The organism is Pseudoxanthomonas sangjuensis (genome assembly GCF_010211755.1).
GTDB lineage: Bacteria > Pseudomonadota > Gammaproteobacteria > Xanthomonadales > Xanthomonadaceae > Pseudoxanthomonas_A > Pseudoxanthomonas_A sangjuensis.
In genome coordinates, this window is the sequence record NZ_PDWR01000006.1 from 55,623 (window position 1) to 147,622 (window position 92,000).

Sequence of the window (92,000 nt, forward strand, 5' to 3'; positions counted from 1 at the left end):
CGTCCTCGCCCAGCGCGATGCGGTTCAGCGCCGGGCTCACCGCCTGGTCGCTGGTGTTGCGCGGCAGCTCGACGCCGACGCTGCGGTAGACCTCGGAAACGAAGCTGCTGCAGTCGCGGGTGCCGTAGCCGTTGCCCCAGCCGTAGCGTTCGCCGAGGAACTTGAAGCCCTGGCGCAACAGGTTGGCCTGGGTCAGCGGCAGGTAGCCGGTGGCGACATCGGCGCCGCGCGGCACCAGCGCCGGCGAGAACCGCAGCTTGCCGTCGTCGTCGCGCACCGGCAGTTCGACCACGTACGCGGCGTACGGGTCCTGGCCGTTGACCGCTTCGCGCGGCGGCCAGTCCAGCAGCGGCAGCCTCAGGCCCATGTCCAGTTGCAGCGACGACACGCGCGGCTCCTCCGGCGTGTGGTTCGTGCGCACGTTGGCGCCGGTGACGACCAGGTATGGCCGGTCGCGGCCGTAACCGAGCACCGCCTCGCGCGCGCCTTCGGCGACGTACTGCTTCTCGACCCATGCCGCGTAGTTCGGCGAAACGACGAACCACCAGTTCCCGTCGCCGCTCTCGTGGACGATCGCGACCGGCGTGCCGGGGAACAGCGCCGATTCCTGCCAGCGGTCGATGTCGTGGTCGTCGGCGCTGCGGAACACGCGCAGCCGGTCCGGCACCGCGCGCAGGTCGGCGCGGCGCACGACCAGGCCGAAGCGCGGCGCGACGCTTTCGGCGACCGCGTCGAGGCGCAGGTTCGCCCGGGTGGATTCGGCCAGGCGGGCCAGGTCGAGCGGCTGGCCGCGCTCGTCGAACAGCGGACGGTCGAACGACGGCGCCAGTTTTTCGATCCAGCCGCGCACCTGTTCGCGCGGCAGCGCCGCCGGCGGCCGCGACAGGTCGTGCATCGACTGGTCGACCGAATACAGCCTGGCGTTCTGCGCGGCGATGGCCTTGCGATCGAGGACGATGCGGTCCGGGTGCGCCAGGCGCCCGATCCAGTAGCCGGGCTCCAGCTGGTCGCTGCGGATGCCGAGTACGCCGGTGTCGCGGGCCGGCGCCGCCTCGCGCGCCGCCGCCGGCGACGCGACCAGCAGGATCAGGGTCAGGAAGAGGACGGTTCGCATGGCGTCAGCCTGTCAGCAAACGGGAAGGCGCGGCAATGGGGCGGCCGGGCGGTTTAAGAATATTAATTTCTTATACCACGAAATATTGGAATAAATTATTGACCCCCGGTTCAGCCCATGTTACACAGGCGTTATCCCCGAATGAGCACCTCCGCGTGAACGCCGGCAGCGGTCCGCCAGCCAGCTCGTTTCCCCCGCGACCGCCGACCGGCGGTCGCGTCCGCGTCCGGCGGCTGCCTGCCCATCGGGCCGGCGATGGCCCCCGTAGACGCCCTTTCCTTTCCTGTTTTGCGGGTCCGACGCTCGATGCGTCGCCCGCCGCGACGACCGCGCGCGCGGATTCGCGCCGCGGCCAGTACCACGACCAGCGGGACCACGGCTTCGAACGACGAATGCTGCCGGCCGGCAGCGGCTGATGCACGGAAAACGGCGAAACAACCACATCACTTGCGCAGGAGAGAACGGGGATGAAAGGCAAGACGATACGTAGGGCGACGCTATCCATCGCGCTGGGCGTGTGCCTGGGTTCGATGACGCAGATGGCGATGGCGCAGGCGGTGACCGGCGCGGTCGCGGGCCGCGCGACCGCCGGCGAGACGATCACCGTCACCAACACCGCCACCGGCGCAAGCCGCACGGTCACGGTCGGCCGCGACGGCACCTACCGCGTGGCGCAACTGCCGCCGGGCAACTACATGCTGAAAGCGGGCAGCGGCGAACCGATCGCGGTGAGCGTCTCGCTGGGCGGCACCACCTCGGTCAACCTCGACAGCAGCGGCGCGGTCAACCTGGACACGGTTTCCGTCGTCGGTTCGCGCGTGGTCAACCGCGTCGACGTGTACAGCACCGAAACCTCGACCAATATCTCCCGCGAGGAGTGGGCGCGCCTGCCGGTCGACCAAAGCCTGTCCTCGGTCGCGTTGCTCGCGCCCGGCGTGGTCGCTTCCGGCGCCACCTTCGGCGGCCTGACCTTCGGCGGTTCGTCGGTGGCCGAAAACGTCGTCTACATCAACGGCCTCGACGTCACCGATCCGTACCGTCGCCAGGGCTTCTCCTCGGTGCCGTTCGCGTTCTTCCAGGACTTCCAGATCAGGACCGGCGGCTACAGCGCGGAGTTCGGTCGCAGCACCGGCGGCGTCATCAGCGGCGTGGTGCGCTCGGGCGGCAACGAATTCCACGGCGGCGTCGAAGTGACGCTGGAACCGGCGGACTGGAGGGCGCACAGGGAGGACCACTTCCACTCCGACGGCACCATCGACGAGCGCGACCGTACCAGCCGCGATGCCAGCCCGTTCTTCAAGACCAACGTATGGGCGTCGGGTCCGATCGTGAAGGACAGGCTGTTCTTCTTCGCCATGTACGAAAAGCGCGACGCGGACTCGAAGGACATCGATACCGACGAGGCCTGGATCACCAAGAGCGACAACGATTTCTGGGGCGCGAAGCTCGACTGGAACATCACCGACGACCACAAGCTGGAGCTGCTGGCCTTCTCCGACAAGGCCGACTCGGTCACCGGCGACTATGCCTATGACTGGGACAGTGCCCAGCTGGGCAACCTGTACGGCGAAAGCTCGGCGGGCTCCGGCGGCGACAACTGGTCGGCGACTTACACCGGCCACTTCGGCGACAACTTCGTCGCCAAGGCGATGTACGGCGTGAACAAGCGCAGCGCCACCAGCGGCACGCCGCTGGATGGCGAGTGCAGCAGGTTCGATACCGCCACTTACGAAAACGCATTCGGCGAATTGCCGATGAGGGTCGGTTGCCATCCGAGCAACAGCAGCATCAGCAGCCGCTTCGACGAGCGCCGCGTGTCCCGCCTGGACTTCGAATGGACGCTCGGCGATCACCTGATCCGCTTCGGCGCCGACCAGGAAGACATGGACTCCAACAGCTCGGTCGTGTATCCGGGCGATGGTTGGGGCTACACACCGCTGCCCGCCACGCCCGGCAATTCGTTGCCGAACGACGCCGTCATCCCGGACGGCGTCACCGCGATCGTCGACGCCCGCCACTACATCACCGGCGCCCCGGTCACGACCAAGGCGCAGGCGCTGTACGTGGAAGACAACTGGAGCGTGACGTCCAAGCTGCTGCTGAACCTGGGCCTGCGCTTCGACAAGTTCACCAACACGCTGGCCTCGGGGGCGACCTTCGCCAAGACCGATTTCAGCGACATGATCTCCCCGCGCGTCGGCTTCAGCTTCGACATGAAGGGAGACGGCACCACCAAGCTGTTCGGCAACGCCGGCCGCTACTACCTGCCGATCACCAACAAGCTGACCGACTACTTCGGCGGCGGCACCACCGACGAGCACGACTACTACGTGCTCGAGGGCTGGCAGCAGATGAGCCACCCGACCACCGGCGAACCCTACCTGCTTCCGATCCTCGGCGCGAAGCTCGGCGATACCAACACCACCGGCAACGTGCCCGCGCCCACCGACATGCGCACCGCCGTTGCCCGCGACCTGAAGCAGGTGTTCCAGGACGAATACATCCTCGGTTTCCAGCAGGCGCTCAGCAAGACGTGGTCGTGGGGCGTCAACGCCACCTATCGCGAAGTGAGCCGCGCCGTGGAAGACGTGCGCATCACCCACGTCGAGGGTTGCCCGTGGTATTCGGGCGACTGGCCGATCATCAACCCGGGCGAGACCAATACCTTGTGGTGCCCGGACACGAACGACTGGGTGACGTTCGATTCCTCGAAGGACGGCTACGTCAAGAGCAACGGCGACATCATCGGTTACAAGAAGCCCAAGCGCACCTACAAGGCGGTGGAATTCCAGCTCGACCGCGCGTGGGACGACAAGTGGGCCTTCAACGCCAGCTACATCTGGTCGAAGAGCGAAGGCAACGTCGAAGGCCCGGTGAACTCGGACACCGGCTACGCCGACACCAACCTGGTGCAGTACTACGACCACCCGGCCGTGAACGAACGCTATGGCGTGCTGTTCAACGACCACCGCCACCAGATCAAGCTGCGCGGCAGCTACAAGCTGGACGACATGTGGGCCTTCGGTGCCACGGCCTCGGCGATTTCCGGCGGCCCCATCACCGCGTTCGGCGTGCGTTGGCCCGGCGACAACCGCAGTGCCGGCGGTCCCGGCGAGTTCAGCGGCGGCGGATCCGGCTGGATCTGCGTGGCGAACTGCGCGCCTTACAGCTACACCACCGCGCAGCTGGAATACACCGGGCGCGGCGCGTTCGGCCGCATGCCGTGGGTGGTCAACCTCGGCGCCAACGTAACCTGGACGCTGCCGGTGGAAGGCATCGACCTGAAGGCGCGCTTGTCCGTCTACAACCTGCTCAACCGGCAGACGGTCGTCAACGTGCACTCCCGCTACGAAAGGACGCCCGGCGAAGAGATGCCGTACTTCGGCCAGGGCACGGTGTGGCAATCGCCGCGCTACATGAACCTGATCGTGACCTGGAACTTCTGATGCGGCAATGCGGTTTGCTGTGCGAAAACGCCCGCCGCCGGACCTCCGGCGGCGGTTTCGTTATGCTGTCCGCATTCTCCGCCGGCGTGAGGATCGCGGGAGTGGAAGCCGGATCGGTCCGCAAGGCAATGCGGCTGGCGCTGGCCGCGGCGCTGGTGGCGTTGCTGTCGTCCTGCGCCACCGGCCGCAATCCGCTGGCCAAGTGGGAGCGTTCGCGCAATTTCAACGAACGCCAGCCGATGCTGATCGTGCTGCACTACACCACCGAGGAGTCGGCCGAGAAGAGCCTGCACACGCTGAAGACCGCCAACAGCAAGGGCCCGGTCGGCGTGCATTACCTGCTGGGCCGCGACGGGCGCATCTACCAGTTGGTGAAGGACGGCAAGCGCGCCTGGCACGCCGGCCCCGGGCGCTGGGGCACGATCACCGACGTCAATTCGGCATCGATCGGCATCGAGATAGACAACAGCGGCCACGATCCGTTTCCCGACGTGCAGATCGATAGCCTGATCGTGCTGCTGCGCGACCTGACCACGCGCCTGCGGATCCCGCCGACGCAGGTCATCGGCCACGAGGACATGGCGCCGACGCGCAAGATCGACCCGGGCCCGCTGTTCCCGTGGAAGCGGCTGTTCGACGCGGGCTTCGGCGTGTGGCCGGACGAGAGCGCCGGCGATCCGCCGCCGGGGTTCGACCCATGGCTGGCGATGCAGGCGTTCGGCTATCCGCTTGAGGACCGCGCCGCGGCGGTGCGGGCGTTCCACCACCGCTTCCGCGGCATGGACGGCACCGAGCTGGACGAGCACGATTTGCGCATCCTGTACGCGCTGACCCGGCCGCCGCAACCTGAACCGGCGCCGCCGGCGGCGGAACCGGCGGGATTGCAGCCACAACAGGAAAATATTGTGGAATAGTTACAACGCCATGGCTGGCGAAACCGGGGGGTCACACACATGCATGGGGGAGAACCACAAATGAGCATTCGACAGCATTCGCCGCGCCGCGGCCGCCTCGCCGCCGCGATCGTGCTGGGCCTCGCCGTTCCGGGCGCGGTCCTGGCGCAGGAACAGACCGCGCAGGAACTGGACCAGCAGGCTGCGCCGGCACAATCCACCAGTCCCACGGCGGCGCAGGCGCGCACGCTGGAAGCGGTGCAGGTGACCGGTTCGCGCATCAAGCGCACCGACATCGAAACGGCGCTGCCGGTGACCATCATCCAGAAGGCCGACATCGAGGCGCAAGGCATCACCTCGGCCGAACAGCTGCTGATGCAGTTGAATATTTCCTCCAGCGGTGGCGACAACCTGGCATCCAATACCGGCATCGCCAGTGCGCAGGCGCGCGGCAACAACGGCGTCTCCGGCGCGAACTTGCGCATGCAGGGTGCCGATGCCACGCTGGTGCTGCTGAATGGCCGCCGCGTTTCCGCGCATGGACTGGCGGGCCAGGTCGTCGACCTGAATTCGATTCCATTTGCCGCGATTGAACGCGTGGAGGTGCTGCGCGACGGCGCCTCGGCGATGTACGGTACCGACGCCATCGGTGGCGTGATCAATTTTGTCACCAAGACCGACTACCAGGGTCTGACGCTCACCGGCGGAGCGGATGTCACCGAGGAAGGCGGCGGCAACATCTACCGGGCCAGCATGCTCGGCGGCTTTGGCGACCTCGACACCGACCGCTGGAACGTATGGATGGCGGTGAGCGCCAAGAAGAACGAGCTGCTCAATGGCTGGGATCGTGATTTCACTAACAGCCTGCGGCCCGAGCGAGGTCTGGTTCCGGATACCAGCGGCACGCCGCTGGCCAACGTCGTCAACGGAACGGGTAGCCTGATTGGCGGCGGCCTGACCGACCCGGCCGATGGCACGACCCAGCAACACATCAACATCGCCGACCTGCCCGGCGGCATCGGCTGCGAAAACGCAGGCGACATGATGGGGGAAATGGTGGGGCAGATCTGGAATTACAGCAGCCGCAACTATGCCTGCTCGTGGGACTATGGCCGTGCACGTGTATTGCAGCAGCCGCAGAAGAGCCTGCAGTTCGTTGGCCGCGCCACCTTCAAGGTGGGCGACAACCACCAGTTCTACGCCGAGGCAATGGGTTCGGACGTGGAGTCCAGGCGCCGTTTCGAGGCCTTGCAAATCACCACGACAGCCACTCCCACCGCTACGACGCTCGACGCATATCCGCTCAATGCCCTTACCCAAGATACCTACGACATGGTCTACGACGCGATCGTGGATTATTTCGGCGAACAGGCGAACTTGGCCTATGGCAGCCCGATCGCTTACCGCTGGCGCTGCTACGCCTGTGGCTCGCGCGAGTACACTACCACCACCAGGTCCTTGCGCCTGATGTTCGGAGCGGAAGGCAGCATTGGCACGTGGGATTACACCACCGGGCTGTCGCGTTCCTCCAGCAAGGCCGAATCGGTGTTGACCGATGGCTTCTACTACACCGACCAGTTGAAGGCGATGTTGGGTTCCGGCCTGCTCAATCCGTTCCTGCTACCGGGCCAGGAGCAGAGTGCCGAGGCCAAGGCGGCGCTGGTCGCCGCCTCCGCCGCGGGGACGCAGTTGTACAACGGCGAGACATCCACGACCACCTTCGATGCCACATTCAGCGGCGGCCTCGGCTTCCACCTGTGGGCCAGCGAGGAAGTGCAGGCGGCGGTGGGTGCGGAATGGCGCCGCGAGGAATACGAGTTTGGTGGTCCCGACAGGTGGGACACCGACAAGTACCCGACCAGCAGCGCCACACCAGGCGGTAGTGCCTGGATCTACCAGGCCGCCGGCGACGCCACCTTCTATATGCCGAAGAAGGAACGCACGGTGAAGGCGGCGTTCGCGGAATTCCTTGTGCCGGTGGTGGATTCGCTGAACTTGACTCTGTCTGGTCGATACGACGAATACTCCGGTTTCGGTGGCACGTTCAACCCGAAGTATTCGTTCAAGTGGCAGCCGATCGACTGGCTGGCCTTCCGCGGTTCGTACAGTACCGGCTTCAAGGTGCCGACATTCGCGCAGCTGTTCCGCCGCACGCTCGAGTCGCCGACCCTCGGCTCCGGCGACGACATCGCCGACCCGGCCACCTGTCCCGGCGGCAATCCGGACCCGAACGTACCGGGCTGCGAAGCAATCTTCCCGATACGCCTCACCGGCGGCAACCCGAACCTTAAGCCGGAAGAATCCGAGCAGCGTAGCGTGGGTGTCGTGCTGGCGCCGACCAGTAATTTCAACATCAGCATTGATTGGTGGGAGATCGAACGCCTGTCCACCATTCGCGGCACCAACCTGACACAGCTCAAGGAAGACTACGAGATCTTCCAGGAGAACTGGATTCGCGACTCGAGCGGCGCGGTGGCCTACATCGACCAGCGTTACGTCAATACTGGCGGCACGCTGACCCGCGGCATCGAAGTCGACGCCAATCTCACTGGCGAGTTGTACGGCGGCAACTGGCGTATCCATCTCAATGGCAACTACCTGGATACGTACAAGACCAAGGAGCTGGAAACCCAGCCGTACGAAGACATCAAGATGAACACGTACCGCCCCAGCTACGAAATGCTGCCGTTGCGGTGGAAGCACACCCTGAGCTTCGGTTGGAACAAGGGCGATTGGTCGCACACCTTGTCGCAGGTTTACCGCGATGGTTACACCGACTACGTGCCGCCGGGTCTGCGCAGCGGTACCTATGTGCCGCCGGCGTACGATCCGGAAGTGGACAGCTACACCACGTACAACTACTCGGTGAGCTGGAGTGGCATCGAGAACCTGAAGGCGACTTTCGGCATCCGTAACCTGCTCAACACCGACCCGCCATTCACCTTGGGTTACCTGGATTATGGTGGCGGCAGCGCTTGGGATACGCGCGTCGCCGATCCGCGCGGCCGTTCCTTCAACATGCTGCTCGAATACAAGTTCGAGTGATGCGGCGACTCGCATGACATGACGCGCAATCCCGCCGCCGCCGGGCAACCGGCGGCGGCGTTTCGTTTCCGCTGCCGGAAACCGCACGAGCGGTTCCGCCCGAATCGTGGATCGATCCGATGAAACGCCTGCTGTTCCTTCTCGCCCTGCTCGTGCCCGCCGCCCAGGCCGCCGTGCCGAAGGCCGAGTTCGATGACGCCGTCCAGCAGACCTTCGAGCGCTACGGACTCCCCGGCCTCGCGGTCGGCGTGATCGAGGACGGCAAGGTCGCCTACGTGAAGACGCTCGGCGAACTGGAAGCCGGCAAGGGCGAGCCGGTCGATGCCGACACCCTGTTCAAGATCGCCTCGAACAGCAAGGCGATGACCACGGGCGTGCTCGCGCGGCTGGTCGACCAGGGCAAGCTGAAGTGGGACGACCCGGTGACGAAGTACCTGCCGCAGTTCCGCATGCACGACCCGTGGGTCACCCGGAACATGCAGGTGCGCGATCTGCTGATCCACAACAGCGGGCTGGGCGCCGGCGCCGGCGACCTGATGTTCTGGCCGGAGCCGAACAAGTTCACCCGCGCCGATATCCTCAACGGCCTGCAATACCTCAAGCCGCGCTACAGCTTCCGCAGCCGCTATGCCTACGACAACACGCTGTACGTGATCGCCGGCGAAGTCGCCGCCGCCGCGGGCGGCAAGCCATACGAGCGGCTGGTGCGCGAGGAGATCTTCGAAAAACTCGGCATGGACCGCTGCCAGGTCGGCGAATGGAACACCGCGAAGGTCGGCAACGTCGCCCAGCCGCACGCGCGCACGCGCGAAGGCAACCGGCCGGTGCGCGTGGACGGCGAGATTGCGCCCAACCAGACCATGATGGCCGCCGGCGGCATCCGTTGCAGCCTCAACGACATGCTGAAGTGGATGTCCATGTGGCTCGATCCGGAATCCGGCTGGCTCAGTGCCGAACAGCGCCGCGCGGTGTGGAGCGCGCAGATGCCCATGCCGGTGTCGCGACGCATGCGCGAGTGGGACAAGAGCCATTTCTCGGCCTATGGCTACGGCTGGCGCCTGTCCGACGTCGACGGCGTGTGGAAGGTCGCGCACACCGGCACGCTGATGGGCATGTATTCGTCGCTGATCCTGCTGCCGGACAAGCGTGCCGGCATCATGATCATGACCAACGGCCTGGGCGAGGATGCGCGCACGGTGCTCGGCGAAGTGCTGACCAAGCACTTCACCGCGCCGCGGGAAAAGCCGACGGTCGCGCATTACGCCGATGCGCTGGAGAAGGAATCGGGCGGTCCCGCCGCGCCCTCGCGCGCCGCGGACACATCGAACCGCACCGACGCGACGGCGGCCGACCTTGGCGGCCTGCTCGGGGTCTACCGCGACCCGTGGTTCGGCGAAGCGAGCGTCTGCGAAGCCAACGGCCGCATCGAATTCAAGTCGGAGAAATCACCAACGCTGGTCGGCAAACTGTCCCGCGTCGGCGGGCGCAACCTGATCGCCTGGGACGACGACAGCGACAGCTACGAAACCTGGGCGGATTTCACCCCGGGGCAGGGCGGCGCGCCGGCGAGGCTGGCATTGTCGCTGGCCGATCCGGACGCCGACTTCAGCTTCGACGTGCACGACCTCGACTTCGCCCGCGTCCGCGACTGCCCGAGGACGCGGCTGTCGCCGGCGACCGAATTCGCGCAGACCGACCTGGTCGACATCGCCACGCTGGCGCCGGGCATCGTCCACGACATCCGCTACTACGGCGAAGACAACTTCGTCGGCACGCGCGTGCGCGGCTACGAGGCGCCGAAGTGCTACCTGCTGAGGCCGGCGGCGAAGGCGCTGGCCGCGGTCGAGCGCGACCTGCGCAAGCGCGGCTACGCGCTGCGCCTGTTCGACTGCTACCGGCCGCAGCGCGCGGTGGACCACTTCGTCGAGTGGTCGAAGGACCTGGCCGACACGAAGACCAAGGCGAAGCATTACCCGGCGCTGGACAAGCGCGTGCTGCTCGGCGACTACATCGCGGCCGTGTCCGGCCACAGCAAGGGCGCGACGGTCGACCTGACGCTGATGAAGTGCGACGGCGTCGCGTGCGCGCCGCTGGACATGGGCACCGACTTCGATTTCTTCGATCCGCTCGCCAACACCGACGATCCGCGGATCACGGCGGAGCAGAAGGCCAACCGCAAGCTGCTGCTGGACGCGATGGCCGGGCGCGGCTTCGCCAACTACCCGATGGAGTGGTGGCACTACACGTTCAAGATGCAGCCGCCGGCGGAACTGCTGTTCGACGTGCCGGTGAAGTAGCGGGTCCGGTTCAGGCCGGCGCGATGCCGGCGACGACTTCGCAGGCCACGCCGAGTTCGGCGAACCGTGCGCCAAGTCCGCCCGGCGACGTGCGGAACGCATCGCCGGGTTCCAGCCAGGCCACGCGCTGGCCGCGACGGGCCTGTTCGGCGACCAATGCGACGCAGGCCTCGCGGTCCTCCGGCGCGGGCAGCCGCGTCGCGTCCTTGCGTGCCAGCGCCAGCACCTCGGCCGGAATCGCGGCGCCGAACACGACCACGTCGGCCTGGTTCATCGCGCGCAGGGCGTCGAGGGTCAGCTCGCCCGGCTTGCCGCTGCCGGTGCCGACCAGGCTGACGCTGCCGGTTGCCGACACGTCGGGCTGCCGCAATGCCTCGTCGAAGGCACGCAACGCCGCGTCGCGCTGGCCCGAGCGCAGCAGCGTCGCCACCGGCCCGTCGATGACCCGGTCGAACCAGCGCCGGCGCTGCGCCAGGTCGGGCAGGCGCTGGCGGATCGCGTCGCGGTGTTGCGCGAACAGCGCGGCGAATTCGCCCAGCGCGTCGTCGAACTGCGCTTCCAGCCGTTCGCGCAGGCGCCGCGCCAGCATCGGCGCCGCGCCGCCGGAGGAAATCGCGACCAGCAGCGGGTCGCGGTCGACGACCGCGGGCACCTGGAAGCCGGACAGGCCGGCGTCGTCGACCACGTTGGCGAAGCGGTGCCGGCGTTCGGCCTCCGCCGCGACGCGCGCGTTGAAGCCGGCATCGTCGGTGGCCACCACCACCAGCCAGGCCGCGTCCAGCCAGGCCGGGTCGAACTCGCCCCCGCGGCGGCGCAGCCGGCCTTCTTCGACCCAGCGCGCCAGCGTCGCGTGCAGCGCCCGCGCATGCACCTGCACCCGCGCGCCGGCATGCAGCAGCGCCTCGACCTTGCGCAGCGCGACCTCGCCGCCCCCGACCACCAGCACGTCGCGGCCGGCGAGGTTGGCGAACATCGGGAACAGTGGCATGCATCCTCCGGGGTGGCGCGGACGGGCTCGCGGCGGGTTTTGCCGCATGGCAACATGAGGGGACCCCCACCGATCGCTCCGCGCCGGAATGCCCCGCATCCTGCTGCTCAACGATACCGAAAAGCCGCTCGGCGAACTGCGCGACGCGCTGCAGGCCGGCGGCCACGAAGTGCTGGTGGCCACCGGGACCCGCGCGCTGCTGAAGGCGGTCGAGGAACAGCAGCCGGACGTGGTCATCGTCGACGTCGATTCGCCGTCGCGCGACACCCTCGAGCAGCTGGCGCTGATCGACCGGCATGCGCCGCGCCCGGTGGTGGTGTTCTCCGCGGACGCCGACGAGCAGCTGATCCGCGCCGCGCTGGGGGCCGGCGTCACCGCCTACATCGTCGACGGGCTGGCGCCGGCGCGGCTGGCGCCGATCATCCAGGTGGCGCTGGCCCGCTTCGAACAGCAGTCGCACCTGCGCCGCCGCCTCGACGAAGTGCAGCAGAAGCTGCAGGACCGCAAGCTGATCGACCAGGCCAAGGGCCTGCTGATGGACAAGCGCGGGATGGGCGAGGCGGAAGCCTACGCCGCCCTGCGCAGGCAGGCGATGCAACAGAACCTGAAACTGGCGGACGTGGCGCGCCGGATCATCGCCATGGCCGAGCTGCTGGGATGAGGCAAGCATGACGCTCGACAAGCCCCGCCGTCGCCGCGTCCTGCACGTCGGCTTCGTGCCGCTGATCGACTGCGCGCCGCTGGTCGCGGCGGTGCGCCTGGGCCTGGACGGCAAGCACGGCCTGTCGCTGCAGTTGCACCGGCAGGCGTCGTGGGCGGCGGTCCGCGACAAGCTGCTGTCGGGCGAACTGGACGCGGTGCACGCGCTGGCGGGACTGGTCTACGGCGTGGAAACCGGCATCGGCGGACCGCGCGGCGAACTGGCGATCCTGATGACGCTGAACCAGAACGGGCAGGCGATCGTGCTGTCGTCCGGGCTGGCGCGGGAACTGGAGCGGGGCCGGCCGTTGCGCGAACTGCTGTCCGCGCTGCCGCGCATGCCGGTGCTGGCGCAGACCTTCCCGACCGGCACCCATGCGATGTGGCTGTACTGCTGGCTGGCCGCGCAGGGCGTCGATCCGCTGCGCGACATCCACGGCCTGTCGATGCCGCCGCCGCAGATGCCCGCCGCGATGGCCGCCGGCGACCTCGACGGCTATTGCGCCGGCGAGCCGTGGAGCCGGCAGGCCGAGGCGCTGGGCGTCGGCAAGCGCGTGGTCCGCAGCGGGCAGATCTGGCCGGGCCATCCGGAGAAGGTGCTGGCCTGCCGCCGGCAGTTCGCCGCGCTGGAGCCGGAAACCGCAACCGCGCTGACCGCCGCCGTACTGGAAGCCTGCCGCTGGCTGGACGAATCGCCGGACCATCGCCGGCAGGCCGCGCAATGGCTGGCGCATGCCGACATCATCGGCCTGCCCGCCGGCCACCTGGCCGCATGCCTGCTGCCGCCGGCGGACGAAGCTCCCTCGACCTGCCTGCGTTTCCATGCCGACGGCCAGGTCAATTTCCCGTGGATTTCCGATGGGCGCTGGTTCCTGCGGCAGTTCCGGCGCTGGGGCTGGCTGGCCGGCGCCGACGCGGTGCACGACGACGCGTTGCTGGCCGAAGTGCATCGCCTCGCTACCTACCGCGCGGCGGCGCAACGCATCGGCGTGCCGTTGCCTGCGGAAAACAGCCGATCCGGCCCGCCGCTCGACGATCCGCAGCGGGAGTAGGTGCCCTCGCGTCGCGCCGAACGGTTGCTGCGACGCACAACCCTGGTGCAAGGGTGCACGCCCGCCGTGCAACTTCGCCAAGCGGAGTGATCGCGTCGCCACCGGCCGCCGCCCGGCATCCCAATCCAAGTCATTGAATTGACGGGTATCGCGCCCGCGGCCGCCAACGGCCGCGGAGTTGGCACGCCGATTGCATTGACGTAATCGCCGGGCGCAACGGCGCGCGCGGCGAACCCTCCCCCGGCAGGTGGCCAACGATGGCGTGCCTGCGCAGACAACGGCGTCTTTCCGGTGCGAACCGGAAGGCGCCGTTTTTTGTTTTCCCGCTTCCTCCGCAACGCCCCCACCACGAGCCGCGCCAGCGTCCATCGAATCGTCACGAGGAGAATGCAAATGGGTTACGTCGTCCCTTCCGACCTTGCCAAGAAGATGATCGACGCCGGCGAGGCGAAGATCTTCATGTCCGCCCGCGACACCCTGATCCGCGCCTACATGGCCGGCGCGATCCTGACCCTGGGCGCCGCCTTCGCCGTCACGATCTCGGTGCAGACCGGCGTGCCGCTGGTCGGCGCGCTGCTGTTCCCGGTCGGCTTCATCATTCTCTACCTGCTGGGCTTCGACCTGCTGACCGGCGTGTTCACCCTGGCGCCGCTGGCATGGATCGACCGGCGCCCCGGCGTCACCGCCGGCGGCGTGCTGCGCTGCTGGGGCCTGGTGTTCGCCGGCAATTTCGCCGGCGCGCTGACCGTGGCGCTGTTCATGGCCATCATCTGCACCTACGGCTTCAGCACGGAACCGGACGCGGTCGGGCAGAAGCTCGGCCAGATCGGCGAAGCGCGCACCCTCGGCTATGCCGCGCACGGCGCCGCCGGCTGGCTGACCATCTTCGTCCGCGGCGCGCTGTGCAACTGGATGGTGTCCACCGGCGTGGTCTGCGCGATGGTGTCGACTTCGGTGTCCGGCAAGGCGGTCGCGATGTGGATGCCGGTCATGCTGTTCTTCGCGATGACCTTCGAGCACTCGGTGGTCAACATGTTCCTGTTCCCGGTCGGCCTGATGCTGGGCGGCGGGTTCTCGATCGCCGACTACTTCCTCTGGAACGAGATCCCGACCGTGCTCGGCAACCTGGTCGGCGGCCTCGCCTTCGTCGGCCTGGCGATCTACGCGACCCATGCGCGCACCGCGCCCAGGCGCCTGCCGGCGGCGCAGGAACCCGAGTCCGTCGGCTTCGCCGCCGAGCCCGGACAGGCCTGAGTCGCGGTCGCACGGAGATTCCCCGATGGACGGAGCGATGCAACCGCACTGGCACGACATCTGCGCGCTGGACGAGATCTGGCCCAACACCGGCGTCTGCGCGCGCATCGGCGGCGTGCAGGTCGCGGTGTTCCGGCTCGGCGACGGGGCCGGCGGGCGCCTGTTCGCGCTGCAGAACCACGACCCCTTCTCCGGCGCCAACGTGCTGTCGCGCGGCCTGCTCGGCAACCTCGGCGAACGCCTGGTGGTCGCCTCGCCGATCTACAAGCAGCACTTCGACCTGGCTACCGGCGAATGCGTCGAGGACGCCGGCGTGGCCCTGCGCACCTGGCCGGTGCGCGCCGCCGGCGGCCGCGTGCAGGTCGCGGCATGAACGGGACGCCGGAGCGGAGGGCCCGCGGATGAAAAAGATGAAGATCGTCGTCGTCGGCAATGGCATGGTGGGCCACAGGTTCGTCGAGGAACTCGTGGCGAAACAGCTGCCCGGACTGGAGATCGTCGTGCTCGGCGAGGAGTCGCGCCCGGCCTACGACCGCGTGCACCTGTCGGCGTTCTTCGCCGGCGGCAGCGCGCAGGAGCTGTCGCTGGTCAAACCCGGCTTCTACGAACGCGAGGGCATCGAGCTGCGCCTCGGCGCCAAGGCCGTGGCGGTCGATCGCCAGCGCCGCAAAGTGAAGCTGGCCAGCGGCGAAACCATCGGCTACGACAAGCTGGTGCTGGCCACCGGTTCGTATCCGTTCGTGCCGCCGGTGCCGGGCCGCGACCGCGAAGGCTGCTTCGTCTACCGCACCATCGACGACCTCGAGGCGATGGCCGCGTGGGGCGCGAAATCGAAGACCGGCGTCGTGGTCGGCGGCGGCCTGCTCGGCCTGGAGGCGGCCAAGGCGCTGAAGGACATGGGCCTGCAGACCCACGTGGTCGAATTCGCGCCGCGGCTGATGGCGGTGCAGGTCGACGACGGCGGCGGCCGCGTGCTGCGCGCGAAGATCGAGGCGCTGGGTGTGGCCGTGCACACCGGCAAGAACACGGTGGAGATCGTCGACGGCGCCGGTCTCGGCGTCGGCGGCCGGCATGCGATGAAGTTCCTCGACGGCGGCCAGCTCGAGGCCGACATGATCGTGTTCTCCGCCGGCATCCGCCCGCGCGACGAGCTGGCGCGCAACGCGGCGCTGCCGCGCGGCGAACGCGGCGGGGTCGTCATCGACGACCGCTGTCGCACCGCCGACCACGACATCTACGCCATCGGCGAATGCGCGGTGTGGGAAGGCAGGCTGTTCGGGCTGGTCGCGCCCGGCTACGAAATGGCGCGGGTGGCCGTCGACGACATCGCCGCGACCGGCTTCGACCGCGCCGGTTGCGGCGAGTCGCGGTTCGGCGGCGCGGACACGAGCACCAAGCTCAAGCTGATGGGCGTGGACGTGGCCAGCATCGGCGACGCGCACGGCGCCACGCCGGACAGCCGCATCTGCCAGTACAGCGACGAACGCAGGCAGGTGTACAAGAAGCTGGTGCTGTCCGCCTGCGGCAGGCGCCTGCTCGGCGCGGTGCTGGTCGGCGAGGCCGAGGAATACGGCACCCTGCTGCAGATGGTGCTCAACCGGATCGAACTGCCGGAATCGCCGGAGTTCCTGATCCTGCCCAGCGCGGACGGCGCGGCCCGGCCCGGCCTGGGCGCGGAAGCGCTGCCGGACGCCGCCCAGGTCTGCTCGTGCAACAACGTCTCGAAGGGACAGATCCGCGCCGCGGTGCGCGACGGCGCGGCCAGCATCGGCGCGATCAAGAAGTGCACCAGGGCCGGCAGCAGCTGCGGCGGCTGCGTGCCGCTGGCCACGCAGGTGATGAAGGCGGAAATGTCCCGGCTGGGCATGACGGTGAACAACCACGTCTGCGAGCACTTCCCGTTTTCGCGCCAGGAGCTCTACCACCTGGTCCGCGTCGGGAAAATCCGCACCTTCGACGAGTTGATCGGCAGGCACGGCAGGGGCCTGGGCTGCGACGTCTGCAAGCCGGCCGTGGCGAGCATCCTCGCCTCGTGCTGGAACGCCTTCGTGCTGGAGAAGGACAAGGCGGGGCTGCAGGATTCCAACGACTACTTCCTCGCCAACATCCAGAAGGACGGCACCTATTCGGTGGTGCCGCGCATCGCCGGCGGCGAGATCGCCCCGGACAAGCTGATCGCGATCGGCGAGGTGGCGAGGAAGTACGGCCTGTACACCAAGATCACCGGCGGCCAGCGCATCGACCTGTTCGGCGCGCAGGTGCACCAGCTGCCGCTGATCTGGCAGGAACTGGTCGACGCCGGCTTCGAATCCGGCCACGCCTACGGCAAGGCGCTGCGCACGGTGAAGAGCTGCGTCGGCTCCACCTGGTGCCGCTACGGCATGCTCGATTCGGTGTCGATGGCGCTGGCCATCGAGCACCGCTACAAGGGCCTGCGCGCGCCGCACAAGCTCAAGTCCGCGGTGTCCGGTTGCACCCGCGAGTGCGCGGAGGCGCAGTCCAAGGACTTCGGCGTCATCGCCACCGAGAACGGCTGGAACCTGTACGTCTGCGGCAACGGCGGGATGAAGCCGCGCCACGCCGAGCTGCTGGCGGGCGACCTCGACGACGAGACCCTGATCCGCTACATCGACCGCTTTCTGATGTTCTACATCCGCACCGCCGACCGCCTGCAGCGCACCAGCGTCTGGCGCGACAACCTCGAAGGCGGGCTCGACTACCTGAAGGACGTGGTCGTCCACGACAGGCTCGGCCTCGGCGCCGAGCTCGAGGCGGAGATGTCGCAGGTGGTCGGCAGCTACGCCTGCGAGTGGAAGCGCGCGATCGAGGACCCGGAGACGCTGCGCCGCTTCCGCACCTTCGTCAATGCGGACGGTGGCGACGAGAACGTGGCGTTCGTGCGCGAGCGCGGCCAGATCCGCCCGGCGCGCGCCGCGGAGAAGCGCGCAAGGGCCATCGACGCGGTGCTGGCCGGGGAGGCCGCGACGTGAGCGCCGCGCGGCACGAGGTGGTGCTGCTGTCGGCCGGCCCGGGCGACCTGGAGCTGCTGACGCTGAAGGCGGTGAAGGCGCTGGCCGCCGCCGACGTGCTGCTGCTCGACGACCTGGTCGATCCCGGCATCGTCGAACTGGCGCCGCGCGCGCGGGTGCTGCGCGTGGGCAAGCGCGGCGGTTGCCGCTCCACGCCGCAGGCCTTCATCTGCCGGCTGATGCGCCGCTACGCGCTGCAGGGCGCGCGGGTGGTGCGGGTCAAGGGCGGCGAGGCGCTGCTGTTCGGGCGCGCCGGCGAGGAGATCGGCTTCCTGCGCGAAGCCGGGATCGGCGTGCAGGTCATCAATGGCGTCAGCGCCGCGTTCGCGGCGGCGGCTTCGCTCGGCGTTTCGCTGACCCATCGCGAGCACTGCCACGGCGTCACCTTCGTCACCGCGCATACCCGCGACGGCGGCGAGCCCGACTGGCGCGCGCTGTGCGCCACCGGCGCCACCCTGGCCATCTACATGGGCCTGCACCGGCTCGAATCGCTGGCGCATGGCCTGTCGCGGCACCTGCCGGCGAACACGCCGGCGGTGGTGGTGCAGGCCGCGTCGTGCGCGGACGAGTCGCGCGTGCTGACCACGCTCGGCCGCCTGCCCGCGGCCGCCGCCGCGCTGCGGCCCGGCCGGCCCGGGGTGGTCCTGGTCGGTGCGGCGCTGGCCGAAGCGTGGGCTGTCCAAGGCCTGCCGGCGCGGCCCGCGAGGGCCGCCACGACGGCGTCCTGAGCGGGAAAACCCGGCGGCCGGGCGTCGTGCCGGGGTGCGGATTTTGCACTGCAGCAAGCCTTTGTGGAGTTCGCTGGTAAAGTTCGTCTGGATACCGGGGTTCCTACGCGAGCGATGCCAGAACAAGTCTTCCTCCCCAGCGGGACTTTTTTTTGCAGGCAAAGTGTTAGCGCTAACATTTCGCTAACGGAGGCCTGCCCGTGAGTGCCGTGCCGTCGGACGCCGCGCGCGTGGATCCGCTGTTCGTCGGCCTCGACGTCGGCACCCAGAGCGTCAAGCTGGTCGCCTACGACCCGGCCGCGCGGCGGGTCGCCGCCACCCACGGCCATGCGCTGGAACTGATCGCCCACGACGACGGCAGCCGCGAACAGCGCGCCGAATGGTGGATCGACGCGATCCGCGCCTGCTTCGCCCGGCTCGAGCCCGGCCAGCGCGCGCGCGTCGCCGCGATCGGCGTGTCCGGCCAGCAGCACGGCTTCGTGCCGGTCGACGCAGCGGGCAGGGTGCTGGCCCCGGCCAAGCTGTGGTGCGACACCTCGACCCAGCTCGAATGCGACGAGATCATGGCCGCGGCCGGCGGCACGGCGCGCAGCATCGCGCTGGCCGGCAACCCGATCCTCGCCGGCTACACCGCGTCGAAGCTGCCGTGGACGCGCAAGCACCGCCCGGAAGCCTACGCGCGGCTGGACGCGATCCTGCTGCCGCACGACTACGTCAACTCCTGGCTGACCGGCCGGCGCTGGATGGAGCACGGCGACGCTTCCGGCACCGGCTGGCTCGACGTACGCACGCGGCAGTGGTCGCAGGAACTGCTCGCCGCGACCGATGCGGATCGCGATCTGTCCGCGTTGCTGCCGCCGCTGGTCGCGGCCGACGCCAGCTTCCCGATTTCGGCGGTCACCGCCGAGGAACTCGACCTGCCGCGCGACGTCATCGTCAGCGCCGGCGGCGGCGACAACATGATGGCGGCGATCGGCACCGGCAACGTCGAACCCGGCGTGCTGAGCATGAGTCTGGGCACGTCCGGCACGCTGTTCGCCTACGCCGACCGCCCGGTGGTCGACGCCGGCGGCGGCTGGGCCGCGTTCTGCGATTCCACCGGCGGCTGGCTGCCGCTGGTATGCACGATGAACTGCACCGTCGCCACCGAAGCCGTGGCGAAGCTGTTCGGCTTCAGCGCGCGGGAAGGCGACGAGGTCATGGCGGAGTCGAAGCCCGGCGCCGGCGGCCTGACCCTGCTGCCGTTCTTCAACGGCGAACGCACCCCCGACCTGCCGCAGGCGCGCGCCGAATGGCACGGCATCGACATGGAGAATTTCAGCCGCGGCAACGCCTACCGCGCGGCGATGGAAGGCGCGACCTTCGCGCTGCGCTACGGCTACGGCCTGCTGCAGGCGGCGGGCATGCGCTTCGGCGCGATCCGCCTGACCGGCGGCGGCAGCAACAGCGCGGCGTGGCGGCAGATGGTCGCCGACGTGTTCGAACTGCCGGTCGACGTGCCCGAGCAGACCGAGGGCGCGGCGTTCGGCGCGGTGCTGCAGGCGCTGTGGGCGCACGACCACGCCGGCGGCGGCAACGCCGGCATCGCCGGACTCGCGCGCGAGCACGTGCGCTGCGAACCGTCGCTGTCGGCGCGGCCCGATCCCGCCGCCGTCGCGGCCTACCGCGAACCCTACCGCCGCTTCCTGGACCATCTGGAAGCGGCCAGGCGCCATTACGCCAACCGCCCCGGAGCCGGCGCGGCCTGATCCGGAACACGCATCTCCACCCCATAGCAGCGAGCACCACCATGAGCACTCCCTTCATCGGCAAACGCGAATACTTCCCCGGCATCGGCCCGATCGGCTACGAAGGCCCGGGCTCCGACAATCCGCTGGCGTTCAAGGTCTACGACGCCGGCAAGAAGGTCGGCGGCAAGACCATGGCCGAGCACCTGAAGTTCGCGGTCTGCTACTGGCATACGTTCACCAACGCCGGCCACGATCCGTTCGGCCCGGGCACGCGCAGGTTCCCGTGGGAAGGCGCCACGCCGATGGCGACCGCCGAGAACAAGGTCGACGCCGCGTTCGAGTTCATCAGCAAGCTCGGCGCGCCGTACTACTGCTTCCACGACGTCGACCTGGCGCCGGACGCCGAGGACGTCGGCGAATACGAGAAGAACCTGAAGCACATGGTCGCGCTGGCGAAGGAGCGGCAGCAGGCCACCGGCATCAAGCTGCTGTGGGGCACGGCGAACCTGTTCTCGCACCCGCGCTACGCCAACGGCGCGTCGACCAACCCCGACTTCGCCGTGGTCGCGCGCGCCGCGGTGCAGGTCAAGGCCGCGCTCGAGGCCACCGTCGAGCTCGGCGGCGAGCACTACGTGTTCTGGGGCGGCCGCGAGGGCTACGCCTCGCTGGTCAACACCGACATGAAGCGCGAGCTCGCGCACTTCGCGCGCTTCCTGGGCATGGCTCGCGACTACGGCCGCAGCATCGGCTTCAAGGGCTACTATTTCATCGAGCCCAAGCCGATGGAGCCGATGAAGCACCAGTACGACTTCGACAGCGCCACCGTCGCCGGCTTCCTGCGCGAACACGGGCTGGAGAAGGACTTCAAGCTCAACATCGAGGCCAACCACGCCACGCTGTCCGGCCACACCTTCGAGCACGACCTGCAGGTCGCGTCCGACCACGGCCTGCTCGGCAGCATCGACGCCAACCGCGGCAACCCGCAGAACGGCTGGGACACCGACCAGTTCCCGACCGACCTGTACGACACCGTCGCCGCGATGATGGTGGTGCTGCGCCAGGGCGGCCTGGTCGGCGGCCTGAACTTCGACGCCAAGGCGCGCCGCGAGTCGACCGACATGGAAGACCTGTTCATCGCCCACATCGGCGGCATGGACGCGTTCGCGCGCGGCCTCGAGGTCGCCCATGCGCTGCTCAACGATTCGCCGTGGGAACAGTGGCGCAAGCAGCGCTACGCCAGTTTCGACGGCGGCGCGGGCAAGGACTTCGCGGACGGCAGGCTCGGCCTGGCCGACCTCGCCGCGCTGGCGGCGAAGAACGGCGAGCCGAAGCAAGCCAGCGGCAAGCAGGAGAAGTACGAAAACCTGTTGAACCAGTATTTGCTGAAGGTTTGATTTCGCGATGCAAGAACCCTTCTCCCGTTTCGCGGGGGAAGGCCGGGATGGGGGCGGGCGTCTCCGCGTCGACACGGCTCGTCGCCGCGCGACCCGCGCCCCCGCCCCAACCCTCACCCGCGTGCGGGGGAGGGGGGCGTTCCGGGAAGGAGAGGGGCATCCGCGCCCTGCGGATGCGAGGGTTCCCATGCAACGAGGGAAGCACGGCATGTCCAGCGCAACGCTTGAGAACGCGGCAGCGGCCCGCAGCCAGGAAAACACCCGTTTCATCATCCTGATCAGCCTGGTCGCCACCATCGGCGGCTTCCTGTTCGGCTTCGACAGCGGCGTGATCAACGGCACCGTCGACGGGCTGAAGCAGGCGTTCCGCTCCGATGCGGCGGTCACCGGCTTCAACGTCGCCTCGATGCTGCTCGGCTGCGCGGCCGGCGCGTGGTTCGCCGGCACCCTGGCCGACCGCTACGGCCGGCGCACGATGCAGCTGTGGGCCGCGCTGTTCTTCCTGGTCTCGGCGTGGGGCTCGGGCATCGCCACCTCGTCGGCCGAGTTCGTGGTCTACCGCGTGATCGGCGGGCTTGCGGTCGGCGCGGCCAGCGTGATGTCGCCGGCCTACATCTCGGAAGTCGCCTCGGCGCGCTACCGCGGGCGGCTGGCGACGGTGCAGCAGATCGCGATCATCGGCGGTCTGTTCTGCTCCTTCCTCAGCAACTACCTGCTGGCGAAGGTCGCCACGTCGTCGCTGGAGAAGCTGTGGTTCGGCTACGAGGCGTGGCGTTGGATGTTCTGGATGGAGATCGTGCCGATCGTGGTGTTCGGCGTGGCCCTGCTGTTCATCCCGGAGAGCCCGCGCTACCTGGTCGCGCGCGGGTTCCGCGAGCGCGCGCGGCAGGTGCTGGCGAAGCTGTACGGCAGCGACGAAGGCGCGCGCAAGCTGGACGAGATCGACGCCTCGCTGGCGCGCGACCACCATCGCCCGCGCCTGTCCGACCTGGTCGACAAGGCGCGCGGGCGCGTCCGCCCGATCATCTGGGTCGGCATCGGCCTGGCCACGTTCCAGCAACTGGTCGGCATCAACGTGGTGTTCTACTACGGCGCGGTGCTGTGGCAGGCGGTCGGCTTCTCCGAGAGCGACGCGCTGCTGATCAACGTGATCTCCGGCGCGCTGAGCATCGGCGCCTGCCTGCTGACCGTGGTGCTGATCGACCGCATCGGGCGCAAGCCGCTGCTGTGGATCGGCTCGGTCGGCATGGCGGTCGCGCTGGGCCTGGTCGCCATCGCCTTCGCCAGCGGCAGCCTCGAGAACGGCAGGCTGGCGCTGTCCGACGCGATGGGCGTGCTGGCGCTGGTCGCGGCCAACGGCTACGTGATCTTCTTCAACCTGTCGTGGGGCCCGGTGATGTGGGTGATGCTGGGCGAGATGTTCCCGAACCAGATCCGCGGTTCCGGCCTGGCCGTCGCCGGCCTGTTCCAGTGGGGCTCCAACTTCCTGGTCACCTGGACCTTCCCGATGCTGCTGGCCGGCATCGGCCTGGCCGCCGCCTACGGCATCTACACCGCGGCCGCGGCGCTGTCGGTGTTCTTCGTGCTGCGCTACGTGCGCGAGACCCGCGGCAAGGAACTGGAGCAGATGGAGGGCTGAGCGATGGCGCCGTCAGTCTTGCGCCGCGGCCGGCGGCGGGGCGACCGAATCCCGCTTGACCAGCTGGTGCGCGACCACGTGGTCGATCATCTTGCGCGCCTCGCCTTCCTTGCGGCGGATGCCGCGCAGCAGGACGTCGATCGCCGAATCGGCCATCGAGGCGATCGGCTGGTGGATCGTGGTCAGTTCCGGCCACACCGTGGTCGCCGCGGAAGTGTCGTCGTAGCCGACCACCGACAGGTCGCGCGGCACGTCGAGGCCGCGCCGGTGCGCCACCGAAACCACGGCCGCGGCCATGTCGTCGTTGCTGGCGAAGATCGCGGTCGGCGCCTGCCTGCGTTCCAGCAGCTTCTCCGCCGCATCCAGCCCGGAGCGGTAGGTGAAATAGCCCTGCGCGACCAGCGCGCGGTCGAACTCGATGCCGGCCTGTTCCAGCGCGGCGCGATAGCCGTCGAAACGCAGCGCGCTGGCGGTCTGGTTCGGGTTGCCCTTGATGAAGCCGATGCGGCGGTGGCCGAACGCGATCAAGTGCTCGGTGATTTCCTTGCTGGCGCGGAAATCGTCGATGCGCACGCAGGAGATGTCGTCGTGGAAGCGGCCGGAAGCGATCGCGACCACCGGCACGCCGGCGCGGACCAGTTCCGTGACCACCACTTTCGACTCGCACAGCGGCGGCGGCAGGATCACCCCGGCCACGCTCTTGACCAGCGCGCGCGCGGCGTTGCGCTCGGCCTCGGCGTCGTATTCGTCCCAGGCGTCGATGACCAGCTGCGCCGCGGTGCGGGTCGCGCCGCGCAGCGCGCCGACCAGCAGCTCGCGCAGGTAGGCGCCGCTGGGGTTGGTGTAGATAAGGGCGATGCGCGTGCCCTGCGCCGCGGCCAGCGAACTGGCGGCCAGGTTCGGCGTGTAGCCCAGTTCGCGCACCGCGCGCATGACCCGCTCGCGGGTCGATTCGCGCACGTTGCCGGTGCCGTTGACCACGCGCGAGACGGTCATCGGCGAAACGTTGGCGAACGACGCCACCGCGTCGATGGTGACCGCTTGGCCCTTGCGCCGTACCGATTTGCGGGTGGTCTTCTTCGCCAATGTCCTTTCCTTCGGGCGCCGGGCGGCCTTCTATCGCGCCCGTCCGCCGGTCCCCACGATCCCATGCAGCCATGGAAATTTGCCCCATGTTAGCGATAACGGCAACGGCCGGCGAACGCCTGCGCCGGACCTGCCGCCGTGCCGCCGCCTGCGCCGCGCTGCTGCTGGCCGCGGCAGCGCCTGCGCTTCCGGCGCAGGCCGAGGACGGCTACGCGCTGTGGCCGCGCTACAAGCCGCTGCCGGCGCAGCAGGCCGAAGCCTGGCGCGCCGCGGCGGCGCAACTGGTGGTTGCCGACGCCACGCCGACGCAGCGGGCGACGCGCGAAGAGCTGCAGCGCGGCCTCGCCGGGCTGCTCGGAGCGGCGCCGGAACCGTCGCCGGCGGCGACCCGCGACGGCGCCATCGTCGTCGGCACGCCCGTCTCGCAGCCGGCGATCGCACGGCTCGGGCTCGACACCGCCGCGCTCGGCGACGAGGGCTACCTGATCCGCAGCGTGGAGATCGACGGCCATGCGGCGACGGTCGTGGCCGGCCACAGCGACCTCGGCGCGCTGTACGGCGCGTTCCGTTTCCTGCGCCTGCTGCAGACCGGCCAGGCGCCGGCCGGGCTCGACCTGCGCGACGCGCCGAGGGTGAAGCTGCGCCTGCTCAACCACTGGGACAACCTGAACCGCCACGTCGAACGCGGCTACGCCGGCGAATCGATCTGGGACTGGCACAAGCTGCCGGACTACCTGGATCCGCGCTACACCGACTACGCGCGCGCCAACGCTTCGATCGGCATCAACGGCACCGTGCTCAACAACGTCAGCAGCGACACCGCCGACGTGCTGACCGCGCCGTACCTGGAGAAGGTGGCGGCGCTCGCCGGCGTGTTCCGCGCCTGGGGCATCCGCGTCTACCTGGTGCCGCGGTTTTCCGCGCCGATCGAGATCGGCGGGCTGAAGACCGCCGACCCGCTCGATCCGCAGGTGCGGCGATGGTGGCGCGACAAGGTCGACGAGATCTACCGCTACGTCCCCGATTTCGGCGGCTTCCTGGTCAAGGCCAATTCCGAAGGCCAGCCCGGCGCGCAGGACTACGGCCGCAGCCACGCCGACGGCGCCAACGTGCTGGCCGACGCGCTGGCCCCGCACGGCGGCGTGGTGTTCTGGCGCGCCTTCGTCTACAAGAGCGAGAACCGCGACGACCGCGCCAGGCAGGGCTACGACGAGTTCGTGCCGCTCGACGGCGAATTCCATCGCAACGCGATGGTGCAGGTGAAGAACGGCCCGATCGACTTCCAGCCGCGCGAGCCGTTCCACCCGCTGTTCGGGGCGATGCCGAAGACGCCGCTGGCGATGGAATTCCAGATCACCAAGGAATACCTCGGCTTCGCCACCCACCTGGCCTACCTCGGGCCGATGTACGAGGAAACGCTGCGCGCCGACACGTACGCCAGGGGCAAGGGCTCGACCGTGGCGAAGGTGGTCGACGGCTCGCTGTTCGGGCACGAACTGACCGCGATGGCCGGCGTCGCCAACATCGGCACCGACCGCAACTGGAGCGGCTCGATCTTCGACCAGGCCAACTGGTACGCGTTCGGCCGGCTGGCGTGGGATCCGCAGGCGTCGTCGCGCGACATCGCCGAAGACTGGGTGCGGATGACGTTCTCGAACGACCCGGCGCTGGTCGAACCCGTCGTCGGGATGATGATGCGTTCGCACCAGGCGGTGGTCGACTACATGACCCCGCTCGGCCTCGCCCACCTGATGGGCACCGGACACCACTACGGTCCCGCGCCGTGGGTCGCCGACCTCGATCGTCCCGAATGGAATCCGGTCTACTACCACCGCGCCGACGCGGGCGGCATCGGCTTCGAGCGCGGGCCCGGGGGCAGCAATGCGGTGGCCCAGTACGCCGCGCCGCTCGCGCGCGAATTCGCCGATGTCGCCAGCACGCCGGAGCCGTTCCTGCTCTGGTTCCACCACGTGCCGTGGGATCACCGGATGAAGTCGGGCCGGCCGCTGTGGGACGAACTGGTCGCGCATTACGACCGCGGCGTCGACGAGGTGAAGGCGATGCGCGCCACGTGGCGCGGCCTCGGCGGCCATGTCGATGCCGAGCGCCACGCGCAGGTCGCCGCCTTCCTCGCGATCCAGCAGAAGGAGGCGCAGTGGTGGCGCGACGCCAGCATCGCCTACTGGCAGAGCCTCAACGGCCTGCCGTTGCCGGCCGGGCACGCGCCGCCGGCGCACAAGCTCGACTACTACGAGTCGCTGTCGTTCCCGTTCGCTCCAGGAAACCATTCACGATGAACAAGACGTTGGCACTGCTGCTGGCAGCAATGGCCCCGTTCGCCGCGCGCGCGGCCGATGCGCCGCTGCTGCACGAGATGTTCCAGGACCACGCGGTATTGCAGCGCGACCGGCCGATCCCGGTCTGGGGCCGGGCGCAGCCCGATGCGGACGTGACGGTCTCGCTCGCCGGCAAGCGCGTGCAGGCCCGCGCCGATGCGCAGGGCCGCTGGCGGGCGGAACTGCCGGCGTTGCGGGCGGGCGGCCCGTACACGCTGACCGCGCATTCCGGCGGCGCCACGCAGACGGCGAGCGACGTGCTGGTCGGCGACGTATGGCTGTGCTCCGGGCAGTCGAACATGGAACTGCAGGTCAAGCGCACGCTGAATTCCCGCGCCGAGATCCAGGACGCGGACAACGACCGCATCCGCCTGCTCAAGGTCGGGCTGAAGGAAAGCGTGGCCCCGCGCGAGCACTTCGAGTTGCCGGTGCGGTGGCAGAAGACCACGCCGGCGGACGTGCCGGAATTCTCCGCGGCCTGCTACTACTTCGCCCGCGAGCTGCAGAAGTCCGTCGACGTGCCGATGGGCCTGGTCAATTCGTCGTGGGGCGGTTCGCGGATCGAGGCATGGATCGGCGCGGAGTCGCTGCGCAGGCTCGGCGGCTACGACGATGCGCTGGATGTGCTCGCGCAGTACGCGGACGATCCGCTCGCGGCGGCCGCGAACTGGGGCGAAGTCTGGGCGAGGTGGTGGCGCGGGCGGCCCGGCGTGGCGCCGGGCGACGAGCCGTGGCGCGCGGATTACGCGCCCGGCAAGTCCGCGCCGGATGAAGCGTGGCGCGCCGCGCCGCGCGAACTCGGCGCATGGGAAGGCTGGGGCGTGCCGGAGCTGGCCGAATTCAACGGCATGCTCTGGTACCGCACCACGCTGGAGCTGAGCGCGGCGCAGGCCGCGCAGGACGCGGTGCTGGAACTGGGCACGGTCGACGAGGTCGACATGACCTGGGTCAACGGCCGCGGCGTCGGCAGCGCCTACATCGGCGAACCGCGCAAGTATCCGCTGCCGCGCGGGCTGCTGCACGAAGGCGACAACACGCTGGTGGTCAACGTGCTGGACACCTACGTGTTCGGCGGCATCACCGGGCCGTCGTCTTCGCGCGTGCTGCGCTTCGCCGATGGCACGTCGATCCCGCTCGATGGCCATTGGCAATACCGCATCGTGCCGGACACGGTCGGCACGCCGCCCCTGGCGCCGTGGATGTCGGCGTCGGGCAAGACCACGCTGTTCAACGGCATGGTCGCGCCGCTGGTCGGCTACGGCCTGCGCGGCGCGCTGTGGTACCAGGGCGAATCCAACACCGGCCAGCCCGCGGCCTACCGCGACCTGCTGCGCGCCTACCGCGACGACCTGCGCGCGCACTTCGGCAAGGACCTGCCCCTGTTCGTCGTGCAACTGGCGAACTTCGGCCCTGCGCCGACCCGGCCGACCGAAAGCGGCTGGGCCGAACTGCGCGAGGTGCAGCGCGAAGTCGCCGCCGAGGACCCGCGCACCGGGCTCGCGGTCGCGATCGACATCGGCGACCGCTACGACATCCATCCGGCGAACAAGCAGGAACTCGGCCGCCGCCTGGCCCGCGCCGCGCGCCGCGTGGTCTACGGCGAGAAGATCGCCGAGACCGGCCCGGTGCCGTTGTCGGCGAAGCGGGAAGGCGACGCGGTCGTGGTGGCGTTCGGCGACGTCGCCGGCAGGCTCGTTGCCTATGGTTACGACAAGCCGATCGGCTTCGAACTGTGCGGCAGCGGGCCGGGCTCGTGCCGCTACGCCGATGCCGAAATCCGCGGCGCCGGCGAAGTCGTGCTGCGCGCGCCGGTCGCGAACCCGACGCGCGTCCGCCATGCCTGGGCCGACAGCCCCATCGTCACCCTGTTCGACGGCGACGGCCTGCCGGCCGGGCCGTTCGAACTCGAGGTTCCCTGACCGCATTCCCCGCGAGCGCATCCATGAGCAAGCAAACCGGCAAGAACGCCGCCAGCGAAACCGCCACCCACGGCTCCGTGCGCGACCGCGAGATCGTCGACGCGAAGGTCATCGTCACCTGCCCGGGGCGCAACTTCGTCACCCTGAAGATCACCACGCGCTCGGGCGTCACCGGCCTCGGCGACGCCACCCTCAACGGCCGCGAGCTCGCGGTCGCTTCGTACCTGCAGGACCACCTGGTCCCGAACCTGATCGGCCGCGACGCCGGCCGCATCGAGGACATCTTCCAGTTCTTCTATCGCGGCGCGTACTGGCGGCGCGGCCCGGTGACGATGAGCGCGATCGCCGCGGTCGACGTCGCGCTGTGGGACATCCTCGGCAAGATGGCCGGGCTGCCGATCTACCGGCTGCTCGGCGGCCGCTCGCGCGAGGGCGCGCTGGTCTACGGCCACGCCAACGGCCGCGACATCGCCGAGGCCAGCGACGCGGTCGGCCGTTTCATCGAGCAGGGCTTCCTCGCGGTGCGCGCGCAGTGCGGCGTGCCGGGGGTGAAGAAGGCCTACGGCGTTTCCAGCGCCAGGGGCTACGAGCCGGCCGAGAGCGAGCTGCCGGCGGAGACCGTGTGGAACACGCCACGCTACCTCGAAGTGGCGCCGAAGCTGTTCGAACGGCTGCGCAAGGACCACGGCAACCACGTCGAGCTGCTGCACGACGTGCACCACCGGCTCAGCCCGATCGAGGCGGCGCGGCTGGCGAAGAGCCTGGAGCCGTACCGCCTGTTCTGGCTGGAGGACGCCACGCCCGCCGAGAACCAGCACTCGTTCGAGCTGATCCGCCAGCACTCGGTCACGCCGCTCGCGGTCGGCGAGGTGTTCAACTCGATCTGGGACTGCAAGCACCTGATCGAGAACCAGCTGATCGACTACATCCGCACGACGATCGTGCACGGCGGCGGCATCAGCCACATCCGCCGCCTCGCCGACTTCGCCGCGCTGCACCAGGTGCGCACCGGCTTCCACGGCGCCACCGACCTGTCGCCGGTGACGATGGGCGCGGCGCTGCACTTCGACACCTGGGCGCCGAACTTCGGCATCCAGGAATACATGTTCCATACCGGGGAAACCGACGCGGTGTTCCCGCACGACTACGAATTCCGCGACGGCCGCCTGCACGTCGGCGACACGCCGGGCCACGGCGTTGCCCTCGACGAGAAGCTGGCGAAGAAGTACCCGTATTCGCCGAAGCAGCTGCCGATCGCGCGGCTGCAGGACGGCTCGATGTGGGATTGGTGAGACCGATGCGAACCGCAGGATTCGCATTGCTGTCGCTATTGCTTGCCGCGCCCGCCGCATGGGCGCAACAGGCGGTCGCATTCGACTGGTTCGAATATGTCGGCAAGGATGCGGCCTTCGAACAGCCGCTGCCGCCGGGCCACTACCGCAACCCGATCCTCGCCGGCTTCCATCCGGACCCGGGCATCGCCCGCGCCGGCGACAAGTACTACCTGGTCAACTCGACGTTCGGGTACTTCCCCGGCATCCCGGTGTTCGAAAGCGACGACCTGGTGCACTGGCGGCAGATCGGAAGTGTCATCGACCGGCCTTCGCAACTGGACTTCGACGGCCTGCAACTGTCGCGTGGCGTGTTCGCGCCGACCATCTCGTTCCACGGCGGCACGTTCTACGTGCTCAACACCGCGGTCGACAGCGGCGGCAACTACATCGTCACCGCGAAGGATCCGGCGGGGCCGTGGTCCGAGCCGGTATGGCTGCCGACGGTCGGCGGCATCGACACCTCGCTGTTCTTCGACGACGACGGCAAGGCCTACCTGCTCAACAACGACGCGCCGGAAGGCGAGCCGCTGTACGACGGGCATCGTGCGATCTGGCTGCGCGAATTCGACCTGGAGAAACTGCAGCCGGCCGGCGAAGCGAAGGTCGTCGTCAATGGCGGCATGGACATCGCGCAGAAGCCGATCTGGATCGAAGGCCCGCACCTCTACAAGCGCGACGGCTGGTACTACCTGTCCTGCGCCGAGGGCGGCACCGGCCCGCAGCATTCGCAGGTGGTCGCGCGCAGCCGCAACGTGTGGGGGCCGTATGTTCCCTACGAGCACAACCCGATCCTGACCCAGCGCGACCTGCCCGACGATCGCGCCGAACCGGTGACCAACGCCGGCCATGCCGACCTGGTCGAAGGCAGGGACGGCCGGTGGTGGGCGGTGTTCCTGGCCAGCCGCAACTACGGCGGCACGCACTACAACACCGGGCGCGAAACGTATTTGCTCCCGGTCGAATGGAAGGACGGCTGGCCCACCATCCTCGAGCACGGCCGCGCGATCCCGCGCGTGGCGCCGGCGCCGTCATGGGTGCAGGGCGCGGCGCGGCAGGCGCCGCTGAGCGGCAACTTCGCCTGGCGCGACGAATTCGACCAGCCACGACTCGACCGCGCCTGGCTGCGGGTGCGCGTGCCGAAGACCGCGTGGGCCGATCTCGCCGCAAGGCCCGGTGCGTTGACCATCCATCCGCTGGCCGAGAACCTCGACACGCTGCGCAACCCTTCGTTCCTCGCCCGTCGCCAGCAGCACCTGGTCTTCGAGGCCAGCACCGCGCTCGACGTGCCGGCGCGGCCCGGCGTCGCCGCCGGCATCGCCGCGTTCCAGAACGAGGCGCACTGGTACTTCCTCGGCGTGCGCCGCACCGCAGGCGGCAAGGCGCAGCTGTTCCTGGAAAAGAGCGCCGGCAAGCCGGCCGAGACCATCGCGACGGCCACGCTCGCGGCGGGCAAGACGCTGAAACTGAAGATCGCCGGCAACGAAGGCGCGTATTCGTTCGGCTACGACGACGGCGACGGCTGGCGATGGCTGCGGCAGGGCGAAGACGGAACCATCCTCAGCACCGACGTCGCCGGCGGCTTCGTCGGCGCGACGCTGGGGCCGTACGCGCGCAGCGAGGAATCCGAGTAACCACGGGAGCGGAGATGGGCATCGTGATCAAATCCATGGCGGCCGGCATCCTCGTCGCATTGTCGTGCGCCGCATCGGCGCCGGCCATCGCGCAAGCGGCGGATCCGAAGCCGGCCTACCTCGACACCGCGCGCGGCTTCGAGGAACGCGCCGCCGACCTGGTCGCGCGACTGACGCTGGAGGAAAAGGCCGCGCTGATGCAGCACGACAACCCGGCGATCCCGCGGCTCGGCATCCCCGCCTACGACTGGTGGAACGAGGCCCTGCACGGCGTGGCCCGCGCCGGCGCGGCGACTTCGTTCCCGCAGGCGATCGGGCTGGCGGCGACCTTCGACGTGCCGCTGATGGACGAGGTCTCGGAAACCATCAGCGACGAGGCGCGCGCCAAGCACCACGAAGCCCTGCGCCGCGGCGAGCACGGCCGCTACCAGGGCCTGACCTTCTGGTCGCCGAACATCAACATCTTCCGCGACCCGCGCTGGGGCCGCGGCCAGGAGACCTACGGCGAGGACCCGTATCTCACGTCGCGCATGGGCGTCAGCTTCGTCCGCGGCCTGCAGGGCGACGATCCCAAGTACCGCAAGCTCGACGCCACCGCGAAGCACTTCGCCGTGCACAGCGGCCCCGAGGCCGACCGCCACCACTTCGACGTGCATCCGTCGAAGCGCGACCTGTACGAAACCTACCTGCCGGCGTTCGAGGCGCTGGTCAAGGAAGGGCAGGTCGCCGCGGTGATGGGCGCGTACAACCGCGTCTACGGCGAATCGGCCAGCGCCAGCAAGTTCCTGTTGCAGGACGTGCTGCGCCGCGACTGGGGTTACAAGGGCTACGTGCTGTCCGACTGCTGGGCGATCGAGGACATCTGGAAGCGCCACAGGATCGTCGCCACCGTCGAGGAAGCCGTCGCGCTCGCGGTGAAGAACGGCGACGACCTCAACTGCGGCAACAGCTACGCGAAGGCGCTGCCGGCGGCGGTGAAGCAGGGCCTGATCACCGAGGCCGAGCTCGACGCGTCGCTGCAGCGGCTGGTCGCCGCGCGCATGCGGCTGGGCATGTTCGACCCGCCGGAGGACGTGCGCTGGGCGCAGATCCCGTACTCGGTCAACCAGGCACCGGAACACGACGCGCTGGCGCGCCGCGCCGCGCAGGAATCGATCGTGCTGCTGAAGAACGACGGCATCCTGCCGCTGTCCAAGCGGCTCAGGCGCGTCGCGGTGATCGGCCCGACCGCCGACGACGTGATGGCGCTGCTGGGCAACTACTACGGCACGCCGGCCGACCCGGTGACCATCCTGCGCGGCATCCGCGAAGCGCTGCCGGATGCCGAGGTGGTCTACGCGCGCGGCGTCGACCTGGTCGAGGGGCGCGACGACCCGGCGGCCACGCCGCTCATCGAAGCGCAGTACCTGCGACCGGAGCCCGGTTCCAGCGAGCGCGGCCTGCGCGGCGAGTACTTCCGCAACAAGGACCTGTCGGGCAAGCCGGTGCTCGTGCGCGTGGACCCGCAGATCGCGTTCCGCTGGGACCGCGGTTCGCCCACCGACAACCTGATGGCACGCGGCGAGGCCGGTCCGGACAACGCCGTGCCCAACGACGGTTTCGGCATCCGCTGGAGCGGCCAGCTGCTGCCACCGGTGAGCGGCCAGTACCGGCTGGAGGCCGCGGCCAACGACGGCATGCGCCTGTACCTGGACGGCAAGCGGCTCATCGACCACTGGGAGGATGCCGAGCGCCTGCGTGCGGACAGCGTCACCGTCGCGCTGGAGGCCGGCCGCGCCTACGACATCCGCCTGGAGTACTACGAGAACGAGCGCGATTCGGCGGTGCGCCTGGCCTGGGCGCGGCCCGGCGCGCAGCCGCCGTTCGAGCAGGCGCTGGAAGCGGCGCGCAGCGCCGACGCGGTGGTGTTCGTCGGCGGCCTGACCGGCGACGTCGAGGGCGAGGAGATGCGCGTCGACTATCCGGGCTTCGCCGGCGGCGACCGCACCGACCTGCGCCTGCCGGCCACGCAGCGCAAGCTGCTCGAGGCGCTGCACGCGACCGGCAAGCCGGTGGTGGCGGTGCTGACCACCGGTTCGGCGCTGGCGATCGACTGGGCGAAGCAGAACCTGCCGGCGATCCTCGTCGCGTGGTATCCCGGCCAGCGCGGCGGCAGTGCGGTCGCCGACGTGCTGTTCGGCGATGCCAACCCGGCCGGGCGCCTGCCGGTGACCTTCTACAAGGCCGACGAACGGCTGCCGGCGTTCGACGATTATTCGATGCGCGGCCGCACCTACCGCTATTTCGCCGGCGAACCGCTGTATCCGTTCGGCCACGGCCTGTCGTACACGCGCTTCGAGTACGCGAAGCTGCGCCTCGACGGCCGCCGCATCGACGCCGACCGGCAGGCGACCGTCTCGGTCCGCGTGCGCAACGCGGGCGACCGCGCCGGCGACGAAGTGGTGCAGTTGTACCTGCGCCCGATCGAGCCGCGGCGCGAGCGGGCGGCGAAGGAACTGCGCGGCTTCCAGCGCGTGCACCTGCAGCCGGGCGAGGAGCGCGAACTGTCGTTTCCGCTCGTGCCGCGAACCGACCTGCGCGTCTACGACGACGCGGCCGGCCGCTACGTGGTCGACCCGGGCGAGTACGAGGTGCAGGTCGGCGCGTCGAGCGCGGACATCCGCGCGACGCAACGGTTCACGGTGAAGTAGCGCATGGGGGCCGGCCGGCTTTCCGACGCCACCCTCGCGGCCGTGCCCGCGAGCGTCGCGCGCCCGCGCTACGACCGCGCGGCCACCCGCGTCGGCATCGTCCACTTCGGTCCCGGCGCGTTCCACCGCGCGCACCAGGCGGCGTACCTCGACGACCTGCTCGCCGATGAGCCGGACTGGGCGATCTGCGCGGTTTCGCTGCACAGCACCGAGGTACGCGATGCGCTGCGCCCGCAGGACGGGCTGTACACGCTGGCCCTGCTCGGCGAAGCGACGCGGCTGCGCGTGATCGGATCGATCCGCGAGATCCTCGCCGCGCGCGACGAGCGCGACGCGGTGCTGGCCCGGCTGGCCGACCCGGCGGTGCGCATCGTCACCCTGACCATCACCGAAAAAGGCTATTGCCTGGCCGGCGACGATCTCGACTTCGCCCATCCGGAAATCGTCCACGACCTGGCGATGCCGGACGCGCCATGCAGCGCGATCGGCTTCGTCGTCGCCGGGCTGTCCGCGCGCCGCAGGGCCGGCCTGGCGGCGTACACCGTGCTCAGCTGCGACAACCTGGCCGACAACGGCGGCAAGCTGCGCCGCGCGGTGCTGCAGTACGCGCGCCGGCTCGACGCCGGCCTCGCCGGCTGGATCGAGTGCGAGGTCGCGTTTCCGCGCTCGATGGTCGACAGCATCACCCCGGCGACCGACGATGCCTTGCGCGGGCGCGTCTCGGCGCAGCTCGGCTGCGGCGACGCCTGGCCGGTGCAGCGCGAGGCCTACGCGCAATGGGTGATCGAGGACGACTTCCGCAACGGCCGCCCGGCGTTCGAGAAGGCCGGCGCCACGATCAGCGACGACATCGCCGGCTACGACCGCGCCAAGCTGCGCCTGCTCAACGGCCCGCACTCGGCGCTGGCCTACCTCGGTTCGCTGCTGCGGATCGAGACCGTTGCCGAAGCGATGCGCGAACCGCGGCTGGCCGGGTTCATCGAACGGCTGATGCGCGAACACGTCGCACCCGGCCTCGCCGCGCCGGCGGGGTTCGACGCCACCGCCTACATCGATGCGATCCTCGAACGCTTCCGCAACCCGGCGATCGCGCACAAGCTCACGCAGATCGCCTGGGACGGCTCGCAGAAGCTGCCGGTGCGCATCTTCGGCACGATCGCCGACGCGCTGGCCGCGGGCCGCGGCATCGACGCGCTGTGCCTGCCGGTCGCGGCGTGGCTGCATTTCGTGCGCCGGCAGGCCAACGCCGGCGTGGCCCTGGTCGACCCGCTCGGTGACGTGCTGGTGTCGATCGCCACGTCATGCAATGGCAATGCGCGGTACGATGTCGATGCCTTCCTCAAGCTCGATGCCGTGTTCGCCGGCATCCGCGGGGAAGCCCGTTTCGTCGCGGCCCTGCGCAACGCCTATGCCCGACTCGGCGACGCCACGCCGCAATCGGTGATGAAGGCACTGGCATGGGGAGGGACATGACCCACCATTGCCATCCATGCGCTCGCGATGGCAATGATCGAAACAGTCTCGATCATTGCCACGGGAACCAAGACCCCACGCTCCTGGCGCTGACCGGGCGATGGAAGGCTTCGTCGTGCGCGGTGAGCTTGCCGATGGCGGCGATTCCGGCTGCGGTGCCGAAGTCGCGCATGCCGCCTGCAGCAGGAGGCCGGGACCAGGATCGCGCGGAAGATCGATTGCATCTGAAACTCCATGCGGTGGTCGATTGACACGATGCAGCAAGCATTTCCGCCTGGAAAAGGCATCATTGGGCAATGGAATGGTAGCGCTACCATCCGATTCGCGCGTGCCGGCAGGCACGCCGATTCCGCAACAGGAAACCGGACGAGACGATGCGCAACAAGAACGCGATGCCGTGGCTGATCCTGCTGTTCCCCGCGACGTTGCAGGCACAGGACCTGCGCCTCAACGAGCAGGAATATTTCGAGGCGCGCGGCGCCGAAGTGCTGGTTTTCGCAGGCAAGCCCGGCGGCCTGTTCAACGACGCCAAGACCGGCGGCGTGGAACTGGTGCATCACGGCGAACGCACCGCCACCAACGGCGACGTGCGCCTCAACCGCACCCCGGAGCAGTGGGATGCGATCGCCGAACTGGTCGAACGCAAGGTCGACGCGCAGCGCCAGCGCATCGAGACGAAGATGCGCTACCCGCAGTTCGACTTCGACTATCGCGTCGAGGTGCAGGCCGATGGCGACGGCGTGGTGCTGCGCGTGCTGCTGGACAAGCCGCTGCCCAGGGCGCTGGAAGGTCGCGCCGGCTTCAACCTGGAATTCGTGCCGGTGGCGTATTTCGGCAAGAGCTACCTGGCCGATGGAAAAACCGGGTTGTTCCCGCGCCATCCTTCGGCGCTGATGGATACCAACGCCAGTGGCGCGACCGAGCCGCGTGCGTTCGCCAGCGGCCGGCGCATCGTGCTGGCGCCGGAAGATCCGATGCATCGCATCACCGTCGAGTCCCGGGGCGACACGCCGCTGCAGTTGTACGACGGGCGCAACAAGGCGCAGAACGGCTGGTACGTGCTGCGCAGTCCGTTGCCGGCGGGGAAGACCGGCAAGGCGGTCGAGTGGAAGGTGAAAGTCGACACCGCGCCCGACTGGCTGCGTGCGCCGGTCATCGCGCATTCGCAGGTCGGCTACCATCCGGCGCAGGACAAGGTCGCGCTGATCGAGCTCGACCGGAACGACACGCCGAAGGCCAGTGCGCGACTGGTGAAGATCGAAGCCGACGGCGCTGAAAGGGCCGTGTTCGAAGGCCCGGCCAGGGACTGGGGCCGCTGGTTGCGTTACCGCTACCTGCAGTTCGATTTCTCGCAGGTGCGCGAAGCCGGCCTGTACCGCATCGATTACGGCGCGCAGCAAAGCGGGGTGTTCCGCATCGACGCGGATGTCTACGCCGATGTCTGGCATCCGACCCTGGACGTGTACCTGCCGGTGCAGATGGACCACGTGCGGGTGCGCGAAGGTTATCGCACCTGGCATGGCGCATCGCATCTGGACGATGCCTTGCAGGCGCCGCCGGACTACGGACACTTCGACCTGTACGCAATGGGCGCGCAGACGGATACGGAATTCGCGCCCTTCGAGCATATTCCCGGCCTGAACAAGGGCGGCTGGCTCGACGCGGGCGACTTCGACATCCGTACCCAGACCCAGTACCACCTGGTCGACTCGCTGGTGCAGGTGTGGGAACGGTTCCGTCCGGAGCGCGACGCCACCACCATCAGCCAGTCCGCGCGCTACGTCGAATTGCACCGGCCCGACGGCAAACCCGACCTGCTGCAGCAGATCGAACACGGCACGCTCTACCTGCTGGGCCAGTACCGTGCCGTCGGCCATGCCATCCACGGCATCGTCGAAGCGCACCTGTACCAGTACCCGCACCTGGGCGATGCGCTGAGCAAGACCGATGGCCTGGTCTACGACAGGTCGCTCGATCCGCATGCGGCGCAGCGCCGGCCCGGCAAGATGTTTGCGCCCGTCACCCAATCGCCGTCGCCGGAGCGGCTGGTGACCCGGCGCGAAGGCGAGCGCAGCGGCGAATTCGACGACCGCTGGGCCTTCACCACCCGCGCTTCGGCGCTGGATTACGGATCGGCCGCGGCCCTCGCCGCCGCCAGTCGCGCACTGCGTGGCTACGACGAGGCGCTGGCGGACGAAGCGCTGTGCACGGCCCGCAAGGTGTGGGACGAAGAGCAGTCGCACCCGCCTTACCCCTACCATTTCGGCAACACCACCGGCGGGCGCTTGGCCGACGAGGAGTTCAAGGCCGCGGTGGAACTGCTGTTGACCACGAAGCAGGACAAATACGCCAAGCGCGTGGCCGCGCTGTTGCCGGACGTGGGCGCGCGCTTCTTCGGCGACAACGTCGCGACCGCGGTGCGCGCGCTGCCGGCGATGGACGCCGCGTACAAGGCGAAGCTGCGCGAACTGGCGCAGGCCTATGTCGCCGGGTTGCGCAAGAGCCAGCAGGAGAACCCCTTCGGCGTGGTCATCACGCGCGCCGGCTGGGCCGGCAATGGCGCGGTGGTGGAACAGGCCATCGCCAACGATTACCTGCGCCGCACCTTCCCCGACCTGCTGGGCGCGGAAGATGTGTATCGCGGCCTGGGCTATCTGTTCGGCGCGCATCCGGGCGCCAGCCATTCCTTCGTTTCCGCCGTCGGCGCGAAGTCCCAATTGGTCGCCTACGGCATGAACCGCGCCGACTTCTCCTACATCGCCGGCGGCGTGGTGCCGGGCGTGCTGGTGCTGCCGCCGGACCTGCCCGAGAACCGCACCAACTGGCCGTTCTTCTGGGGCCAGAACGAATATGTGGTGAACCTGGGCGGCAGTTATCTCTATCTGGCCAATGCGGTGCGCGAAATGCTGGAGGAAAAGTGAAGGCCGCTGCTGCGACGGGCATCGGGCATCGGCGTCACGCGCCATCGGCCTCGCGGCGGATCGGCGCGAAGCGACAAGCTTCCCTGCAGGCAATGCGCGCATCATCGTCCCGGATGGTGGCGCCAACACGAGGTTGCGCATGTTTCCCACACTGACCCGCCATGCCGTCGCCGACGGCGCACGCTGGGCGCTCGATGGCCGTTACCTGCCACCGGATTTCCGCCTTGCCGACTGGTTGGCGCTGCCGCCGTCCGAAGCGCGCGCGGCCCTGTCGCGCCTGCGCTGCGAGGGAACCGCGAGCGCGCCGCTTCTGCCGCCCATCGAGGACGCGCAGGAAGCATGGGCCAGCGGCGTGACCTACCTGAGCAGCCGCCTGGCGCGCGAAGCCGAATCGCAGAGCAGCGACGTGTACGTGCGCGTCTACGATGCGCCGCGCCCGGAGCTGTTCTTCAAGGCCTGTGGCTGGCGCGCCAGGGGCCACGGCCAGCCGATCCGCATTCGCGGCGACAGCGCCTGGAACGTGCCCGAACCGGAACTGGTGCTGGTGCTGGATGCGTCCGGCAACATCGTCGGCTACACGGCGGGCAACGATGTCTCTTCACGCAGCATCGAAGGCGAGAATCCGCTGTACCTGCCGCAGGCCAAGGTCTACGACGGCGCCTGCGCGATGGGCTCGGGCATCCGCCTGTGCGGGCCGGCGCAGTTGCGCGACCTGCCGATCGCGCTGGACATCGTGCGCGCCGGCGCCAGCGTGTTCGCCGGAAGCACCCGCACATCGCAGATCAAGCGCACGCTGGAGGAGCTGGCGGAGTACCTGTTCCGCGAACTGGGCTTCCCGCACGGCGCCTTCCTGTTCACCGGTACCGGCATCGTGCCGGGCGAAGACTTCAGCCTGCAGCCCGGCGATGTCGTGCACGTCGACATCGGCGGGCTGGTGCTGGAAAACCCGGTGCGATAGCCCGTGGACACTGCCCCAAACCACGCGAGCACCGCTCGACGCCGGATGCGCGCGCCGGCGACTGCCCGCGCCTGACGCCGGATAGCCAATGGCCGCCAACGACTTCGATCCGGATTCCCTGCTCGGCGACGGCTCGGCCGTCGCGGCCACGCGCACCTCGGGCGAAGGCCCGCGCGGGAGGCTGCCGATCGACGAGCGTGCGCTGCTGGACCAGCCCAGCGGCCACCTGTTCGGGTTGAGCCTCAACGCCGGCATGGGTTGGCGCGTCGACGAAGTCATGCGCGACCCATTCCTGATCGTCAGCACGCAGGGCGGCCTGCGCGCCGAGGACGGCCGGCCCGTCGCGCTCGGTTTGCACACGGGGCACTGGGAGATCGACCGGCTGGTGCGCACCGCCGCCGAAACCTTCGCCGCGAACCGGGGCTTGCCGTTCTCGGTGATGTGCAGCGATCCGTGCGACGGCCGCTCGCAGGGCACCACCGGCATGTTCGACAGCCTGCCGTATCGCAACGACGCGGCGATCGCGATGCGGCGGCTGATCCGTTCGCTGCCGCAGCGCCGCGGCGTGCTCGGCATCGCGACCTGCGACAAGGGCCTGCCGGCGACGATGATGGCCCTGGCCGGTTGTTCCGACCTGCCGTGCGTGGTCGTGCCCGGCGGCGTGACCCTGCCGGCGCGCGGCGGCGAGGATGCCGGCACCGTGCAGACCCTAGGCGCGCGCTATGCGCATGGCCTGGTCACGCTGGAGCACGCCGCCGAAATGGGCTGCAAGGCTTGCGGTTCGCCGGGCGGCGGCTGCCAGTTCCTCGGCACCGCGGCGACCTCGCAGGTCGTCGCCGAGGCGCTCGGCGTGGCGCTGCCGCACAGTGCGCTGGCGCCGTCGGGCGAGCCGGCGTGGATCGACATCGCGCGGCGTTCGGCGCTGGCGTTGATGCACCTGGCGCGGCGCGGCATCCCGCTCTCGGAAATCCTCACGCGCAAGGCGTTCGAGAACGCGCTGGTCGTGCATGCGGCGTTCGGCGGTTCGACCAACCTGCTGCTGCACGTGCCGGCGATCGCGCACGCCGCGGGCATCGCGCCGCCGACGGTCGCGGACTGGACCCGCGCCAACCACGCCACGCCGCGCCTGGTCGACGCGCTGCCGAACGGCCCGCGCCACCACCCGACCGTGCAGGTGTTCATGGCCGGCGGCGTGCCCGAGGCGATGCTGCACCTGCGCGAGCGCGGCCTGCTGCACCTCGATGCATTGACCGTCAGCGGACGGACCCTCGGCGAGAACCTCGACTGGTGGGAACGGAGCGCCGAACGTGCCGCGTCGCGGGCGCGGCTGCGCGAACTCGATGGCGTCGATCCGGACCGCGTGATCATGGGCGCGGACGCCGCGCGCGCCGCCGGCCTGACCAGCGCGCTGGTGTTCCCGGTCGGCAACCTCGCGCCCAAGGGCTCGGTGATCAAGGCCACCTCGATCGATCCGTCCGTGGTCGACGCCGACGACGTCTATCGCCACACCGGTCGCGTGCGCCTGTTCGCGGCCGAGCACGCGGCGATCCGCGCGATCAAGTCCAGGGGCGGCGACGCGGTGAAGCCGGGGGAAGTGCTGGTCCTCGCCGGCTGCGGCCCCGCCGGCACCGGCATGGAGGAAACCTACCAGGTCACCTCCGCGCTCAAGCACCTGCCGTGGGGCAAGCACGTGCCGGTGATCACCGACGCGCGCTTCTCCGGCGTGTCGACCGGCGCCTGCATCGGCCACGTCGGCCCCGAGGCGCTGGCCGGCGGCCCGCTCGGCAAGCTGCGCGACGGCGACTGGGTGCGCATCGAGATCGACCGCGGCCGCCTGCTCGGCCGCATCGACTTCATCGGCGCCGACCCCGGGCATCCGCTGACCCCGGAGCAGGGCGCGACGCTGCTCGCGCAACGCGACGTGCATCCGGCGCTCGCGCCGCATCCGAAACTGCCCGCCGACACCCGGCTGTGGGCCGCGTTGCAGGCCGCCAGCGGCGGCACCTGGGCCGGCTGCGTCTACGACGCCGACACGATCATCGAAACGCTGCGCGCGGGCCGGGCCGAGCTCGCGCGCCGCGGCAAGGAGCGCAAGGAATGACCTCGATCCTCATCATCCTCGCCGCGATCGCCCTGCAGATCTTCCTGACGGCGAGGAAAGTCAGTCCGTTCCTGTCGCTGCTGTTCGTCGCGATCCTCACCGGGCTGTGCCTGGGCATGTCGCCGCAGCAACTGCTCAAGGCCATCGAGACCGGCGCCGGCAGCACCCTCGGCGGCCTGGCCCTGGTCATCTGCCTGGGTGCGGCGCTGGGGAAGATCCTCGAGGAGAGCGGCGCCGCGGAACGCATCGCGGGCACCCTGGTCGGCGCGTTCGGCGAGAAGAACATCCAGTGGGCGGTACTGCTGACCGGCTTCCTCGTCGGCCTGCCGCTCTACTACAACGCCGGCTTCATCATCCTGATCCCGCTGATCTTCGGGCTGGCCAGGAAGACGGGGTTGCCGCTGCTGTACATCGCCATCCCGACCGCCGCCTCGCTGAGCACCACGCACGGCTTCCTGCCGCCGCACCCGGGCCCGGTGGTGCTGGTGAAGGCGTTCCAGGCGGACATGGGCAAGACCCTGCTGTACGGCCTGCTGATTGCGGTCCCCGCGGTGATCGTCGCCGGGCCGTTCCTCGGCAAGTACATGAAGCGGATCCCCGCACCGGGCTCGGCGCTGTTCTCCACCGCCACCGAACCCAAGTCGCTGCCGGCGGCCTTCCCCTCGTTCTTCTTCGCATTGCTGCCGGTGTTGCTGATCGCGGCGTCGGTGCTGGCCGCCCGCCTGCTGCCCGAGGGCTTCGCGCGGACGACGCTGCTGTTCGCCGGCGATTCCAACATCGCCCTGCTGGTGTCGGTTCTGGCGGCGCTGTGGTACTTCGGCGTGCGCCGCGGCGTCGACATGGACACGCAGACGCGCTGGGTCAACCAGGCCATCTCCGGCATCGCCGTCATCGTGCTGATCATCACTGCCGGCGGCGTGTTCAAGCAGGTGCTCACCGACAGCGGCACCGGCGACTACATCTCCTCGTTCAGCCGGGCCTGGCACATGCCGCCGCTGCTGTTCGCGTGGCTGGTGGCGGCGCTGCTGCGGGTGATGATCGGCTCGGCGACGGTGGCGGGCATCACCGCCGCGGGCGTGGTGTCGCCGCTGCTGGCGACGACGGACGTGTCGCCGGAGCTGCTGGTGCTGTCGGTGGGCGCGGGCAGCGTGTTCTGCTCGCACGTCAACGACTCGGCGTTCTGGATGTTCAAGGAGTTCTTCGGCGTCTCGATGAAGCAGACCTTCCTGTCGTGGACGGTGATGGAAACGACGATCTCGGTCATGGGCCTGGTCGGCGTGCTGCTGCTCGACGTGGTCGTGTGAGCGGAACCGGAGGGCGGGGCAGGGCGGCTGCCCGTCCCTGCCGGCCGCGGGCGGGCCTCAGCCCCGTCGCGCCGCCTCGATCGCGGCGATGTCGATCTTCCTCATCTGCATCATCGCGTCGAAGGCGCGCTTGGCCGCGGCGCGATCCGGATCGGTGAACGCCTCGGTCAACGCGCGTGGCGTGATCTGCCAGGACACGCCCCACTTGTCCTTGCACCAGCCGCAGGCGCTTTCCTGGCCGCCGTTGCCGACGATCGCGTTCCACAGGCGGTCGGTTTCGGCCTGGTCGTCGGTCGCGACCTGGAACGAGAAGGCCTCGTTGTGCTTGAACGCAGGCCCGCCGTTCAGGCCGAGGCAGGGGATGCCCATCACCGTGAACTCGACCGTCAGGACATCGCCCTGCTTGCCATCGGGATAGTCGCCGGGCGCGTGATGGACGGCCTGCACCGCGCTGTCGGGAAACGTTTCGGCGTAGAACCTCGCGGCATCCAGCGCGGTGCCGTCGTACCAGAGGCAGATCGTGTTCTTGCTGACCATGTCGGCCCTCCCAAACCCGGATGGAGACGTGCATCCAGGCTGCGCAGGCAGCCGGGTTGCTCTCGTGCCCATACACATACCACGGGATGCGTGCAGGGACGATCATGCCGCGGCGCAATCCGCGCGCGGCGCTGCCCGCGGTCCTTGCATCCGGCTTCAGGCGGCCGTCGCATTGCCCGCCGCGCGCTGAACGCGACGGCCGGGATTGATGGCCGGTTCACCCGCCCGCGCCCACGCTGGCGCTGCGTGGTCGAAGCGCCGCTTGCGCGCATGTCCCGCACGCGCGATGCGAAAGCGCGCTGCCACGGCATTCCCAACCAAGGAGCGTCGCATGAACTTGCGCAAACCATTTCTGATCTGCGTCGCGGCGGCATCGATGGCGCTGGCCGCGTGCGCAACTTCCCCCGGCCGTGGCGGCAGCGGCTATTACGGCGGCTGCCACGACCGCGGCACCGGGACCCGCATCGGGCCGGGGGGCCAGCCCACCCGCGGCGTCGCCGGCGCGGTGGTCGGCGGCATCCTCGGCGCCGCGGCGGGCCGCGAAATCGCCGACGACAAGCGCGAGGGCCGGCGCAACACCGCCACGGCGGCGGGCGCCGTCGCCGGCGCGGTCGCCGGCAGCGCGATCCAGCGCAGGGCGAACGGCGTGCGCTACAACGTCTACGTGCGCATGGACGACGGGCGCGAGGTCGCGGTCACGCAGGGCGACATCGGCGGCATCCGCGAAGGCTCGTACGTGCGCGTGTACAACGGCCGCGCGACGCTGCGCTGAGCGCGCCCCCGGGCGCGGCTCGCCCGGAAGCGGACGGCCCGGCCCGCCGCGGCTAATGCTCCCGCGGTACCCGCAACACGGCCTCCAGCGCCGGCTTGGGCTTGCGCTCGCGGTCGAACAGCAACGGATAGTTGCTGCGGTTCGGGACCGGGTAGTCGTTCTTCCACGACATGCCGTCGTGCACGCCCCACAGGGTGACGCGGGCGATCTTGTCGCGCTTGCGGTGGAACAGGCGGAACAGCTCGGCGTAGCGGTCGGCGAGCCGCTGCTGCACGTCCGGCGGCAGGCCGTCCTTGTACGGGTCGAGGTAGCGTTCGAACTCGGGCAGCTGGAATTGCGGGTGCAGCAGGCCGGTGCCGATGACCTGGCCTTCCCGGGTCAGCGGCAGCACGTCGACGTCCAGCTCGGTGATCATCACCTTGAGGCCGAGCGCCGCGTACGCATCGATCGCGGCCTCGATGTCGGCCAGGCCCGGATAGTTCAATCCCCAGTGCGCCTGGATGCCGATGCCGTCGATGCGGATGCCGTGCGCCTGCAGCATCTTCGCCATGCGCACGATGCCGTCGCGCTTGGCCGGGCGCTCGGCGTTGAAGTCGTTGTAGTACAGCTCGGCATCCGGCGCGTAGCGGTGGGCGAATTCGAACGCCTTGCGCACCAGCTCGTCGCCGTCGCCGACGGCCTTGACCCAGGCGGTGTCCGCGCGGTACGCGCCGTCTTCGCCGATCACTTCATTGACCACGTCCCAGGCATCGACGCGGCCGGCGTAGCGCCCGGCGACGGTCTCGATGTGCCGGCGCATCCGTTCGATCTGCGCCGCGGGCGCGTTCGGTTTGCCGTTCGCGTCGGAGAAGAACCATGCCGGCGTCTGGTTGTGCCAGACCAGGGTATGGCCGACGACGAACATGCCGTGGCGTTCGCCGAATTCGACGAAGGCGTCGGCCGCGGAGAAGTCGTAGGCGTCCGGTTTCGGACTCACGACCTCGGCCTTCATCACGTTCTCCGGCGTGACCGAGTCGAAGTGGCGCAGGACCAGTTCCCGCGAAGCCATGTCCCGGCCCGAGACGATGTCGTCGTTGACCGCGACGCCGACCAGGAAGTCGCCGGCATAGGCGTCCTTCAGCGTGGCCGCGCCGTGCGGCGCACACGCGCAAAGCACCGTCGAGACGACGGCCAGCAAGGCGGCCAGATGCGCGTTCGCCGCCATCACAGCCGGTACGCCTGCTTCGGCAGGCGATAGGCGAGGTCGGTGGCGAGTTCGGCCGCTTCGTCCTCGTCGATCCGGTGTTCCGCCACCAGCTTCGCCAGCACCGCGCAGTCGATGCGCCGGGCCACGTCGTGGCGCGCGGGGATCGACAGCAAGGCGCGGGTATCGTCGTTGAAGCCGATCGTGTTGTAGAAGCCCGCCGTGCCCAGCGTCTGCTCGCGCAGGCGCCACATGCCCTCGGGCGAATCGTGGAACCACCATGCCGGGCCGAGGAACAGGCACGGATAGTGGCCGGCCAGCGGGCCGAGCTCGCGCGAATAGGCGCTTTCGTCCAGCGTGAACAGGATGAATCTGAAGTCCGGCTCGTTGCCGAAGCGGTCGAGCAGCGGCTTCAGCGCATGCACGTACTCGGTGCGCAGCGGCAGGTCGGCGCCGACGTTGCGGCCGTAGCGTTCGAACAACGCCGGGTTGTGGTTGCGATGGCAGCCCGGGTGCAGTTGCATGACCAGGCCGTCGTCCAGGCTCATCGCCGCCATCTCGGTCAGCATCTGGGCGCGGAACAGTTCGGCTTCGTGCGCGCTGGACTGGCCGCGCACGACCCGGTCGAACAGGGCGCGCGCTTCCCGTTCGGAAAGATCGGCGGTCGCCGCGGTTTCGTGGCCGTGGTCGGTCGACGTGGCGCCCATCTTCGCGAAGAAGCCGCGGCGGTCGCGGTGCGCGCGCAGGTAGCCGTCCCAGGTGTAGACGTTCTCGCCGGTGATCTCGCCGAAGCGTTCCAGGGCGCCGGCGAAGTCCTCGTGCTCCGGATCGATCACGACGTCCGGGCGGTACGCGGTCAGCACGCGGCCGCTCCAGCCGCTGTCGCGGATCGCCCGGTGGTGTTCGAGCGTATCGAGCGGACCTTCGGTGGTGGCGATGACTTCGATGTTGAAGCGCTCGAACAGCGCGCGCGGCCGGAATTCCGGCGTCTGCAGCGCGGCGGTGATCGTGTCGTAGTACCGGTCGGACGTGGTCGCGTCGAGGCGCTGGCGCAGGCCGAACACCTCGAAGAAGACGTGGTTCAGCCACAGCGACGAAGGCGTGCCGCGGAACAGGTGGAAGTTGCCCGCGAACGTGCGCCACGCCTCGCGCGGATCGACGTCGGCGCGCGAACCGTCCCGGCGCGGGATGCCGAGCGCGTCCAGCGGCACGCCCTGGCTGTAGAGCATGCGGAACAGGTAGTGGTCCGGCACCAGCAGCAGCTCGGTGGCGTTGGCGAACGGTGCGTTCTGCGCCCACCACGACGGATCGGTGTGGCCGTGCGGGCTGACGATCGGCAGCTTCGCGACCTGCGCGTACAACCGGCGCGCGATGCCGCGCTGCGCCGGGTCGGACGGGAACAGGCGGTCTTCGTGCAAGGCCAGGGGCTTGGGGGAGGCGTTCATGAATGCCGCCGTTCTTCCGGATTGATGCGGATTGTGCCCCTCTCCCGTTGCACGGGGCGAGGGTTGGCGCGGGGTGGGTCGGCAAGCCGGACCGCGCGCTTGCGCCCGCGTTTGCCCCCCTTCCTGCCTCCCCTGCAAGCGGGGAAAGCGATGTTGGTCGGCGCGGTCATGCCGGAAAGCGTGCGGCCAAGGTTCGGCATGGCCAGTCATCCGACGCCGGGCGCGGCCACGGTGCGGGGTAATGCCGCGCTTCGAGGGCGACCGGTCCGTCGCCCTCGACGAAGCCGGCCGGTTTCCCGGTCGACGGCACGACGACCGGTACGGCGATACGCATTCCGGTACGGTCGCTGCCGGGCAGGAACGGCTGCGCGGCGTGTTCGCCCGCCTGCGGTGCCGGGGCATGCAGCGACAATTTCATTGTCGCCATCCCTTGAAGCCTTCGACCAGATGCACGCGCCACAGGTCGCGGTGCGAGGTCAGGTACAGCGTGCGGCCGTCGTCGCCGAACGTGCAGTTGGAAATCTCGGTGCCGGTGACGATGCGGCCGAGGCGGCGGCCGTCCGGCGCCATCACCAGCACGCCGCCGGGCGCGGTGGCGAAGATCGTGCCGTCGGCCGCGACCTTCATCCCGTCCGGCAGGCCCGGCGCATTCCCGGCGAGCAGGTCGGAGGCGTCGGCGAACACGCGCTTGCCGACGACGTCGCCGGCGGCATCCAGCGCGTAGGCCATCCAGATCGGCCGCTTCGGGTCGGAGTTCGCCACGTACAGCGTTTTCTCGTCCGGCGACAGCGCGATGCCGTTGGGGAAACCCAAGCCGTCATCGACCAGGTGCACCGTGCCGTCGCGATCGATGCGGTAGACGCCGTTGCGCTTCTGTTCCTTCACCGGCGAGTCGTCGAGGCCGGCCAGTCCGTATGGCGGATCGGTGAAGTAGATGCTGCCGTCGCTGCGTTCGACCAGGTCGTTCGGGCTGTTCAGGCGCTGCCCCGCGAAGCGGGAGGCCAGCGTCCTGCGCTCGCGGCTGCCGAGGTCGAGCCGCACCACCGCGCGGTTGCCCGAGTCGGCGACCAGCAACGCGCCGTCGCGGGCGCGCGCCAGCCCGTTCGCGCCGGCCTCGCGCAGGGCGGGATCCGGCTTGCCCGCATAGCCCGACGGGCGCGCGAACACCGACAGGCCGTCGCCGGGCGACCAGCGGTACAGCGTGTTCTCCGGCACGTCGGTGAACAGCAGGTAGCCGCCGTCGTCGGCGATCCACAGCGGGCCTTCCGACCAGGTGAAGCCGTCGGCGAGCTTCTCGAACCTGGCGTCGGCGGCGACGATGGCGTCGAGCGCGGGATCGAAGCGTTCGATGCGGCCCGGCGCCGCGGACGCATCGTTCTTCGCCGGCCCGTCCACGCCGCGTACGTAGCCGCGCAGCCAGGCGAGGGCAGGGCGCTCGCTGCCGTCCTTGCGCACCAGGTTGGCGCCGTACGACCCGCGCCACAGGCCGGGGCGGAAGCCCCACAGGGTAATGCCGGCGACCGCCGGGTGTTCCCAGAACACCGGGAATACGCGCCGGTAGCTCGCCAGCTGTTCGGCATCGCGCTTGCCGTCGATGTCCAGTTCGGTCACGTAGATCGGCAGGCCGCTGGCGGCCAGCAGGTCGAGGCTGGCCTTGTGTACCGGCATCGGCGTTTCGGTGGTGGTGGAGAACGAGTGCGCCTGCACGCCGATGCCGTCGAGCAGCTGCTCGCGGTTCAGCAGGTCGACGATTTCGCGGTAGCGCTTCGCGTCCGCCGGCGTGTTGGTGATGCTGTAGTCGTTGATCAGCAGCTTCGAGTGCGGGAAATACCGGCGCGCCATGCGGAACGATTCGAGGATCCAGTCCCAGCCGCTGGCGCCGGCGCCGCCGAGCGCCTCGAGGTAGTTGCCGCCGCCTTCGTCGTCCTTGCTTGGCGGGTCGTGCAGCGGCTCGTTGACCACTTCGACGAAATCGGCGTCCGGATAGCGCTGCGCGACCGCGGCGAACCATTCCTCGATTTCCTCGCGCTGCTCGGCCGGCGGCAGCTTCTCGATCCATTCCGGCTGCTGGTTGCCCCAGACCAGCACGTGGTAGTGGAACGGGAAACCGTGCTCCCTGGCGAACCTGTACGCGGCATCGACGCCGCGCCAGTCCATCACGTCGCGCACCGCCTCGACCTCGCCCCACTTGCCGGCGTTCTCCGGCGTGACCTTGTTCCAGTACGAGGCGAAGTCCTTCGCCTGCGGCGGACTGTACGCGCTGCCGAGGAATTTCCCCTGTCCCGCGGCGAGCGGGGCGCCCTGCGCGAGCAGCGCGGGCGGCAGCGCGGACAGGACGGCGGCGAGCAGCAATGCGTTTGTCTTGTTCATGGTCACCGTCCCCTCCGACGGTCGATTGGTGGTCAGGCGGAAGCCGGCGGGTCTTCCAGTCGCGCCGGCTGCAGCCGCGGCGCCAGCAGGTGCACCAGCAGCAGCGCGAACAGGTAGGCCGAGCCGGCGATCAGGAAGATGCGCGCGTAGCTGCCGGTGTACTGCAGCTGCGCGCCGGCGAAGTTCGACATCAGGATGCCGCCGACCGCGCCGGCGAAGCCGCCGATGCCGACCACCGACGCCACCGCGTGGCGCGGGAACATGTCCGACGGCAGGGTGAACACGTTCGCCGACCAGCCCTGGTGGCCGGCCATCGCCAGGCCGATCAGCGCCACCGCCGGCCACAGGCTGTCGATCCGGGCGACGAACGCCACCGGCACCACGCACAGCGCGCAGACCAGCATCGCGCCCTTGCGCGCACGGTTGACGTTCCAGCCCAGCTTGATGAAGCGCCCCGCGATCCAGCCGCCGGCGATGCTGCCGGCATCGGCCATCAGGTAGACGACGATCATCGGCAGGCCGATCTTCGCCAGCGACAGGTCGAATTCCGAGGCCAGGTACTTGCCCAGCCAGAACAGGAACAGCCACCACACCGGGTCGGTGATGAACTTCGCCGCCACGAAGGCCCAGGCCTGGCGGTGGCGCAGCAATCGCAGCCACGGCAGCTTCACCGTCGTTTCCGGCGGGTCGCTGCGGATGTGCGCGAGTTCGGCCGGCGCAAGCTTCGGCTGTTCGTCCGGGGCGCGGTACCACAGCCACCAGACCGCCAGCCAGGTCGCGCTGAGCACGCCGGTGAACAGGAACGCCGGTTGCCAGCCCCACTTCGCCGCGATGACCGGCACCAGCAGCGGCGCGAGGATCGCGCCGATGTTCGAGCCGGCGTTGAACACGCCGACGGCGAGCGCGCGCTCGCGGCGCGGGAACCATTCGGCCACGGTCTTCACCGCGGCGGGGAAGTTGCCGGCTTCGCCCAGGCCCAGCGCGAAGCGCGCGGCGGCGAAGCCGAACGCGCTGCCGGCCAGCGCGTGCGTCATCGCCGCCACGCTCCACACGCTGATCGCGATCGCGTAGCCGATGCGCGTGCCGAAACGGTCGATGATCGCGCCGGCGCCGAGCAGGCCGATGGCGTACGCGGCCTGGAACGCGGCGACGATCCAGCCGTACTGGATCTCGTTCCAGCCGATCTCGTCCTGCAGGAACGGCGCGAGCACGCCCAGCACCTGGCGGTCGACGTAGTTGATGGTCGTTGCCGCCAGCAGCATCGCGCAGACGCGCCAGCGGTACATGCCGATCCGCGTCGCGGGCGCGGCGGCATTCATCGCCTCGCCCCCAGCCGTGCGTGCTCGCGTCGCAATACGTCGCGCATGGTCCTCTCCCGAATGCTTCATCGCACCGCCACGGACGTTCACGGGGTTTGCCCGGACCGGCAGCAGGTCCGCCAAGTTGGTAGCGCTATCATTAACACAGACACGCCGGCCGCAGCTACTCCGGCCAGCCGCGCGGCACGGCTTGTGCATTGCCGCATCAGCGGCGGAATTCCAGTGTCGCGCGGTGTTTTCGCGGATTGCCGGAGACGGGTCTGGCCATGCTGCTATGCAGCGTGCGGGCAAGAAATGGTAGCGCTACCATCGCGCCGGCATGGCCCCGCCGATCCGGGGTCGTGATCGCGTTGCGATGCACAGCAAAAAAACCAGCCGGCCGGCACGCCGCGAAGACATGACGCGGGCGCCGGCCACCGGAACGGACCACCAGAAACTGGAGGGGAGTACGGTGCAAAACGAATATGCGAAAACGGCGTTGTCGCGCGCGCTGGGTCTGGTCTTGCTGGGCATGGCCAGCGGTACGGCCTTCGCGCAAACCGCGGAACCGGCCGCTGCGCCGGCGACGCAGGCCGACCCGGCACAGACCGAGCAGGCGCAGGCGACCGAGCAGAAGGTGACCGAACTCGACCGCGTGATTGCTACCGGTTACCGGCAGAGCCTGCAGTTCTCGACCGAAGCCAAGCGCGAGGCGACCGGCTTCACCGACTCGATCTTCGCCGAGGACATCGGCAAGTTCCCCGACACCAACATCGCCGAGTCGCTGACCCGCATCCCGGGCATCCAGCTGGACCGCGACGTCAACGGCGAAGGCCTGAACATCGGCATCCGCGGCCTGCCGCAGAGCTTCACCAAGACCCTGATCAACGGCGGCGAGGCGGCCACCGCCTCGATCGGCCTCAACCGCGGCAACCAGAACCGCGAGCTCGACCTGAACCTGTTCCCGACCGAATTCTTCAACAAGCTGACCGTGTACAAGTCGCCGCAGGCCAGCCTGCCCGAAGGCGGCATCTCCGGCGTGGTCGACATGCGCAACGTGCGCCCGTTCGACAACCCCGGCCAGCACCTCAACTACACCGCGCAGCTCGACTACAACAGCATCGGCAAGGACGTGAACCCGCGCGGTTCGCTGATCTGGAGCTGGACCAACGACGCGGGCACCTTCGGCGCCCTGGCCGGCGTGTCCTCGGTACGCAGCACGATCTCGGTGCAGGGCTGGGAGTCGATCGGCTGGATGAACCCCGGCCTCAACTACCAGCAGTGCGGCATCGCCGCGCCCGAAGGCGTCGACCCGCTGACCACGCGCCCGGCCGAATGCAACCCCGGTGGCGGCGGCAGCCTGCAGATGCCCGATACCGTGCCCGGCACCGACGATCCGCTGGACGCGGCCTACCTGCTGGCGCAGAACCCGGGCCTGAGCATCGACCAGATCACCGAAGCGCTGTTCCCGCGCCTGGGCCGTCCCGTCGACATGGCCGGCGACCGCAACCGCGACGCCTTCATCGGTTCGCTCGAATGGCGCCCGAACGAGGACATGCACTTCTACCTCGACACCTCGTACGTCAAGGCGACCTACGAGAACGACCGCGTCGACATGAACCTGGTCGGCCGCACCTTCGGCCCGGTCGGCTTCATCCCGACGAACATGCAGCTGGACGCGAACAACGTGGTCACCAGCGCCACCCTGCTCAACGCCCAGTTCTTCCTCGAGGCGCGCCCGTACCGCGACGAAGTGCAGTACTGGAACTTCGGCCCGGGCGCGACCTTCTGGTTCGGCGAGAACGACGACATCAAGCTGGACATCTCCGGCAACTGGAGCCGCAGCTGGTTCTTCCGCGAGTCGCCGACCATCCTGGTGACCTCGCCGCGGACCACGCTCGAGTACACCAACAACGGCCAGCCCGCCTGGACCACCGGTGGCCTGGACCTCAACGACCCGAACGCCGGCTGGAGCTTCGACGGCGGCCGCGTCAACCTGAACAACGAGAAGCGCGTGACCGAGGCCGGCCGCATCAAGGCCGACCTGCAGTTCGGCGAAGACCGGCGCAACGTCAAGGTCGGCGCGTCGCTGGACAAGTTCCACCGCACCATCGTCGGCTTCGACAACAGCGCGGCGTGGCAGGCCAACGTGTTTTCGCTGATCAACGCCGGCAACCTGCCGCAGTACCTGCGCCCCGGCCCGCTCGGCTTCATCACCGCCGACTTCGCCGCGTTCATGGACGCGACCGATTACCAGACCTACTTCGACAACGCGCCGGAATCCAACACCTCGCAGTCGGTCGGCGCGGCCTCGGGCGGCGTGGACGAGAGGAACTTCGCCGCCTACGTCGAATTCAACGGCGAGGCCGAGGTCTGGAACCGCAACCTGCGCTTCAACGGCGGCGTGCGCTACATCGACACCGACCAGGACATCAGCGGCCCGGTCACCCTGGGCGCGGTGCGCGAATGGCAGACGCTGTCGAGCAGTTACGACGAGTGGCTGCCGTCGTTCAACGCGGCGTGGGACGTGGCCGAAAACTGGGTGCTGCGCCTGGCCAGTTCGCGCACGCTGACCCGCCCGAACCCGCGCTCGATGCTGCCGGCCACGACCTTCTCCGATCCGTCGGCCGAGATCGCCGACCAGGGCAACCCGAACCTGGCGCCGTACCTGTCCACCAACTTCGACCTGGGCCTGGAGTGGTACACCGGCGACGAAGGCATGGTGGCGCTGAGCATGTTCAACAAGCGCGTATCCGGCTACACCTTCCAGGGCATCAACGTCATCCCGTTCCGCAACCTGGGCATCCCGCTGGAAGCGTTGTCCGCGAACCAGCTGTCGGCGCTGAACGCCAACGGTGGCCTCGACGCGCCGATCAACGTGCGCCAGCAGGTCAACGCCGACGCCACCCTGGACATCCAGGGCTGGGAGTTCATCTGGGTGCAGCCGCTGGACTTCGTGTTCGAAGGCCTGGGCTTCATGGCCAACTACACCGACATCGACCTGGAGCCGGTGGGCCAGGAAGCCGACCAGCTGGCCGGCAACCTGTTCGGCATCTCGCCGACCATGTGGAACGCCACCGCCTACTGGGAGAACGACGTCGCCTCGGTGCGCCTGTCGTACAACTGGGTGGAAGGCTCGGCGCAGCGCGCGCTCGGCAACAACGAAGGCGGCCTCAACTACGCGCAGTACTTCGGCAAGGACCGCGGCCAGCTGGACTTCTCGGCCAGCTACACGCTTGCCGGCCTGCCCAGCAAGCCGCAACTGACCTTCAACGTGGTGAACGTCACCAACGAGGAACTGCGCAACTACCTGGCGTTCCCGAACGTCCCGGGCGAGGTGTACAACCCCGGGCGCACGTTCCTGCTCGGCATCCGCGGTACGTTCTGATGCCTGCCGCCACGCAATAGTCCCTCCCGGGGAACGGCAGCGGCCCGCTCCGGCGCGAAAACGCCGGGCGGGCCGCACCGTATCCGCCGGCGCGGCGGATGCATCGCCGATAATCCGGAAAATTCCACCACCAGCAAGCAAACGGCGGCCATGAGCAACAACCCCGAAATCCTCTCGGTCAGGGAAAAGGTCGGCTACAGCCTCGGCGACCTCGCCGCCAACCTGATCTTCCAGACCCTGGTCAGCTTCCTCGCTTTCTTCTACACCGACGTCTACCGCATCCCGGCCGATACCGCGGGCACGGTGATCTTCACCGGCGGCCTGCTCGGCGCCTTCGTGTTCACCCCGATGATGGGCCTGATCGCCGATCGCACGCGCACGCGCTGGGGCAAGTTCCGGCCATGGATCCTGTGGACGGCGGTGCCGTTCGGCGCGATCGCGTTGCTGGCGTTCAGCACCCCGGACCTGGGCGAACAGGGCAAGGTGTTCTACGCGCTGGCCACCTACACCCTGCTGGTGCTGGTGTACGCAGCCAACAACCTGCCGTATTCGGCGCTGTCGGGCGTGATCACCGGCAACATGGCCGAGCGCAACAGCATGTCGTCCTACCGCTTCGTCGCGGTGATGGTTGCGCAGTTCGTGATCCAGGTGCTGTTGCTGCCGCTGGTGCTGATCCTGGGCGGCGGCGACAAGGTGCAGGGCTTCCACAACACGATGATGCTGTTCGCCGTCGTCGGCACCGTGTTCTTCCTGATCACCTTCTTCACCACGAAGGAGCGCATCGTCCCGACGGTGGAGCAGAAGTCCAGCGTGCGCCAGGACCTGGCCGACCTGACCCGCAACCTGCCGTGGATGCTGATGCTGCTGGCCACCGTGCTGGTGTTCATCAACCTGGCGTTGAAGGGCGGCATGTACGTGTACTACTTCAAGTACTACATGGATGCCGACAGCCTGGCGCGGTTCCTCGATGGCATCGGTTTCAACGCCTTCATCGCCGGCCTGAATTCGCTGCTGACCGGCATCGGCCTGACCGAATTCCAGTGGCCGAAGGACGCGCCGACCTCGGCCTTCAGCCTGTTCAGCGCCTGCGGCATCATCTGCATGATCATCGGCATCGGCTTCTCGAAGAGGCTCGCCGACCGTTACGGCAAGCGCGACGTGTTCGGCGGCGCGCTGTTCGTGTCCACGCTGTGCCTGCTGGCGTTCTGGTTCTTCCCGCCGACCGGCGTGGGCAGCGTGATCATGGCCTACATCCTGCATGGCTTCTTCTACGGCATCACCGTGCCGCTGCTGTGGGCGATGGTCGCCGACGTGGCCGACTGGTCGGAGTGGAAGAACCACCGCCGCGCCACCGCGATCACCTTCTCGGCGATCCTGATCGGCCTGAAGTTGGGCCTGACCCTCGGCGGCTCGCTGGTGGCGAAGATCCTGGCCGCCTACGGTTACGACCCGGACCTGGCCGTGCAGTCGGCCGGCGCGGTCAACGGCATCAAGCTGGCGGTCAGCGTCTACGCGTCGATCCCGTTCCTGCTGTGCTGCGTGCTGCTGTTCTTCTACCGGATCGACAAGAAGACCGAAACGCAAATCGAGCAGGAACTGGCGGCGCGGCGCGCGGGCGCCGCGTAGCCGCCGCAATTCCTGTCGCAAGCCCGTGAGATAGCGCATGTCCGAGAAGCTCGACCCCGCCGAACTGCAGCAACTGGCCGCGAAGGCGATCTCGCCGCCGCTGGTGACGCACATCCACACCGCCGACCCGTCGGCGCACGCGTTCGAAGGCAAGGTCTACATCTACCCGTCGCACGACGTCGACGCCGGCATCCCGTTCGACGACCTCGGCAGCCACTTCGACATGCGCGATTACCACGTGTTCCGCCAGGATTCGCCGGACGCCGCAGCGGTCGATTGCGGCGTGGCGCTGCGCATCGAGGACGTGCCGTGGGCGCAGCGGCAGCTGTGGGCGCCGGACGCGGCGGCGAAGGACGGCAAGTACTACCTCTATTTCCCCGCGAAGGACCCGGGCGGCATCTTCCGGATCGGCGTCGCGGTCGGCGAGCGCCCGGAAGGCCCGTTCGCGGCCGAGCCGGAAGCGATCCGCGGCAGCTATTCGATCGACCCGGCGGTGCTGGCCGACGACGACGGCGCGCATTACATGGTGTTCGGCGGGCTGTGGGGCGGGCAGCTGCAGAGCTATCGCGACAACGCCTACGACGCGGCGAACGCGGAACCGGCCGACGACGAACCGGCGCTGGGCCCGCGCATCGCGAAGCTCTCCGCCGACATGAAGCAGTTCGCCGGGGCGCCGCGCGAGATTTCCATCGTCGACGAACACGGCGCGCCATTGCGCGCCGGCGACCACGCGCGGCGCTATTTCGAAGGGCCGTGGCTGCACAGGTACCGCGGCAAGTATTACCTGTCGTATTCGACCGGCAACACGCACCTGTTGTGCTACGCCACCGCCGACGACGTGTACGGCCCGTACACCTACCAGGGCGTGATCCTGACCCCGGTGCTGGGCTGGACCACGCACCATTCCATCGTCGAATTCGGCGGCCGCTGGTGGCTGTACTACCACGACTCGCTGCTGTCCGGCGGCGTGACCCACCTGCGCAACATCAAGGTGGCGGAACTGCGCTACGACGCGGACGGCCGCATCGTCACCCTGCATCCCTACGGCGAGCCGCATGCCGGGTGACGCCGCGCTGCGTCCGTTGGCGCCCGGCCCGCTGCTGCGCATCGGCAACGGAGCGCTGACGGTCGATATCGCCCCGCAGGCCGGCGGGCGCATCGCGCAGATCGCCCGCGACGACGTCGAATGGCTGGTCGGTCACGGCGACGACAACGCGGCGGCGATCGCGTGGGGCTGCTATCCGATGCTGCCGTGGGCCGGGCGCATCCGCCGCGGCGAGTTCGAGTTCCAGGGCCGGCGTTACCGGATCCCGCCGAACCTCGGCGCGCACGCCGTGCACGGGGTCGGCTTCGTCCTGCCGTGGCGGGTCGAGTCGCAGGCGCCAACGCACGTCGAACTGTCGCTGCAACTGCCCGCCGACGAAAGCTGGCCGTTCGGCGGCAGCGCGCGGCAGCGCATCGAAGTCGAAGGCGATGCGCTGAAGCTGCAGCTGTCGCTCGCCGCCGCCGGCCGCGCGATGCCGAAGCCGGTGATCGGCTGGCATCCGTGGTTCCGCAAGCCCGGGCGCCTCGAATTCGCGCCGAAGGCCGTCTATCCGCGCGACGCCGAAGGCATCGCCACGCTGCCGCTGGCCGCGCCGCCGCCGGGGCCGTGGGACGACTGCTTCATCAACGAGCAGCCGGTGGTCCTGCACCGCGAAGGGCAAAGCCTGCGCCTGGCCTCGGGCTGCGACCATTGGGTGGTCTACGACCAACCCGCCCACGCCACCTGCGTCGAGCCGCAGAGCGGCCCGCCGGACGCCTTCAACCTGGCCCCGGCGTCGTTGTTGCCGGGCGAGAGCGTGTCGGCGTGGTTGCGGATGGAGTGGGGTTGACGCCGCAGCTGGGGATACGGCTCAGAGCTGCAATGGCATCGGTTACGATGCCCGCACCCATCTTGAAGGCAGTGCCATGAGCGAATCCATTGCGGAACTGCAGGCCGCCCTGCGCCAGTTCGCCGAGGAGCGCGATTGGGACCAGTTCCATTCGCCGAAGAATCTCGCCGCCGCGCTGTCGGTCGAGGCGGCCGAACTGCTGGAGCATTTCCAGTGGCTGACCGAAGAACAAAGCCGCGACTTGCCGGGAGACAGGCGGAACGCGGTGTCGGAGGAAATCGCGGACGTCCTGCTGTACCTGCTCAGGCTATCGGATAAACTCGGCATCGACCCGGTCGATGCATCATGGCGCAAGCTGCAGATCAATGCGGCCAAGTACCCCGTCGACAAGGCGAGGGGGAGCAGCAGGAAGTATTCCGAACTCTGACGGGGAAACGGGGGCGCGATTTGATCGTCTACCAGGGAACCAAGGCCAAGTTCCTCGACGACCACGACAATCGCGACATCGAGGACGTCATTGCAACGCGCTACCTGCAGCGCACCGGGCGTTACGCGCCGCATGCCGAGATGCGCTCGTGGAAAGCGTCCCTGGGCGAGATGGCGAAGGTACTGCGCGACCGCGACATCCCCGACGACATCGGCATCGGCGTGGAGTTCGGCATCCCGCAGACGTCGAAGCGCATCGACTTCATCCTGTCCGGGTTGTCAGGCGAGGAAAAGCCGAACCTGATCATCGTCGAACTGAAGCAGTGGTCCGAGGCCGGGCTGTCCGGCAAGGACGGCCTGATCTTCGCCCGCCGTGGCGGGACCGGGCCGGCGCAGGAAGGCGCGCATCCCTGTTACCAGGCATGGTCCTATGCCGCGTTGCTCGAAGGTTTCAACGAGGCGGTCCACGAAGGCGGCGTGGCGCTCAATCCGTGCGCCTACCTGCACAACTATGTCCGCGACGACGTCATCGACAACGGCATCTACCGGCCGTATATCGAGATGGCGCCGCTGTTCCTGAAGGGCGAAGAGGAGCGCGCCCGGCTCCGGGCCTTCATCAAGCGGCACGTCCGCAAAGGCGACAATGCCGATCTGATCTTCCGGATCGAGAATGGACGGATCAGGCCATCGAAGATGTTGGCCGACAGCATCGCCGGGATGCTGAAGGGGAACAGGGAGTTCGTGCTGGTCGACGACCAGAAGGTGGTCTTCGAAACCGCGATCGCCGCTGCGGCGAAAGCATCGGCGAAGCGGAAACAGGTCGTGATCGTCCGCGGCGGGCCCGGCACCGGGAAATCGGTCGTCGCGGTCAACCTGCTGGCCCGGTTGACGGGGCGCGGGCTGGTCAGCAAGTACGTATCGAAGAACGCCGCGCCGCGCGCGGTGTACGCGGCGAAGCTGGTTGGGTCGGAGCGGCGTTCGGTCGTATCGAACCTGTTCGTCGGATCGGGCGGGTTCATCCATGCGGATGCGGATGGATTCGATGCGCTGATCGTCGACGAGGCGCATCGCCTCAACGAGAAGTCCGGCCTCTATGGCAATCTGGGCGAGAACCAGGTCAAGGAAATCATTCACTCCGCCAAGTGCGCGATCTTCTTCGTCGACGACGACCAGATCGTCACCCTGTCCGACATCGGCCATGCCGGCGAGATCGAGAAATGGGCGAAGCGATTCAATGCCGAGGTCACGCAGCTCGAGCTTGCCTCGCAATTCCGTTGCAACGGCTCGGACGGTTACCTCGCATGGCTGGACAACACGCTGGGCATCCGGGAAACGGCCAACGAGGATTTCGATCCCGGAGCCTTCGATTTCCGTGTCGTCGATTCGCCAGTGGAGCTGCATTCCCTGATCGCCGAAAGGAACGCGAACAACAAGGCGCGGGTCGTGGCTGGCTATTGCTGGGATTGGACCAGCAAGCGCGATCCGCGCGCATATGACATTTCATTCCCCGAATTCGGCTATGCCAGGCGCTGGAACCTCGACAGGGATGGCAGCCTCTGGATCATGGCGCCGGACTCCATCGATGAAGTCGGCTGCATCCACACTTGCCAGGGACTGGAACTCGACTATGTCGGCGTGATCATCGGTCCCGACCTCATTGCCCGCGACGGCGGACTGGTTACGCGTCCGGCCGCGCGCTCCAGGATGGACCGATCCATCCGCGGCTGGAAAGCGTTGGCGAAACGCGATCCGGGGTCGACCGGACTACGCGTGGACCGGATCATCCGGAATACCTACCGGACCCTGATGACCCGCGGCATGAAGGGTTGTTATGTGTACTGTACGGACGATGCGATGCGCGACCACCTCAAGGCGCGCATTTCGCCGCACTGAAACGAAAAACCCCGCGCAGGGCGGGGTTCTCGGTATCTTTCGCTGGTGGCTAGGGGCGGAATCGAACCGCCGACCTCAGCATTATGAGTGCCGCGCTCTAACCGTCTGAGCTACCTAGCCGATGCGAAAGGGCGCGTATTTTCCCGGACCGGGCGCCACCGCGTCAAATTCGGCCGGTTCAGGCCGGGTAGGTTGAGCCTTTCCCCGGGCCGTGGCACAGTCGCAGCCAGTAGATTTTCAGGAGTCCGCATCGTGATCGATCCGGACGGCTACCGGCCCAACGTCGGTATCGTGTTGATGCGCCAGGACGGGCGGGTTTTCTGGGCGCGGCGGGTGCGCCGCGACGGCTGGCAGTTCCCGCAGGGCGGCATGAACACGGACGAGACGCCGGTCGAGGCCATGTACCGCGAATTGCGCGAGGAAACCGGCTTGCTGCCCGAGCACGTCGAGGTGCTGGGCGCGACCCCCGGCTGGCTGCGCTACCGCCTGCCGGAGCGGGCCATCCGCCGCAACGAACGCCACGTCTGCATCGGCCAGAAGCAGGTGTGGTTCCTGCTGCGCATGGTCTGCGACGAGGCGCACCTGCGCCTGGACGTGACCGAGACGCCGGAATTCGACCACTGGCGCTGGGTCGACTTCTGGTACCCGCTGGAGCACGTGGTCATGTTCAAGCGCGGCGTCTACGCGCGCGCGCTGTCGCACCTGGCGCCGATGGCGGCCAGCATCGCCGCGATCCAGGCCATGCCGCTGTGGCTGGGCCGCGAGCCGCGGCCGGACCCGCACCGCGCGCGCCGGCGCGGGCGCAAGCGCCCGCAGCGCCGGCAGGACGGGGCCGCCGGACAGGACGGCACGGGGCCGGACGGGAAGAATTGACAATCATTCTCATTCCTAGTTGAATGGGACCGGGCCGATCCGGCCCGCCCGCCAGTCCCCGCCGTCCGTCCCATGTACGTCTGCATCTGCAATGGGGTCACCGACCACCAGATCCGCGAGGCCGCCGCCAGCGGCGTGCGCACTGTCGCCGAACTGACCATGCGCACCGGCTGCGGGGCGACCTGCGGCGCCTGCCTGGAAATGGCCGCCGAGATCCTCGACGAGGTCCACGCGAAGCAGGAGTTCCCGCTGCAGGTACTCTGCGCGGCGTGAGCGGCCGCCTCTCCCGCGGAGAGGCGGCGAAAATGAACACGATTCGCGTTACGTCGTGCGTTCGCGCGAAGGGTTAAGCTGCGGCGTCACCACCGACGGAGCGCGGCCGATGAAAGGCGATCCGAAGATCATCGAGTACCTCAACAAGGCGCTCTACAACGAGCTGACCGCGATCAACCAGTACTTCCTGCACAGCAAGATGCTGAAGAACTGGGGCCTGAAGGAACTGGCCGAGCACGAGTACAAGGAATCGATCGACGAGATGAAGCACGCCGACTGGCTGGCCGAGCGCATCCTGTTCCTCGACGGCCTGCCGAATTTCCAGGCGCTGGGCAAGCTGCGCATCGGCGAGAGCCCGCGCGAGGTGATCGCCTGCGACCTGGGGCTGGAGATGGAGGCGATCCCGTTGCTGCGCGAGGCCATCGCCTACGCCGAGCAGGTGCAGGACTACGTCAGTCGCAAGCTGTTCGCCGACATCCTCGATTCCGAGGAAGAGCACGTCGACTGGCTGGAGACCCAGCTGGACCTGATCGCGCGGATCGGCGAGCCGAACTACCTGCTGACCAAGCTGGAAGAGTGATCCGCGTCCGCGCCGGCCTTCGCGCCGGCGCGCGGCAACTGCGCCATGTAGCCGAGCAGGCCGACCCGCGCGCGGGCGTACTCGGCGATGATCAGCGCCACCGACACCGCCGGCCGTTCCAGCCGCTGCGCGCGCGCGCCCAGTTCGATGCGCTTGGCCGCGGCCGACAGCGCCATCGCGCCGACGTTGGCGCTGGACGATTTCAGCGTGTGCGCCGCCTCGCGCATCGTCTCCAGGTCGGCGACGGTCGAGGCCTTCTCCAGCTGCGCGATCAGCCGCGGCGCATCCTCCAGGAACAGCGCGATGATGCGCGCGGTTTCCTCGCCGGCGATCTGGTGCAGTTCGTCCAGCATCACGTGGTCCAGCACCGGGAAGTTGCTCTGGATCAGCGCCGGGCGGTTGCCGGCCGGCGCCGCCGCCGGTGCCGCGGCGATCAGCTCGTCGATGGACGGATCGATGCTGACCGCCTGCTTGTCGACCGGCGCATCGTGCAGCAGCCAGCGTTGCAGGCAGTTCTCCAGCTGCTCGCGCGACACCGGCTTCGACAGGTAGTCGTCCATGCCGGCCTCGAGGCAGCGCTGGCGGTCGCCGGACATGGCGTTGGCGGTCATCGCGATGATCGGCAGGCGCGGCGCGCGGGGGGCGCGCCTCGAGTCGCGCCGCGCCGGGTCGCGGCGTAACCGTCGAGCACCGGCATCTGGCAGTCCATCAGCCCCAGCCGGTAGCGACCGCTGGACATCAGTTCCAGCGCCTTCTCGCCGTTGTCGGCGTGGTCGCAACGGGGGCCGAGCACGGCCAGCAGCTTCTCCGCGACCGCCAGGTTGACCGGGTTGTCCTCGACCAGCAGCAGGCGCGGCGGGGTGTCGTCGGGAGCGTTCGGGAAGTGGAATGCGTTCGGCGCGACCGGCACCGGCTTGATCGCGACCGGTTCGGCCGGCGGCGCCGGCTCGGGCGCGGGAATCGGCGTCAGCGAAGGCGCCGACGCAGGGGGCGGCGGCGGTGCCGCAGGCGCAGGAATCGGGACTGGCGCGAGAATCGGGACCGGTGCGTGCTCCGGCTCCGGCTCCGGTTCGGGTCCGGGCCCGGGCGCCGCCTCGCGCGGCGGCGAACCGGACAATGCCGCGCGCAGGTCGGCTTCGTGCGACAGCCGCGACAGCAGGGTGTCGGCATCGCGCAGTTCGTCGGGGATCGGCTCCTCGCCGTACAGCCAGATCAGCCGGCTCGCGCCCAGCGCCGGATTGCGCGACACGCCGCGGTGCAGCGCGCGCGCGCCGCCGGGCAGGCCGGACAGGTCGGCGATGATGTAGGCATAGGTGCCGGCGCCGTGGGCGCCGCCGGCGCGCAGTTTCTCCAGCGCCTCCTGCGTGGTCCCCACCGTGGTGACCTGCAGGCCCCAGGTCGGCAGCAGGAAGCCCAGGCGCTGGCGCAGGCGCGGGTCCGGGGTCACCAGCAGCGCGCGGCCGCCGCCGGCCGTGCCCGGCGCGATCTGCAGGTCGCCGATCGCCTTCAGCAGCGGAATCTCGAACCAGAAGGTCGAGCCGCGCCCGACTTCGGAAACCACGCCGATGCGCCCGCCCATCAGGTCGACGATGCGCTTGCAGATCGCCAGGCCCAGGCCGGTGCCGCCGTACAGGCGGGTGGTCGACGCATCGGCCTGGCTGAAGGAATTGAACAGCCGCGATTGCGCCTCGGGCTCGATGCCGATGCCGGTGTCGCGCACCTCGAAGCGCAGCAGGTGCTGCGACGCGGTTTCGCCGAGCCGGCGCACCGCCAGCGAGATCGAGCCGCGGTCGGTGAACTTGACCGCGTTGCCGATCAGGTTGCCCAGCACCTGGCGCAGCCGCACCGGGTCGCCGCGCACCAGCAGGCGCACCGCCGAATCCAGCTGCAGGTTCAGGTTCAGGCCCTTGCTTTCGGCGGGGCGGGACATCAGGGGCAGCACGCCGTCGACCAGCTCGCGCAGGTTGAACGAAGTGGTTTCGAGGACCAGCTTGTTCGCTTCCAGCTTGGAGTAGTCGAGGATGTCGTCGACGATGCGCAGCAGTTGCCGCGACGAGGCGCTGGCGGTGGCCAGCATGTCGCGCTGGTCCGGCGCCAGCGGCGCGTTCGCCAGCAGGTCGAGCATCGGCACGATGCCGTTGAGCGGGGTGCGGATCTCGTGGCTCATCGTGGCCAGGAACTCGCCCTTGGCCAGCACCGCCGATTCGGCCGCCTGCTTGGCCTGCAGCAGCTCCTTCTCGAGCTGGCCGTGGCGCTGCAGTTCGCGGCGCAGGCTGTCGCGTTCGGATTCGGCCATCGCCAGCCGGGTCAGCATGCCATCGCGGACGGCCGCGCTGCGCTGCGCGAGGATCGCGGCGACCAGGCCCAGCAGCACCGCGGCGACGCCGGCCGAGGCGGCCAGCAGCAGCCACGGGCCATCGGCGGCGCGGGACAGGTCGAGCAGCGCCCCCGCCGCCGCCAGCAGCGCCGCCATCCAGGCCAGCCATGCGAAGACGGAAGCGCGCATCGGTCGGCGTCTTCGTGCCTTACAGCACGGCGTTGTGGAAATCGAAGCCGAGGTCGCTGCCGACGCCCTGCACCAGATTGCCCTGGATGAAGTCCACGCCGCCCAGCCACATCGCCGCCGCCGCCTGCGGGTCCTCGACCTGCTGGCCGATCACCTGCAGGCCATGGCGGTGCGCCAGGTCGATGATGCCGCGCAGCTGGTCGCGCAGCACCGGGTCGTTGTGCGCGGTGGCGTAGCGGTTGGACACGCGCAGGTAGCCCAGCGGCAGCTGCGACAGCAGGGCTTCCGCGTCGTGGCCGGGTTCGTACTGGCTGAGGCAGAACTGCACGCCGGCGGCCATCAGCCGCTGGCAGAACTGGCGCAGGGTGACGGTGTGGATCAGCGCGTCGGCCAGGCGCAGGTCGATCACCAGCGACGACGGCTCCACGCCGCGCGCGGCGATCGCCTGCAACAGCCAGTCGGCCGAATCGTCGCGCGCCAGCGAGCGCGGCGACTGCGAGACGAACAGGCGCAGCGACACGCCTTCGGCCTGGTTCTTCGCGAGCAGGTCCAGCACCAGGGTCACCACCCGGCGGTCGAACTCGACGATGCGCCCGGCCAGTTCCGCGGCCGGCACCGCCTGCGCCGCCGAAACCAGCGAGCCGTCGCTCTGGCGCAGGCGCAGCAGCACCTGGTACTGCGCCGCTTCGCTGCCGGCCACCGAGACGATCGGCTGGAACGCCAGCTCCGGCGTCGCTTGGGCCAGGGTCGTGGTCATGGCGTCTTCGACCGGCGCCGGCGGCGCGTAGGCGGCGACATCGCCGGTCTGCTGGCGCGCCAGCAGGGCCGCGCGTTCGGTCGCCTCCAGCGCGCTGCCGCTGTCGACGAAGCCCTGCGGCAGCGCCGCGTAGCCGACCACGCCGCGCAGGCGCAGGGTTTCGCCGTCGCGCAGCATGAAGGCCTGCTGGGTCAGGCCGTCGCGCAGGCCGTGGGCGAACGCCTGCAGCGCGTCAGGCGCGATGCCGCTGGCCAGCGCGAGGAAGTTGTTGTCGCTGAGCCGGGCCAGCAGGTGCGGCTGCGCGGCTTGCGCCAGGCGGCGGCCGGCCTGGCTCATCAGCTGCTCGAAATTCGCATAGCCATAGCGCTCGCGCAGGCTCGACGCGCTGCCGATCTCGATGAAGAACAGGCCGGCCACGTCCTGCCGCTTGATCGTCGCGGCGAGCTGCTGCAGCACGAAGGTGCGGGTGGGCAGGCCGGTTTCCGGGTTCAGCGATTGCGCGGCGGCTTCGGCGACCACCGGCGCGCGCAGGCGCGCGCGCAGGATCCGGTTGGATACCGCGGCGATCAGGTGGCGCGGGCGGATCGGCTTGGTCAGGAAATCGTCGGCGCCGCTCTCCAGCACTTCGTACTGGCGCTCCGGGTCGGGGTCGCCGGTCAGGAACACGATCGGCAGGTGCAGGTATTCGGGCTGCTGGCGGATCAGCTGGGTCAAGTCCATGCCATCGCGGCCCGGCATGTGCAGGTCCATCAGGATCAGGTCGGGCTGGAACTTGCGGATCGCGTCGAGCACGCCTTCCGACTGCATCTGCACTTCCGCCTGCATGCCGGCGCCGTGCAGCACGCTCTGCGCGAACAGCGCCTGGCCGCGGTCGTCCTCGACGATCAGCACGCGGTACGGCGACTGCGCGTCGCCGCTGCCGTCGCCCGAAGCGGCCGGCGGCGAACCGGCATCGCCGCCCGCGCTGCCGTCGGCATCGCCGCCGCCCTTGGGCGCGCGCGCGGCGGGGCGCTTGGCCGCGGTCTTCGGCAGGGCTTCCGCGGTCGCCGGCGCGGCGGGCATCGCCGCCACGGGCGCCGCCGCGGGTTTCGACGACAGGTCCACGATGATCGGCGAATCCGGCGCGGCCGGGGCGAGCGTGGCGGCGATGGTCGCGCGCTCGACGGCGCCGGCGAGGACGGGTTCGATCGCGGTCGAATCGATCGCGGCCAGGTCGGCCGCGATCGCGGCGTACGCCGAATCGAAGTCGGGCTGCGGCGCCGGCACCGCGACGGGCATGGTCAACGGTGCGGTGTCGACGCTGGCGGCGGGGTATTCGGCGTACGCGGTTTCGATGCGCGCCGGCGGCGCGTCCTGGTCGGTCCAGCGGCGCCAGAAGCGCGCAGGCGGGGTCTCGGCACGCAGGCGCGAGCGCGACGATTCATCCTGCGATCGTGATGTGGATTCGTTGGCAGGCATCCGGCTTCCCCAAGCTTGGCCCCATTATGCGATGAAGTTCACGCTGAGGGGAAACCTCCCGGCGAGACTTCAGTCCGACGCGGCCGGCGCCTCGACCGGACTGCGGAACAGGGCCCGCAGGCCGCGGACCAGGCGGCGCCACACCCACCACACGGTCAGGGCCGCGAGCACGCTGACGGCCAGCACTACGACCAACGCGATAACCGGGTGCGCCCAGGCCAGCGACAGGCCGCCGACCACCACCGCATCCTCGGCGATCGACGCGGTCCAGTTGCTGACCGGCTCCGGCGAGGTGTTGAGCAGCGCGCGCGAACCGGATTTCAGCAGATGGCTGGTCAGCGCCACGCCGGCGCCGGCGGCCAGCACTCCCGTGCTCAGTTCGCCGTCCGGCGACAGCGTGGCCGCGGCGAGGAAGGCGCCGGCCGGGATCCGCGCCAGGGTCTGCACCAGGTCCCAGCCCGAATCGACGCCGGGGATCTTGTCGGCGAAGAATTCGGCCAGCGCCAGCGCGCCCGAGGTGCCCAGCACCCACCACGACTGGGTGACCTGCAGCGCCGGCGGCAGGTCCAGCCAGCCGAGGGCGCCGGCCAGGCCGATGCCGAACACGGTCAGATAGACCCGGATGCCGGCCATCCATGCCAACAGTATCCCAATTACGAAAAGATGCGCTTCGGACATGGCGGCAAATCCCCTAGACTCGGCGACGGGACGCGGGTCGCAGCGGCCCGAGTATAGGGCCGCAGTCTGGCTGCTGCCTGAGTGGGCGCGCGCATCGGGGCAGGATGGCGTGCGCGGGGAAACCGTGATCCGGAGCCATTCGACAGACCGCCGATGCTGAACCAGCCGCCGCCGCATTTCCGGATCGTGCAAAGCCGCGTGTCGTCGCGCGGCCTGTTGCTGGCGTGCATCGTCGCCGCGTTGTGGCTGGCCAGCGTGGTGGCGACCTGGCTGTGGGCCGGCCAGCTCGCCGCGCCGGGCTTGGGCGATGCCAGCCGGCGCCTGCACGCGGCCGAGCGCGAGCTGCGGACGCTGCGCGCGCAGGTCGAGGAACTCGACCAGCGCAGCGCGACGCTGACGCGCTCGGACCAGATCAGCCGCCAGGCCAACCGCGAGCTGCAGGCGACGCTGGCCCAGCGCGACGAGGAACTCGCCGGCCTGCGCGCCGACGTGGCCTTCTACGAACGCCTGGTCGGGCCGACCGCCAAGCGCCAGGGCCTGAACGTGTTCTCGTCCGAGTTCGCCAGCGCCGGCGGCAACGTGTGGAAGTACCGCATCGTGCTGACCCAGAACCTCAATCGCGGCGCGATCAGCGCCGGGCGCATGCGCTTCACCGTCGAGGGCATGCACAACGGCAAGCTGGCCAAGCTCGACTGGGGCCAGTTGCACCAGCAGCCGGGCACGCCGGAGCAGCCGTATTCGTTCCGCTACTTCCAGCAGCTCGAGGGCAGCGTGATGCTGCCGGCGGGCTTCGTCCCGCAACGCGTGCGCGTGTCGCTGCGCGGCGACGACTTCGCGATCGAGCGCGATTTCGACTGGAAGGTCGACGACGCGCGCACCTGATTCCCCTTCGCACGACCCGTACCGGAGCACCGCCATGTTCAAGCACAAACCCATCCATCGCCACGGCGCCAACGTCGATACGCTGATCGGCGCCAAGGTCGTGATCCGCGGCGACGTGGTGTTCAGCGGCGGGCTGTACGTCGAGGGGCGGATCGAGGGCAAGGTGCTGGCCGAACCGGACCAGCCCTCGCTGCTGATCCTGGCCGAGGAGGGCAGCATCGTCGGCGAGGTGCAGGTGCCGACCGTGGTGATCAACGGCCAGCTGCACGGCGACGTGCACGCGACCGAACGGGTCGAACTCGCGCCGAAGGCGCGCGTGCTCGGCAACGTGCACTACAAGGTCGTCGAGATGAGCGCGGGCGCGACCCTGACCGGCCGCCTGATCCACGCCGATGCGGCCGGCGCCGAGGCCACCCCGCTGTCGGTGGTGCCGGCGGCGCGCGCGGACGCGGCGCACGGCTGACGCGGCGGGCTTGAGCGGCATGCAATGCCGCGTTCCAAAAATTTCAAGCGCGCGGCGCCTCCGCGCCGGCTCGCGGCGGCGGCGCGTGGCTTAGAATCGCCGGTAGAAATCTTCTCCCGGCCCCCCCATGAACTCCGCTTCCGTTGCCGCCGCGCCCGCGCGCGGCGGGTTCGTCGTCTTCGCGCTGTCCCTGGTCTACGTGATCTGGGGCTCGACCTACCTGGCGATCCGCTTCGCGCTGGAGGGCGGTTTCCCGCCGTTCCTGCTCGGCGGCATCCGCTTCGTGCTCGCCGGCGCGCTGATGTTCGCGTTCCTGCGCCTGCGCGGCGTGGCCGCGCCGACGCTGGCGCAATGGCGCAACGCCGCGGTGATGGGCGTGCTGTTGCTGTTGCTCGGCAACGGCATGGTCAACGTCGCCGAACAGAGCGTTTCCTCCGGCATCGCCGCGGTCGTGGTCGCCTCGGTGCCGCTGTGGATGGGCATCTTCGCCGCGCTGCGCGGACAGCACCCCAGCCGCATGGAATGGGCCGGCACCGCGATCGGTTTCGCCGGCGTGCTGTGGCTGAACGCCGGCGGCATGCAGGGCGGTTCGTTCGCCGGCCTCGCCGCGCTGCTGGTCGCCTGCGTCGCCTGGTCGTACGGATCGGTGTGGAGCCGCGGCCGCGACCTGCCGCCGCCGTTCATGGCCGCCGCGGCGCAGATGCTGTGCGGCGGCGCGGCGATGCTGCTGGCCGCGCTGCTGACCGGCGAGCGTTTCGCGGCGGCGCCCACGCCCGGCGCGTGGGCCGCGTTCGCCTACCTGGCGGTGTCCGGTTCGCTGGTCGGTTTCAGCGCCTATGTCTGGCTGCTGCACCACGTGCGCCCGGCGCTGGCCGGCAGCTACGCCTACGTCAACCCGGTGATCGCGGTGCTGCTGGGCGCGTGGCTGGCGCGCGAGCGCTTCGGCGGGCACGAACTCGGCGCGATGGCGCTGATCGTCGCCGGCGTGGTCGTCATCTCGGTGGCGAAACTGGGCAGGCAGGCGACGGAGAGGCGGGCATGAGCGCCGGCGTCGACCGCAAGGGGCTGGCCGCGATCGCCTTCGCCTTCGTCATCTGGGGCGTGGTGCCGCTGTACTGGAATGCGCTGAAGATCGTGCCTTCGTTCCAGATCATCGCCCACCGCATCGTCTGGAGCGCGCTGCTGGTGCTCGGCTGGCTGGCGCTGAAGAACGGCATGGGCTGGTGGCGCGAGATCCGCGCCAAGCCGAACGCGTTGCGCAACCTGGCGCTGAGCAGCGCGCTGATCGCGTTCAACTGGGGCCTGTACATCTGGGCGGTGAACGCCGGCCACGTGGTCGAAACCAGCCTCGGCTACTTCATCAATCCGCTGCTCAACGTGGTGCTCGGCGTGCTGGTGCTGCGCGAACGCCTGAACGGCCCGCAATGGCTCGCGGTCGGCTGCGCCGCGCTCGGCGTGGCGTGGCTGACCTGGCAGTCCGGCGCGCCGCCGTGGATCGCGCTGGGCCTGGCGTTCTCGTTCGGGCTGTACGGGCTGGTGCGCAAGCTGGTCGCGGTCGACGCGGTCGGCGGACTGGCGGTGGAAAGCCTGTACCTGCTCGCGCCGGCGCTGGCGTTCCTGGCGTGGAGCGAAGCCGGCCACGGCGGCGGCTTCGCCGGCGGCTGGGGTCTGGGCATCGACCTGTTGCTGGTGGTCGGCGGCGCGGTCACCGCGCTGCCGCTGGTCGGCTTCGCCTATGGCGTGCGCCGCATCCCGCTGTCGATCGTCGGACTGATGCAGTACATCGCGCCGACCCTGCAGCTGCTGATTGGGGTGCTGATCCTGGGCGAGCCGTTCGGCCACGAACGCGCGGTCGGCTTCGCCGCGATCTGGCTGGGCCTGCTGCTGTTCGCCGGCGACGGCCTGTGGCGCTCGCGCGGCGCGTTGCGCGTCGCGGCGGAAGGCGCGACGTCGCGCTGATCCCGCGGTCGGTCCCGCGGCGCAACATGACCAACGTCGGTTGCGGCCGGAAGGTCGCGACCCTAGGCTCGGGCTCCTCATCCGTACCGGAGTCCGACCATGCGCCGCCATCCCCTTGCCATCGCCACGCTTGCCGCCCTCGCCATCGGCCTGGCGGCCTGCGAGCGCAGCCCGTCCTCCGCCGAAACCACCCCCGCCGCGACCGCCGCGGCGGCAACGACGATCGGCATCGACCTGGCCGGCATCGACCAGGCGGTGAAGCCGGGCGACGACTTCGAGGCGCATGCCAACGGCGCGTGGGCGGCGAAGGCCACGATCCCCGACGACCGTTCCAGCATCGGCGCCTTCCTGGTGGCGTTCGAGAAGGCCGAGCAGCGGCAGAAGGAACTGGTGCAGGGCCTGGCCGCGTCCAGCCCCGCCGCCGGCAGCGACGAAGCGCGCATCGCCGACTACTACAACGCGTTCATGGACGAGGCCGGCATCGAGGCCAGGGGCATCGCGCCGCTGCAGCCGGAGCTCGACGCGATCGCCGCGATCGCCGACAAGACCGCGCTGGCGGCGAAGCTCGGCGCCGATCTGCGCGCCGACGTCGATCCCCTCAACGCCACCGACCTGACCACCGACCGCTTGTTCGGCCTGTTCGTCTCGCAGGGTCTCGACGACCCGTCGAAGAACATCGGCTACCTGCTGCAGGGCGGGCTGGGCATGCCCGACCGCGACTACTACCTGTCCGGCGACAAGGAAATGGCCGACCTGCGCGACAAGTACCGGGCCTACATCGCCGCGCTGCTGCGGCAGGCCGGCATCGCCGACGCCGAGGCGAAGGCGAAATCGATCTACGCGCTGGAAGAGAAGATCGCCAAAGCGCACGCGCCGATCGCCGACACCCAGGACGTGCACAAGGCCAACCACGTGTGGGCGCTGGCCGACTTCGCCAGGCGGGCGCCGGGACTGGACTGGAACGCCTATTTCGAGGCCGCCGGGCTCGATGCGCAGCCGGCGCTCGACGTGTGGCAGCCGGATGCGATCGGCGGGCTGTCGAAGCTGGTCGCCAGCGAACCGCTGGACGCGTGGAAGGACTGGCTGGCGTTCCATGCGCTCGACCGCAATGCCGCACTGCTGCCGAAGGCCTTCGCCGACCTGGCGTTCGGCTTCCACGGCACCGCGCTGCAGGGCACGCCGAAGCAGCGCGACCGCTGGAAGCGCGCGATCGGCGCGGTCGATGGCGCGCTCGGCGACGCGGTCGGCAAGCTGTACGTGGCGAAATACTTCCCGGCCGCGTCGAAGCAGCGCATCGAGCAACTGGTTGCCAACCTGCTGGCGGTGTTCCCCGAACGCATCGACAAGCTCGACTGGATGAGCGCCGAAACCAGGGCCAAGGCGAAGCAGAAGGTCGCGACGATGAAGGTCGGCGTCGGCTATCCGGACGCATGGCGCGATTATTCGTCGCTGGAGATCAGGGCCGACGACGCGCTCGGCAACGCGCAGCGCGCCGAACTGGCCGAATACCGCCACCAGCTGGCCAAGCTGGGCCAGGCGCCGGACAAGGGCGAGTGGTGGATGACGCCGCAGACGGTCAACGCGGTGAACCTGCCGCTGCAGAACGCGCTGAACTTCCCCGCGGCGATCCTCGAACCGCCGTTCTTCGACCCGAACGCCGACGACGCCGCCAACTACGGCGCGATCGGCGCGGTGATCGGCCACGAGATCAGCCACGGCTTCGACAACCTCGGCGCCGAGTTCGACGCCGACGGCCGCCTGCGGAACTGGTGGACGCCGGCCGACGCCGAGCACTTCAAGGCCGCCGGGCAGAAACTGGTCGCGCAGTTCGACGCCTACGAGGCGCTGCCGGGCCTGCACCTGAAGGGCGAGCAGGAACTGGGCGAAAACATCGCCGACCTGGCCGGGCTGGCGGTGGCCCACGACGCCTACCGCAAGTCGTTGGACGGCAAGGAGGCGCCGGTGATCGACGGCCTGAGCGGCGACCAGCGCTTCTTCCTCGCCTATGCGCAGGCGTGGCGTTCGAAGATCCGCGACGCCGCGCTGCGCGCGCGCATCGCCACCGACGTGCACGCGCCGGCGCGGTTCCGCGCGCAGATCGTGCGCAACCTCGACGCGTGGTACCCGGCCTTCGACGTGCAGCCGGGCCAGCAGCTGTACCTGGCGCCGGAGCAGCGGGTCAAGGTCTGGTAACGGGCTTCCTGCTTTCCCGCGAGGGGCAGGGCCGGGAGGGGCAGGGCGTTCCGCCGCGACGCGGCGAACTGGAATCGCCCCATCCCCGCCCGATCCGTCCGGCCCGCCGCGGCGAGCCGGACGTCAGGATGGCCTGCGCGGCACGGCCCTCCTTCCTCTGGGAAAGGGAAGGTCCGGACTCGCCGCAGTCGCGCGCCAGCCATGGCGCGTCGCCCGCGGCGGCCCGATGGCCGTTCGGCCGGCCCCGCCCGGCGGCATCAGGCCCCGCGCAGCGCCTCGGTCACCGGCAACCGCGCTGCGCGCAGCGCCGGGAACAGGCCGCCGACGAAGCCGATCGCCAGCGCCCACTTGATCCCGGTCCACAGCACGCCCGCCGAAACCTTGAAGTCGAAGGTCAGCTGGCCGACGCCGCCGGCCAGGGTCGAGGCGGTGAAGCCGTTGAACACCAGCCACGCCAGCGCACCGCCGAGCAGTCCGCCGAGCAGCGCCAGCAGCATCGTCTCCAGCATCACCGCCACCACCACCGGCACGCCGCGGAAGCCGATCGCGCGCAGCGTGGCGATCTCGCGCGCACGCGTGGCCACGGTGGCGAACATCGTGTTGAGCGCGCCGAACACCGCGCCGATCGCCATGATCGCGCCGACCACCATGCCGATGATGCGGATCACCTTGGTCATGCCTTCGGACTGCTTGCTGAAGTAATCCAGCGTGGTGCTGGCGTCGACGTCGAGGCGCGGATCGGCCGACAGCGCGGCCTTGAAGCCCTTGAACGCGCTTGCGCCGGTCAGTTTCGCGGTCACCGAGGTGCGCGAACTGCCGCGACGGTAGGTGGTGGCGACGATCTCGGCGTCGGCCCACAGTTCCGAATCCATCGCGTCGCCGGAATGGAACACGCCGACCACGTCCCACGACTGGTTGCCCAGCTTGATCCGCTTGCCCGGTTCCAGGCCGGCGAACTGGCGCTGCGCGCCGGTGCCGGCAACCAGCTCGCGGCGGCCGCTGGCGAACTTGCGCCCGGCAACGATCTTCACGTCCGGCCGCACCATCCACGCCGCGTCGCCGACGCCGCGCAACTGCACGCTGCCGTCCTCGTCGGGCAGGCCGCCCTTGAGCGGCAGGTTCGCGGCGACCACCAGTTCCGGCGAGACCAGCGCGCGGCCCTGCGCATCGCGGGCGATGCCCGGCGCTTGCGCGATCACGGTGACGCTGTCGTGCATCAGCGTCGACATCACTTCCGCCGCCGATGCGCCGCGCAGCACGATCGCGCTGTCGGCGCTGCCGCTCTTGCGCAGCGTTTCGCGGTAGCCCTCGGCCATCGCCAGCAGCGCGGCCAGCACCGCGACCACGCCGGCGATGCCGACCACGATCACCGAGGATGCGCCGATGCGCTGGCGCAGCGTGCTCAGCCCGACCTGGGTCACCGAACCGGCCTGGCGGCCGCGCCGGGTCAGCAGCAGCCACAGCGCGAATGCGGCGGCCAGCGCAAGCAGCACGAACCACGGCGAAACCAGCCAGATCGCGATGCCGGCGACGGTCACCAGGAACCACAGCAAACCCTTGAGGAATTTCATGACGTTCTCCCGTTCCTATCGGCCGGCCAGTGCATCGACGATGTTCAGGCGCATCGCGCGGATCGCCGGCAGCGCGCCGACCAGCAGGCCGATGCCGACCATCAGCGACAGGCCCAGCAGCCAGCTGCTGGCGCCGACCGGCGGCATGTTGATCACGCCGCCGCTGCCCAGGGTCAGGATCGGCCCGAGCAGCGCGGCCAGGCCCAGGCCGAGCACGCCGCCGATCAGGACCAGCAGCACCGATTCGGCCAGCACCAGGCCGAGCACGCTGCCGTCGCGGAAGCCGATGGTCTTCAGCACCGCCAGTTCCGGGATGCGCTCGCGCACCGCCTGCGCCATCGTGTTGCCGGTCAGCAGCAGCAGGGTGAAGAACACCGCGCCCATGATCGAGCCGACGATCAGGCCGATGTCGGCGGTCTGCTTCATCCACGACGCCGCGGCCGCCGCCTCGGTCATGGTCTTGGTTTCGTGATCCGAGTTGGCCGACAGCGCGTCGATCGCCTTGGCCACGCGGTCGGCCTGGTTGGCGTCGCGCACGCCGCTGACGTACCAGCCGACCTGGCCGCGGTTGTACGGCGTCGATTCGTCGAAGTATTTCCACTGCATCAGGATCATCTGGTCGTACCAGCCGCCACTGGCCTTGTCCTTCGGCTTCATCACCCCGACGATGTCGAAGGCCCAGTTCTTGCTGCCGTCGCGGTTCGGGAAGATGGTCGAGATCAGCGGCAGCCTTTGCCCCACTTCCCAGCCGAAGCGCTTCATCAGGCCCTCGCCGACCAGCACGCCGGTGCGGGTGGCATCGAATGCCTCGCGCTGTTTCGGGTCGACCTCGATTTCCGGGTACAGGTCCAGGTAGTTCGGCGCCACCGCGAAGCTGAAGATCTGGTTGTGCGGGTCCTGGTAGGCGCCGCCGAACCAGTTCGCATAGGTCACCGCCTTGACTCCGTCGGTCGCGGCGATGCGCGCGTCCAGCGATTGCGGCAGGGTATCGATGAACGACAGCCGCGACTGGGTCTGCAGGCGCGAAGCGCCCTGCGCGCTTTGCCCGGCCTGCTCGAAGCTTTCGCGCACGCCGTTGAGCAGGCCGAACAGCAGGAACGCGGCCAGGATCGATACCAGGGTCAGGATCGTGCGGGTCTTGCGCCGGAACAGCTCGGCCCAGATCAGGTGCAGGTATTTCATGATGCGGTTCCTTTTCCGGTCGTCATCCCGGACGCGGCGCGGGCCATGCTTTTGCGGCGAGGCGGACCGGACATCGGAGCGGCCGGCTTCGCCGTTGGAAAGCGCTTCCCGCTGCGCCCGGGATGGCGAGTCAATAGGCGTGCGCGGCCTGCTCGACCAGCGTGCCCTTGTCGAGGTGCAGGGTGTGGCTGGCGTACTCGGCCGCCTTCGGGTCGTGCGTCACCATCACGATGGTCTTGCCGTGCTCGCGGTTCAGGGTCTGCAGCAGGCCGAGGATCTCCTCGGCGCTCTGCCGGTCGAGGTCGCCGGTGGGCTCGTCGCAGATCAGCAGGGTCGGGTCGGAGACGATGGCGCGGGCGATCGCCACGCGCTGCTGCTGGCCGCCGGACAGTTCGCTGGGCTTGTGCGACTTGCGCTCGGCCAGGCCGACCAGGGTCAGCGCGATCTCGGCGCGGCGCTTGCGTTCGGCGCCGCCGAGGCTGGTCAGCAGCAGCGGCAGTTCGACGTTCTTCTGCGCGGTCAGCATCGGCATCAGGTTGTAGAACTGGAACACGAAGCCGACGTGGTTGCTGCGCCACTGCGACAACTGGCCGGCGCCGAGGCGGTTGATGTACTCGCCGTCGACCTCGATGTCGCCGGAGGGCGGCGAATCGAGCCCGCCGATCAGGTTCAGCAGGGTGGTCTTGCCGGAACCGGACGGGCCCATCAGGGCGACGAAGTCGCCGCGCTCGATGTCCAGGTCCAGGCCGTGCAGCACGTGGACCTTTTCCGGGCCGCGCTGGTAGGTCTTGCTGAGGTTGCGGATCGAAACCAACGAAGACATGACGTTACCTCGGTGTCGTTGCGATGTTCGGTGGGTGCGCCCGGGCGCATCCTTCGGTACGACGGACGGGAAGCCCCGTTTTCGACACCCGTCCCGGGCGGTTGGCCGCGGCGGGGCAATCCCCGCGCGCGGATGTTTCAGTCGGCCGCCGCCGCGACCGGTTTCACTCTGGCGCCGTCCTCCAGCTCCGCCGGCGGGTCCAGCACCACGGTGTCGCCGGCGGTCAGGCCGTCGCGCACCTGGCGGTCGTTGCCGAGCGCCATGCCGGTGCGGACCTTGCGCCGTCGTGCCCGGCCTTCGTCGTCGACCACGAAAGCCACGTCCTCGCCGTCGCGCTCGACGATGGCCGCCGCCGGTGCGCGCACGCCCTGCGGCGCCTGCGCGGCCTGCGGCTTTTCGGCCTCGAGGAAGCTGACGTTGACGCCCATGTCGGGAACGATGCGCGGGTCCTTCTGCTTCAGCGCGATGCGCACCTTGACCGTGGCCTTGCCGCGGTCGGCGGTGGGAATGATCGCGATGACCTCGGCCGGGATCTTCCAGTCGGGGTAGGCGTTCAGCGTGGCCTCGACCGGCATCTTCGGCTGCACCCGGCCGATGAAGGCCTCGCCGACGTCGACCTCGACTTCCAGCGAATCCATGTCGACGATCGTGCCGATGCCGGTGCGGGTGAAGCCGCCGCCGGCCGACAGCGGCGAAACGATCTCGCCCGGCTGCGCGGCCTTGGCCACGACCACGCCGGCGAACGGCGCGCGCACCACGGTGTTGTCGACGCCGAGGTCGGAAATGGCCAATGCGTCGGAAGCGACCCGGGTGTTGCGCTGCGCGGCCTGCAGTTGCGCGCGCAGCGTGTCGCGCTGCGCCAGCGCCTGCTCGTATTGCGAGCGCGACACCAGCTGCTGGCCGGCCAGTTCCCGCAGGCGCGACGCGTCGGCCTCGGCCTGCTTCAGCTGCGCCTGCACCCGGGCGACCTCGCTGCGCGCGGCCAGCAGCTGCGAGGCCGACAGCCGGCGCTGCGCATCGGCGTCGATCGGGTCGAGCGTGGCCAGCACCTGGCCTTCCTCGACGCGCTGGCCTTCCTCGATCAGCACCTCGCGCACCTTGCCGGTGATCTTCGCCGACACGGTGGCCATGCGCCGCGCGACCACGTAGCCGGTGGCGTCGAGCACCGACGCCGCATCGCCGTTGCCGATCGCCGCGACCGTCGCGGTGCGGACCTCGAGCGGTTTCGCCCGCGCGAACGCGAACCAGCCCAGCGCCGCCAGCAGCAGCAACGCGACCGCCGCCAGAGCGATCCACCGCCCGCGTCGCGACGGCGGCGCGGGCGGTGGTGGTTTGCGGTCGATGCGCAGTTCCTTCAGCAGTTCGGCGGAAGCGTTCATGCAGGATCCGGGCGGTGGGGCGAAAGGCGAAGTGTGACTGCATCGCGTTGCCCTGCCAACCGCCGCGGCCGGTCGCGCGCGGTCATTCGCGGCCCACCGCGCCGGCTTGCGGCCAGTCGCTGTCGCCGATGCGCTCGAGTTGCATCTCGATGAACGGCACCGGCAACTGCCCCGGCAGCGTGCGCAAGCCGGTTTCGTGCCAGGCGCCGTCGTTGACCGTGGCGACGTAATGCATGCGCATCGGCCCGGCCGGCATGCTCCAGGCGAAGCCGTCGGCGGTGGTCTCGAACGGCGCGTCGACGACGTGGCCCTGGGCATAGGAGCGCATCGAGTAGCGCTTCGTGTCCGGGTCGTAGGAGATCACCGCGAAGGCGTTGAACGCGGTCGCGCCGTCCTTGTCGTAGCTGCGGCCCTCGATCAGCTTCACCGTGCCGTCGAGCAGCGGGCCGATGCGTTCGGTGTGGGTGGTGGTCAGCTTGGCGCCGTTCGGCAGGTCGATCGTGGCGGTGCCGCGCCACTGCCCGTCGAGCGCGTCGAGCGCGGCCATCGCCTCCTTCTGCGCGGCGACGCGCGCGACGTTGTCGGGCGGCGGCTGTTGCGCGGCGGCCGTCGCGACGGCGGCCATCAGGGCCAGTGAAGCGGTGCGTGCGAAAGCGACAGTGTTCATTCCCGGGTCTCCGCTGGTGGTGGGTGGTATCGCGCGGTCAGCCCGCGCCGATCAGTTGCTGCAGCGCGGCCAGGTGCCGCTTCAGCGCGTCGTTGCCTTGCGCGGTCAGCCTGTACCAGGTGACCGGTTTGCGTTCGACGAAATCGCGGCGCAGCTCGACGTAGCCCTCGTCCTCCAGCCGGCGCAGCTGCGCGCCGAGGTTGCCGTCGGTCAGGTCGAGCTGCTGCTTGAAGCCGGCGAAGCTGACTTCGCCGTGCCGCGCCAGCAGCACCGCGATCGCCAGCCGCGCGCGGTGTTCGAACGCGGGATCGAAGCCGGTGAACGCCTGTTTCACGCCCGCCCGCCCTGCGCGCGCGCGCGCCGCGCCGCCAGCCCGGCCCAGGCCAGCGCCACGGCGATGACCACGCCGGCGATCGTCCAGGTGTAGGGCAGGGCGAAGGCGGTCAGCAGCGCGTACGCGGCCAGCATCAGCAGCCCGGCCCACAGCAGCGAGCGTTCCAGGTGCACGCCGGCCAGCGCGTACAGCAGGCCGGTGGTGAACAGGAAGCCGGCGCCGCCCTGGCGCGGCGGGACGCGTTCCAGCAGCAGCGGCAGCATGGTCAGCAGGTAGGCCAGGCCGCCGATGCCCCAGTGCAGGCCGTAGCGCCGGCCCAGCTCGCGGTCGTTGATCCCGCTGCGCCGCGCGTCGCGCTCGCCCAGCCACCAGCTCAGCGCGCCGCCGCCGAACCCGGCGACCAGCCAGTACGCGCCGAAGATCCGCGGCAGGTGCTGGCCGAAATCGACCAGCGGGAAACCGACCGCGATGATCGCGGCCCACAGGAAGAAGATCGCCGGCACGCCGGCGGGGCGGGCGCGGCGGCGGGCCGCCGTGGCGATGTAGTCGAGGTCCTGCTTGAGCTGGTCGTTTTCGGTCATGGCACGGGCCCGCAATGGGAGTTCACGTACAGAGTACTCTAAAAAATAGAGTAGTCAACTGCCAAATGTCCGAAACCCCTGCCGGTCGTGCCGCGGCGTGAGCCGGCCGCCGGTTCGGCGTACGCTGCGGCCTTCCAAACCCGAGGGGAAGGCCATGAAGACGGAACGTCCGCGCTGGTTCTGGGTCGTGTCGGTGCTCGCGCTGTTGTGGAACCTGGTGGGGCTGGCGATGTTCTGGGTGGAGGTCACGCTGTCGCCGGCGGCGGTGGCGGCGCTGCCGCCCGAACAGCAGCAGATCCACGCGGCGATGCCGCAGTGGGTGTACGCGTTCTTCGGCATCGCGGTCGTCGCCGGCGTGCTCGGCGCGCTGGGCCTGCTGCTGAAGCGGCGCTGGGCCGCGCCGCTGCTGCTGGTTTCGCTGCTGGCGGTGGCGGTGCAGATGGCGTCGGCCTACGCGACCACGCCGGTGTGGGCGCTGACCGGCGCCGCCGGCGCGGTGTTCCCGCTGGTCCTGGTCGTGATCGGCCTGCTGCTGTGGCTGTTCGCGCGCAAGGCCGCGGCGCGCGGCTGGATCGGCTGACTCAGCCGATCCAGTAGCGTCGCTTCGGCCCGGGCGAGCCGGGAACGGTCGCGACGTCCTCGAGCACGCCGCCGTTGCGCTCGATCGCCTTGATCGAAGCCCGGTTGTCGTCGTCGCAGGTGACGAGGATGCGGCGTATCCCGAGTTCGCCGCGGGCGATGCCGACGGCCTTCGCGAGGATCGCGGTGGCGTAGCCGCGGCCGCGGAATTCCGGGACCACGACGTAGCCGATGTGCCCGCCGAAGCGTTCCAGCGCGTCGTTCAGGTGGTGCCGGATCGACGCGCGGCCGACGATCCGCGCGCCATCGAAGGCGAACAGGAAGGTCGACGGGACGTGGTCCGGCGTCGGCAGGCCGATGCCCAGCCGCTGTTCGCGCAGCCGTTGCAGGTAGGCCGCGAACGCCATGCCTTCGTCGTGGTAGTGCAGGAACGTCGGACAGCCCGGCGTCGTCGCCCGGTGCGCGCGCAGGAATTCGGCTTCCTCGTCCGGGCGCGGCAGCCGCAGTTCCAGGCCGGGATGCAGCGCCGCGCAGTGCATCAGCCGGCGCGCACCTTCAGCAACGCATAGGCCGACCGCAGGCCCAGCGCCTCGCCGCCGGTCGGGCGGCCGGGGCGGTCGCTGTCGTTCCAGGCGTAGGTGTCCAGGTGCGCCCACGGCGTGCCGGCCGGCACGAAGCGTTCGAGGTACAGCGCCGCGGTGACCGCGCCGGCCATGCGCGAGCCGGCGTTGGCCAGGTCGGCCGGGTGGCTGGTCAGGTAGCGCAGGTACGGGCGCCACAGCGGCATGCGCCAGACCGGGTCGCGGGTCGCGTCGGCGGCGGCCAGCCATTCGCCGGCCAGCGCATCGTCGTTGGCGAACAGCGCCGGCAGGTCCGGGCCCAGCGCGATCCGCGCCGCGCCGGTCAGGGTGGCGAAGTCGACGACGAAGTCGGGCTTCCGTTCGCCGGCGCAGGCCAGCGCGTCGCACAGCACCAGCCGGCCCTCGGCGTCGGTGTTGTCGATCTCGACGCTGATCCCGGCGCGGGTCGCGATGATCTCGCCGGGGCGCAGCGCGTTCGGGCCGATCGAATTCTCCACCGCCGGCACCAGCACGGTCAGGCGCAGCGGCAGCCTGCGCGCCATCGCCAGCCCGGCCAGCGCCAGCGCGTGCGCGGCGCCGCCCATGTCCTTCTTCATGTGGCGCATGCCGTCGGCCGGCTTGATGTCGAGGCCGCCGGTGTCGAAGCACACGCCCTTGCCGACGATGGCGACGTGCGGATGCGCCGCGTCGCCCCACGACAGCGAGAGCAATCGCGGCGCGCGGTGCGAGGCGCGGCCGACCGCGTGGATCGCCGGGAAGTTCTTCGCCAGCAGTCCGTCGCCGCTCACGACCTCGATGGCCGCGCCATGCGTTTGCGCCAGGTCGCGCGCGATCGCCTCCAGTTCGTCCGGCCCCATGTGCTCGGTCGGCGTGTTGACCCAGTCGCGCACGCGGACGCAGGCGGCGAGCACGTCGAGCGCTTCGGCGTCGGCGCGCTCCAGCACCAGTCGAGCGGCTTCGCGCGCCGGTTTCTTGTAGCGGCTGAACCTGTAGGCGCCGAGGCCCCAGCCCAGCTGCAGCGCCGCCGCGCGCGCGCCGTCGCCCGCTGCGTTCGCCGGTTTCCAGTCGCCGGCCGGCAGGCCGTACGGCGCATGCGCATACGCATACGGATCGAGCGCGTCGCCGACGCCGATCGCCGCGCCGGCGACGCCGTCGGCGCCCGGTAGCAGCAGCAGCGAGCCGGGCGCGGCGGAAAACTTCTGCGCGTCGATCCACGCCTGCGTCGCCGCCGGCTGCGCGTCGCGCCACGACGGGAATCCCGTCGCGTCGAGCACGTGCAGCGGCAGCGCGTTGGCGGCGTCGTGGGAATAGGCGGCGGGCAGTTCGCTCATCGGATTGTCCGGAATCGGCTGGCCCTTCGACGTCGCGCCTGCGGCGCTGCGCCCGGGGCGAGCGGGGGTGGGAAGTCAGTTCGGGTGCGAATCCAGCCAGTCGGCCAGTTCGGCGAGGGAGGAGAACTCGAGGTCGGGGCGCGGCACGCCGTCCGGCCAGGCCGCGACCTCGCCCGCTTCGTTCGGCCGGTTCAGCCAGCAACTGCGCAGGCCGGCGCGCGCGGCGCCGAGCGCGTCCAGTTCGACATGGTCGCCGACGTGCAGCACTTCGTGCGGCTGCAGGTTCAGCTGCGCGCAGGCGGCGTGGAAGAACGAGGCCTCGGGCTTGGCCGCGCCGTGTTCGCGCGAATGCAGGCGGGCGACGAAGCGGTCGGCCAGGCCGATGCGATGCAGGTCGGCGTTGCCGTTGCTCAGCGACGCGAGCGGCACGCGCGCGCGCAGCCGGTCCAGCGCCGGCAGCGTGTCCGGGTAGAACTCGACCCGGTTGCGTTCGGCGTAGAACGCCTCGTAGGCCTCGTCGAGCCGGTGCAGCGCGCCGCCGCTTTCGCGCAGCGCGATCTCCAGGGTCAGCCGGCGCAGCGCGCTCAGGTCGTGCAGCAGCTGCGGGTTCTCGGCGAACACGCGCTCGCGCAGTGCGCGCATCGCCTCGATCGGGAACATCCGCGCGGTGGCCGGGCTGTGCTCGCGCAGCCACGCGTCGAGCACGCGCTCGATGCGCGCGCCGACCGGCGGGAACGGCCACAGCGTGTCGTCGAGGTCGAGGGTGATGGCGCGGACGGTAAAGCTCATCCGGGGATTTTACGGCACCGGGGCCATGCCATCCGGTCCGCGGCACGGCGCAAATCGCCAGGCCCGTCCGGATCGCTGCGGCCCCCGTTCGCGACTTGCGTCGCTTCCGCGGCGCGGGAGGCTGCGATCCGGCCTCAGCGCTCCGACAGCTCGGTCGCCGCCTCGGCCGGCAGGGGCGCGACGGCCGGCGTTTCGGCCTCGAAGTCTTCGTCGACCAGCGGCTCTTCCGGCAACGGCCCGCCGGCCGTGTCGGCGTCCGCCCCGGTCGCATCGGCGAAGCCGCCGACCGCCGCCTGCGCGCCGGCGAACAGGTTCGCGACCGCGCCGACCATGCGCAGCACGCGCGGGCCGTTCAGCGCGGCCAGCGGTTCGGCGCGCCCGGCCAGGAAGCCGGCGACGAGGCCGGCCGAAACGATCCGCCACGGCGTCCAGCCTTCGCGCCACGCGCGCCTCACTTCGCCCCAATGCTGCAGCGCCTGCTGCTGGCGGCCCTCGAGCAGGCGCTCGCGGCGTTGCACGCGGCGTTGCAGGGCGGCGAACTTCACGTGGCGTCGTCCTCGCCGCTGCCGCCGATGCCCAGCTTCGCCAGTTGCCGGCGGGTGGCGTCGAGGCGGGTGTGCTCGAAGTAGCCGGCCATCTTCCACGCGCCGAACGCGGCGATCGCCAGGCTCAGCCCCGCGGCGACGCCGATCGCGCCCAGCCACGACAGGCCGAGGCGCTGCAGCAGCGAAACCAGCGCCGCCATCAGCAGCAGCCACGACGAGGCGGCGAACACCACGACCACCGCCAGCCACAGCAGCGCGCGCACCAGCGCGGCGCGGGCCAGCGCCAGGTCGGCGGCGACCAGGCCGCGCAGCGCGCGACCGGCGTCGACCGCGCTGGCGAAGCCGGCGCGGCCGGCGTCGCCGAACTGGCGCAGGCTTTCCTCGAGCGAAGGCGTCGGCTTGCGCTCGTCGTCTTCGCCGGACGGCGTGCCGGGCGTGTCCATGCGGGGCGGGGCGGCCGCGGCGGCCGCTTACTTGTCGCTGCCGCCGCTGCGCGCGAGCTTGGCGACGATCCAGCCGGCGGCGAAGGCGACGCCGAACGAAACCAGCGGGCGCTCGCGGATCAGCTCGGCGGCGCTGTCGATCAGGTCGCGGCCCTTGTCCATCAGCGCGTCCATCTGTTCCTTCGCGGCGGCGCCGCCGGATTCGGCGGCGGCGATGCCCGACAGCGCGCTGTCGGCCAGTTCGGCCTTGACGTTCGCGCGACCCAGCTTCAATTCGTCGCCCGCGGCCGAAGCCGCGCCCTTGAGCGCTTCGCCCGCGGCCGAAGCGGCCGACTTCAGGTGCGAGCCGGCCTCGCTCAGGTTGCTCTTCACGGCATCGGTGGCGGTGGGGGTGGTGCTCATCGTCTTCTCCTGCGGTGGATGGGACGCGGCCAATCTAGCAGGTCGCAGCGCAAGCGGTCGTTATCGGTTCATTGCATCGGCGCGGTCCAGAGCCGCCCGCCGCGCAGCACCTGCAGCACCAGCTGTTGCGGCTTGCTGTCGAAGCTGGCGCGGAAGCTGGCCAGGTCGCTGAATTCGCCGCTGCTGGCGGCGACGATCAGGTCGCCGGCGCGCAGGCCGTTCTTCGCCGCGCGGCTGCCGCTGGCGACCTTGTCGATCTGCACTGCGCCGGCGATGCGGTTGCTGCGCAGCCGCTGGCGGGTGTTCTCGTCGAGTTCGCGCAGGCTGGCGCCCTGCAGGCGCGGGTCGAGGCTGCCGCCGTCGAGCTGGCGCACGCTTTCCTTCAGCGTCGCCGACAGCCGCAGCGGCTTGCCGTCGCGGCGCACGTCCAGCGCCACCCGGCTGCCGACCGGCTGCAGGCCCTCGAAGTTGTGCAGCGCCGAGGCGTTGTCGACGCGCTGGCCGTTCGCGCCCAGCACCACGTCGCCGGGCTGCAGGCCGGCCGCGGCCGCGGCCGAACCCGGCCAGACCCGGGTCACCAGCGCGCCGCGCGGCGTTTCCAGGCCCAGCCCCTTGGCCAGGCGCGCGTCGACGTCCTGGGTCTCGACGCCGAGGCTGCCGCGGCGCACTTCGCCGGTGGCGAGCAGCTGCTGCTCGACGTCGCGCGCCAGGTTGATCGGGATCGCGAAGCCCAGGCCGATGTTGCCGGCCATGCTGCCGCGCGGATTGAAGCTGGCGGTGTTGATGCCGACCAGCTCGCCCTGCAGGTTGACCAGCGCGCCGCCGGAGTTGCCGGGGTTGATCGAGGCGTCGGTCTGGATGAAGTTCTGGAAGCCGGCCACCGGGATGCCGCTGCGGCCGACCGCGGAAACGATGCCCGAGGTCACCGTCTGGCCGAGGCCGTACGGGTTGCCGACCGCGACCACGAAGTCGCCGACCTGCAGGTTGTCGCTGTTGGCCAGCGGGATCGCGGTCAGGCCGCCGGCCGGGATGCGGATCAGGGCGACGTCGGTGTCCGGGTCGGAGCCGATGAATTCGGCCTCGACCGTGCGCCCGTCGGCCAGCGTCACCGACACGCCGTCGGCGTTCTCGACCACGTGGTGGTTGGTCAGCACGTAGCCGCGCTGCGCATCGATGATCACGCCCGAGCCGAGCGCGCGCTCGACCCGCTCGCGCGGCATGTCGGGGATGCCGAAGAAGCGGCGGAAGACCGGGTCGTCGGCGAGCGGCCCCAGCGGGCTGGCCACGCGCACGGTCTGCTGGCTGTACACGCTGACCACCGCCGGCAGCACCCGCTTCAGCATCGGCGCCAGCGACGGCAGGGCCTTGCCGTCGACCGCGGTCGGCAGGGCGGCGACCGCCGGCGCCGTCGCCGGCGCGGCGGGGGCCGGCGCGGCCTGCGCCGGCTGGTCGAAGGTTTCGCGCAGGGCGGTGGCGGCGAAGCCGCCGAACGCGGCGGCGGCGGTCAGGGCGAGCAGGGTTCGGGTCGAGCGCTTCATCGGCATGGCGGGGCGGCGGGTTCCGGGGGGGGATGAGGGCCGCCGGCCCCGAAACCAAGAGGTGCGCGGGCCCGGCGGCAAGCTGAACGAGTCTGCGTATCGCCCATTAACCCCGCGATGAAGTTGCGCCCGGGGACCGTCGCGGCCGGGGGGATGCAGCTTCCCGCCGGATCGGTTGACAGGCCGGCGCCCCCGGCGTAGTTTGCGAATCTCGCGCCGCCACTACATATTGGGGTCTGGCGTGAAACAAACCCATAAGGAATGGGGTTTACGACAGACAAGGGACAGTCTGGGGGGCGAAGATGAACAGCGGAAACACAAGGGTTTTACCGGGCGTTCGTCACAATTCGGCAACCCATCCGGGCAGCCCGGCAGGCGTGGAACATCCGCGCCGGCCCGCGGCGCCTTCGGCCCGTTCCGGGCATTAGCCCGGGCGCGGCGGCGAACGGCATACGGATTTGGTCGGCAACAACAAGTAATGGTCGGTCCATCGATCACCAACAGGGAGAACGACAACAACATGAGCACGGTGCGTCTTGAGGCAGTGAAAAAGGAAGAAGCGGCGCGGGTCATCCCGATGCAGCCGGCCTCGCAGGACATCTGGGACAAGAAGTACCGGCTGAAGACCAAGCAGGGCGAGCCGATCGACGCCGACATCGACGGCACCTACCAGCGCGTGGCCCGCGCCCTGGCCGATGCCGAGCCGACCGAGGAAAAGCGCGCCTACTGGAACGAGCGCTTCCTGTGGGCGCTGCGCCGCGGCGCGATCCCGGCCGGCCGCATCACCTCCAATGCCGGCGCGCAGGCGCACAAGCCGGCCACCAGCACGATCAACTGCACCGTGTCGGGCACCATCGAGGACTCGATGGACGGCATCCTCGACAAGGTCCACGAGGCCGGCCTCACCCTGAAGGCCGGCTGCGGCATCGGCTACGAGTTCTCGACGCTGCGCCCGAAGGGCGCGTTCGTCGCCGGCGCCGGCGCGTACACCAGCGGGCCGATGTCGTTCATGGATATCTACGACAAGATGTGCTTCACCGTGTCCTCGGCCGGCGGCCGCCGCGGCGCGCAGATGGGCACCTTCGAGATCTCGCACCCGGACGTGAAGGACTTCATCCGCGCCAAGCGCGAGGACGGCCGCCTGCGCCAGTTCAACCTGTCGCTGCTGATCACCGACGGCTTCATGCAGGCGGTCGAGGACGACGCCGACTGGCCGCTGGTGTTCCCGCTGAACGTCAAGGAGAAGGCCGACGTCGACCTCGAGGACGCCGACAAGGTGGTCTGGCGCGACTGGCCGACGCACCGCAACTACATCGTCCGCGACGACGGCCTGGTCGCCTGCAAGGTCTACGGCCACATCCGGGCGCGGCACCTGTGGGACATGATCATGGTCTCGACGTACGACTACGCCGAGCCGGGCTTCATCCTGATCGACCGCGTCAACGAGATGAACAACAACTGGTGGTGCGAGAACATCCGCGCGACCAACCCGTGCGGCGAGCAGCCGCTGCCGCCGTACGGCGCCTGCCTGCTCGGCTCGATCAACCTGACCACCTTCGTGCGCAAGCCGTTCACCGCCGAGGCCAGCTTCGACTGGGAGGAATACAAGGAAGTCGTGCGCGTGTTCACCCGCATGCTCGACAACGTGGTCGAGGTCAACGGCCTGCCGCTGGAGCAGCAGCGCAACGAGATCCTGCGCAAGCGCCGCCACGGCATGGGCTTCCTCGGCCTGGGCAGCACGCTGACCATGCTGAAGATGAAGTACGGCAGCAAGGAATCCTGCGAGTTCACCGAGCGCATCGCCCGCGACATGGCGGTGGCCGGCTGGGAAACCGGCCTGGCCCTGGCCGAGGAGAAGGGCCCGGCGCCGATCATGGACGAGGACTTCGCGGTCACCGCCGAGATGCTGCGCAAGCGCCCGGAGATGAAGCAGGACGGCTGGAAGGTCGGGCAGAAGATCAAGGGCCGCGTGCTGCACGCGAAGTACTCGCGCTACATGCAGCGCATCGCCTCGGTCGAGCCGGCGCTGGTCGACAAGCTGGCCAAGGTCGGTTCGCGCTTCACCCACCACAGCTCGATCGCGCCCACCGGCACCATCAGCCTGTCGCTGGCCAACAACGCCAGCAACGGCATCGAGCCGTCGTTCGCGCACCACTACAGCCGCAACGTGATCCGCGAGGGCAAGAAGACCAAGGAAAAGGTCGACGTGTTCAGCTACGAGCTGCTGGCCTACCGCGAACTGGTCAACCCGAAGGCGATGCCGTTCGCCGAGGACGCCGACGCCAAGTTGCCGGACTACTTCATCAGCGCCGACGACATCACCCCGAAGGAGCACGTCGACGTGCAGGCCGCGGCGCAGAAGTGGGTCGACTCGTCGATCTCGAAGACCGCGAACGTGCCCACCGACTACCCGTACGAACAGTTCAAGGACATCTACCGCTACGCCCACCAGCAGGGCCTGAAGGGCTGCACCACGTTCCGCTTCAACCCGGCCGCCTTCCAGGGCGTGCTGGTCAAGGAGGCGGACCTGGAGAACACCACCTACCGCTTCGAGCTGGAAGACGGCAGCGTGGTCGAGGTCAAGGGCAACGAGCAGATCGAGTACGACGGCGAGCTGCACACCGCCGCCAACCTGTTCGACGCGCTGAAAGAGGGCTACTACGGCAAGTTCTGAGCGGGCGGGAGTGCGCCCCTCCCGCGTTCGCGGGGGAGGGGAAGGCCGAAGGGCAGGCGAGGGGGCGAACGCAGCGGGCCTGCTTTCCCCCTTCACGCCGGAGGGGTATAGCATCGTCGTCGCGGCCGTCCCCCATCGGCCAGTCGGAGGTTCCAATGGCTAACGAAAAAGGTGTGGCGGCGACGCTGACCGAGGTCGCCGGGAACGTGAAGGACCGGGCGGTGGTCAAGGCCGCCGAGATCGGCGAGGCGGTGGCGCACAGCGAGGCCGTGGCCAGGGCGGCGAAGGTCGCCAAGGAAACGGTGGCGAAGGCGCAGACCCGCCTGGCCAAGGCGAAGAAGGTGGTCGAGAAGCGGACCGTCGCGGCGAAGAAGGCGGTGAAGAAGACCGTAGCCCAGGCGAAGAAGAACCTCGCCGCGGCCAGCGCCGGCGCCAGGGCCGAGGCCGCCACGCTGAAGGCGAAGAAGACGGCGAAGAAAGCTGCGGCCAAGAAGACCGTGGCGAAGAAGGCCCCTGCGAAGAAGGCAGCAAAGAAAGCGGTGAAGAAGGTGGCGAAGAAAGCCGCCGCCAGGAAATGAACGACCCCTCTCCCGCCCGCGGGAGGGGGAAAGGCGCGAAGCGCCGGGGGTGAGGGCACGGCTCCACCCGCGAAACCAACAACCAGCGACAACGCAACAGGACACGCACGCAATGGCCGTCAAGATCGACAAGAAAATCAAGGGATACGCCGTCGTCACCCCGGAAGACAAGGAAAAGGCCGTGCAGGGCGCCTCGGTTTCGATGGCGCAGGCCGAGGCGGAACTGCCGAAGGCCGACATCATCCAGATGCACGAGCGCATCGAGCGCCCGGAGGTGCTGATCGGCAGCACCTACAAGATCAAGTCGCCGCTGGTGGAGCACGCGATGTACGTGACCATCAACGACATCGTGCTCAACGCCGGCACCGAGCACGAGCTGCGCCGCCCGTTCGAGATCTTCATCAATTCCAAGTCGATGGAGCATTTCCAGTGGATCGTCGCGCTGACCCGCATCATGTCGGCGGTGTTCCGCAAGGGCGGCGACGTGACCTTCCTGGTCGAGGAAATGAAGGCGGTGTTCGACCCGCGCGGCGGCTACTTCAAGGCCGGCGGCGTGTACATGCCGTCGCTGGTGGCCGAACTGGGCGCGATCGTCGAAGACCACATGAAGTCGATCGGCCTGATCCACGACCCGGAAATGAGCGCGCACCAGCGCGCCATGCTGGCCGAGAAGCGCGCGCAGTACGAGGCGCGTTCAAAAAAAAACTCTGACGTGACCGAAACGCCGGTCGTGGTGACCGGCGCCGTCGAGGAAATCGCCGTCACCGGCGAAGGCGCCAGCTTCCCGCCGTCGGCCAGCATGTGCAGCAAGTGCAACACCAAGGCGCTGGTGCTGATGGATGGGTGTGCGACTTGTTTGAACTGCGGATACAGCAAATGCGGCTGATTCGCCGCGCTAGCAAGTAGGGGAAGGGTCTGTCCGGGCGCGTAAAAGCTTGGATTTTTAGCTCATAAGTTTAGATTCATGGCTTAATAAGCTTAGAAGGGCCCTCCGGGGCCCTTTCTTTTTGCACCGTGACTCGCAGGAGATGATTTGCAGCAAGATCAATCTTCCCCAACGTCAATTTCCTGGCTGTAGATCTGTTGTCCGTCGACTGAGACCGAAATAAAATTCTGGCCGTATGCCCAAGCCTGCTCAGGTCTTAGTCGGAAGGTCCAGAAGCTTGCACCAGGCACGGAGATGTCTGTTGTCTGCCGATTTCCGACCCCGCCGAAACTCGCAGAGACTATCCTCGTCGATAATCGAACGGGAAAATTGGCGACTGTCTGATCGGCGTTGTAACGAACCGTCACGGCGATCTCTTCCTTTTCCTTGAACCGGGTCCGAGCCTCCGTCACGAATGGCTGGTTATCGCTAGTGCCTATGAGTACTCCGGTGACAGCCAGTGTTGAGGGCCGCGATGCTTGGGCATTTGACGCTTCTTGACGAACGCTGGGATCGTCCTCTGAAGGATGCTGCTTGTTGGGTTGAGAAAACTCATCCGGCGACCGCCTAATCAAGGCAGGAATCAACGCGGCGCCAATGATTGCTGCGGCACCAATAAGGGCGACGTAGATCTGAGTTCGGGAGTTCATGCGCTTCTCTCCAGGAGGCGTCTGCCAACTCTAAGACATTGGTCATTGTTTTCTTACCAGAGCTGGATTCGGGTGTAGGGGCATCCTTCCTCGTGCCGGCCATGGAACCGCCGTGGCTCCGTGAGGATTTCCAGGCAAAGGCCAATGCGTCTTGATGCTCTAGCCGGTTCGGCTGCCTAACCCTTTGACATTTCTAGATGTTTTCCGTCTCCATTGATGAGACTACTGCGGCTAGAATGCGTCGCTAAGGGGATGGTTCAAAAGCCGCATAGCTGGATTCGCCCAAAAGGGTCGCGGATGGCCTGTCCCCACCTTTCTAGATTGGGACGCAGCATGCATTGGATCGCCGCTTCAGAAAAAGACACCGTCGCCGCCACGCTTGAAAAGCGCTTGTGGGATGCAGCCGATCAGTTCCGAGCAAACTCTGGTCTGAAGGCGCAGGAGTATTCCGGTCCCATTCTGGGATTGATCTTCCTTCGCTTCGCCGAAGTGCGCTTTTCTGCCCAGCTTGCGAAGTTGGAGAAAGCCGGAGCCAGCTCCCGTCGCGGTAGCCGAGTGGATGAGCCGGCTGCCTACCATGCAGAAGGTGTATTGTTCCTCGCACCAGAGGCCCGCTTCGACTACCTGCTGACCCTGCCGGAGGCCGCCAACATCGGTGCGAAGGTCAACGCGGCCATGCGCGAGATCGAAAAGGCCAACCCGCAACTGGCCGGCGTGCTCCCAAAGACCTACAACCTGTTCACCGGCACCCTGCTGAAGGAGCTGCTGAAGAAGGTGTCCGAGATTCCGGCTACGGTGGATTTCGATGCCTTCGGTCGCATCTACGAATACTTCCTGGGTGAGTTCGCCCGTACCGAGGGCCAGAAGGGAGGCGAGTTCTACACGCCGGCCAGCATCGTCAAGCTGCTGACTGAGGTGATCGAGCCGTTCCACGGCCGCATTCTCGATCCAGCCTGCGGCTCCGGTGGCATGTTCGTGCAGTCGGCACGCTTCGTGGCCGAGCACCAGAAGAACCCGGCCGCAGAGCTGGCCATCTGCGGCGTAGAGAAGACGGACGAAACCGGCCGCCTGTGCCGCCTCAACTTGGCCGTGCACGGGCTGGAAGGCGACATCCGTCATGGCGGCGACAACAATAGCTACTACCTCGATCCGCACAACGCTACGGGCCAGTTCGACTTCGTGTTGGCCAATCCGCCGTTCAACGTCAACGCGGTGGACAAGGAGCGATTGAAGGACATGGTGGGTGCGGGCCGCCGCTATCCGTTCGGCCTGCCGCGCACGGACAACGCCAACTATTTGTGGATTCAGCTCTTCTATTCGTCGTTGAACGCTACAGGCCGCGCCGGCTTCGTGATGGCCAACTCTGCGTCCGACGCCCGCTCCAGTGAGCAGGATATCCGCCAGAAGCTGATTGAAAGCCGTGCGGTGGACGTGATGGTGGCTGTGGGTCCCAACATGTTCTACACGGTGACGTTGCCTTGCACGCTGTGGTTCTTAGACAAGAGCAAGGCCAAGACGGAGCGAGCCGATACAGTGCTATTCATCGATGCCCGCCACATTTACATGCAGGTGGATCGTGCGCATCGCGATTGGACGCCGGGGCAAATCGGTTTTATCGCCAACCTTGTTCGGTTGTATCGTGGTGAAGCGCCGGATTTCACTTTTGGCGGTGAAGAAGCGGAAGTGAAGCTGAAGGGGATCTTCGGTAAGAGGGGTTCTACCCCGAAATCACGGACGGTTGTAAAAGGGCTGAGAACTTCTGGTCTTGCCTGGCGACCCTTCGTCGCATCCTCGGGTTGTGGAACCGCTCGATGTATTCGAACACATCAGCCCTCGCGGCATCGAGCGTTGGGTAGGTCATGCGGTAGACCCGCTCGCGCTTGAGCAGGCCGAAGAAGCCTTCGCACGCGGCGTTGTCACCGCAGTGGCCCAC

72 protein-coding genes, 1 tRNA gene and 1 pseudogene (1 of these 74 only partly in view) are annotated in these 92,000 nt (G+C 69.1%); 44 read left to right on the forward strand and 30 right to left on the reverse strand.

All coding sequences use genetic code 11. From position 1 onward, the window contains the following. A protein-coding gene (locus tag CSC71_RS04560; protein ID WP_162373170.1) for a C40 family peptidase crosses the window boundary here: on the reverse strand, positions 1-1,114 show its 5' portion. The gene continues 272 nt to the left of window position 1, outside the view; only the first 1,114 of its 1,386 coding nucleotides appear in the window; it begins with the start codon at positions 1,112-1,114; its stop codon lies beyond the left edge, outside the window. Between the two features lie 467 nt (positions 1,115-1,581). On the opposite strand from CSC71_RS04560, the gene CSC71_RS04565 reads away from it, so the two are divergent. The 4 genes from CSC71_RS04565 to CSC71_RS04580 all read left to right on the forward strand — a co-directional run bounded on the left by CSC71_RS04565 (position 1,582) and on the right by CSC71_RS04580 (position 10,795). Further along, the gene (locus tag CSC71_RS04565; protein WP_162373171.1) at positions 1,582-4,560 is read left to right on the forward strand and encodes a TonB-dependent receptor; all 2,979 of its coding nucleotides are present in this window, start codon (positions 1,582-1,584) and stop codon (positions 4,558-4,560) included. A 128-nt stretch (positions 4,561-4,688) separates the two neighbouring features. Then, positions 4,689-5,474, forward strand: a complete 786-nt coding sequence (locus CSC71_RS04570; protein WP_162373236.1) for an N-acetylmuramoyl-L-alanine amidase — start codon at positions 4,689-4,691, stop codon at positions 5,472-5,474. 60 nt (positions 5,475-5,534) lie between these two features. Continuing rightward, positions 5,535-8,498 (forward strand): TonB-dependent receptor plug domain-containing protein, encoded by a 2,964-nt coding sequence (locus CSC71_RS15655; RefSeq protein ID WP_162373172.1) that lies wholly within the window; start codon positions 5,535-5,537, stop codon positions 8,496-8,498. 119 nt (positions 8,499-8,617) lie between these two features. After that, positions 8,618-10,795: a serine hydrolase gene (locus CSC71_RS04580; RefSeq protein WP_162373173.1), complete on the forward strand. Its 2,178-nt coding sequence runs from the start codon at positions 8,618-8,620 to the stop codon at positions 10,793-10,795. A 10-nt stretch (positions 10,796-10,805) separates the two neighbouring features. On the opposite strand, the gene CSC71_RS04585 is transcribed toward CSC71_RS04580, so the two are convergent. Further along, positions 10,806-11,783: an NAD(P)-dependent oxidoreductase gene (locus CSC71_RS04585; RefSeq protein WP_162373174.1), complete on the reverse strand. Its 978-nt coding sequence runs from the start codon at positions 11,781-11,783 to the stop codon at positions 10,806-10,808. Positions 11,784-11,871: 88 nt separating this feature from the next. On the opposite strand from CSC71_RS04585, the gene CSC71_RS04590 reads away from it, so the two are divergent. The 9 genes from CSC71_RS04590 (at position 11,872) to CSC71_RS04630 (ending at position 23,308) form a co-directional block, all read left to right on the forward strand. Then, complete coding sequence (locus CSC71_RS04590; protein ID WP_162373175.1) at positions 11,872-12,444, forward strand: ANTAR domain-containing response regulator; 573 nt, start codon at positions 11,872-11,874, stop codon at positions 12,442-12,444. A gap of 7 nt (positions 12,445-12,451) precedes the next feature. After that, a complete protein-coding gene (locus CSC71_RS04595; protein WP_162373176.1) occupies positions 12,452-13,534 on the forward strand; it encodes a CmpA/NrtA family ABC transporter substrate-binding protein in 1,083 nt (360 codons plus the stop codon). 393 nt (positions 13,535-13,927) lie between these two features. Continuing rightward, positions 13,928-14,788 (forward strand): formate/nitrite transporter family protein, encoded by an 861-nt coding sequence (locus tag CSC71_RS04600; RefSeq protein WP_162373177.1) that lies wholly within the window; start codon positions 13,928-13,930, stop codon positions 14,786-14,788. Between the two features lie 25 nt (positions 14,789-14,813). After that, positions 14,814-15,161, forward strand: a complete 348-nt coding sequence (nirD, locus tag CSC71_RS04605; protein WP_211367858.1) for a nitrite reductase small subunit NirD — start codon at positions 14,814-14,816, stop codon at positions 15,159-15,161. Between the two features lie 28 nt (positions 15,162-15,189). Next, on the forward strand, positions 15,190-17,778 hold the full coding sequence (nirB, locus tag CSC71_RS04610; protein ID WP_170295382.1) for a nitrite reductase large subunit NirB: 2,589 nt from the start codon (positions 15,190-15,192) through the stop codon (positions 17,776-17,778). A gap of 17 nt (positions 17,779-17,795) precedes the next feature. Further along, the gene (gene cobA, locus CSC71_RS04615; RefSeq protein ID WP_162373239.1) at positions 17,796-18,545 is read left to right on the forward strand and encodes a uroporphyrinogen-III C-methyltransferase; all 750 of its coding nucleotides are present in this window, start codon (positions 17,796-17,798) and stop codon (positions 18,543-18,545) included. Between the two features lie 200 nt (positions 18,546-18,745). Next, a complete protein-coding gene (gene xylB / locus CSC71_RS04620; protein ID WP_246191970.1) occupies positions 18,746-20,293 on the forward strand; it encodes a xylulokinase in 1,548 nt (515 codons plus the stop codon). A gap of 41 nt (positions 20,294-20,334) precedes the next feature. Then, positions 20,335-21,669 (forward strand): xylose isomerase, encoded by a 1,335-nt coding sequence (gene xylA / locus CSC71_RS04625; protein ID WP_162373178.1) that lies wholly within the window; start codon positions 20,335-20,337, stop codon positions 21,667-21,669. Positions 21,670-21,877: 208 nt separating this feature from the next. Next, the gene (locus tag CSC71_RS04630) at positions 21,878-23,308 is read left to right on the forward strand and encodes a sugar porter family MFS transporter (protein WP_162373179.1); all 1,431 of its coding nucleotides are present in this window, start codon (positions 21,878-21,880) and stop codon (positions 23,306-23,308) included. Positions 23,309-23,320: 12 nt separating this feature from the next. Here the strand turns inward: CSC71_RS04630 and CSC71_RS04635 are convergent, their stop codons facing one another. Beyond that, the gene (locus tag CSC71_RS04635) at positions 23,321-24,394 is read right to left on the reverse strand and encodes a LacI family DNA-binding transcriptional regulator (RefSeq protein WP_162373180.1); all 1,074 of its coding nucleotides are present in this window, start codon (positions 24,392-24,394) and stop codon (positions 23,321-23,323) included. Between the two features lie 86 nt (positions 24,395-24,480). Here CSC71_RS04635 and CSC71_RS04640 point away from each other — a divergent pair, with 86 nt between their 5' ends. The 11 genes from CSC71_RS04640 to CSC71_RS04690 all read left to right on the forward strand — a co-directional run bounded on the left by CSC71_RS04640 (position 24,481) and on the right by CSC71_RS04690 (position 43,061). Further along, on the forward strand, positions 24,481-26,691 hold the full coding sequence (locus CSC71_RS04640; protein WP_162373181.1) for an alpha-glucuronidase family glycosyl hydrolase: 2,211 nt from the start codon (positions 24,481-24,483) through the stop codon (positions 26,689-26,691). Then, positions 26,688-28,649 carry a sialate O-acetylesterase gene (locus CSC71_RS04645; RefSeq protein WP_162373182.1) on the forward strand — a complete coding sequence of 654 codons (1,962 nt, stop codon included), beginning with the start codon at positions 26,688-26,690 and terminating at the stop codon, positions 28,647-28,649. The genes CSC71_RS04640 and CSC71_RS04645 overlap by 4 nt, the downstream gene beginning before the upstream one ends. Before the next feature lie 23 nt (positions 28,650-28,672). Next, positions 28,673-29,941, forward strand: coding sequence for a D-mannonate dehydratase ManD (manD, locus tag CSC71_RS04650; protein ID WP_162373183.1), 1,269 nt, complete (start codon positions 28,673-28,675; stop codon positions 29,939-29,941). A 5-nt stretch (positions 29,942-29,946) separates the two neighbouring features. After that, positions 29,947-31,614, forward strand: coding sequence for a glycoside hydrolase family 43 protein (locus tag CSC71_RS04655; RefSeq protein ID WP_162373184.1), 1,668 nt, complete (start codon positions 29,947-29,949; stop codon positions 31,612-31,614). Between the two features lie 59 nt (positions 31,615-31,673). Then, positions 31,674-34,304 carry a beta-glucosidase gene (locus tag CSC71_RS04660; protein WP_425501921.1) on the forward strand — a complete coding sequence of 877 codons (2,631 nt, stop codon included), beginning with the start codon at positions 31,674-31,676 and terminating at the stop codon, positions 34,302-34,304. 3 nt (positions 34,305-34,307) lie between these two features. After that, positions 34,308-35,777, forward strand: coding sequence for a mannitol dehydrogenase family protein (locus CSC71_RS04665; RefSeq protein ID WP_162373186.1), 1,470 nt, complete (start codon positions 34,308-34,310; stop codon positions 35,775-35,777). After that, positions 35,774-36,028, forward strand: coding sequence for a hypothetical protein (locus tag CSC71_RS04670; protein WP_162373187.1), 255 nt, complete (start codon positions 35,774-35,776; stop codon positions 36,026-36,028). Before CSC71_RS04665 ends, CSC71_RS04670 begins: the two co-directional genes overlap by 4 nt. A gap of 123 nt (positions 36,029-36,151) precedes the next feature. Then, positions 36,152-38,698, forward strand: a complete 2,547-nt coding sequence (locus CSC71_RS04675) for a glycoside hydrolase family 9 protein (protein ID WP_211367861.1) — start codon at positions 36,152-36,154, stop codon at positions 38,696-38,698. Positions 38,699-38,837: 139 nt separating this feature from the next. Continuing rightward, entirely contained in the window at positions 38,838-39,656 is an 819-nt protein-coding gene (locus tag CSC71_RS04680) for a fumarylacetoacetate hydrolase family protein (protein WP_162373188.1), read from the forward strand. Positions 39,657-39,744: 88 nt separating this feature from the next. Beyond that, positions 39,745-41,757 (forward strand): YjhG/YagF family D-xylonate dehydratase, encoded by a 2,013-nt coding sequence (locus CSC71_RS04685; protein ID WP_162373189.1) that lies wholly within the window; start codon positions 39,745-39,747, stop codon positions 41,755-41,757. Then, positions 41,754-43,061, forward strand: coding sequence for a GntT/GntP/DsdX family permease (locus CSC71_RS04690; RefSeq protein WP_162373190.1), 1,308 nt, complete (start codon positions 41,754-41,756; stop codon positions 43,059-43,061). Before CSC71_RS04685 ends, CSC71_RS04690 begins: the two co-directional genes overlap by 4 nt. A 57-nt stretch (positions 43,062-43,118) precedes the next feature. Here CSC71_RS04690 and CSC71_RS04695 read toward each other — a convergent pair whose 3' ends face one another. Next, positions 43,119-43,598, reverse strand: a complete 480-nt coding sequence (locus tag CSC71_RS04695) for a VOC family protein (protein WP_162373191.1) — start codon at positions 43,596-43,598, stop codon at positions 43,119-43,121. 331 nt (positions 43,599-43,929) lie between these two features. Here CSC71_RS04695 and CSC71_RS04700 point away from each other — a divergent pair, with 331 nt between their 5' ends. Beyond that, positions 43,930-44,370, forward strand: coding sequence for a glycine zipper 2TM domain-containing protein (locus CSC71_RS04700; RefSeq protein ID WP_162373192.1), 441 nt, complete (start codon positions 43,930-43,932; stop codon positions 44,368-44,370). 52 nt (positions 44,371-44,422) lie between these two features. Here CSC71_RS04700 and CSC71_RS04705 read toward each other — a convergent pair whose 3' ends face one another. The 5 genes from CSC71_RS04705 to CSC71_RS04730 form a co-directional block, all read right to left on the reverse strand. Then, positions 44,423-45,574, reverse strand: a complete 1,152-nt coding sequence (locus tag CSC71_RS04705) for an endo-1,4-beta-xylanase (protein ID WP_162373193.1) — start codon at positions 45,572-45,574, stop codon at positions 44,423-44,425. Continuing rightward, on the reverse strand, positions 45,574-46,998 hold the full coding sequence (uxaC, locus tag CSC71_RS04710) for a glucuronate isomerase (protein ID WP_162373194.1): 1,425 nt from the start codon (positions 46,996-46,998) through the stop codon (positions 45,574-45,576). Before uxaC ends, CSC71_RS04705 begins: the two co-directional genes overlap by 1 nt. A gap of 166 nt (positions 46,999-47,164) precedes the next feature. Next, complete coding sequence (locus tag CSC71_RS04715) at positions 47,165-47,416, reverse strand: hypothetical protein (RefSeq protein ID WP_162373195.1); 252 nt, start codon at positions 47,414-47,416, stop codon at positions 47,165-47,167. Beyond that, positions 47,413-49,368, reverse strand: coding sequence for an endo-1,4-beta-xylanase (locus tag CSC71_RS15730; protein ID WP_425501918.1), 1,956 nt, complete (start codon positions 49,366-49,368; stop codon positions 47,413-47,415). The genes CSC71_RS04715 and CSC71_RS15730 overlap by 4 nt, the downstream gene beginning before the upstream one ends. A gap of 32 nt (positions 49,369-49,400) precedes the next feature. Next, positions 49,401-50,687 (reverse strand): MFS transporter, encoded by a 1,287-nt coding sequence (locus CSC71_RS04730; RefSeq protein WP_162373196.1) that lies wholly within the window; start codon positions 50,685-50,687, stop codon positions 49,401-49,403. A 451-nt stretch (positions 50,688-51,138) separates the two neighbouring features. Between CSC71_RS04730 and CSC71_RS04735 the strand changes: the two genes are divergently transcribed. The 6 genes from CSC71_RS04735 to CSC71_RS04760 all read left to right on the forward strand — a co-directional run bounded on the left by CSC71_RS04735 (position 51,139) and on the right by CSC71_RS04760 (position 59,873). Then, on the forward strand, positions 51,139-54,054 hold the full coding sequence (locus tag CSC71_RS04735; protein WP_162373197.1) for a TonB-dependent receptor: 2,916 nt from the start codon (positions 51,139-51,141) through the stop codon (positions 54,052-54,054). Between the two features lie 150 nt (positions 54,055-54,204). Further along, positions 54,205-55,680 carry an MFS transporter gene (locus CSC71_RS04740; RefSeq protein ID WP_162373198.1) on the forward strand — a complete coding sequence of 492 codons (1,476 nt, stop codon included), beginning with the start codon at positions 54,205-54,207 and terminating at the stop codon, positions 55,678-55,680. A gap of 37 nt (positions 55,681-55,717) precedes the next feature. Further along, positions 55,718-56,746, forward strand: a complete 1,029-nt coding sequence (locus CSC71_RS04745; RefSeq protein ID WP_162373199.1) for a glycoside hydrolase family 43 protein — start codon at positions 55,718-55,720, stop codon at positions 56,744-56,746. Beyond that, positions 56,736-57,554, forward strand: a complete 819-nt coding sequence (locus tag CSC71_RS04750; RefSeq protein ID WP_162373200.1) for an aldose epimerase family protein — start codon at positions 56,736-56,738, stop codon at positions 57,552-57,554. Before CSC71_RS04745 ends, CSC71_RS04750 begins: the two co-directional genes overlap by 11 nt. A gap of 76 nt (positions 57,555-57,630) precedes the next feature. After that, on the forward strand, positions 57,631-57,981 hold the full coding sequence (locus tag CSC71_RS04755; protein ID WP_162373201.1) for a nucleotide pyrophosphohydrolase: 351 nt from the start codon (positions 57,631-57,633) through the stop codon (positions 57,979-57,981). Between the two features lie 20 nt (positions 57,982-58,001). After that, positions 58,002-59,873 carry a DUF2075 domain-containing protein gene (locus CSC71_RS04760; protein WP_162373202.1) on the forward strand — a complete coding sequence of 624 codons (1,872 nt, stop codon included), beginning with the start codon at positions 58,002-58,004 and terminating at the stop codon, positions 59,871-59,873. A gap of 43 nt (positions 59,874-59,916) precedes the next feature. On the opposite strand, the gene CSC71_RS04765 is transcribed toward CSC71_RS04760, so the two are convergent. Beyond that, a tRNA-Met gene (locus tag CSC71_RS04765) sits at positions 59,917-59,993 on the reverse strand. Between the two features lie 132 nt (positions 59,994-60,125). Here CSC71_RS04765 and CSC71_RS04770 point away from each other — a divergent pair. The 3 genes from CSC71_RS04770 (at position 60,126) to bfr (ending at position 61,599) form a co-directional block, all read left to right on the forward strand. Continuing rightward, positions 60,126-60,746 carry an RNA pyrophosphohydrolase gene (locus tag CSC71_RS04770; protein ID WP_162373203.1) on the forward strand — a complete coding sequence of 207 codons (621 nt, stop codon included), beginning with the start codon at positions 60,126-60,128 and terminating at the stop codon, positions 60,744-60,746. Positions 60,747-60,818: 72 nt separating this feature from the next. After that, positions 60,819-61,019: a (2Fe-2S)-binding protein gene (locus tag CSC71_RS04775; protein ID WP_162373204.1), complete on the forward strand. Its 201-nt coding sequence runs from the start codon at positions 60,819-60,821 to the stop codon at positions 61,017-61,019. Positions 61,020-61,128: 109 nt separating this feature from the next. Next, positions 61,129-61,599: a bacterioferritin gene (bfr, locus tag CSC71_RS04780; protein WP_162373205.1), complete on the forward strand. Its 471-nt coding sequence runs from the start codon at positions 61,129-61,131 to the stop codon at positions 61,597-61,599. Here bfr and CSC71_RS15735 read toward each other — a convergent pair. The 4 genes from CSC71_RS15735 to CSC71_RS04800 all read right to left on the reverse strand — a co-directional run bounded on the left by CSC71_RS15735 (position 61,572) and on the right by CSC71_RS04800 (position 66,998). After that, positions 61,572-62,210 (reverse strand): response regulator, encoded by a 639-nt coding sequence (locus CSC71_RS15735; protein WP_162373206.1) that lies wholly within the window; start codon positions 62,208-62,210, stop codon positions 61,572-61,574. The two genes, bfr and CSC71_RS15735, sit on opposite strands and share 28 nt — an antisense overlap. Then, on the reverse strand, positions 62,207-64,105 hold the full coding sequence (locus CSC71_RS15660) for an ATP-binding protein (protein WP_425501919.1): 1,899 nt from the start codon (positions 64,103-64,105) through the stop codon (positions 62,207-62,209). The genes CSC71_RS15735 and CSC71_RS15660 overlap by 4 nt, the downstream gene beginning before the upstream one ends. A 19-nt stretch (positions 64,106-64,124) precedes the next feature. After that, positions 64,125-66,320, reverse strand: coding sequence for an EAL domain-containing protein (locus CSC71_RS04795; RefSeq protein WP_246191972.1), 2,196 nt, complete (start codon positions 66,318-66,320; stop codon positions 64,125-64,127). A 69-nt stretch (positions 66,321-66,389) separates the two neighbouring features. After that, the gene (locus tag CSC71_RS04800) at positions 66,390-66,998 is read right to left on the reverse strand and encodes a DUF4126 domain-containing protein (protein ID WP_162373207.1); all 609 of its coding nucleotides are present in this window, start codon (positions 66,996-66,998) and stop codon (positions 66,390-66,392) included. Positions 66,999-67,151: 153 nt separating this feature from the next. Here CSC71_RS04800 and CSC71_RS04805 point away from each other — a divergent pair, with 153 nt between their 5' ends. The 5 genes from CSC71_RS04805 (at position 67,152) to CSC71_RS04825 (ending at position 72,495) form a co-directional block, all read left to right on the forward strand. Then, entirely contained in the window at positions 67,152-67,880 is a 729-nt protein-coding gene (locus tag CSC71_RS04805; RefSeq protein ID WP_425501920.1) for a DUF6776 family protein, read from the forward strand. Positions 67,881-67,914: 34 nt separating this feature from the next. After that, entirely contained in the window at positions 67,915-68,343 is a 429-nt protein-coding gene (locus CSC71_RS04810; RefSeq protein WP_162373208.1) for a bactofilin family protein, read from the forward strand. Between the two features lie 127 nt (positions 68,344-68,470). After that, positions 68,471-69,385 carry a drug/metabolite exporter YedA gene (gene yedA / locus CSC71_RS04815; RefSeq protein WP_162373209.1) on the forward strand — a complete coding sequence of 305 codons (915 nt, stop codon included), beginning with the start codon at positions 68,471-68,473 and terminating at the stop codon, positions 69,383-69,385. Beyond that, complete coding sequence (gene rarD / locus CSC71_RS04820; RefSeq protein WP_162373210.1) at positions 69,382-70,302, forward strand: EamA family transporter RarD; 921 nt, start codon at positions 69,382-69,384, stop codon at positions 70,300-70,302. The genes yedA and rarD overlap by 4 nt, the downstream gene beginning before the upstream one ends. A 99-nt stretch (positions 70,303-70,401) precedes the next feature. Beyond that, complete coding sequence (locus CSC71_RS04825; protein ID WP_162373211.1) at positions 70,402-72,495, forward strand: M13 family metallopeptidase; 2,094 nt, start codon at positions 70,402-70,404, stop codon at positions 72,493-72,495. 257 nt (positions 72,496-72,752) lie between these two features. Here the strand turns inward: CSC71_RS04825 and CSC71_RS04830 are convergent, their stop codons facing one another. The 7 genes from CSC71_RS04830 to CSC71_RS04860 all read right to left on the reverse strand — a co-directional run bounded on the left by CSC71_RS04830 (position 72,753) and on the right by CSC71_RS04860 (position 79,032). Beyond that, on the reverse strand, positions 72,753-74,066 hold the full coding sequence (locus CSC71_RS04830) for an ABC transporter permease (protein ID WP_162373212.1): 1,314 nt from the start codon (positions 74,064-74,066) through the stop codon (positions 72,753-72,755). Between the two features lie 15 nt (positions 74,067-74,081). Then, the gene (locus CSC71_RS04835) at positions 74,082-75,248 is read right to left on the reverse strand and encodes an ABC transporter permease (protein ID WP_162373213.1); all 1,167 of its coding nucleotides are present in this window, start codon (positions 75,246-75,248) and stop codon (positions 74,082-74,084) included. A 130-nt stretch (positions 75,249-75,378) separates the two neighbouring features. Then, positions 75,379-76,071 carry an ABC transporter ATP-binding protein gene (locus CSC71_RS04840; RefSeq protein ID WP_162373214.1) on the reverse strand — a complete coding sequence of 231 codons (693 nt, stop codon included), beginning with the start codon at positions 76,069-76,071 and terminating at the stop codon, positions 75,379-75,381. A gap of 137 nt (positions 76,072-76,208) precedes the next feature. Next, on the reverse strand, positions 76,209-77,450 hold the full coding sequence (locus CSC71_RS04845; RefSeq protein WP_162373215.1) for an efflux RND transporter periplasmic adaptor subunit: 1,242 nt from the start codon (positions 77,448-77,450) through the stop codon (positions 76,209-76,211). Positions 77,451-77,532: 82 nt separating this feature from the next. After that, a complete protein-coding gene (locus CSC71_RS04850) occupies positions 77,533-78,117 on the reverse strand; it encodes a DUF1579 domain-containing protein (protein WP_162373216.1) in 585 nt (194 codons plus the stop codon). A gap of 37 nt (positions 78,118-78,154) precedes the next feature. Continuing rightward, entirely contained in the window at positions 78,155-78,451 is a 297-nt protein-coding gene (locus tag CSC71_RS04855; RefSeq protein WP_162373217.1) for a winged helix-turn-helix domain-containing protein, read from the reverse strand. Then, a complete protein-coding gene (locus CSC71_RS04860; protein WP_162373218.1) occupies positions 78,448-79,032 on the reverse strand; it encodes a hypothetical protein in 585 nt (194 codons plus the stop codon). The genes CSC71_RS04855 and CSC71_RS04860 overlap by 4 nt, the downstream gene beginning before the upstream one ends. A 154-nt stretch (positions 79,033-79,186) precedes the next feature. Here CSC71_RS04860 and CSC71_RS04865 point away from each other — a divergent pair, with 154 nt between their 5' ends. After that, complete coding sequence (locus tag CSC71_RS04865; protein ID WP_162373219.1) at positions 79,187-79,612, forward strand: hypothetical protein; 426 nt, start codon at positions 79,187-79,189, stop codon at positions 79,610-79,612. A 1-nt stretch (position 79,613) separates the two neighbouring features. Here CSC71_RS04865 and CSC71_RS04870 read toward each other — a convergent pair whose 3' ends face one another. From CSC71_RS04870 to CSC71_RS04900, 7 genes are all read right to left on the reverse strand, one after another. Beyond that, positions 79,614-80,150, reverse strand: a complete 537-nt coding sequence (locus tag CSC71_RS04870) for a GNAT family N-acetyltransferase (RefSeq protein WP_162373220.1) — start codon at positions 80,148-80,150, stop codon at positions 79,614-79,616. Further along, entirely contained in the window at positions 80,150-81,523 is a 1,374-nt protein-coding gene (locus CSC71_RS04875) for a leucyl aminopeptidase family protein (protein ID WP_162373221.1), read from the reverse strand. Before CSC71_RS04875 ends, CSC71_RS04870 begins: the two co-directional genes overlap by 1 nt. 75 nt (positions 81,524-81,598) lie before the next feature. Then, the gene (locus tag CSC71_RS04880) at positions 81,599-82,312 is read right to left on the reverse strand and encodes an HAD family hydrolase (RefSeq protein ID WP_162373222.1); all 714 of its coding nucleotides are present in this window, start codon (positions 82,310-82,312) and stop codon (positions 81,599-81,601) included. A 134-nt stretch (positions 82,313-82,446) separates the two neighbouring features. Further along, positions 82,447-82,857: a protein sip-5 gene (locus CSC71_RS04885; protein ID WP_162373223.1), complete on the reverse strand. Its 411-nt coding sequence runs from the start codon at positions 82,855-82,857 to the stop codon at positions 82,447-82,449. Further along, positions 82,854-83,300 carry a phage holin family protein gene (locus CSC71_RS04890; RefSeq protein WP_162373224.1) on the reverse strand — a complete coding sequence of 149 codons (447 nt, stop codon included), beginning with the start codon at positions 83,298-83,300 and terminating at the stop codon, positions 82,854-82,856. Before CSC71_RS04890 ends, CSC71_RS04885 begins: the two co-directional genes overlap by 4 nt. Positions 83,301-83,327: 27 nt before the next feature. Then, entirely contained in the window at positions 83,328-83,702 is a 375-nt protein-coding gene (locus CSC71_RS04895) for a hypothetical protein (RefSeq protein WP_162373225.1), read from the reverse strand. Between the two features lie 68 nt (positions 83,703-83,770). Continuing rightward, the gene (locus CSC71_RS04900) at positions 83,771-85,240 is read right to left on the reverse strand and encodes a Do family serine endopeptidase (RefSeq protein WP_170295384.1); all 1,470 of its coding nucleotides are present in this window, start codon (positions 85,238-85,240) and stop codon (positions 83,771-83,773) included. Between the two features lie 520 nt (positions 85,241-85,760). On the opposite strand from CSC71_RS04900, the gene CSC71_RS04905 reads away from it, so the two are divergent. The 3 genes from CSC71_RS04905 to CSC71_RS04915 all read left to right on the forward strand — a co-directional run bounded on the left by CSC71_RS04905 (position 85,761) and on the right by CSC71_RS04915 (position 89,378). Then, complete coding sequence (locus CSC71_RS04905; RefSeq protein WP_162373246.1) at positions 85,761-87,914, forward strand: adenosylcobalamin-dependent ribonucleoside-diphosphate reductase; 2,154 nt, start codon at positions 85,761-85,763, stop codon at positions 87,912-87,914. Positions 87,915-88,069: 155 nt separating this feature from the next. Then, complete coding sequence (locus CSC71_RS04910; RefSeq protein ID WP_162373227.1) at positions 88,070-88,492, forward strand: hypothetical protein; 423 nt, start codon at positions 88,070-88,072, stop codon at positions 88,490-88,492. A 112-nt stretch (positions 88,493-88,604) separates the two neighbouring features. After that, positions 88,605-89,378: a TSCPD domain-containing protein gene (locus CSC71_RS04915; RefSeq protein ID WP_162373228.1), complete on the forward strand. Its 774-nt coding sequence runs from the start codon at positions 88,605-88,607 to the stop codon at positions 89,376-89,378. A 158-nt stretch (positions 89,379-89,536) separates the two neighbouring features. Here the strand turns inward: CSC71_RS04915 and CSC71_RS04920 are convergent, their stop codons facing one another. Next, positions 89,537-90,067: a hypothetical protein gene (locus CSC71_RS04920; protein ID WP_162373229.1), complete on the reverse strand. Its 531-nt coding sequence runs from the start codon at positions 90,065-90,067 to the stop codon at positions 89,537-89,539. A gap of 333 nt (positions 90,068-90,400) precedes the next feature. Between CSC71_RS04920 and CSC71_RS04925 the strand changes: the two are divergent. Further along, positions 90,401-91,741 (forward strand): annotated as a pseudogene (locus CSC71_RS04925) (type I restriction-modification system subunit M); the annotation flags it as partial. A gap of 43 nt (positions 91,742-91,784) precedes the next feature. Here CSC71_RS04925 and CSC71_RS15520 read toward each other — a convergent pair. Continuing rightward, positions 91,785-92,000 (reverse strand): IS3 family transposase (locus CSC71_RS15520; protein ID WP_162373230.1); only part of this gene is annotated, 216 nt, incomplete at its 5' end.

Coding starts and splice junctions, on each gene's coding strand:
- CSC71_RS15730 (WP_425501918.1), bottom strand. CDS start 49,368: ATGAACAAGACAAACGCATTGCTGCTCGCCGCCGTCCTGTCCGCGCTG.
- CSC71_RS04700 (WP_162373192.1), top strand. CDS start 43,930: ATGAACTTGCGCAAACCATTTCTGATCTGCGTCGCGGCGGCATCGATG.
- CSC71_RS04670 (WP_162373187.1), top strand. CDS start 35,774: ATGACCCACCATTGCCATCCATGCGCTCGCGATGGCAATGATCGAAAC.
- CSC71_RS04685 (WP_162373189.1), top strand. CDS start 39,745: ATGGCCGCCAACGACTTCGATCCGGATTCCCTGCTCGGCGACGGCTCG.
- CSC71_RS04865 (WP_162373219.1), top strand. CDS start 79,187: ATGAAGACGGAACGTCCGCGCTGGTTCTGGGTCGTGTCGGTGCTCGCG.
- CSC71_RS04900 (WP_170295384.1), bottom strand. CDS start 85,240: ATGAAGCGCTCGACCCGAACCCTGCTCGCCCTGACCGCCGCCGCCGCG.
- CSC71_RS04750 (WP_162373200.1), top strand. CDS start 56,736: ATGCCGGGTGACGCCGCGCTGCGTCCGTTGGCGCCCGGCCCGCTGCTG.
- CSC71_RS04655 (WP_162373184.1), top strand. CDS start 29,947: ATGCGAACCGCAGGATTCGCATTGCTGTCGCTATTGCTTGCCGCGCCC.
- CSC71_RS04730 (WP_162373196.1), bottom strand. CDS start 50,687: ATGAATGCCGCCGCGCCCGCGACGCGGATCGGCATGTACCGCTGGCGC.
- CSC71_RS04590 (WP_162373175.1), top strand. CDS start 11,872: ATGCCCCGCATCCTGCTGCTCAACGATACCGAAAAGCCGCTCGGCGAA.
- CSC71_RS04675 (WP_211367861.1), top strand. CDS start 36,152: ATGCGCAACAAGAACGCGATGCCGTGGCTGATCCTGCTGTTCCCCGCG.
- CSC71_RS15735 (WP_162373206.1), bottom strand. CDS start 62,210: ATGACCGCCAACGCCATGTCCGGCGACCGCCAGCGCTGCCTCGAGGCC.
- CSC71_RS04585 (WP_162373174.1), bottom strand. CDS start 11,783: ATGCCACTGTTCCCGATGTTCGCCAACCTCGCCGGCCGCGACGTGCTG.
- nirD (WP_211367858.1), top strand. CDS start 14,814: ATGGACGGAGCGATGCAACCGCACTGGCACGACATCTGCGCGCTGGAC.
- CSC71_RS04600 (WP_162373177.1), top strand. CDS start 13,928: ATGGGTTACGTCGTCCCTTCCGACCTTGCCAAGAAGATGATCGACGCC.
- manD (WP_162373183.1), top strand. CDS start 28,673: ATGAGCAAGCAAACCGGCAAGAACGCCGCCAGCGAAACCGCCACCCAC.
- CSC71_RS04920 (WP_162373229.1), bottom strand. CDS start 90,067: ATGAACTCCCGAACTCAGATCTACGTCGCCCTTATTGGTGCCGCAGCA.
- CSC71_RS04845 (WP_162373215.1), bottom strand. CDS start 77,450: ATGAACGCTTCCGCCGAACTGCTGAAGGAACTGCGCATCGACCGCAAA.
- CSC71_RS04890 (WP_162373224.1), bottom strand. CDS start 83,300: ATGGACACGCCCGGCACGCCGTCCGGCGAAGACGACGAGCGCAAGCCG.
- CSC71_RS04690 (WP_162373190.1), top strand. CDS start 41,754: ATGACCTCGATCCTCATCATCCTCGCCGCGATCGCCCTGCAGATCTTC.
- CSC71_RS04630 (WP_162373179.1), top strand. CDS start 21,878: ATGTCCAGCGCAACGCTTGAGAACGCGGCAGCGGCCCGCAGCCAGGAA.
- CSC71_RS04715 (WP_162373195.1), bottom strand. CDS start 47,416: ATGAAATTGTCGCTGCATGCCCCGGCACCGCAGGCGGGCGAACACGCC.
- CSC71_RS04775 (WP_162373204.1), top strand. CDS start 60,819: ATGTACGTCTGCATCTGCAATGGGGTCACCGACCACCAGATCCGCGAG.
- CSC71_RS04825 (WP_162373211.1), top strand. CDS start 70,402: ATGCGCCGCCATCCCCTTGCCATCGCCACGCTTGCCGCCCTCGCCATC.
- CSC71_RS04680 (WP_162373188.1), top strand. CDS start 38,838: ATGTTTCCCACACTGACCCGCCATGCCGTCGCCGACGGCGCACGCTGG.
- CSC71_RS04800 (WP_162373207.1), bottom strand. CDS start 66,998: ATGTCCGAAGCGCATCTTTTCGTAATTGGGATACTGTTGGCATGGATG.
- CSC71_RS04755 (WP_162373201.1), top strand. CDS start 57,631: ATGAGCGAATCCATTGCGGAACTGCAGGCCGCCCTGCGCCAGTTCGCC.
- CSC71_RS04565 (WP_162373171.1), top strand. CDS start 1,582: ATGAAAGGCAAGACGATACGTAGGGCGACGCTATCCATCGCGCTGGGC.
- CSC71_RS04905 (WP_162373246.1), top strand. CDS start 85,761: ATGAGCACGGTGCGTCTTGAGGCAGTGAAAAAGGAAGAAGCGGCGCGG.
- bfr (WP_162373205.1), top strand. CDS start 61,129: ATGAAAGGCGATCCGAAGATCATCGAGTACCTCAACAAGGCGCTCTAC.
- yedA (WP_162373209.1), top strand. CDS start 68,471: ATGAACTCCGCTTCCGTTGCCGCCGCGCCCGCGCGCGGCGGGTTCGTC.
- CSC71_RS04840 (WP_162373214.1), bottom strand. CDS start 76,071: ATGTCTTCGTTGGTTTCGATCCGCAACCTCAGCAAGACCTACCAGCGC.
- CSC71_RS04595 (WP_162373176.1), top strand. CDS start 12,452: ATGACGCTCGACAAGCCCCGCCGTCGCCGCGTCCTGCACGTCGGCTTC.
- CSC71_RS04910 (WP_162373227.1), top strand. CDS start 88,070: ATGGCTAACGAAAAAGGTGTGGCGGCGACGCTGACCGAGGTCGCCGGG.
- CSC71_RS04745 (WP_162373199.1), top strand. CDS start 55,718: ATGTCCGAGAAGCTCGACCCCGCCGAACTGCAGCAACTGGCCGCGAAG.
- CSC71_RS04740 (WP_162373198.1), top strand. CDS start 54,205: ATGAGCAACAACCCCGAAATCCTCTCGGTCAGGGAAAAGGTCGGCTAC.
- CSC71_RS04850 (WP_162373216.1), bottom strand. CDS start 78,117: ATGAACACTGTCGCTTTCGCACGCACCGCTTCACTGGCCCTGATGGCC.
- CSC71_RS04570 (WP_162373236.1), top strand. CDS start 4,689: ATGCGGCTGGCGCTGGCCGCGGCGCTGGTGGCGTTGCTGTCGTCCTGC.
- CSC71_RS04640 (WP_162373181.1), top strand. CDS start 24,481: ATGTTAGCGATAACGGCAACGGCCGGCGAACGCCTGCGCCGGACCTGC.
- CSC71_RS04805 (WP_425501920.1), top strand. CDS start 67,152: ATGCTGAACCAGCCGCCGCCGCATTTCCGGATCGTGCAAAGCCGCGTG.
- CSC71_RS04795 (WP_246191972.1), bottom strand. CDS start 66,320: ATGCCTGCCAACGAATCCACATCACGATCGCAGGATGAATCGTCGCGC.
- CSC71_RS04895 (WP_162373225.1), bottom strand. CDS start 83,702: ATGAGCACCACCCCCACCGCCACCGATGCCGTGAAGAGCAACCTGAGC.
- CSC71_RS04860 (WP_162373218.1), bottom strand. CDS start 79,032: ATGACCGAAAACGACCAGCTCAAGCAGGACCTCGACTACATCGCCACG.
- CSC71_RS04645 (WP_162373182.1), top strand. CDS start 26,688: ATGAACAAGACGTTGGCACTGCTGCTGGCAGCAATGGCCCCGTTCGCC.
- CSC71_RS04875 (WP_162373221.1), bottom strand. CDS start 81,523: ATGAGCGAACTGCCCGCCGCCTATTCCCACGACGCCGCCAACGCGCTG.
- CSC71_RS04880 (WP_162373222.1), bottom strand. CDS start 82,312: ATGAGCTTTACCGTCCGCGCCATCACCCTCGACCTCGACGACACGCTG.
- CSC71_RS04705 (WP_162373193.1), bottom strand. CDS start 45,574: ATGGCGGCGAACGCGCATCTGGCCGCCTTGCTGGCCGTCGTCTCGACG.
- CSC71_RS04665 (WP_162373186.1), top strand. CDS start 34,308: ATGGGGGCCGGCCGGCTTTCCGACGCCACCCTCGCGGCCGTGCCCGCG.
- nirB (WP_170295382.1), top strand. CDS start 15,190: ATGAAAAAGATGAAGATCGTCGTCGTCGGCAATGGCATGGTGGGCCAC.
- CSC71_RS04915 (WP_162373228.1), top strand. CDS start 88,605: ATGGCCGTCAAGATCGACAAGAAAATCAAGGGATACGCCGTCGTCACC.
- CSC71_RS15655 (WP_162373172.1), top strand. CDS start 5,535: ATGAGCATTCGACAGCATTCGCCGCGCCGCGGCCGCCTCGCCGCCGCG.
- CSC71_RS04830 (WP_162373212.1), bottom strand. CDS start 74,066: ATGAAATTCCTCAAGGGTTTGCTGTGGTTCCTGGTGACCGTCGCCGGC.
- uxaC (WP_162373194.1), bottom strand. CDS start 46,998: ATGAACGCCTCCCCCAAGCCCCTGGCCTTGCACGAAGACCGCCTGTTC.
- rarD (WP_162373210.1), top strand. CDS start 69,382: ATGAGCGCCGGCGTCGACCGCAAGGGGCTGGCCGCGATCGCCTTCGCC.
- CSC71_RS04870 (WP_162373220.1), bottom strand. CDS start 80,150: ATGCACTGCGCGGCGCTGCATCCCGGCCTGGAACTGCGGCTGCCGCGC.
- CSC71_RS04835 (WP_162373213.1), bottom strand. CDS start 75,248: ATGAAATACCTGCACCTGATCTGGGCCGAGCTGTTCCGGCGCAAGACC.
- CSC71_RS15660 (WP_425501919.1), bottom strand. CDS start 64,105: ATGCGCGCTTCCGTCTTCGCATGGCTGGCCTGGATGGCGGCGCTGCTG.
- CSC71_RS04810 (WP_162373208.1), top strand. CDS start 67,915: ATGTTCAAGCACAAACCCATCCATCGCCACGGCGCCAACGTCGATACG.
- xylA (WP_162373178.1), top strand. CDS start 20,335: ATGAGCACTCCCTTCATCGGCAAACGCGAATACTTCCCCGGCATCGGC.
- CSC71_RS04580 (WP_162373173.1), top strand. CDS start 8,618: ATGAAACGCCTGCTGTTCCTTCTCGCCCTGCTCGTGCCCGCCGCCCAG.
- CSC71_RS04695 (WP_162373191.1), bottom strand. CDS start 43,598: ATGGTCAGCAAGAACACGATCTGCCTCTGGTACGACGGCACCGCGCTG.